Annotated in this window: 94 protein-coding genes, 7 tRNA genes and 8 pseudogenes (2 of these 109 running past the window's edge); 31 read left to right on the top strand and 78 right to left on the bottom strand. The window is 73.1% G+C overall.

All coding sequences use genetic code 11. The annotated features are described in order from the left end of the window. Positions 1 to 1,505: the 3' portion of an ATP-binding protein gene (locus ACOBQU_RS32160; RefSeq protein WP_423631971.1), read on the top strand. Its footprint begins 718 nt before the window's first position; the window shows 1,505 of its 2,223 coding nt (coding positions 719-2,223); its start codon lies off the left edge, out of view; its stop codon occupies positions 1,503 to 1,505. Positions 1,506 to 1,528: 23 nt separating this feature from the next. On the opposite strand, the gene rpsD is transcribed toward ACOBQU_RS32160, so the two are convergent. From rpsD to ACOBQU_RS32135, 5 genes are all read right to left on the bottom strand, one after another. Further along, positions 1,529 to 2,143 carry a 30S ribosomal protein S4 gene (gene rpsD / locus ACOBQU_RS32155; protein ID WP_384801067.1) on the bottom strand — a complete coding sequence of 205 codons (615 nt, stop codon included), beginning with the start codon at positions 2,141 to 2,143 and terminating at the stop codon, positions 1,529 to 1,531. A gap of 296 nt (positions 2,144 to 2,439) precedes the next feature. Beyond that, positions 2,440 to 3,795: a replication-associated recombination protein A gene (locus ACOBQU_RS32150; RefSeq protein WP_423631969.1), complete on the bottom strand. Its 1,356-nt coding sequence runs from the start codon at positions 3,793 to 3,795 to the stop codon at positions 2,440 to 2,442. 48 nt (positions 3,796 to 3,843) lie between these two features. Then, positions 3,844 to 4,485 (bottom strand): vitamin K epoxide reductase family protein, encoded by a 642-nt coding sequence (locus ACOBQU_RS32145; protein WP_423631967.1) that lies wholly within the window; start codon positions 4,483 to 4,485, stop codon positions 3,844 to 3,846. Between the two features lie 277 nt (positions 4,486 to 4,762). Continuing rightward, positions 4,763 to 6,025, bottom strand: coding sequence for a histidine--tRNA ligase (gene hisS / locus ACOBQU_RS32140; RefSeq protein ID WP_423631965.1), 1,263 nt, complete (start codon positions 6,023 to 6,025; stop codon positions 4,763 to 4,765). Between the two features lie 14 nt (positions 6,026 to 6,039). Continuing rightward, complete coding sequence (locus ACOBQU_RS32135) at positions 6,040 to 6,762, bottom strand: MBL fold metallo-hydrolase (RefSeq protein ID WP_423631963.1); 723 nt, start codon at positions 6,760 to 6,762, stop codon at positions 6,040 to 6,042. Between the two features lie 218 nt (positions 6,763 to 6,980). Between ACOBQU_RS32135 and ACOBQU_RS32130 the strand changes: the two genes are divergently transcribed. Further along, a complete protein-coding gene (locus ACOBQU_RS32130; RefSeq protein WP_423631961.1) occupies positions 6,981 to 7,808 on the top strand; it encodes a peptidylprolyl isomerase in 828 nt (275 codons plus the stop codon). 234 nt (positions 7,809 to 8,042) lie between these two features. Next, entirely contained in the window at positions 8,043 to 9,275 is a 1,233-nt protein-coding gene (locus ACOBQU_RS32125; RefSeq protein ID WP_423631959.1) for a DUF349 domain-containing protein, read from the top strand. A 104-nt stretch (positions 9,276 to 9,379) separates the two neighbouring features. Here the strand turns inward: ACOBQU_RS32125 and ACOBQU_RS32120 are convergent, their stop codons facing one another. The 11 genes and pseudogenes from ACOBQU_RS32120 to pdxS form a co-directional block, all read right to left on the bottom strand. Then, positions 9,380 to 11,965, bottom strand: a complete 2,586-nt coding sequence (locus ACOBQU_RS32120) for a RelA/SpoT family protein (protein ID WP_423631957.1) — start codon at positions 11,963 to 11,965, stop codon at positions 9,380 to 9,382. Positions 11,966 to 12,165: 200 nt separating this feature from the next. Continuing rightward, positions 12,166 to 12,705, bottom strand: coding sequence for an adenine phosphoribosyltransferase (locus ACOBQU_RS32115; RefSeq protein ID WP_423634852.1), 540 nt, complete (start codon positions 12,703 to 12,705; stop codon positions 12,166 to 12,168). 47 nt (positions 12,706 to 12,752) lie between these two features. Further along, complete coding sequence (gene secF, locus ACOBQU_RS32110; protein ID WP_423631955.1) at positions 12,753 to 13,880, bottom strand: protein translocase subunit SecF; 1,128 nt, start codon at positions 13,878 to 13,880, stop codon at positions 12,753 to 12,755. A 1-nt stretch (position 13,881) separates the two neighbouring features. Further along, a complete protein-coding gene (gene secD, locus ACOBQU_RS32105; RefSeq protein WP_423631953.1) occupies positions 13,882 to 15,753 on the bottom strand; it encodes a protein translocase subunit SecD in 1,872 nt (623 codons plus the stop codon). Between the two features lie 168 nt (positions 15,754 to 15,921). Continuing rightward, entirely contained in the window at positions 15,922 to 16,389 is a 468-nt protein-coding gene (yajC, locus tag ACOBQU_RS32100) for a preprotein translocase subunit YajC (RefSeq protein WP_423631952.1), read from the bottom strand. A 177-nt stretch (positions 16,390 to 16,566) separates the two neighbouring features. Continuing rightward, positions 16,567 to 17,673, bottom strand: coding sequence for a Holliday junction branch migration DNA helicase RuvB (gene ruvB / locus ACOBQU_RS32095; RefSeq protein ID WP_423631950.1), 1,107 nt, complete (start codon positions 17,671 to 17,673; stop codon positions 16,567 to 16,569). 42 nt (positions 17,674 to 17,715) lie between these two features. Continuing rightward, a pseudogene (gene ruvA / locus ACOBQU_RS32090) lies at positions 17,716 to 18,326 on the bottom strand (Holliday junction branch migration protein RuvA). Beyond that, entirely contained in the window at positions 18,323 to 18,886 is a 564-nt protein-coding gene (gene ruvC / locus ACOBQU_RS32085) for a crossover junction endodeoxyribonuclease RuvC (RefSeq protein ID WP_423631948.1), read from the bottom strand. The pseudogene ruvA and the gene ruvC overlap by 4 nt, the downstream one beginning before the upstream one ends. Before the next feature lie 197 nt (positions 18,887 to 19,083). Continuing rightward, the gene (locus ACOBQU_RS32080; protein ID WP_423631946.1) at positions 19,084 to 19,836 is read right to left on the bottom strand and encodes a YebC/PmpR family DNA-binding transcriptional regulator; all 753 of its coding nucleotides are present in this window, start codon (positions 19,834 to 19,836) and stop codon (positions 19,084 to 19,086) included. Positions 19,837 to 19,885: 49 nt separating this feature from the next. Continuing rightward, the gene (pdxT, locus tag ACOBQU_RS32075; RefSeq protein ID WP_423631944.1) at positions 19,886 to 20,494 is read right to left on the bottom strand and encodes a pyridoxal 5'-phosphate synthase glutaminase subunit PdxT; all 609 of its coding nucleotides are present in this window, start codon (positions 20,492 to 20,494) and stop codon (positions 19,886 to 19,888) included. A 12-nt stretch (positions 20,495 to 20,506) separates the two neighbouring features. After that, positions 20,507 to 21,430, bottom strand: coding sequence for a pyridoxal 5'-phosphate synthase lyase subunit PdxS (pdxS, locus tag ACOBQU_RS32070; RefSeq protein ID WP_423631942.1), 924 nt, complete (start codon positions 21,428 to 21,430; stop codon positions 20,507 to 20,509). A 335-nt stretch (positions 21,431 to 21,765) separates the two neighbouring features. On the opposite strand from pdxS, the gene ACOBQU_RS32065 reads away from it, so the two are divergent. Further along, the gene (locus ACOBQU_RS32065; RefSeq protein ID WP_423631940.1) at positions 21,766 to 22,023 is read left to right on the top strand and encodes a hypothetical protein; all 258 of its coding nucleotides are present in this window, start codon (positions 21,766 to 21,768) and stop codon (positions 22,021 to 22,023) included. Between the two features lie 6 nt (positions 22,024 to 22,029). Here the strand turns inward: ACOBQU_RS32065 and ACOBQU_RS32060 are convergent, their stop codons facing one another. From ACOBQU_RS32060 to pgsA, 4 genes and pseudogenes are all read right to left on the bottom strand, one after another. Continuing rightward, the gene (locus ACOBQU_RS32060) at positions 22,030 to 22,575 is read right to left on the bottom strand and encodes a hypothetical protein (RefSeq protein ID WP_423631938.1); all 546 of its coding nucleotides are present in this window, start codon (positions 22,573 to 22,575) and stop codon (positions 22,030 to 22,032) included. Positions 22,576 to 22,725: 150 nt separating this feature from the next. Continuing rightward, complete coding sequence (locus ACOBQU_RS32055; RefSeq protein WP_423631936.1) at positions 22,726 to 23,886, bottom strand: glycosyltransferase family 4 protein; 1,161 nt, start codon at positions 23,884 to 23,886, stop codon at positions 22,726 to 22,728. Further along, complete coding sequence (locus ACOBQU_RS32050) at positions 23,883 to 24,944, bottom strand: phosphatidylinositol mannoside acyltransferase (protein WP_423634850.1); 1,062 nt, start codon at positions 24,942 to 24,944, stop codon at positions 23,883 to 23,885. The genes ACOBQU_RS32055 and ACOBQU_RS32050 overlap by 4 nt, the downstream gene beginning before the upstream one ends. 89 nt (positions 24,945 to 25,033) lie before the next feature. Next, positions 25,034 to 25,695: pseudogene (pgsA, locus tag ACOBQU_RS32045) on the bottom strand (phosphatidylinositol phosphate synthase). A 259-nt stretch (positions 25,696 to 25,954) separates the two neighbouring features. Here pgsA and ACOBQU_RS32040 point away from each other — a divergent pair. Together ACOBQU_RS32040 and ACOBQU_RS32035 are read left to right on the top strand one after the other, a co-directional pair. Next, positions 25,955 to 28,162, top strand: coding sequence for an elongation factor G-like protein EF-G2 (locus ACOBQU_RS32040; protein ID WP_423631934.1), 2,208 nt, complete (start codon positions 25,955 to 25,957; stop codon positions 28,160 to 28,162). Between the two features lie 251 nt (positions 28,163 to 28,413). Further along, positions 28,414 to 30,068 (top strand): annotated as a pseudogene (locus tag ACOBQU_RS32035) (hypothetical protein). Between the two features lie 126 nt (positions 30,069 to 30,194). On the opposite strand, the gene ACOBQU_RS32030 reads toward ACOBQU_RS32035, so the two are convergent. From ACOBQU_RS32030 to ACOBQU_RS32015, 4 genes are all read right to left on the bottom strand, one after another. Then, positions 30,195 to 30,755: an HIT family protein gene (locus tag ACOBQU_RS32030; RefSeq protein WP_423631932.1), complete on the bottom strand. Its 561-nt coding sequence runs from the start codon at positions 30,753 to 30,755 to the stop codon at positions 30,195 to 30,197. Between the two features lie 135 nt (positions 30,756 to 30,890). After that, positions 30,891 to 32,870 (bottom strand): threonine--tRNA ligase, encoded by a 1,980-nt coding sequence (gene thrS / locus ACOBQU_RS32025; RefSeq protein WP_423631930.1) that lies wholly within the window; start codon positions 32,868 to 32,870, stop codon positions 30,891 to 30,893. A 118-nt stretch (positions 32,871 to 32,988) separates the two neighbouring features. Then, the gene (locus tag ACOBQU_RS32020) at positions 32,989 to 34,329 is read right to left on the bottom strand and encodes a hypothetical protein (RefSeq protein WP_423631929.1); all 1,341 of its coding nucleotides are present in this window, start codon (positions 34,327 to 34,329) and stop codon (positions 32,989 to 32,991) included. After that, entirely contained in the window at positions 34,329 to 34,895 is a 567-nt protein-coding gene (locus tag ACOBQU_RS32015) for a DUF4365 domain-containing protein (protein WP_423631927.1), read from the bottom strand. Before ACOBQU_RS32015 ends, ACOBQU_RS32020 begins: the two co-directional genes overlap by 1 nt. Positions 34,896 to 35,062: 167 nt before the next feature. Here ACOBQU_RS32015 and ACOBQU_RS32010 point away from each other — a divergent pair, with 167 nt between their 5' ends. Beyond that, positions 35,063 to 35,788 (top strand): 3'-5' exonuclease, encoded by a 726-nt coding sequence (locus ACOBQU_RS32010; RefSeq protein WP_423631925.1) that lies wholly within the window; start codon positions 35,063 to 35,065, stop codon positions 35,786 to 35,788. Positions 35,789 to 35,869: 81 nt separating this feature from the next. Here ACOBQU_RS32010 and ACOBQU_RS32005 read toward each other — a convergent pair. From ACOBQU_RS32005 to ACOBQU_RS31990, 4 genes are all read right to left on the bottom strand, one after another. Then, positions 35,870 to 35,941 (bottom strand) — tRNA-Val (locus ACOBQU_RS32005). 73 nt (positions 35,942 to 36,014) lie between these two features. Beyond that, on the bottom strand, positions 36,015 to 36,485 hold the full coding sequence (locus ACOBQU_RS32000) for an SRPBCC family protein (protein WP_423631924.1): 471 nt from the start codon (positions 36,483 to 36,485) through the stop codon (positions 36,015 to 36,017). 252 nt (positions 36,486 to 36,737) lie between these two features. Beyond that, a tRNA-Val gene (locus ACOBQU_RS31995) sits at positions 36,738 to 36,809 on the bottom strand. Positions 36,810 to 36,882: 73 nt separating this feature from the next. Then, positions 36,883 to 37,329 carry a TIGR02611 family protein gene (locus tag ACOBQU_RS31990; RefSeq protein ID WP_423631922.1) on the bottom strand — a complete coding sequence of 149 codons (447 nt, stop codon included), beginning with the start codon at positions 37,327 to 37,329 and terminating at the stop codon, positions 36,883 to 36,885. A gap of 191 nt (positions 37,330 to 37,520) precedes the next feature. Here ACOBQU_RS31990 and ACOBQU_RS31985 point away from each other — a divergent pair, with 191 nt between their 5' ends. Further along, positions 37,521 to 37,934, top strand: a complete 414-nt coding sequence (locus ACOBQU_RS31985; protein WP_003959770.1) for an SsgA family sporulation/cell division regulator — start codon at positions 37,521 to 37,523, stop codon at positions 37,932 to 37,934. A 215-nt stretch (positions 37,935 to 38,149) separates the two neighbouring features. Next, the gene (locus ACOBQU_RS31980; protein WP_423631920.1) at positions 38,150 to 38,803 is read left to right on the top strand and encodes a CGNR zinc finger domain-containing protein; all 654 of its coding nucleotides are present in this window, start codon (positions 38,150 to 38,152) and stop codon (positions 38,801 to 38,803) included. On the opposite strand, the gene ACOBQU_RS31975 is transcribed toward ACOBQU_RS31980, so the two are convergent. Next, positions 38,777 to 38,947: a hypothetical protein gene (locus ACOBQU_RS31975; protein WP_423631918.1), complete on the bottom strand. Its 171-nt coding sequence runs from the start codon at positions 38,945 to 38,947 to the stop codon at positions 38,777 to 38,779. The two genes, ACOBQU_RS31980 and ACOBQU_RS31975, sit on opposite strands and share 27 nt — an antisense overlap. Positions 38,948 to 39,244: 297 nt before the next feature. After that, the gene (locus tag ACOBQU_RS31970; RefSeq protein ID WP_423631916.1) at positions 39,245 to 39,685 is read right to left on the bottom strand and encodes a hypothetical protein; all 441 of its coding nucleotides are present in this window, start codon (positions 39,683 to 39,685) and stop codon (positions 39,245 to 39,247) included. Positions 39,686 to 39,887: 202 nt separating this feature from the next. Between ACOBQU_RS31970 and ACOBQU_RS31965 the strand changes: the two genes are divergently transcribed. Next, positions 39,888 to 40,409, top strand: a complete 522-nt coding sequence (locus ACOBQU_RS31965; protein ID WP_423631914.1) for a DsbA family protein — start codon at positions 39,888 to 39,890, stop codon at positions 40,407 to 40,409. Positions 40,410 to 40,570: 161 nt separating this feature from the next. On the opposite strand, the gene ACOBQU_RS31960 is transcribed toward ACOBQU_RS31965, so the two are convergent. The 3 genes and pseudogenes from ACOBQU_RS31960 to ACOBQU_RS31950 form a co-directional block, all read right to left on the bottom strand. Then, the gene (locus ACOBQU_RS31960) at positions 40,571 to 41,398 is read right to left on the bottom strand and encodes a GNAT family N-acetyltransferase (RefSeq protein ID WP_423631912.1); all 828 of its coding nucleotides are present in this window, start codon (positions 41,396 to 41,398) and stop codon (positions 40,571 to 40,573) included. Between the two features lie 79 nt (positions 41,399 to 41,477). Continuing rightward, positions 41,478 to 42,299 (bottom strand): aminotransferase class IV, encoded by an 822-nt coding sequence (locus tag ACOBQU_RS31955; protein WP_423631910.1) that lies wholly within the window; start codon positions 42,297 to 42,299, stop codon positions 41,478 to 41,480. Continuing rightward, positions 42,296 to 43,350 (bottom strand): annotated as a pseudogene (locus tag ACOBQU_RS31950) (chorismate-binding protein). Before ACOBQU_RS31950 ends, ACOBQU_RS31955 begins: the two are co-directional and overlap by 4 nt. A 200-nt stretch (positions 43,351 to 43,550) precedes the next feature. Here ACOBQU_RS31950 and ACOBQU_RS31945 point away from each other — a divergent pair. From ACOBQU_RS31945 to ACOBQU_RS31925, 5 genes are all read left to right on the top strand, one after another. Continuing rightward, positions 43,551 to 43,623, top strand: a tRNA-Gly gene (locus ACOBQU_RS31945). 40 nt (positions 43,624 to 43,663) lie between these two features. Beyond that, positions 43,664 to 43,737: transfer RNA gene (locus tag ACOBQU_RS31940), tRNA-Cys, on the top strand. Between the two features lies 1 nt (position 43,738). Beyond that, a tRNA-Val gene (locus tag ACOBQU_RS31935) sits at positions 43,739 to 43,810 on the top strand. A gap of 59 nt (positions 43,811 to 43,869) precedes the next feature. Beyond that, positions 43,870 to 43,941: transfer RNA gene (locus ACOBQU_RS31930), tRNA-Val, on the top strand. Between the two features lie 43 nt (positions 43,942 to 43,984). Continuing rightward, positions 43,985 to 44,059, top strand: a tRNA-Val gene (locus ACOBQU_RS31925). Between the two features lie 97 nt (positions 44,060 to 44,156). Here the strand turns inward: ACOBQU_RS31925 and ACOBQU_RS31920 are convergent. From ACOBQU_RS31920 to ACOBQU_RS31905, 4 genes are all read right to left on the bottom strand, one after another. Then, the gene (locus tag ACOBQU_RS31920) at positions 44,157 to 44,456 is read right to left on the bottom strand and encodes a zf-TFIIB domain-containing protein (protein WP_423631908.1); all 300 of its coding nucleotides are present in this window, start codon (positions 44,454 to 44,456) and stop codon (positions 44,157 to 44,159) included. Positions 44,457 to 44,525: 69 nt separating this feature from the next. Next, positions 44,526 to 45,581, bottom strand: a complete 1,056-nt coding sequence (locus tag ACOBQU_RS31915) for an aminoglycoside phosphotransferase family protein (protein ID WP_423631906.1) — start codon at positions 45,579 to 45,581, stop codon at positions 44,526 to 44,528. Between the two features lie 261 nt (positions 45,582 to 45,842). Next, a complete protein-coding gene (locus ACOBQU_RS31910; protein ID WP_423631904.1) occupies positions 45,843 to 46,046 on the bottom strand; it encodes a hypothetical protein in 204 nt (67 codons plus the stop codon). Positions 46,047 to 46,249: 203 nt separating this feature from the next. Beyond that, positions 46,250 to 46,516 (bottom strand): hypothetical protein, encoded by a 267-nt coding sequence (locus ACOBQU_RS31905; protein WP_423631902.1) that lies wholly within the window; start codon positions 46,514 to 46,516, stop codon positions 46,250 to 46,252. A 196-nt stretch (positions 46,517 to 46,712) separates the two neighbouring features. Here ACOBQU_RS31905 and ACOBQU_RS31900 point away from each other — a divergent pair, with 196 nt between their 5' ends. Further along, a complete protein-coding gene (locus ACOBQU_RS31900) occupies positions 46,713 to 48,095 on the top strand; it encodes a serine/threonine-protein kinase (RefSeq protein WP_423634848.1) in 1,383 nt (460 codons plus the stop codon). Here ACOBQU_RS31900 and ACOBQU_RS31895 read toward each other — a convergent pair. The 10 genes from ACOBQU_RS31895 to ACOBQU_RS31850 all read right to left on the bottom strand — a co-directional run bounded on the left by ACOBQU_RS31895 (position 48,092) and on the right by ACOBQU_RS31850 (position 62,137). Beyond that, positions 48,092 to 48,919, bottom strand: a complete 828-nt coding sequence (locus tag ACOBQU_RS31895; protein ID WP_423631900.1) for a TrmH family RNA methyltransferase — start codon at positions 48,917 to 48,919, stop codon at positions 48,092 to 48,094. The genes ACOBQU_RS31900 and ACOBQU_RS31895 overlap by 4 nt on opposite strands. Before the next feature lie 85 nt (positions 48,920 to 49,004). Further along, positions 49,005 to 50,243: a uroporphyrinogen-III C-methyltransferase gene (gene cobA / locus ACOBQU_RS31890; RefSeq protein ID WP_423631898.1), complete on the bottom strand. Its 1,239-nt coding sequence runs from the start codon at positions 50,241 to 50,243 to the stop codon at positions 49,005 to 49,007. Between the two features lie 190 nt (positions 50,244 to 50,433). Further along, positions 50,434 to 54,852 (bottom strand): nicotinate-nucleotide--dimethylbenzimidazole phosphoribosyltransferase, encoded by a 4,419-nt coding sequence (gene cobT, locus ACOBQU_RS31885; protein ID WP_423631896.1) that lies wholly within the window; start codon positions 54,850 to 54,852, stop codon positions 50,434 to 50,436. Positions 54,853 to 55,160: 308 nt separating this feature from the next. Continuing rightward, positions 55,161 to 56,390: a precorrin-6y C5,15-methyltransferase (decarboxylating) subunit CbiE gene (gene cbiE / locus ACOBQU_RS31880; protein ID WP_423631894.1), complete on the bottom strand. Its 1,230-nt coding sequence runs from the start codon at positions 56,388 to 56,390 to the stop codon at positions 55,161 to 55,163. A 259-nt stretch (positions 56,391 to 56,649) separates the two neighbouring features. Continuing rightward, the gene (locus tag ACOBQU_RS31875) at positions 56,650 to 57,297 is read right to left on the bottom strand and encodes a GNAT family N-acetyltransferase (RefSeq protein WP_423631892.1); all 648 of its coding nucleotides are present in this window, start codon (positions 57,295 to 57,297) and stop codon (positions 56,650 to 56,652) included. A 185-nt stretch (positions 57,298 to 57,482) separates the two neighbouring features. Further along, on the bottom strand, positions 57,483 to 58,322 hold the full coding sequence (locus ACOBQU_RS31870) for a MetQ/NlpA family ABC transporter substrate-binding protein (protein ID WP_423631890.1): 840 nt from the start codon (positions 58,320 to 58,322) through the stop codon (positions 57,483 to 57,485). 1 nt (position 58,323) lies between these two features. Further along, positions 58,324 to 59,157, bottom strand: coding sequence for a MetQ/NlpA family ABC transporter substrate-binding protein (locus ACOBQU_RS31865; protein ID WP_423631888.1), 834 nt, complete (start codon positions 59,155 to 59,157; stop codon positions 58,324 to 58,326). A gap of 123 nt (positions 59,158 to 59,280) precedes the next feature. After that, positions 59,281 to 60,030 carry a methionine ABC transporter permease gene (locus ACOBQU_RS31860; protein ID WP_423631886.1) on the bottom strand — a complete coding sequence of 250 codons (750 nt, stop codon included), beginning with the start codon at positions 60,028 to 60,030 and terminating at the stop codon, positions 59,281 to 59,283. After that, positions 60,027 to 61,088: a methionine ABC transporter ATP-binding protein gene (locus tag ACOBQU_RS31855; protein WP_423631884.1), complete on the bottom strand. Its 1,062-nt coding sequence runs from the start codon at positions 61,086 to 61,088 to the stop codon at positions 60,027 to 60,029. The genes ACOBQU_RS31860 and ACOBQU_RS31855 overlap by 4 nt, the downstream gene beginning before the upstream one ends. 401 nt (positions 61,089 to 61,489) lie before the next feature. Next, a complete protein-coding gene (locus ACOBQU_RS31850) occupies positions 61,490 to 62,137 on the bottom strand; it encodes an HAD-IA family hydrolase (protein WP_423631882.1) in 648 nt (215 codons plus the stop codon). 147 nt (positions 62,138 to 62,284) lie between these two features. Here ACOBQU_RS31850 and ACOBQU_RS31845 point away from each other — a divergent pair, with 147 nt between their 5' ends. Both ACOBQU_RS31845 and ACOBQU_RS31840 read left to right on the top strand, forming a co-directional pair. Continuing rightward, positions 62,285 to 62,644 (top strand): hypothetical protein, encoded by a 360-nt coding sequence (locus ACOBQU_RS31845; RefSeq protein ID WP_190138903.1) that lies wholly within the window; start codon positions 62,285 to 62,287, stop codon positions 62,642 to 62,644. Position 62,645: 1 nt separating this feature from the next. Continuing rightward, a complete protein-coding gene (locus tag ACOBQU_RS31840; protein WP_423631880.1) occupies positions 62,646 to 63,074 on the top strand; it encodes a hypothetical protein in 429 nt (142 codons plus the stop codon). On the opposite strand, the gene ACOBQU_RS31835 is transcribed toward ACOBQU_RS31840, so the two are convergent. The 3 genes from ACOBQU_RS31835 to ACOBQU_RS31825 all read right to left on the bottom strand — a co-directional run bounded on the left by ACOBQU_RS31835 (position 63,071) and on the right by ACOBQU_RS31825 (position 65,401). Then, complete coding sequence (locus ACOBQU_RS31835; protein ID WP_423631878.1) at positions 63,071 to 63,574, bottom strand: GNAT family N-acetyltransferase; 504 nt, start codon at positions 63,572 to 63,574, stop codon at positions 63,071 to 63,073. The two genes, ACOBQU_RS31840 and ACOBQU_RS31835, sit on opposite strands and share 4 nt — an antisense overlap. A gap of 40 nt (positions 63,575 to 63,614) precedes the next feature. Beyond that, positions 63,615 to 64,139 (bottom strand): RNA polymerase sigma factor, encoded by a 525-nt coding sequence (locus tag ACOBQU_RS31830; protein ID WP_423631876.1) that lies wholly within the window; start codon positions 64,137 to 64,139, stop codon positions 63,615 to 63,617. 74 nt (positions 64,140 to 64,213) lie between these two features. Then, on the bottom strand, positions 64,214 to 65,401 hold the full coding sequence (locus ACOBQU_RS31825) for a glycerophosphodiester phosphodiesterase (RefSeq protein ID WP_423631874.1): 1,188 nt from the start codon (positions 65,399 to 65,401) through the stop codon (positions 64,214 to 64,216). 432 nt (positions 65,402 to 65,833) lie between these two features. On the opposite strand from ACOBQU_RS31825, the pseudogene ACOBQU_RS31820 reads away from it, so the two are divergent. Then, a pseudogene (locus ACOBQU_RS31820) lies at positions 65,834 to 66,504 on the top strand (lysophospholipid acyltransferase family protein). Positions 66,505 to 66,652: 148 nt separating this feature from the next. Here the strand turns inward: ACOBQU_RS31820 and ACOBQU_RS31815 are convergent. The 5 genes and pseudogenes from ACOBQU_RS31815 to ACOBQU_RS31795 form a co-directional block, all read right to left on the bottom strand. Further along, the gene (locus ACOBQU_RS31815; protein WP_423631872.1) at positions 66,653 to 68,197 is read right to left on the bottom strand and encodes an MFS transporter; all 1,545 of its coding nucleotides are present in this window, start codon (positions 68,195 to 68,197) and stop codon (positions 66,653 to 66,655) included. Further along, a complete protein-coding gene (locus ACOBQU_RS31810) occupies positions 68,194 to 68,745 on the bottom strand; it encodes a TetR/AcrR family transcriptional regulator (protein ID WP_423631870.1) in 552 nt (183 codons plus the stop codon). The genes ACOBQU_RS31815 and ACOBQU_RS31810 overlap by 4 nt, the downstream gene beginning before the upstream one ends. A gap of 122 nt (positions 68,746 to 68,867) precedes the next feature. Next, entirely contained in the window at positions 68,868 to 69,839 is a 972-nt protein-coding gene (locus ACOBQU_RS31805; protein WP_423631868.1) for an aldo/keto reductase, read from the bottom strand. Positions 69,840 to 69,989: 150 nt separating this feature from the next. Then, positions 69,990 to 71,425, bottom strand: a pseudogene (gene argH, locus ACOBQU_RS31800) (argininosuccinate lyase). A 93-nt stretch (positions 71,426 to 71,518) separates the two neighbouring features. Beyond that, positions 71,519 to 72,712, bottom strand: a complete 1,194-nt coding sequence (locus ACOBQU_RS31795) for an argininosuccinate synthase (RefSeq protein ID WP_423631866.1) — start codon at positions 72,710 to 72,712, stop codon at positions 71,519 to 71,521. Between the two features lie 184 nt (positions 72,713 to 72,896). Here ACOBQU_RS31795 and ACOBQU_RS31790 point away from each other — a divergent pair, with 184 nt between their 5' ends. The 4 genes from ACOBQU_RS31790 (at position 72,897) to ACOBQU_RS31775 (ending at position 79,541) form a co-directional block, all read left to right on the top strand. Beyond that, positions 72,897 to 73,484 carry a pyridoxamine 5'-phosphate oxidase family protein gene (locus ACOBQU_RS31790; protein ID WP_423631865.1) on the top strand — a complete coding sequence of 196 codons (588 nt, stop codon included), beginning with the start codon at positions 72,897 to 72,899 and terminating at the stop codon, positions 73,482 to 73,484. 230 nt (positions 73,485 to 73,714) lie between these two features. Beyond that, positions 73,715 to 78,589, top strand: a complete 4,875-nt coding sequence (locus ACOBQU_RS31785; RefSeq protein ID WP_423631863.1) for an HD domain-containing protein — start codon at positions 73,715 to 73,717, stop codon at positions 78,587 to 78,589. Further along, complete coding sequence (locus ACOBQU_RS31780) at positions 78,586 to 78,933, top strand: hypothetical protein (protein ID WP_423631861.1); 348 nt, start codon at positions 78,586 to 78,588, stop codon at positions 78,931 to 78,933. Before ACOBQU_RS31785 ends, ACOBQU_RS31780 begins: the two co-directional genes overlap by 4 nt. Next, positions 78,930 to 79,541, top strand: coding sequence for a hypothetical protein (locus tag ACOBQU_RS31775; RefSeq protein ID WP_423631859.1), 612 nt, complete (start codon positions 78,930 to 78,932; stop codon positions 79,539 to 79,541). The genes ACOBQU_RS31780 and ACOBQU_RS31775 overlap by 4 nt, the downstream gene beginning before the upstream one ends. A 165-nt stretch (positions 79,542 to 79,706) precedes the next feature. On the opposite strand, the gene ACOBQU_RS31770 is transcribed toward ACOBQU_RS31775, so the two are convergent. The 7 genes from ACOBQU_RS31770 to ACOBQU_RS31740 all read right to left on the bottom strand — a co-directional run bounded on the left by ACOBQU_RS31770 (position 79,707) and on the right by ACOBQU_RS31740 (position 87,885). Beyond that, complete coding sequence (locus ACOBQU_RS31770; RefSeq protein ID WP_423631857.1) at positions 79,707 to 80,261, bottom strand: arginine repressor; 555 nt, start codon at positions 80,259 to 80,261, stop codon at positions 79,707 to 79,709. 7 nt (positions 80,262 to 80,268) lie between these two features. After that, the gene (locus tag ACOBQU_RS31765) at positions 80,269 to 81,480 is read right to left on the bottom strand and encodes an acetylornithine transaminase (RefSeq protein ID WP_423631855.1); all 1,212 of its coding nucleotides are present in this window, start codon (positions 81,478 to 81,480) and stop codon (positions 80,269 to 80,271) included. Continuing rightward, positions 81,477 to 82,394, bottom strand: coding sequence for an acetylglutamate kinase (gene argB / locus ACOBQU_RS31760; protein ID WP_423631853.1), 918 nt, complete (start codon positions 82,392 to 82,394; stop codon positions 81,477 to 81,479). Before argB ends, ACOBQU_RS31765 begins: the two co-directional genes overlap by 4 nt. 47 nt (positions 82,395 to 82,441) lie before the next feature. Next, positions 82,442 to 83,593, bottom strand: coding sequence for a bifunctional glutamate N-acetyltransferase/amino-acid acetyltransferase ArgJ (gene argJ / locus ACOBQU_RS31755; protein ID WP_423631851.1), 1,152 nt, complete (start codon positions 83,591 to 83,593; stop codon positions 82,442 to 82,444). Positions 83,594 to 83,718: 125 nt separating this feature from the next. Further along, positions 83,719 to 84,747 (bottom strand): N-acetyl-gamma-glutamyl-phosphate reductase, encoded by a 1,029-nt coding sequence (argC, locus tag ACOBQU_RS31750; protein WP_423631850.1) that lies wholly within the window; start codon positions 84,745 to 84,747, stop codon positions 83,719 to 83,721. A 266-nt stretch (positions 84,748 to 85,013) separates the two neighbouring features. Then, complete coding sequence (locus ACOBQU_RS31745) at positions 85,014 to 87,236, bottom strand: NADP-dependent isocitrate dehydrogenase (RefSeq protein WP_423631848.1); 2,223 nt, start codon at positions 87,234 to 87,236, stop codon at positions 85,014 to 85,016. A 217-nt stretch (positions 87,237 to 87,453) separates the two neighbouring features. Further along, positions 87,454 to 87,885: a MerR family transcriptional regulator gene (locus tag ACOBQU_RS31740; protein WP_423631846.1), complete on the bottom strand. Its 432-nt coding sequence runs from the start codon at positions 87,883 to 87,885 to the stop codon at positions 87,454 to 87,456. A 64-nt stretch (positions 87,886 to 87,949) separates the two neighbouring features. On the opposite strand from ACOBQU_RS31740, the gene ACOBQU_RS31735 reads away from it, so the two are divergent. Next, positions 87,950 to 88,915 (top strand): oxidoreductase, encoded by a 966-nt coding sequence (locus ACOBQU_RS31735; protein ID WP_423634846.1) that lies wholly within the window; start codon positions 87,950 to 87,952, stop codon positions 88,913 to 88,915. A 90-nt stretch (positions 88,916 to 89,005) separates the two neighbouring features. Here ACOBQU_RS31735 and ACOBQU_RS31730 read toward each other — a convergent pair. Beyond that, positions 89,006 to 90,490 (bottom strand): annotated as a pseudogene (locus ACOBQU_RS31730) (alpha/beta fold hydrolase); the annotation flags it as partial. A 237-nt stretch (positions 90,491 to 90,727) separates the two neighbouring features. Between ACOBQU_RS31730 and ACOBQU_RS31725 the strand changes: the two are divergent. Together ACOBQU_RS31725 and ACOBQU_RS31720 are read left to right on the top strand one after the other, a co-directional pair. Next, positions 90,728 to 91,717, top strand: a complete 990-nt coding sequence (locus ACOBQU_RS31725) for an aldo/keto reductase (RefSeq protein ID WP_423631844.1) — start codon at positions 90,728 to 90,730, stop codon at positions 91,715 to 91,717. A 53-nt stretch (positions 91,718 to 91,770) separates the two neighbouring features. Continuing rightward, positions 91,771 to 92,247, top strand: coding sequence for a DUF6314 family protein (locus ACOBQU_RS31720; RefSeq protein WP_423631842.1), 477 nt, complete (start codon positions 91,771 to 91,773; stop codon positions 92,245 to 92,247). A 13-nt stretch (positions 92,248 to 92,260) separates the two neighbouring features. Here the strand turns inward: ACOBQU_RS31720 and ACOBQU_RS31715 are convergent, their stop codons facing one another. Both ACOBQU_RS31715 and ACOBQU_RS31710 read right to left on the bottom strand, forming a co-directional pair. Beyond that, positions 92,261 to 92,710 carry a GNAT family N-acetyltransferase gene (locus tag ACOBQU_RS31715; protein ID WP_423631841.1) on the bottom strand — a complete coding sequence of 150 codons (450 nt, stop codon included), beginning with the start codon at positions 92,708 to 92,710 and terminating at the stop codon, positions 92,261 to 92,263. Further along, positions 92,707 to 94,146 (bottom strand): PLP-dependent aminotransferase family protein, encoded by a 1,440-nt coding sequence (locus tag ACOBQU_RS31710; RefSeq protein WP_423631839.1) that lies wholly within the window; start codon positions 94,144 to 94,146, stop codon positions 92,707 to 92,709. The genes ACOBQU_RS31715 and ACOBQU_RS31710 overlap by 4 nt, the downstream gene beginning before the upstream one ends. Here ACOBQU_RS31710 and ACOBQU_RS31705 point away from each other — a divergent pair. Further along, on the top strand, positions 94,145 to 95,194 hold the full coding sequence (locus tag ACOBQU_RS31705) for a DMT family transporter (RefSeq protein WP_423631837.1): 1,050 nt from the start codon (positions 94,145 to 94,147) through the stop codon (positions 95,192 to 95,194). The two genes, ACOBQU_RS31710 and ACOBQU_RS31705, sit on opposite strands and share 2 nt — an antisense overlap. Positions 95,195 to 95,274: 80 nt before the next feature. Continuing rightward, a complete protein-coding gene (locus tag ACOBQU_RS31700; protein ID WP_423631835.1) occupies positions 95,275 to 95,472 on the top strand; it encodes a DUF1918 domain-containing protein in 198 nt (65 codons plus the stop codon). 42 nt (positions 95,473 to 95,514) lie between these two features. On the opposite strand, the pseudogene ACOBQU_RS31695 reads toward ACOBQU_RS31700, so the two are convergent. Beyond that, positions 95,515 to 96,707 (bottom strand): annotated as a pseudogene (locus tag ACOBQU_RS31695) (glycoside hydrolase family 10 protein). A gap of 287 nt (positions 96,708 to 96,994) precedes the next feature. On the opposite strand from ACOBQU_RS31695, the gene ACOBQU_RS31690 reads away from it, so the two are divergent. Together ACOBQU_RS31690 and ACOBQU_RS31685 are read left to right on the top strand one after the other, a co-directional pair. After that, positions 96,995 to 97,855, top strand: a complete 861-nt coding sequence (locus ACOBQU_RS31690) for a 3-hydroxybutyryl-CoA dehydrogenase (RefSeq protein WP_423631833.1) — start codon at positions 96,995 to 96,997, stop codon at positions 97,853 to 97,855. Positions 97,856 to 98,089: 234 nt separating this feature from the next. After that, positions 98,090 to 98,356: a hypothetical protein gene (locus tag ACOBQU_RS31685; protein ID WP_423631832.1), complete on the top strand. Its 267-nt coding sequence runs from the start codon at positions 98,090 to 98,092 to the stop codon at positions 98,354 to 98,356. A gap of 24 nt (positions 98,357 to 98,380) precedes the next feature. On the opposite strand, the gene ACOBQU_RS31680 is transcribed toward ACOBQU_RS31685, so the two are convergent. From ACOBQU_RS31680 to infC, 10 genes are all read right to left on the bottom strand, one after another. Then, entirely contained in the window at positions 98,381 to 98,923 is a 543-nt protein-coding gene (locus tag ACOBQU_RS31680) for an NUDIX hydrolase (protein ID WP_423631830.1), read from the bottom strand. 166 nt (positions 98,924 to 99,089) lie between these two features. Beyond that, positions 99,090 to 100,439, bottom strand: a complete 1,350-nt coding sequence (locus tag ACOBQU_RS31675; protein WP_423631828.1) for a transcriptional regulator — start codon at positions 100,437 to 100,439, stop codon at positions 99,090 to 99,092. Between the two features lie 269 nt (positions 100,440 to 100,708). Then, entirely contained in the window at positions 100,709 to 101,668 is a 960-nt protein-coding gene (locus tag ACOBQU_RS31670) for a PP2C family protein-serine/threonine phosphatase (RefSeq protein WP_423634845.1), read from the bottom strand. A 488-nt stretch (positions 101,669 to 102,156) separates the two neighbouring features. Beyond that, complete coding sequence (pheT, locus tag ACOBQU_RS31665; protein WP_423631826.1) at positions 102,157 to 104,694, bottom strand: phenylalanine--tRNA ligase subunit beta; 2,538 nt, start codon at positions 104,692 to 104,694, stop codon at positions 102,157 to 102,159. Beyond that, a complete protein-coding gene (gene pheS, locus ACOBQU_RS31660; RefSeq protein WP_423631824.1) occupies positions 104,694 to 105,821 on the bottom strand; it encodes a phenylalanine--tRNA ligase subunit alpha in 1,128 nt (375 codons plus the stop codon). The genes pheT and pheS overlap by 1 nt, the downstream gene beginning before the upstream one ends. A 170-nt stretch (positions 105,822 to 105,991) precedes the next feature. Then, complete coding sequence (locus tag ACOBQU_RS31655) at positions 105,992 to 107,131, bottom strand: ATP-binding protein (protein WP_423631822.1); 1,140 nt, start codon at positions 107,129 to 107,131, stop codon at positions 105,992 to 105,994. Positions 107,132 to 107,210: 79 nt separating this feature from the next. Continuing rightward, entirely contained in the window at positions 107,211 to 108,068 is an 858-nt protein-coding gene (locus tag ACOBQU_RS31650; RefSeq protein WP_423631820.1) for a TrmH family RNA methyltransferase, read from the bottom strand. Positions 108,069 to 108,269: 201 nt separating this feature from the next. Further along, positions 108,270 to 108,653, bottom strand: coding sequence for a 50S ribosomal protein L20 (rplT, locus tag ACOBQU_RS31645; RefSeq protein ID WP_423631818.1), 384 nt, complete (start codon positions 108,651 to 108,653; stop codon positions 108,270 to 108,272). 104 nt (positions 108,654 to 108,757) lie between these two features. Beyond that, positions 108,758 to 108,952 (bottom strand): 50S ribosomal protein L35, encoded by a 195-nt coding sequence (gene rpmI, locus ACOBQU_RS31640; RefSeq protein WP_125499424.1) that lies wholly within the window; start codon positions 108,950 to 108,952, stop codon positions 108,758 to 108,760. Positions 108,953 to 109,057: 105 nt separating this feature from the next. Beyond that, a complete protein-coding gene (gene infC, locus ACOBQU_RS31635) occupies positions 109,058 to 109,705 on the bottom strand; it encodes a translation initiation factor IF-3 (protein ID WP_423634843.1) in 648 nt (215 codons plus the stop codon). Between the two features lie 360 nt (positions 109,706 to 110,065). Between infC and ACOBQU_RS31630 the strand changes: the two genes are divergently transcribed. Further along, complete coding sequence (locus ACOBQU_RS31630) at positions 110,066 to 110,464, top strand: DUF1844 domain-containing protein (RefSeq protein WP_423631816.1); 399 nt, start codon at positions 110,066 to 110,068, stop codon at positions 110,462 to 110,464. Positions 110,465 to 110,468: 4 nt separating this feature from the next. On the opposite strand, the gene ACOBQU_RS31625 is transcribed toward ACOBQU_RS31630, so the two are convergent. After that, positions 110,469 to 111,215: an SseB family protein gene (locus tag ACOBQU_RS31625; RefSeq protein WP_423631815.1), complete on the bottom strand. Its 747-nt coding sequence runs from the start codon at positions 111,213 to 111,215 to the stop codon at positions 110,469 to 110,471. A gap of 766 nt (positions 111,216 to 111,981) precedes the next feature. Next, positions 111,982 to 112,419 carry the 3' end of a type VII secretion-associated serine protease mycosin gene (gene mycP / locus ACOBQU_RS31620; RefSeq protein WP_423631813.1) on the bottom strand. 738 nt of this gene lie beyond the right edge of the window, so the window shows 438 of its 1,176 coding nt (coding positions 739-1,176); its start codon lies beyond the right edge, outside the window — the gene reads right to left on this strand; it ends in the stop codon at positions 111,982 to 111,984.

Below are 112,419 nucleotides of genomic sequence, written 5' to 3'. Positions count from 1 at the left end.
CGGGGCAGCTGCTGGCGCGCCTCGACGACCGGTTCCGGCTGCTGCGCGGGCCCGGACGGGACGCGCCGTCGCGCCACCACACGCTGCGGACGGCGATCGGCTGGAGCCACGAGCTGTGCACGGCGCAGGAGCGGCTGCTGTGGGCGCGCCTTTCGGTGTTCTCGGGGCCGTTCGACCTGGAGGCGGTGGAATACGTGTGCAGCGGTGCGGGGCTGCACGCCGACGACGTGCTCGACGTCCTGGACGAACTGCTGGCCCAGTCGGTGCTGGCGCGCGAGGAGAGCCCGACGGGGGTGCGCTTCCGGATGCTGGACACGGTCCGGGCGTACGGCGCGGACTGGCTGGCGGCGATGGGCGACACGGACCGGATGCGGCGCAGGCACCGGGACTGGTACATGGGCCTGGCCACCTGGTGCGAGCTGGACTGGTTCTCGCCCCGGCAGGAGGCGGTGGCCACGCTCGTGGAGTGCGAGCTGCCGAACCTGCGGGCCGCCCTGGAGTTCTGCCTGACCGACCCCGAGGAGACGCACCTGGGGCAGTACCTGGCGGGCACGCTGTGGTTCTGCTGGGTGGGCTGCGGGCGGCTCGCGGAGGGCAGGCACTGGCTGGACCGGGCCGTGGAGCTGGACGGCGGCCACGAGGACTCGCGCCTGAAGGCGCTGTGGGTGCTCGGCTATGTCGCGATCCTCCAGGGCGACACGGTGCCCGCGCTGAGCGCGCTGCAGGAGTGCCAGGACACGGCGGAGCGCTCGGGCAGCGCGGTCGCCGCCGCGTACGCCACGCACCGCATGGGCTGCCTGGCGCTGGTCTCGGACGACATGCCGCGCGCCGAGCGGCTGCTGCGCTCGGCCCTTGAGGCGTACCGGCGCATCGGCGAGCTGAACAGCAACGTGCTGATGGGCCAGGTCGAGCTGGCGATGGCGCTGGCCTTCCAGGGCTCGCTCGGGGACGCGGTGGAGCTGTGCGAGGACGTGCGGCGGATCTGCGAGGACCACGGCGAGCGGTGGACGCTGGCGTACGCGCTGTACGTCCTCGGCTACGCGGCGTGGACGCGTGGCGAGCCGGTGCGGGCCCGGGAGCTGGTCACCGAGTGCCTGGCCCTGGACCACACCTTCCACGACCTGCTCGGCACGGTCCTCGCGGTGGAGCTGCTCGCGCTGTTCACGGTGTCGGAGGGCGACGCGGCGGAGGCGGCGGTGCTCCAGGGGGTGGCGGCGCGGATCTGGCCGTCGGTGGGGCTGCCGCTGTTCGGCTCGGAGTACTTCGGGGCGCCGCACGCGCTGTGCGAGGCGAAGGCCCGCGAGGGGCTCGGCGACGCGCGGTACGAGGCGTGCGTGCGCTCCGGTGAGGCGCTGACGACGGACGCGGCGGTCGCCCGGGCGCTGGGCCGCGACCGCGGGGCGGCCCTGGAGGGGCGGCAGCGGCGTCCCGGCGGCACCCCGGCCTCGTACGCGCGAAAGCCCGCCGCCTCCCCCGCTCCGAAGGGCGGGGAGACGACGGGCTGATGCCGGGTGCGGCTACGTCCGGGTCAGCGGGCGTAGTACTCGACGACGAGCTGCTCGTCGCAGATCACCGGGATCTCCTTGCGGTTCGGCTCGCGGTCCAGGCGGAAGGCCAGGGCCTTCAGGTTGACCTGGAGGTAGCGCGGGGTCTCGCCGTCGGCGGCGAAGCCACCCTCGCGCGCGACCTCGAACAGCGGCTTCTGGCGGCTGCGCTCGCGGACCATGACGACGTCGTCCGGCTTCACACGGAAGGACGGCTTGTCGACCTTGTGGCCGTTGACCTCGATGTGGCCGTGGACGACCATCTGGCGGGCCTGGTAGATCGTGCGGGCGATGCCCGAACGCAGGACCAGGGCGTCGAGGCGGCGCTCCAGCTCGATGATCAGGGCCTCACCGGTCTTGCCCTGGACCTTGGAGGCACGCTCGTAGGCGCGGACGAGCTGGCGCTCGGACACGTCGTACTGCGCGCGCAGGCGCTGCTTCTCCAGCAGACGGACCTTGTAGTCCGAGTTCTGCTTGCGGCCGCGGCCGTGCTCGCCCGGCGGGTAGGGGCGGGCCTCGAAGTACTTGACGGCCTTCGGGGTCAGCGCGATGCCGAGGGCACGCGACTTCTTGACCTTGGGGCGGGACTGGTTCGCCACTTCTTTTCCTTTTCTCGTTCGGCTGCCTCAGGGTTACGGGAGGTCGCATCCGCAGCCGGGATCCCGACAGGCCCGCGAAAGGCGTGTCAGGCAGCCACTCCCTGGTCTGGGCACATACGTGCAGCACACGAACGGCCCACCGACCGGTCCCGGGACTCCGGGTGGTGGTGGGCGGCCCGCGACACCTACGACGGTGCGCGACGCTCCTGGATCAACGATCCGGCTGGTTGTCCCGCCTGAGGCGCCGACCGGAGCCGGACACGGGACGCAGCGCTTCGAGGAAGTCTACAGGCTGCTCAGGACCGCTTGCGACCGAGGTGCTTCCTGGTCCACTCCACCGCGTCCGCGTACCTCGCCTCCGCGCCGTGGCGGCTCGGGGTGTAGTACTCGCGGTCCTTGAGGGCGTCCGGGGCGTACTGCTGGGGGGCGATGCCCTCGGGGAGGTCGTGGGGATACACATAGCCCTGGGCGTGGCCGAGCTTGGCCGCGCCCTTGTAGTGGCCGTCGCGCAGGTGGGGCGGGACGGGACCGGCGTGGCCCTTGCGGACGTCCTCCAGGGCGGCGCCGATCGCCGTCGTCGCCGCGTTGGACTTCGGGGCGAGGGCCAGGGCGATCGTGGCGTGGCTGAGGGTGAGCGCGGCCTCCGGGAAGCCGATCATGGCGACGGCCTGGGCGGCGGCGACGGCGATCGGCAGGGCGTTGGGATCGGCGAGGCCGATGTCCTCGCTGGCGGAGATCATCAGGCGGCGGGCGATGAACCGGGGGTCCTCGCCCGCCTCGATCATCCGGGCCAGATAGTGCAGCGCGGCGTCCACGTCCGAGCCGCGGATGGACTTGATCAGGGCGCTCGCGACGTCGTAGTGCTGGTCGCCCGCGCGGTCGTATTTCACCGCGGCGCGGTTGACCGACTCCTCCAGGGTCTGGAGCGTGATCTCCCGCTCGCCCTTGGCGAGGGCGGCGCCCGCGCCCGCCTCCAAGGCCGTCAGGGCGCGGCGCGCGTCCCCGCCCGCGACGCGCAGCAGGTGCTCCTCGGCGTCCTCGGGCAGCGTGACCGCTCCGCCGAGGCCGCGCTCCTCGGTGAGGGCGCGCTTGAGGAGGGCGCGCAGGTCGTCGTCGGTGAGCGGCTCCAGGGTCAGGAGCAGGGAGCGGGACAGCAGCGGGGAGATCACCGAGAAGTACGGATTCTCGGTGGTCGCCGCGATCAGGGTCACCCAGCGGTTCTCCACGGCCGGGAGCAGGGAGTCCTGCTGGGCCTTGCTGAAGCGGTGGATCTCGTCGAGGAAGAGCACCGTCTCCTTGCCGTGCCCGCCCATGGCGCGGCGGGCGCCGTCGATGACCGCGCGGACCTCCTTGACGCCCGCGGTGATCGCGGACAGCTCCACGAAGCGCTTGTTGGTCGCCTTGGAGACCACATACGCCAGCGTCGTCTTGCCGATGCCGGGCGGGCCCCACAGGAACACCGAGGACGGCCCCGCGGGCCCGCCGCCGCCCTCGCCGACGAGTCTGCGCAGCGGCGAGCCGGGGCGCAGCAGGTGCTGCTGGCCCACGACCTCGTCGAGCGTGCGCGGGCGCATGCGGACGGCGAGGGGGCTGCTCGCCGGGTCCTTCTCCTGGCGGTCCTCGGCGGCGGCGGTGAACAGGTCGGGCTCCACGTCCAAAACCCTATGCCACCCCACTGACAATCAGGTCGGGCCGGGTGCTCAGGCCCAGAGGTCGGTGCCCCACCGCGTGAAGATCAGCATGGCGATGATGCCGAGGTGCACGACCGGCAGCGCCCAGGTGAAGTCCTGGAAGAAGCTCCGCAGCCAGCCCGGCGCGGGCAGGAAGCCGTTGCGGATGTTGAAGGACGTCACGTACCAGAACATCAGGATGGTCGCGGCCCAGGCCAGGCAGCACCACAGGCACAGCGCGTTGATCCGGTACAGGGACTGGAACTGCAGCCACGTGCAGAAGCCGACCCCGAACAGCGTGCCCGCGTTCAGCGTCAGCCAGTACCAGCGCGGGAAGCGAGCCCCGGCGAGCAGGCTCATGCCGACGCCGATGACCACGGCGTAGGCGGCGAGACCCAGCATCGGGTTGGGGAACCCGAAGGCCTCGGCCTGGTCGCTCTTCATGATGCTGCCGCACGCCACGACCGGATTGATGCTGCACCCCGGCTGGAAGTTCGGGTCCTTCAGCAGCTCGAACTTGTCGAGCGTGATCACCCACGACGCGAGCAGCCCCGCCGCACCCGTGACCACCAGCAGCAGCGCGAGCGCCCGGCTGCCCCCGAGCGACCCGGGCGCGTCCTCACGGTCCGCGCCGGAGGCGGCACCGTCCTTCACCGACATCGTTTTGCTCATCACGCCGTTTCCGTCGCTCGTGGGTGGGCCTGCGGGCAGGGTCATTGTGCCGTACGCACCTGTGTGTCCACCGTTCGACGGACGCAAGCGCGTACGCCCGGGGGTCCCGCGACCGCCACCGCGCCGGAAACCTGACCCCCATGACCCCAGGCAGCACCACACCGCCCCCTCAACTCGCCGTCCGCGTACGAGGGTTGCGCAAGTCCTACGGACCCGTGACCGCCGTCGACGGCCTCGACCTCACCGTCGGCCACGGCGAGGTCTTCGGCTTGCCCGGTTACGCCAGCCTGTCCTTGAGCACCGCCACGATCACGTCGAGCGCGACGGCCTCCTGCTCGCCGGACTCCATGTCCTTGAGCTGGACGACGCCCTCGGCGAGGTCCCGCTCACCGGCGACGACGGTGAAGCGCGCGCCGCTGCGGTTGGCGTTCTTCATCGCGCCCTTGAGTCCCTTCCCGCCGTACGAGAAGTCCGCCGCGACCCCGGCCTTGCGCAGCTCCGTCACCTTGGCGAAGAGGACGCGGCGCGCCTCCTCGCCGAGGGGCACCGCGAACACGCTGGTGGCCGCGGGCAGGGCCAGGGCCACGCCCTCCGCCTCCAGGGCGAGCACCGTGCGGTCCACGCCGAGTGCCCAGCCGACGGACGGCAGCGAGGGGCCGCCGATCATCTCGGACAGGCCGTCGTAGCGTCCGCCGCCGCCGACCGCGGACTGCGAGCCGAGGCCGTCGTGGACGAACTCGAAGGTCGTGCGCGTGTAGTAGTCGAGGCCGCGGACCAGCTTCGGGTCGTCCTCGTAGGCGACGCCCTCCGCCGTAAGGAGCTCGCGCACCTGCTCGTGGTACGACTTGCACGCGTCGCACAGGTAGTCGCGCAGCAGGGGCGCGCCCACGAGCTGCTTCTGCACGTCGTCGCGCTTGTCGTCGAGGACCCGCAGCGGGTTGATCTCGATGCGGCGGCGGGTCTCGTCGTCCAGGTCGAGGCCGCGCAGGAAGTCCTGGAGGGCGGCGCGGTAGACCGGGCGGCACTCCTTGTCGCCGAGCGAGTTCAGCAGGATGCGGAACTGCTTGAGGCCCAGCGAGCGGTACGCCTGGTCGGCCAGGATGATCAGCTCGGCGTCGAGCGCGGGGTCCTCGGCGCCGATCGCCTCGGCGCCGACCTGCGAGAAGTGGCGGTAGCGGCCCTTCTGGGGGCGCTCGTAGCGGTAGTACGAGCCCGAGTACCAGAGCTTGACCGGGAGGTTGCCCGCCTTGTGGAGGTTGGCCTCCAGGGCGGCGCGCAGCACGGAGGCGGTGCCTTCGGGGCGCAGGGCGAGCCTGTCGCCGCCCTTCGTCTCGAAGGCGTACATCTCCTTGGTGACGATGTCGGTCGACTCGCCGACGCCGCGCGCGAACAGCTCGACGTTCTCGAAGCCGGGCGTCTCGACATAGCCGTAGCCGGAGTTGCGCAGGGGGGCCGCGATGGCCTCGCGCACCGCCAGGTAGGTCGCGGAGGCGGGCGGCAGCAGGTCGTACGTGCCCTTGGGGGCCTTGAAGGTGCTCACTTCAGAGTCTTTCTTCAGATTCCTCGTCGAGGGGCGGACGCGGGGTCCGCGCCGTGGCCTTGACGGGCGGCGGCCACCTGCCGCAGATACGGGTTGGTGGCGCGCTCCTGGCCGATGGTCGTCTGGGGGCCGTGGCCGGACAGGACCACGGTCGAGTCGTCGAGGGGCAGACACACGCGGGCCAGCGAGTCGAGGATCTCGGGGTGGCTGCCGCCCGGCAGGTCCGTGCGCCCGATGGAGCCGGCGAACAGCAGGTCGCCCGAGAAGAAGACCGACGGGATCTCCGCCGTCTCGGGCATCCGGAAGGTCACCGACCCCTTGGTATGGCCAGGGGCGTGCGCGACGGAGAAGTCGAGGCCCGCGAGGCTCAGCTCCGCGCCGTCGCCCAGCTCCCGCAGGTCGTCAGGCTCCCCCACGGTCAGCTCGCCCATCAGCGGCATCCCGATGGAGCGGCCGAGGGCCTTCTCCGGGTCGCTCATCATGTAGCGGTCGGCGGGGTGGATCCAGGCGGGCACGTCGTGGGCGCCGCACACCGGGACGACCGAGGCCACGTGGTCGATGTGGCCGTGGGTGAGGATGACCGCGACGGGCTTGAGCCGATGCTTCTTGAGCGCTTCCTCGACGCCCGGGGCGGCCTGGTGGCCCGGGTCGATGATCACGCACTCCTCGCCCGCGGCGGGGGCGACCAGATAGCAGTTGGTGCCCCAGGCCCCGGCGGGAAACCCGGCAATGAGCACGATCGTCCTTCGTTTCGTCGTACGGCGGAGGGGTCCGCGAGGGGTCCGCGGAGCGCGCGGCGGATCCGCCGGGCCCTGAGGGTCCGTCCGGGTCCGATCGCGGCAGATCAGGCCCCAGCCTACCGGCGCTGCCGATTCCACAGGTAACCCATATACGGTACGGGGCACGCGCGGCCGCTTCCGCCGCGCACCGACGGCCAAGGCGAGGAGTGGACCCGGTGGTCAGCCAGCAGCAGCGGCGCAAGCAGCTCGCTCGGGAGAAGTATCTGCGGCAGCAGCAGCGGCGGGAGGCCGCGCAGCGCAGGCGGCGGGTGCGCAACGCGGTGATCGCGGGCGCGCTCGCGCTGGTCGTCGGCGGCGGCGCGGTGTCGTACGCCGCGGGCGCCTTCGACGACGGCGGCTCCACGAAGGACGACGCGGCCGCCGACCCGACGCCGAGCAAGCCCGCGGACCCCTGCCGCAAGGCGGCGCCCGGCAAGGTCAAGCCGCTCAGCTTCAAGAAGGAGCCGAAGCTGACCGTCGACACGTCGGCGTCGTACGCGATGAAGCTCAGCACCACGTGCGGCGACATCGGCGTCGCCCTGGACGCGAAGAAGGCCCCGCGGACCGTCAACTCCTTCAACTTCCTGGTGAACAAGGGATACTTGGACCACACGCGCTGCCACCGCCTCACCAAGGGCACGGTCAACGTCCTCCAGTGCGGCGACCCCAAGGGCACCGGCGAGGGCGACCCGGGCTACTCGATCCCGGACGAGAACCTGAAGGACAAGCGGGTGCGCGGCGGGGTGTACCCGGCGGGCACGGTGGCCATGGCGAACCGCTACAACGCCCAGGAGAAGAAGGGCCGCGACACCGGCGGCAGCCAGTTCTTCCTGGTGTACGAGGACACGCGGCTGCCGCCCGACTACACGCCGTTCGGAACGGTCGACAAGGCCGGGATGAAGGTCCTGAAGAAGATCGCCGCCGCGGGTGAGAGCACCGGCCAGGGCGACGGGGCGCCGAACGCGACGGTGGTCATCGACAAGGCGACCGTCCGCGCCTCCTGACCGGGGGCGCGCGGCGGCGGCCGGGAGAGACGGGCCACGGCGGCGGGCCAACGGACGAGCGAACCGGCGGCGGGCCAACGGACCAGCGCACCGGCGGCGGACCAACGGTGGGTGAATTTCGCCCGCGCTGGATGCGGACAGCCGCCCCGCCGGTCGCCTATGTTGGCGGTGACGAAACTGTGGACGATGCCGGGGGCCCGTGGCCTTGTGCAGGCATCATGTGGAGGAGGCGCTGTGAGCAGCGACCCGTGGGGCCGCGTCGACGAGACGGGGACCGTGTACGTGCGTACGGCCGACGGCGGCGAGCGAGTGGTCGGTTCGTGGCAGGCAGGATCTCCCGACGAGGCCCTGGCCTATTTCGAGCGCAAGTATGACGGGCTCCTCGTCGAGATCGGACTTCTTGAGCGCCGGGTGCAGACGACCGACCTGTCGGCCAAGGACGCGATGACCGCCATCGACCACCTGCGCCAGCAGGTCGACGAGGCGCACGCGGTGGGCGACCTGGAGGCGCTGGGCAAGCGCCTCGACAAGCTCGTCGCGACCGTCGAGGCGCGCCGTGAGGAGCGCAAGGCGCAGAAGGCGAAGCAGTCGGACGAGGCGCGGCACGCCAAGGAGGCCCTGGTCGCCGAGGCCGAGGAGCTGGCGCAGAGCGAGCAGTGGCGGGCCGCGGGCGAGCGGCTGCGGGCGCTCGTGGACACCTGGAAGGGCCTGCCGCGCCTGGACCGCAAGTCCGACGACGAGCTGTGGCACCGCTTCTCGCACGCCCGCTCGGCGTTCTCCAAGCGCCGCAAGGCGCACTTCGCGCAGCTGGACGCGCAGCGCGAGGAGGCCCGCAAGGCCAAGGAGAAGCTGGTCGCGGAGGCCGAGGCGCTCTCGGGCTCCACGGACTGGGGGCCGACGGCCGCCCGCTACCGCGAGCTGATGGCCGACTGGAAGGCGGCGGGCCGCGCCCAGCGGGAGCACGAGGACGACCTGTGGAACCGCTTCCGTGGCGCCCAGGACGTCTTCTTCGCGGCGCGCAGCGCGGTGTTCGCGGAGCGCGACGCGGAGCAGGCGGAGAACCTGAAGCTGAAGGAGGAGCTGGCCGAGGAGGCCGAGAAGCTCGTCCCGGTGACGGACCTGAAGGCGGCCCGCGCGGCCTTCCGCTCCATCAACGAGCGCTGGGAGGCCATCGGCCACGTCCCGCGTGACGCCCGCCCGAAGGTCGAGGGCCGGATGCACGCCGTGGAGCGCGCCCTCCAGGAGTCCGAGGAGGCGGAGTGGCGGCGTACGAACCCTGAGGCGCGGGCGCGGGCCGAGGGCCTGACCGGGCAGCTCCAGGCGGCCGTGGACAAGCTGAAGGGCCAGGTCGAGCAGGCCCGCGCGCAGGGCAACACGGCGAAGGCCGACAAGCTCCAGAAGGAGCTGGACGGCCGCCAGGCACTCCTGGACCAGGCGCTGAAGGGCCTTCAGGAGTTCGGCGGCTGAACCCCCGGGCCAGCGAGGACGCCGACACGAGTCCGCCCCCGGTGCCGGGCACCGGGGGCGGACTCGTGTCCGGGCGCGGGCCGGGGCCCGCGGACATCCGGCCGCTAGGGCCGCCGCGCCGAGGTCACCCGGTACACGTCGTAGACGCCCTCCACGCCCCTGACGGCCTTGAGGACGTGGCCGAGGTGCTTGGGGTCGCCCATCTCGAAGGTGAAGCGGGAGGTGGCGACGCGGTCGCGGGAGGTCTGCACGGCCGCCGACAGGATGTTCACGTGCTGGTCGGAGAGGATGCGCGTGACGTCCGAGAGCAGGCGGGAGCGGTCGAGGGCCTCGACCTGGATGGCGACGAGGAACACCGAGGACTGCGTGGGCGCCCACTCGACTTCCAGGATGCGCTCGGGCTCCCGGGACAGGGACTCCACGTTCACGCAGTCGCTGCGGTGAACCGATACGCCGCTGCCGCGCGTGACGAAGCCGATGATGGGGTCGCCGGGCACGGGCGTGCAGCAGCGGGCCAGCTTGACCCAGACGTCCTCGACGCCCTTGACGACGACGCCCGGGTCGGCGCTGGAGCGCCGCTTGGTGCGGCCGCGGCGGGCGGGCGGGGCGCTCTCGGCGATGTCCTCGTTGGCGGCCTCCTCGCCGCCGAGGGCCTGCACGAGCTTCTGCACGACGCTCTGCGCGGTGACGTGGCCCTCGCCGATGGCCGCGTACAGCGAGGAGATGTCGGGGTAGCGCATCTCGTGGGCGAGGGTGACGAGGGAGTCGCCGGTGAGGATGCGCTGGATCGGCAGGTTCTGCTTGCGCATGGCCCGCGCGATGGCGTCCTTGCCCTGCTCGATGGCCTCCTCGCGGCGCTCCTTGGAGAACCAGGCGCGGATCTTGTTGCGCGCGCGGGGCGACTTGACGAAGCTCAGCCAGTCCCGGCTCGGCCCGGCGCCCGCCGCCTTGGAGGTGAAGACCTCCACCAGGTCGCCGTTGTCCAGGGTCGATTCGAGCGGTACGAGGCGGCCGTTGACGCGGGCGCCTATGGTGCGGTGGCCGACCTCGGTGTGCACGGCGTACGAGAAGTCCACGGGGGTGGCACCGGCGGGCAGCGCGATGACATCGCCCTTGGGGGTGAAGACGAAGACCTCGTTGCGCGACAGGTCGAAGCGCAGGGACTCCAGGAACTCGCCCGGGTCCTCGGTCTCCTTCTGCCAGTCGAGGAGCTGGCGCAGCCACGCCATGTCGTTGAGGTGGTCGTCCTTCTTGCCGGACGACTTCGGGGCGTCGGTGCGCACCTTGGAGGCGCCCGCGACGGCCTCCTGCTTGTACTTCCAGTGCGCGGCGATGCCGTACTCGGCGCGGCGGTGCATGTCGAACGTGCGGATCTGGAGTTCGACGGGCTTGCCGTTGGGGCCGATGACCGTCGTGTGCAGCGACTGGTACATGTTGAACTTGGGCATCGCGATGTAGTCCTTGAACCGCCCCGGAACCGGGTTCCAGCGGGCGTGGACGGTGCCCAGGGCCGCGTAGCAGTCGCGGACCGTGTCGACGAGGACGCGGATGCCCACCAGGTCGTAGATCTCCGCGAAGTCCCGGCCGCGGACGATCATCTTCTGGTAGACGCTGTAGTAGTGCTTGGGGCGGCCGGTGACGGTGGCCTTGATGCGGGCGGCGCGCAGATCGGCCTGGACCTCGTCGGTCACTATGGCCAGGTACTCGTCGCGCTTGGGCGCCCGCTCGGCGACGAGCCGCACGATCTCGTCGTACATCTTGGGGTAGAGGATCGCGAAGGCGAGGTCCTCCAGCTCCCACTTGATGGTGTTCATGCCCAGGCGGTGGGCGAGCGGAGCGTAGATCTCCAGCGTCTCGCGGGCCTTCTTCTCCTGCTTCTCGCGCTTCAGATAGCGCATGGTGCGCATGTTGTGCAGGCGGTCGGCGAGCTTGATGACCAGGACGCGGGGGTCCTTGGCCATGGCGACGACCATCTTGCGCACGGTCTCGGCCTGCGCGGCCTCGCCGAACTTGACCTTGTCGAGCTTGGTGACGCCGTCGACGAGCAGCGCGACCTGGTCGCCGAAGTCGCGGCGCAGCTGCTCCAGGCCGTACTCGGTGTCCTCGACGGTGTCGTGCAGCAGGCCCGCCATGAGCGTGGCCGGGTCCATGCCCAGCTCGGCGAGGATGGTGGTGACGGCGAGCGGGTGCGTGATGTACGGGTCGCCGCTCTTGCGCTTCTGGCCCCGGTGCCAGCGCTCGGCGACCTGGTAGGCGCGCTCGATCTGGCGCAGCGTCGCCGTCTCGATCTTGGGGTCGTTGCTGCGGACGATCCGCAGCAGCGGTTCGAGGACCGGGTTGTACGGGTTGGAGCGCTGGACGCCGAGGCGGGCGAGCCGGGCCCGTACGCGGTTGGAGGAGCCCGAACGTTCCGGCTTGCCGGAGGCGGGGCGCGTGGCGGGCGGCTGGGCGGGGCGCGTGGCGGGCGGCTGGGCCGGGCGGCGCTCGGGGCCCGGCCGGGTCTGCCCGGCCGCCGTGTCGGCCCGCTCGGCGCCCGTGGGGGCCGCGCCGCGGGTCGGCGTCCCGCCGGTCGCGGGCGTCCCCGTGGGCGCGCCCGGCGCCTGCTGCGCGGACGCGGCGGCGGGAGCCGCGGCCCGCTCGGGCTGTTCGGCGGGCTGGGCGGCGGCAAGTGGCTGGGACTCGTCTGGCAAGAGCGCTCCCTGTGCGCGATCGGGTCACCCGGTGAGGTCCCGAGTGCCCATGGTATCGATCCTGGGCCCCCGGCTCGCCCTCGGCCGGTGAGACGGCTCTGTCCTGGGGAAACACCGGAGGCGGGCGCCGGATTCCACCGGGCCCGCCTCGATGCGCGCGGCCGTCCCGCCGCGCCGCCGCCGTCGCGCGAGGGCGGCGCTCAGACCGTGAGCAGCGCCTCCAGCGGTGCCCCGTCCAGAGCGGGAACCAGCCGGTCGCGCCCGCCCAGGAAGCCCAGCTCCATCAGCACCGCCACACCGGCGACCTCGGCCCCGGCGCGGCGGATGAGCTGGAGCGAGGCCTCGGCGGTGCCGCCGGTGGCGAGGACGTCGTCGATGACCATGACGCGGTCGCCCGCGGTGAGGTCCTCGGCGTGCACCTCGATCTCGGCGCTGCCGTACTCCAGGTCGTAGGCCTGGCTGAGCGTGGCTCCGGGGAGCTTGCCCGCCTTGCGTACGGGGATGAAGCCGAGCCCGGCGCGCAGCGCCACCGGGGCGCCCAGGATGAAGCCGCGCGCCTCCAGGCCGATCACCTTGGTGGCGCCGTGCCGGGTGCTCAGCTCGGCGAGCGCGTCGGTGAGGGCCGCGAACGCCGCCGGGTCGGCGAGCAGCGGGGTGATGTCCTTGAACATCACGCCGGGCGTCGGGTAGTCCGGCACATCGCGGATGCGGCTGAGGAGCAGCTCCCTGGTCGCGGTCAGGGCGTCGGTCTCGGTCACGCTGGTGTCCCTCCCGGTCATCGGCCCGGTCATCGGCGCTTGCCCGACGGGCGGCCCCGGCCGCGGTTGCGGACGGGCTGGGCGCGGGGGCCGGAGCGGGGGCCGACGACCGCGGGGGCCTCGTCCTCCGGGTCCTCGGCGTCCGCGGGGGTGTCGGCCGCCGGGGTCTCGGCGGACTCGCCCTTGGCGTCCGCCGCCCTGCGCTTGGCGAGCACCCGCTTCTTCAGCGCCTTCATCTGCGGGTCGGTCTCCTTGAGATCGGCGACCAGCGGGGTCGCGATGAAGATCGAGGAGTACGCGCCCGCGGCGAGGCCGACGAACAGCGACAGCGAGATGTCGTTCAGCATGCCCGCGCCGAGGAAACCGCCGCCGATGAACAGCAGACCGGCGACCGGGAGCAGCGCCACGACCGTGGTGTTGATCGAGCGGACCAGCGTGCCGTTGATCGAGCGGTTGGCGATCTCGCTGTAGGTGAAGCGGGTCTGCTTGGTGATGTCCTTCGACTGCTCCTTGAGGCTGTCGAAGACCACGACCGTGTCGTACAGCGAGTAACCGAGGATGGTGAGCAGACCGATCACCGTGCCCGGCGTCACCTCGAAGCCGACGAGCGCGTAGACGCCGACGGTGATGGTGATGTCGTGGATCAGGGCGATGAGCGCGGCCACGGCCATGCGCCACTCGAAGGCGATCGCCAGATAGACCACGACGAGGATCATGAAGATCGCCAGGCCCTGCCAGGCCTTGTTGGCGATCTGGTCGCCCCAGCTCGGGCCCACCAGGTCGGCGTTGATGTCGTCCGCCTTGAGGTCGAGCTCCTTGGCGAGCTCGGCCTTGATCTGGTCGGACTTGTCGGTGTCGACGCCGCTGATCTGGATGCGCAGCGTGTCGTTGCCGAGGCGCTGGGCGATGGCCTGGTGGCCGGAGGCCTCCTCGGCGACCTCCTCGGCCTTGGCCGCCGAAACGCTGGTCTTCGGCGTGTTGAAGACGGCGCCGCCCTCGAACTCGATGCCCATGTGCAGGCCCCGCACCATCAGGGCCACGAAGGCCGTGATGGTGATCAGGATCGAGATGCCGTACCAGATCTTGCGCTTGCCGACGAAGTCGTAGCCGACCTCGCCGCGGTAGAGCCGGGCGCCGAGATTGCCGAGCTTCGACATCTCACGCCTCCTTCGGGTTCGGGTCGACGGGGGCGGGGGCGCTGGTGCGGCGCGAGCGGCGCAGCGGCGGCTTGGCGCCGAGCCGCTTCGGGTCGAGACCGGACCACTTGTGGCCACCGGCGAAGAACTTCTTGCGGGCCATGATGGTCATCAGTGGCTTGGTGAAGAAGAACACCACCACGACGTCGAGGAGCGTGGTCAGGCCGAGCGTGAACGCGAAGCCCTGGACCTTGCCGACGGTGACGATGAAGAGCACCGCCGCGGCGAGGAACGACACGAAGTCCGACACCAGGATGGTGCGCCGGGCGCGCGGCCAGGCGCGCTCGACGGCGGGCCGCAGCGTGCGGCCCTCGCGGACCTCGTCCCTTATGCGCTCGAAGTAGACGATGAACGAGTCGGCGGTGATGCCGATGGCGACGATGGCGCCGCAGACGGCCGGGAGGTTGAGCGCGAACTTAATCGTCGGACCGAGCAGCGTCATGATCGTGTACGTCAGCGCGGCGGAGACACCGAGGGACGCGATGGCGATCAGGGCCAGGCCGCGGTAGTACGCGACCAGGTAGATGATGACGAGCGCGAGGCCGATGGCGCCCGCGATCAGACCGGCGCGCAGCTGCTCGCCGCCGAGGGCCGCGCTGACGGTGGTGACGCTCTGCTCCTTGAAGGTCAGCGGGAGCGCGCCGTAGGACAGGATGTTGGCCAGGTCCTTGGCCTCGTCCTGGGAGAAGCTGCCGGAGATCTCGGCCTGGCCGGAGGTCAGCGCCTGGCGCACGTACGGAGCGGAGACGACCTCGCCGTCCATGACGATGCCGAACTCGTTCATCGGCGGCTGCTGGCTGGCGAGCTTGCCGGTGATGTCACCGAACTGCTTGGTGCCGGTCTTGGAGAAGTCCATCGTGACCTTCCAGCCAGCGGCACCCTGGGTGTCGAAGACGGCCTTGGCGTCGTCGACCTCCTTGCCGTTGATCTCGGAGGGGCCGAGGATGAACTTGTCCCAGTTGTCGCCGTTCTTGCCGCAGGCGACGACGGTGTCCGAGGGCTTGACGCCCTCCTTCACCTTGGCGCGGGCCTTGGGGTCGGTGCAGTCGAGCTTGGCGAACTGCTCCTGGAGGGCGGCGGAGGGCTGGTCCGGCGCGGGGGGCGTCGGCGGGTCGTCCTTCTTCTTGCCGCTGTCCTTGTCACCCTTGTCGCCCTTGTCCTTGTCGCCCTTGCCGGAAGGGGTCGAGGACGGGGTGGGGTCGGCCTTCAGGGCGTCGGAGACGGGGCGGCCCTGCGTGGTCGGGGACGAGGACGGGGAGCCGGACTGGCCCTTGTCGTCCTTGGCCGCGTCACCCTTGCCGTCGTCGTCCTTGGACTTGTCGCTGGCGCTCGGGGACGGGGATGAGCCTGGCTTGTCCTTGTCGCCGCGGTCCCCCTTGCCCTTGTCGCCCTTGTCCCCCTTGTCCTTGCCGCCGTCGGCGGGGGTGCTGGGCTGCTGGGCGAGGACGGGCCGGAAGTACAGCTGGGCCGTGGTGCCGACCTGCTTGCGCGCCTGCTCGGCGTTCATGCCCTTGGGGATGTTGACGATGATGTTCTCGGAGCCCTGGGTCTGGACCTCGGCCTCGGAGACACCCAGACCATTGACACGCTTGTTGATGATGTCAACAGCCGTGTTCATATTGGTCTCGTTGATCGCGTTCTTCTGGCCCGGCTCGTTCTTCGCCTGGAGCGTGATGCTCGTACCACCGGCGAGGTCGATGCCGAGGCGGGGCGTGGTGTGCCCGGAGAGGAACATCCCCCCGGTGAGCGCCACCAGGGCGATCAGGATGAAGACCAGGGTGCGTCCCGGTTTCCCCTGGGTTCCCTGCCTTCGGCCCTTCTTGGGTGCTGCCACCTTCTCGTTCTCCCTGTCCTACCGCCCCGCCTGCGGGGTGCTCCCCCGGCCTTCGCCGAGCGGAAGGGGTCCCGGGCGGGCGGCCATGAAGTTGTGTGAGACGCGGCGCGAAATCACAGGCGGCGGGGCCGCGGGCGCGAGCGGGCGCACGGCGGTCCCCAGCCGTGACTACTTCGCGCCGGACTCGCCGTCGGTCTTCTTCGGCTCCGCGTCTGCGGCCTCGGGGGCCTCGTCGGCCGCGTCCTTCTTGCCGAGGTCGATGCGCGAGTCGTCAGACACCGGCCCGTCGGTCTCGTCGGTCTCGGTGAGGGAGGAGGCGTCGTCCGGCACCACCGGGGTGTCGTCCTCGTGGTCCGCGCCGTGCACGATGCGGTTGTACTCGTCGTCCTCCAGGACGGCGCCGATGGCGTTCTTCGCGTAAACCGCGTGGACGCCCGGGGCCACCTCAAGGAGGACCGAGTCGTCGTGGACCTCCTTGACGGTGGCGTACATGCCGCCGATGGTGCGGATGCCGGTGCCAGGCGTCATCTCGTTGCGCATCTGGGCGGCCGCCTGCTGCTTCTTCTTGGCGGACCGGGTCATCAGGAACATGGCCCCGATGAGCACGATGAACGGGAGGAGGGTCACGATATTCACGGGACGGAATTTCCTTCGCACGACCGCGTGGTGAAGCGGCCTGATGGATGGGGGTGGGCGGCGCCGCTTATAAGGGCGGCATCGGCGGAGTCTAAGCGAGTCCGCGCCTAACGAACAACGCTCAGCATGGCACCGCAGTTCCTGGCCGTGCGACTCTCCGCGCCGATCCCGGCCGCGTCATGTCCCGAACAGGTCCTGTTGGCCACTTCCGCCCCCCTGCCGGGGCGGGGTCAGGCCGAGGTGGGCCCAGGCCGCGGGGGTCGCCACCCGGCCGCGGGGGGTCCGGGCGAGCAGTCCCTCGCGCACCAGGAAGGGCTCGGCCACCTCCTCCACCGTCTCACGCTCCTCCCCCACGGCGACGGCCAGCGTCGACAGGCCGACCGGGCCGCCGCCGAACAGCTTCAGGAGCGCTTCGAGCACGGCGCGGTCGAGCCGGTCCAGGCCGCGCGAGTCGACCTCGTACACCCCGAGGGCGGCGGCCGCGATGTCGCGGGTGATCACACCGTCGGCCTTGACCTGCGCATAGTCGCGGACGCGGCGCAGCAGGCGGTTGGCGATGCGGGGGGTGCCGCGGGAGCGGCCCGCGATCTCGGCGGCGCCCTCGGCGTCGATCTCCACGTCGAGCAGGTGCGCCGAGCGGTGGATGACGCGCTCCAGCTCGGCCGGTTCGTAGAACTCCATGTGCGCGGTGAAGCCGAAGCGGTCGCGCAGCGGCGGGGGCAGCAGGCCCGCGCGGGTGGTGGCGCCGACCAGGGTGAACGGCGGCAGCTCCAGGGGGATGGCGGTGGCGCCGGGGCCCTTGCCGACGATGACGTCGACGCGGAAGTCCTCCATCGCCATGTACAGCATCTCCTCGGCGGGCCGGGACATGCGGTGGATCTCGTCGAGGAAGAGGACCTCGCCCTCCTGGAGCGAGGAGAGGATGGCCGCGAGGTCGCCCGCGTGCTGGATGGCGGGGCCGCTGGTGATGCGGATCGGGGCGCCCATCTCGGCGGCGATGATCATCGACAGGGTGGTCTTGCCGAGGCCGGGGGCGCCGGAGAGCAGCACGTGGTCGGCGGTGGCGCCGCGGGCGCGGGCGGCGCGGAGCACCAGGTCGAGCTGCTCGCGGACCTTCTCCTGGCCGATGAACTCCCCGAGGTCCTTGGGGCGCAGGGCGGCCTCGACGGCCTGGTCCTCGCCGTCGGCGGCGGCGCCCACGAGGCGCTCCGCGTCCAGGCCGACGGGCCGGTCGGCCGCGCCGGGTGCGGCCGTGGTCTCGTCGGTCGGGTCGTCCCAGTTCATGCGGTGTGCCTCGCGGTCTCGTACGTACGGCGGTGTCGGGTGTTACCGGGTGCGGTTCAGCGTCTGGAGGGCGGCCTTCAGGAGCTGGCCCACCTGCGGGTTCCCCCGGCGGCCTCGGCCTGCGGGGCGACGGCGGCGACGGCCTCGTCGGCCTCGCGGGTGGCGTACCCCAGGCCGATGAGGGCGGCGTGCAGCTGCTCGCGCCAGCCCTGCGTGACGGGGGTGCCGATGGCCGGGCCGCCGGTGCCGACGGGCTCGCCGAGGCGGTCCTTCAGCTCCAGGAGCAGCTTCTGGGCGCCCTTCTTGCCGATGCCGGGCACGGCGGTGAGCGCCTTCTCGTCGCCGGTGGCGACCGCGCGGCGCAGCGCGTCCGGGCTGTGCACGGCGAGCATGGCCTGGGCGAGGCGGGGGCCGACGCCGCTCGCGGTCTGGAGCAGCTCGAACGTCTGGCGCTCGTCGTCGTCGGCGAAGCCGTACAGCGTGAGGGAGTCCTCGCGGACGACGAGGGACGTGGCGAGCTTGGCCTGCTGGCCGACGCGGAGCGCGGAGAGGGTGTTCGGAGTGCACTGGACGGCCATGCCGACGCCGCCGACCTCGACGACTGCGGAGTCCGGGGCGAGGGCGGCGACCGCGCCGCTGACGAAGGCGATCATGCCGTACGGCCTTTCGTTGCTGACTGGGCGCGCAGGGCCCGGGCCTGGGCGTGGGCCTGAGCCTGGGCCTGCTGGAGTCGGTTCTGCGCGGGGGCGCGCCAGATGTGGCAGATGGCGAGCGCGAGGGCGTCGGCCGCGTCGGCGGGCCTGGGCGGCGCGTCGAGCCGGAGCAGCCGGGTCACCATGACGCCGACCTGCGCCTTCTCGGCCCGGCCCGAGCCGGTCACGGCGGCCTTGACCTCGCTGGGGGTGTGCAGCGCGACGGGGATGCCGCGGCGGGAGGCGCAGAGCATGGCGACGGCGCTGGCCTGGGCGGTGCCCATGACCGTGCGCACGTTGTGCTGGCTGAAGACGCGCTCGACGGCGACGAACTCCGGGCGGTGCTCGTCCAGCCAGCTCTCGATGCCCTGCTCGATGGCGACGAGGCGGTGGCCCAGCTCCGCGTCGGCGGGGGTGCGCACGACGCCGACGCCGCGCATCGTCAGCGGGCGGCCCGCGACGCCCTCGACGACGCCGACGCCGCACCGGGTGAGACCCGGGTCCACGCCCAGTACCCGCACCGCTACTCCCCCTCCGTCGCGGCTGAACCGCCGCCGCTCCCGCGGACCTGGTCGATCACCGTCGCGGGCCCGCAGCGGATGGCCGCGGTCCGCGTCGGCGATCTTCGATTGCCTCTCAGGTTATCCGCCACCACCGACAATGGCGGCGGGCCGGTGGGACGTGTCCCACCGGCCCGCGACGAACCGCCCGCCAGGGCTCAGGCGTCGACCTTCGCCATGACCTCGTCGGAGACGTCGAAGTTGGCGAAGACGTTCTGCACGTCGTCGCTGTCCTCCAGGGCGTCGATCAGCTTGAAGATCTTCCGGGCGCCGTCCTCGTCCAGCTCGACCTGCATGGTCGGGACGAAGTTGGCGTCGGCGGAGTCGTAGTCGATCCCGGCCTCCTGGAGCGCGGTGCGCACCGCGACCAGGTCGGTGGCCTCGGAGAGCACCTCGAAGGACTCGCCCAGGTCGTTGACTTCCTCGGCACCGGCGTCCAGGACGGCGCCCAGGACGTCGTCCTCGGTCAGCTCGCCCTTGGGGACGATCACCACGCCCTTGCGGTTGAACAGGTACGACACCGAGCCCGGGTCGGCCATGGAGCCGCCGTTGCGGGTCATGGCGACGCGGACCTCGGAGGCGGCGCGGTTGCGGTTGTCCGTGAGGCACTCGATGAGCACCGCGACGCCGTTGGGGCCGTAGCCCTCGTACATGATCGTCTCGTAGTCGGCGCCACCGGCCTCCAGGCCCGCGCCGCGCTTGATCGCCGAGTCGATGTTCTTGTTCGGCACCGACTGCTTCTTGGCCTTCTGCACGGCGTCGAACAGCGTCGGGTTGCCGTCCAGGTCGGCGCCGCCGGTGCGGGAGGCGACCTCGATGTTCTTGATCAGCTTCGCGAAGAGCTTGCCGCGCTTGGCGTCGATCACGGCCTTCTTGTGCTTCGTCGTAGCCCATTTAGAGTGGCCGGACATCTGCCTGTCTCCTTCGCGTAACCAACCTCGATAACGAACGTCAGAGATCCTACAAGGATCGCCGCGCCTGCTTCGCCCGCACCATCTCCACGAACAGGCCGTGCACCCGGTGATCGCCCGTCAGCTCCGGGTGGAAGGACGTGGCCAGCGCGCTGCCCTGGCGTACGGCGACGATGTGGCCGTCGTGCTCGGCGAGCACCTCCACGGCCGCGCCGACGGACTCGACCCAGGGGGCGCGGATGAAGACGCCCTCTACAGGGTCGCCCTCGACGCCCCTGACGTCCACCGCCGACTCGAAGGACTCGTTCTGCCGCCCGAAGGCGTTGCGGCGCACGATCATGTCGATGCCGCCGACGGTCTCCTGGCCCGAGCGCGGGTCGAGGATCTTGTCGGCGAGCATGATCATGCCCGCGCAGGTGCCGTAGACGGGCAGTCCGTCGCGCACGCGGGCGCGCAGGGGCTCCATCAGGCCGAAGAGGTGGGCCAGCTTGGAGATGGTGGTGGACTCGCCGCCGGGGAGCACCAGGCCGTCCACCTCGGCCAGCTCTTCGGGGCGCCTGACCGGCCTGGCCACGGCGTCGGCCGCGGCCAGGGCGATGAGGTGCTCCCGTACGTCGCCCTGGAGCGCCAGGACACCGACCACGGGGATGTCAGTCATCTTCGGAGTGCCTTACCAGCCGCGGTTCGCGTAGCGCTCGGCCTCGGGGAGGGTGTCGCAGTTGATGCCGACCATGGCCTCGCCGAGGTTCCGGGACGCGTCCGCGATGATCTTGGGGTCGTCGTAGAAGGTGGTGGCCTTCACGATGGCAGCGGCGCGCTTGGCCGGGTCGCCGGACTTGAAGATGCCGGAGCCGACGAAGACGCCCTCGGCGCCGAGCTGGCGCATCAGGGCGGCGTCGGCGGGGGTGGCGACGCCACCGGCGGAGAAGAGGACCACCGGCAGCTTGCCCAGCTCGGCGACCTCCTTGACCAGCTCGTACGGGGCGCGCAGCTCCTTGGCGGCGGCGTACAGCTCGTGGTTGTCGAAGCCGCGGAGCTTGGCGATCTCGTTCTTGATCTGGCGCAGGTGGCGCACGGCCTCGACGACGTTGCCGGTACCGGCCTCGCCCTTGGAGCGGATCATGGCGGCGCCTTCGGCGATGCGGCGCAGGGCCTCGCCCAGGTTGGTGGCGCCGCACACGAAGGGGGTGGTGAAGGACCACTTGTCGGAGTGGTTGACCTCGTCGGCCGGGGTGAGGACCTCGGACTCGTCGATGTAGTCCACGCCGAGGGACTGGAGCACCTGGGCCTCGACGAAGTGGCCGATGCGGGACTTGGCCATCACCGGGATCGACACGGCGTTGATGATGCCCTCGATCATGTCCGGGTCGGACATGCGGGCCACGCCGCCGTCCTTGCGGATGTCGGCGGGGACCCGCTCCAGGGCCATGACCGCGACGGCGCCCGCGTCCTCGGCGATCTTCGCCTGCTCCGGCGTCACGACGTCCATGATCACGCCGCCCTTGAGCTGCTCGGCCATGCCGCGCTTCACGCGGGCGGTGCCGGTCGCGGGGGCCTCGGCGGACTGGGGGGTGCTGGAGAGCGTGCTGGACACGGGTGACCTCACTGGGTGGAGAACGACGCTGTGGCGGGGCCGCGCGCTCGGGGGCCGCGGCGCTTCCGCTGCCTTGAGCAAACGCCCGGGGACCAGGCCACAGCAAGGGCCAATGGTGAGGCGGTGGCTCGTTTTCCGGTGCTCGGTGCACTGGTGAGGGGTTCTCCGGTGCACTGGCGACGGGTCTTCCGGTGCACTGGCAACGGGCTTTCCGGTGCCCGGTGCGCTGGTGACGGCACGGGAACTTCAGCGACCGCTCCCCAGGGGCCGGTGCGCGGTCCATGCTGGGGAGGGTGCCGGGGGCAGCGCGCGCAGCACGGGGAGGGCGAGGCGGGATGGAGCGGTTCGCAGGGGTGGGGGCCGGAGTGCGGGCGGTGGTCGCGCCGGTCGTGAACGGCGTACGGCGGATGGACCGGTGGTGGGACACGCACGAGGTGGTGACGGCCCTCGTTCTGCCCGCGCTCGTGCCCTGGGGGCTCATGGTGTACGGGTTCCGCTGGTGGACGGTGCCGTTCGCGCTCCTCGCGGCCGTGTCCCTGATGACGTGGGGCGCGGCGGTGGCCAAGCTGCTCCGCAAGGCCCGCCGGAGCTAGCGCCGCCTACACCGTCGCGCGGTCGGCGAGCGCCGCAGGGGGTTCGTCGTCCATCTCCACCGCCATCGGGAACGGGGCATGCCCGGCGAGCCGGAACCAGCGGACCTTGCGGTGGCGGCGCAGCGCGCGGGCCGCGCGGACGGCGTCGTTGTGGAACCGGCGCGCCATCGGCACCCGGCGCACCGCCGCCGCCAGCTCGCTGGTGGCCGCCTCGCCGCCGGGCGCCTCCCGCACCGCCTCGACCTGCTGGGCCTCGCCGAAGATCGCCCGCAGTGCCTGGCTCAGCTCGCTCTCGGCGACCTCGCGCTGCTCCTCCTCCGCCTGCCGGGCGGCGTGCGCCGCCTCGTAGAGGACGATCGACGCGGCCGGGTCGAGCACCCCCGACGTGGCCAGCTCCTGCGCCACCGACGCGCGGCGCAGCAGCTGCGCGTCGAGGGCGGCGCGGGCCGCGTCGATGCGCGCGTGCAGGCGGTCCAGGCGCCCCGCGGTCCAGCTCAGGTAGAGGCCGATCGCGAACAGGGCGACCGCGATCCAGATCAACGTGGAGGTCACAACGCCCCAGGCTACCCCCGGGGGTTTGCGGTTGTTGATCGGCGCTGCGCGCCTCGTCCTCACGCGCCGGACGGGCTGATGCCGCCCCTGCGGGGGCGTGGTCCGCCGCTGCTTTCGCGGGGAAGAGGGACCAGACCCGGTGGCGGGACCCTAGTCCCTGGCGAGCCCGAAGCGGGCTCGCAGGCCGGTGCGTTCGTCCGCCGCGACCGCCGCCGCGCCGTCCGTCACCGTCTCGTACACCGACAGGATGTCCGCGCCGACCGTCGACCAGTCGAAGCGCCGCACGTGCTTGCTGCCCCGCTCGCGCAGCTCCTCGCGGCGCGCCGGGTCGCCGAGCAGGCGCAGGGCGGCCTCGGCCAGGGAGTCCGCGTCCTCGTTGGCGAACAGGTCACCGGCCGTGCCCTGGTCGAGGACCTGGGCGAAGGCGTCCAGGTCGCTGGCGAGCACCGGCGCGCCCGCCGACATCGCCTCGACCAGGATGATGCCGAAGCTCTCGCCGCCGGTGTTCGGGGCGACGTACACGTCGACGCTGCGCAGCAGGCGCGCCTTGTCCTCGTCGCTGACCATGCCGAGGAACTCCACCCGGCCGCGCATCTCGCGCGGCAGCGAGGCGACGGCCTCCTCCTCGTCGCCGCGTCCGGCCACGAGCAGCCGCGTCCCCGGGCGCTCCGCGAGGATCTTCGGCAGCGCCTTGATGAGGACGGGCAGGCCCTTGCGGGGCTCGTCGATGCGCCCGATGAACCCCAGGGTGTTCCCCTGCCACTCGGGCTTGGGCTCGGCGCGGGCGAAGAAGTCGACGTCGACGCCGTTCGGGATGACGACCGCGTCGCCGCCCAGGTGCTCCACGAGCGTGCGGCGGGCGTACTCGCTGACCGCGATGCGCGCGCTGATCTTCTCCAGAGCGGGCTGGAGGATCGGATACGCGGCGATCATCGCGCGGGAGCGCGGGTTGGAGGTGTGGAACGTCGCCACGATGGGGCCCTGCGCCGCCCAGCAGGTCAGCAGGCCGAGCGACGGCGAGGTCGGCTCGTGGATGTGGATGACGTCGAAGGTGCCGTCGTGCAGCCAGCGGCGCACCCGCGCCGCCGACAGGAAGCCGAAGTTCAGCCGGGCCACCGAGCCGTTGTACGGCACCGGCACGGCGCGGCCCGCCGAGACGACGTACGGCGGAAGGGGGGTCTCGTCGTCCGCGGGGGCGAGCACGGACACCTCGTGCCCGGCGCCGATGAGGTGCTCCGCCAGGTCACGGATGTGGAACTGGACGCCGCCCGGCACGTCCCAGGAGTACGGGCAGACGATCCCGATCCTCATGGCGACCCCTCGGCCCGCGCCTCCGTAGACGACGCTTTCGTCTCCGTAGAGGACGCCTTCGCCTCCGTGGAGGACGCCTTCGCCTCCGTAGAAGACACCCGTGCCTCCGTAGAGGACACCCGTGTCTCCCTAGAGGTCGCCTTCGCCCCCTTGGCGGGCGCCTTCGCCGGGTCCAGGTCCGCGAGCCACAAGCGCTGGAGCATGTGCCAGTCCTCCGGGTGCTCGGCGATGCCCGAGGCGAAGACGTCCGCCAGGGCCTGGGTCATCGCGGCCGTCTTCTCCGCCCTGGTGCCCGTCTCCGGCACGTCGACCGGCGGGTGCACCCGCCCCCGCATGACCGGCGAGTCGTCGTACCACAGCGTGACCGGCAGCAGCAGCGCGCCCGTCTGCTGGGCCAGCGCCGCGGGCCCCGCGGGCATCCGCGCCGTCTCGCCGAAGAACGACACCTCGACGCCCGACGACGACAGGTCCCGGTCGGCGACCAGGCAGACCAGGCCGCCCGCGCGCAGCCGCCGCGCCAGCGTGCCGAACGCCGAGCCGCCCGTGTGCGGCAGGACCTCCATGCCGAGGCCGCTGCGGTAGGCCACGAACCGGTCGTACAGGGACTCGGGCTTCTGCCGCTCCTGCACGGTCGTGAAGGGCGTCTTCAGCTTCGTGGTGACCCAGGCGCCCGCCAGGTCCCAGTTGCCCAGGTGCGGCAGCGCGAGGATGACGCCCTTGCCGCGCTCCAGGCCCTCCGTGAGGTAGTGCAGGTCCTCGGGCGTGAAGCCGTTCTTGATGCGGTCCTCGCTCCAGGCGGGCAGCCGGAAGGACTCCATCCAGTAGCGCATGTACGAGCGCATGCCCGCCCTGGACAGCTCGGCGAGGCGCTGCGGAGAGGCGCCGGGCACCACGCGCGCGTAGTTGGCCTCCAGGCGCAGCACGCCCTTGCCGCGCCGCTTCCAGGCGATGTCGGCGATGGTGCGGCCCAGGCGCGCGGCGGTGGGCTCGGGGAGCTTCTTGACCGTGCTCCAGCCCGCGCCGTACAGCGCGTCGGTCAGCTTCTCCGTAGCGGTCAGCTTCTCCGGGGCGCTCGGCCTCGTTGAGGCGGTCGGCCTCGTTGAGGCGGTCGGCTTCTCCGGGGCGGTCGGCCTCTTTGGGGCGCGGCTCATGAGGCCGTCTCGCTCTGCCGGGCGGCCTCGGCGTCCGCCTCGGCGGACTCGCGGCGGACCGTCACCACGCGCTGCACCAGCGTCACCAGGCTGCCCACGGCCACGATCCACAGGGCGATCGGCAGCAGCACGTCGATGCCGGGGACGCCGAACTTGTGCAGCCCCGCGAAGCCCGCGGCGACCAGCGAGATCACCAGGCGTTCCGCGCGCTCCACCAGGCCGTTCACCGCGACCGGCAGGCCGATCGCCTCACCGCGCGCCTTCGTGTACGACACCACCTGGCCGCTCGCCAGGCAGAAGATGGACACCGCGCACAGGACGTTGTCGCCGCCGGAGCCCGCGTACCAGAGCGCGAAGCCGCCGAAGATCGCGCCGTCGGCGACCCGGTCGAGCGTCGAGTCCAGGAACGCGCCCCACCGGCTGGAGCGGCCGAGCTGGCGCGCCATGTTGCCGTCGACGAGGTCCGAGAACACGAACAGCGTGATGACGACCGTGCCCCAGAAGAACTCCCCGCGGGGTAGAAGACCAGCGCTCCCGCCACCACACCGGCCGTACCGATGAGCGTGACCGTGTCGGGGCTGACCCCGCGGCGGATGAGAAACGCGGCGAACGGTGTGAGGACACGCGTGAAAAACGCACGCGCGTACTTGTTCAGCATGGCCTTCCCGAGGGTCGGTGCGCACGGCGGCCCCGTTGGCCACCGGCTGGCCCATCGTAGTCACGCCCCGAACCCCCCGGCTCGCCCCCTCACGATCGCGTACGACGTATGGACGCACAGTGACGCAAGTGGAAAGCTCGAAAGCACCGCGGGCGTCGTCGGAGCCGCCCCGCACGCGGCAGCCGTGTGTCCGCGCTGAGCCAGCATCCCCGAGGGGGCTGAGCCTCCTCTTCCATGCACGTAACCGGGAGGCCAAGGCATGGGCGACAAGGCGAACGCACACCCCGGAGCCGCCGGCAGGGCAGCTTCGGCCGACCACCCCGCGTCCGTACGGAATGTGGTGCTGGTCGGCCACAGCGGATCGGGCAAGACGACCCTGGTGGAGGCCCTCGCCCTGACCGCGGGGGCGGTGAACCGGGCGGGCCGCGTGGAGGACGGCACGGCGGTCTCCGACTACGACGAGATCGAGCACCGCCAGCAGCGCTCCGTCCAGCTCTCCCTCGTCCCCGTGGAGTGGGGCGGATTCAAGATCAACATCCTGGACACCCCAGGGTACGCCGACTTCGTCGGGGAGCTGAGGGCCGGTCTGCGCGCCGCGGACGCGGCCCTCTTCGTCGTCTCCGCCGCCGAGGGCACCGAAGGCATCACCGGCGCCACCCGCATGGTGTGGGAGGAGTGCGCCGCCGTCGGCATGCCCCGCGCCATCGTCGTCACCCACCTGGAGTCGGCCCGCGCGGACTTCGCCGAGATGACCCGCAGCTGCGCCGAGGCCTTCGGCGGCGACGACCCCGACGCCGTCCTGCCCCTGTACCTGCCGCTCCACGGCGAACAGGGCCCCGACGGCCACCAGCCCGTCACCGGCCTGATCGGACTGCTGTCCCAGCGCGTCTACGACTACGCCTCCGGCGAACGCAAGGAGTCCGAACCCGGCGCCGACCAGCTCCCCCTCATCGAGGAGGCCCGCAACCAGCTCATCGAGGGCATCATCTCCGAGAGCGAGGACGAGTCCCTGATGGACCGCTACCTCGCGGGCGAGCCCATCGACCACCAGACCCTCGTCGACGACCTCGAACGCGCCGTGGCGCGCGGCGTCTTCCACCCCGTGCTCGCCGCCGCCCCCGCCGCCGAGGGCGCCCGCCAGGGCCTCGGCACCGTCGAACTCCTCGAACTCGTCACCGGCGGCTTCCCCACCCCCCTCGAACACCCCGCGCCCGCCGTCACCAGGCCCGACGGCACGCCCCGGCCCGCCCTGACCTGCGACCCCGAGGGCCCCCTGGCCGCCGAGGTCGTCAAGACCGCCTCCGACCCCTACGTCGGCCGGATCTCCCTGGTGCGGGTCTTCTCCGGCACCCTGCGCCCCGACGAGACCGTCCACGTCTCCGGGCACGGCCTCGCCGACCGCGGCCACGAGGACCACGACGTCGACGAGCGCGTCGGCGCCCTCTCCTCGCCCTTCGGCAAGCAGCAGCGCACCCTGTCCCAGGCCATCGCGGGCGACCTCGCCTGCGTCGCCAAGCTCAGCCGCGCCGAGACCGGCGACACCCTGTCCAGCAAGGACGACCCGCTCCTGATGGAGCCCTGGACCATGCCCGACCCCCTGCTGCCCCTGGCCATCCAGGCGCACAGCAAGGCCGACGAGGACAAGCTCTCCCAGGGGCTGTCCCGGCTGGTCGCCGAGGACCCCACCATGCGCCTCGAACAGAACCAGGACACCCACCAGGTCGTCCTGTGGTGCCTCGGCGAGGCCCACGCCGACGTCGCCCTGGAGCGGCTGCGCAGCCGCTACGGCGTCCAGGTCGACGTCGTCCCGCACAAGGTGTCCCTGCGCGAGACCTTCGCCGCCAAGGCCAGCGGCCGGGGCCGCCACGTGAAGCAGTCCGGCGGCCACGGCCAGTACGCCATCTGCGAGATCGAGGTCGAGCCGCTGCCCGCGGGCAGCGGCATCGAATTCGTCGACAAGGTCGTGGGCGGCGCGGTGCCGCGCCAGTTCATCCCCTCCGTGGAGAAGGGCGTCCGCGCCCAGGCCGCCAAGGGCGTCGCCGCCGGATACGCGCTCGTCGACGTCCGCGTCACTCTCCTCGACGGCAAGGCCCACTCCGTGGACTCCTCCGACGCCGCCTTCCAGACCGCGGGCGCGCTCGCGCTGCGCGAGGCGGCCGCCGCCACCACCATCCACCTCCTGGAACCCGTCGCCGAGGTCTCGGTCCTCGCGGGCGACGACTACGTGGGCTCCGTGATGAGCGACCTGTCCGGACGCCGCGGCCGGGTCGTCGGCACCGAACAGGCCCCCGGCGGACGCACCCTGGTGCGCGCGGAGGTCCCCGAGATCGAGATCGGCCGGTACGCCGTCGACCTCAGGTCCCTGTCCCAGGGCACGGCGCGCTTCGACCGCCGGTACGCCCGGCACGAGCCCATGCCCCCGCAACTCGCCCAGAAGATCCGCGAACAGGCCCAGAGCAGCGCCTAGTTGGCGCCCCGTCAGGCCACGACGGCCGAATGCCGCCCGTCCGCGCCCGCCGAGGCGGGCGGCATTCGGCCGACCGCTGACGGATGTCGGTGCGCCCCGATACGCTGATGACCTGATCAACTGCCGTACCGGCCAGCTCAACAGGTGTGCCGGGGCGCGCAGTCGGGAAGCTCGGGAGACAGCACGGTCTCGGAGACGACTCAGTAGGGACGAGCCGCGGCGGCCAGCGGCGCGCGGCGAGGGGGCGGCAGGTGGCGGACGACGCATTCGACTTCAGGCCAGGGGCCCAGGTACCGCTCGCGGGCGCCGCGGGACAGACCGCGGCCACCCACGCCCTGGCCTCCGCGGCCTACCGCGACAGCGAGGTCGACGAGATCCTCAAGGCCAACAGCGACTGGCACAAGTCCGAGGTCAAGAAGGGCCGCTGGTCCCTGTGCAAGCCCAGCCTCGGTGAGGCCTTCTCGCGCACCATCCAGGTCCGCATGCTCGGCGGCGCCCGCGCGGCCCTCATCCAGTCCTTCGGCACCGAACCGCAGGTCGTCGTCGAGCACTGCCTCGCCGCGACCCGCATCCGCAAGCAGCGCGACAGCTGGCTCACGCTCGTCATGGGCGTGTGCGGGCTGCTCTTCCTGCCCGGCCTGCTCGCCTGGCTCCTGGTGTTCACGGTCCGCAAGTGGATCTCCCGGCAGAAGGACCGCCGCACCCAGGCCATCGCCACGGCCTTCCTCGTCGCCGTCGGGGTCCTCGCCGTCATCGCGCTCATCAAGCTGCCCTTCGGCGGCTTCTGGGCGTGGTACCTGCGCGTCTCCCCGTCGTCCCCGTCATCGGCTGGTTCTGGGCCAAGCACATAGCCGAGGGCACCGCCAGGGACCTGCGCGAGCGCTGGTCCAGTCTGCTGGCGGGCGGCGGCATCGGCGCCAAGATCCCCGAAGCCGTCCCCGGCAGCCCCGGCGAGACCTCCGCGGAGCGCCTGCGCCAGGGCCTCGCCCGCCTCTCCGCCGAGCAGCAGAGCAACTCCGTGTTCTACGCGGGCCCCAAGGGAATACTGGGCATGGGCACCCGCTGGGGAAGCTGGCAGCTCGCCGAGGAGCTGACCCCCCGCGACCCGGACAAGGAGATCAACCCCTTCCGCAGCTGGGACGTCATACGGGCGGTACACGACCAGCTCCGCCTCCTGGAGCGCGGCCCCCTGCACACAGGCGGGTTCCCCACCCCCTCCATAAAGCACTGGGTCGTCACCCCGATCGGCGAGAACGCCGGATCGGTCTCCCGCCCCTCCGGCACCGACGTCGAGGCCTTCCAGATCAAGGGCCACGAGATACAGCGCATCTGCAACGAGCAGCAGTTCGGCAGCGGCGACCGCCACTACCTGGGCGTGCAGTTCACCCTCTGGGACGGCCAGCTCGTCATCACCATGCTGATCACGGTGACGGTCCTGCACGAGACGCTCCGCATCGAGGTCACCGGCCACGCCCTCGGCCCCGTGCACTCCCTGTTCACCAGCAAGCCGTCCCCCAAGACCAAGACGGTCAGCAAGACCATCAAGTTCTGGGAGACCACCACGCGCAACCTCCCGCTCGTCGACGCCCAGGAAGTGGTGCGCCTCGCCGTGCGCGCCCCCTTCACCTGGTACCCGCCGATCCTCGACTACCTCGGCGGCAAGCTCGTCCTGCCCGAGCCCTTCGGCCTGCGGCACGCCTGGGCCGACAAGCCCTGGCGGCACCGCTTCATGGCCGACGACGCCCTGCGCGCCGCCACCCCGGTGCTGCGCGTGGTACACGCGGCGGCCATCAAGGTCCTGGAGGAGAACGGCGTCAACACGGAGCGGTTCAGCGGCCGCGCCACGTTCCTCAGCGGCGCCATCCAGGACCCGATGCCGCGCAACGCGGACGTCTACGGCGGCTGACACGGCGTACGCCCCGGGCACGGCGTACGCCCCGGGACAGCACCCAGGGGACCGGAGCACGCCGGAGGAAAGCCCGAAGGGGGCGGCGCGGATCACCGCGCCGCCCCCCTTCGGGCTCCCGCCGCCCTAGGCCGTCGGCCAGGCGTCCGCGAGCATCTTCCGGGTGTCGGCCAGGAGCTGCGGCAGCACCTTGGTGTGCGCGGTGACCGGCATGAAGTTGGTGTCCCCGCCCCACCGCGGCACGATGTGCTGGTGCAGGTGCGCGGCGATCCCGGCGCCCGCCACCGTGCCCTGGTTCATGCCCAGGTTGAAGCCGTGCGCGCCGGACGCCGTGCGCAGCGCCGTCATCGCCTGCTTGGTCAGCTCGGCGAGCTCCACGGTCTCGGGTGCGGTCAGGTCCGTGTAGTCGGCGACGTGCCGGTACGGGACGGTCATCATGTGCCCGCCGTTGTACGGGTAGAGGTTGAGCACCGCGTACACGTGCTCGCCCCGCGCGACGATCAGCCCGTCCTCGTCGGACTTCGCCGGGATCGAGCAGAACGGACAGCCGTCGTCGGCTTTGGGGCCGGTGGGCTTGTTCTCCCCTTGGATGTACGCCATCCGGTGGGGCGTCCACAGGCGCTGGAACGCGTCCTGCGTCCCCACTCCGATCTGCTGCTCCGGCTCAGTCGTCATGGTGGCCAGCATATTCGCCACCGGGGGTGTGACGAGGGGCGGCCCTGGAAGGGCCGCCCCTAAAACCCCGCAGGTGCGGGGAACACAACCTCTGTCCCCGCTTATGGATCTCTTGCATGGGACCACCCCGCGCCAACGGGGAACACGTCATGCCTGAACGCGACGCTCCACTACATCAACGAGCTTCCGCAGTGCCTCGTCACGAGGAATCCCATTCTCCTGCGACCCATCCCGGTACCGGAACGACACCGAGCCCGCGTTCATGTCGTCGTCCCCGACGATGACCATGAACGGCACCTTGGACTTCTGCGCGTTGCGGATCTTCTTCTGCATCCGGTCCGACGAGGCGTCCACCTCGACGCGCAGCCCGTGCTTCCTCGCCTCCTCCGCGAACTCCTGGAGGTACGGCACGTGCGCGTCCCCGACCGGGATGCCCACCGCCTGCACCGGAGCCAGCCACGCCGGGAACGCGCCCGCGTAGTGCTCAAGCAGCACACCGAAGAACCGCTCGATCGAGCCGAACAGCGCACGGTGCAGCATCACCGGCTGCTGCTTGGAGCCGTCCGCCGCGGTGTACTCGAGCCCGAAGCGCTTCGGCTGGTTGAAGTCCACCTGGAGGGTCGACATCTGCCAGGACCGGCCGATCGCGTCACGCGCCTGCACGGAGATCTTCGGCCCGTAGTACGCGGCCCCGCCCGGGTCCGGCACCAGCGGCAGGCCCTGCTTCTCAGCAGCAGCGCGCAGCGCCTCCGTGGCCTCGGCCCAGTCCTCGTCCGAGCCGATGAACTTGTCGGAGTCGTCGCGGGTGGACAGCTCCAGCTCGAACTCGTTCAGACCGTAGTCACGCAGCAGGTCGAGGACGAAGGTGAGGAGCTTGTCCAGCTCCTCCGCCATCTGCTCCTTGGTGCAGTAGATGTGCGAGTCGTCCTGGGTGAACCCGCGCGAGCGGGTCAGGCCGTGCACGACGCCCGACTTCTCGTACCGGTACACGGTGCCGAACTCGAAGAGACGCAGCGGCAGCTCGCGGTAGGACCGGCCCCGCGACTTGAAGATCAGGTTGTGCATCGGGCAGTTCATCGCCTTGAGGCGGTAATTCTGCTCGTCGAACTCGATCGCCGGGAACATGCCGTCCGCGTAGTGCGGCAGGTGCCCCGAGGTCTCGAAGAGCTTCTCCTTCGAGATGTGCGGGGTGTTCACGAACTCGTAGCCGGAGTCCTCGTGCCGCTTGCGGGAGTAGTCCTCCATCACCTTGCGGATCACGCCGCCCTTGGGGTGGAAGACCGCGAGGCCCGGGCCCAGCTCCTCCGGGAAGGAGAACAGGTCCAGCTCCGCGCCGAGCTTGCGGTGGTCCCGCTTCTCGGCCTCCGCGAGGAACTCCAGGTGTGCCTTCAGCTCGTCCTTGGTCGGCCAGGCGGTGCCGTAGATGCGCTGGAGCTGCGGGTTCTTCTCGCTGCCCCGCCAGTACGCGGCGGCGGACCGCATGAGCTTGAACGCGGGGATCGCGCGGGTGCTGGGCAGGTGCGGACCCCGGCAGAGGTCCTTCCAGCACAGCTCGCCGGTCTTGGCGTCCAGGTTGTCGTAGATGGTCAGCTCGCCCGCGCCCACCTCGGCGTCGGCGCCGTCGGCGGCCTGCGCGGCGTTGCCCTTGAGGCCGATCAGCTCCAGCTTGTACGGCTCGTCGGCCAGCTCGACGCGGGCGTCCTCGTCGGTGGTGACGCGGCGCGCGAACCTCTGCCCCCGCTTCTGGATCTCCTGCATCCGCTTCTCGATGCGCTTGAGGTCCTCAGGGGTGAAGGGCTCCTTGACGTCGAAGTCGTAGTAGAAGCCGTCCCGGATGGGCGGGCCGATGCCGAGCTTGGCCTCGGGGAACAGCTCCTGCACGGCCTGGGCCATGACGTGCGCGGTGGAGTGGCGCAGGATGTTCAGGCCGTCCTCGGAGGAGATCTCGACGGGCTCGACCTCCTCGCCGTCCTTGACCTCGTACGCGAGGTCCCGCAGCTCGCCGCCGACGCGCGCGGCGACGACGGTGCGCTCGCCCTGGAAGAGGTCGGCGGCCGTAGTGCCCGTGGTCACCACGCGCTCTTCCCGCTCGGAATCGCGTTGGATGGTCACACGGACGTCTGACACCGGTCTCTCCTGCCTGGAAGGGGGCTGCCGCAGATCCTCGCCTGCGCGCGGTACGAATCGTACCGAGCCCCGGGGGCCCGCCGCGAAACGGTTGTCAGCGAGCGGGCCCCGCCCCGGCTCAGTCGCCGCCGCGGGCCTCCTCGAAGAAGGTCGGCGCGTCCGCGTACTCCTGCGCCGACTTCATCAGCCGGTCCCGCTCGGCGTCGTCGACCCGCACCGGCGCCACCTCGCTGGCCCCCGTGAGCCTGCGGAAGCCGCCCCTGCTCTCCAGTCGGCCGCGCACCCGGATCGGCAGGCCGACCAGGTGGGCGTGCCCGGCGACGCGGTACGCCTCCTCGTCGAGGGACATCCGCACGTGCGGGACCTCGGCGCCCGCGAGCACCCGCACCCGTACCGTGCCCGCCCCGCGCGGCCCGGAGCGCCGCATGCGGACGACGGCGCCGGTGATCCGTACGGGCACGGACGGCTCGGCGCGCAGGTAGCGGGCGCTCGCCTCGCGCAGGACGGGCAGGTCGCCGGGCGAGAACTCGACGGGCTCGGCGGCGGCCGCGCACCCCTCGGGGGTACCCGCGGCGGGCGCCCAGGCGACGTGCACGCGGGCGCCCTCGGTGCCGCGGACCAGGGCGACCACGGCCTCGACCAGCTCGTGGCTGACGCCCGCCCGGACCGCGCCGTCGAAGGCGTCCATGCCGCCGGTGGCGCGCCGGTAGTCGACGGCCTCGCGGGCGGCGCAGAGCGCCTGGTGCAGCCGTACGGCGAGGGGGCGGCCCTCGGGGACGGGCACGAAGGCGGTCAGCTCGCGCCCGCCGGGCGCGGGCCCGACGAGGACGCGCTCCAGGGCCGCGGCGGCGGTGCGGCGGTGGCGGGCGCCGTGGTACCCGGCGCGTTCGCGGGCGGCGAGGGCCCCGGCGAGCAGCATCTGGCGGGCGGCGGCGCGCAGCTGCTCCTCGACGGTCCAGGGCGCCGCGCCGACGGGGCCGCTCGGCGCGTCCCGCCACCAGCGGATCTCGTCGCTGGGTACGGCGAGGGAGACGAGGACGTCGCGGGCGGACGGCGCGGAGCTGCGGGCCAGGGCGGTGAGGGCCTCGCCGAGCAGGTCGTCGCTGTCGGGGAAGGCGCGGCTGTCGGGGACGAGGAGGCTGGTGCCGCCGCCGTGGGGGGCGCCGGGCGGGGTCCACCGGGAGTAGCGCCCGGCGGCGCCACCGCGGCGCTGCCAGCCGTGCCGGTCGAGGAGGGCGCCGAGGACGGCGGGGTCGACCTGCCCGGGGTCGGGCGGCTCGCCCCAGAGGCGCGGACCACCGCCGGGCCGGGCGCGGACCCCGCGTGCGGGGGCGGGGGCGTCGCCTCGCAGGGAACCCGGGCCGCCGCTGCGTACGGGAACGGAGTGGTCGCCTCGTACGGGGGCGGGGCCGTCGCCTCGTACGGGGGCGGGGGCGGGGTCGTCGTTCGGGCGGTGCATCAGGGTCTCCCTCCCGCGCCGACGCGCGTCATGATCTCGCAGAGGGCCGTGTCGTCGAAGATCCGTGAGGTCGGCACACGGACGGTGGTCCGGCGCCTGCCGGTCACGGGGTGTCCCGCGAGGTTGGTCCAGTAGCAGCAGTGCCGCAGGGCGAGGTGGTCGTGGTCGGCGCGCAGCCAGTCGTCGCGCGAGCGGGGCGCGATCATGACGACCAGGATCTTGTGTACGGACACCGGGGTGCGGGCGAGCTTCTCCAGGTGGGCGTTGTCCAGGGTGAAGGAGAAGGCGGGGCCCTCGGGGCGGGGCGGGATCTGGTACGTGCACTTGAGCTGGACCTTGATGGTGACCTCGTCGTCCACGGTGTGCCCCGGGGCGCTGTGGCTGACGTGCCAGTCGATGCCGTTGTCGGGAAAGGGCTGGGACAGCGAGCAGCCCGCCGCGGCGGCGACGGCGTGCAGATAGCCCACCTGAAGGGTCTCCATGCAGGCGGTGGTGGCGAGGGTGCCGCGCGGCGGTGCGATCCGCTCGGGCAGCAGCCCGCTCTGTTCGGGCCGCGCGAGCGCCATGGCGAGGGGGCCTTCCGAACCGGTGGGATGAGCGCTTGAGCCGTCAACCACGCGGCTCCGTACCTGTGTTGTCTCCTGGGCGGGTTCGGGGCAAACGGCCCGGGTATCACCAGCGTGAGGCAGGAGTGGAGGTCAACTGCCGGAGCTGAACGAGGAGTTGCGTCGGGATGACGTGCTGGTATGAGGGGCCCTTGGCCGCATTCGACACGGAGACCACGGGTGTCGACGTCGAGACCGACCGGATCGTGTCGGCCGCCGTCGTCGTGCAGAACGGCGCGGGGGCCCGGCCGCGCGTGACCCGCTGGCTGGTGAACCCGGGCGTTCCGGTGCCCGAAGCGGCCACGGCGGTGCACGGTCTGACGCAGGAGCACCTGGAGCGCAACGGCCGCTGGCCCGCTCCGGTGATGGAGGAGATCGGGCGGGAGCTGGCGGAGCAGGGGGCGGCGGGGCGTCCGCTGGTGGTGATGAACGCGCCGTTCGACCTGACGCTGCTCGACCGGGAGTTGCGCAGGCACCGGGCGTCGTCGCTGGCGCGCTATGTGGAGAGCTATCCGCTGTGCGTCGTCGACCCGCGGGTGCTCGACCGGCATCTGGACCGCTACCGCAAGGGCCGCCGCACGCTGACGGACCTGTGCGCGCACTACGGCGTGGAGCTGAGCGGCGCGCATGACGCGGCGGCGGACGCCCAGGCCGCGCTGGATGTCGTCCGCGCGGTGGGGCGCCGTTTCGCGACGCGGCTCGACCGGTTGTCCCCGGCGGAGCTGCACACGTTGCAGGCGGTGTGGCACGCGGCGCAGGCCCGGGGGCTCCAGTCGTGGTTCGCGCGCTCCGGTTCGCCGGAGGCGGTGGACCCGGCGTGGCCGCTGCGTCCGGAACTGCCCGCGGCGGCGTGAGCGTTGCCGGAACCAGGGCATGAAAACGGAACCAGGGCATGAAAAAACCGGTCCGTCGGTGACGGACCGGTGATCTCCGGGTGGGCGATACTGGGTTCGAACCAGTGACCTCTTCGGTGTGAACGAAGCGCTCTCCCACTGAGCTAATCGCCCGGGAACGCACTGAACAATACAGGTCCGGGCGCCGATCCTTCAAACCGCTCGCCCGCCGCTCGGCTGCCGCCCCTCAACGACGCGCCCCGCGCGGCCCCTCCGGGCCCAGCCGGGCCGCGAGGCCGCGTCTCCCGGCGCGCATCATCAGCGCGTGGTTGAGCCGGAACAGGGGTCTGCCGGGCAGGGCGAGGCGGCGCATCAGGGGCTTGCGGACCTCGACCTCCTGGTCGTAGCGCGCGCTGGTGCCGCCGGTGGGCGCGGCGGTGAGCGTCCAGCGGGCCCAGCCGTCGAGGTCGCCGCTCATCGTGATCTCCAGGACGCCGCGGCCGGGGTCGCGCCGGGCCTCGCGGGCGGTGATCACGAGGTCGTACGGCAGCAGCGACCGCAGCCGTACGGTGCCGCTGCGGTCGTCGAGCGGGGTCACCTCGCGGACCTGGGGCCACCAGGAGGGGTAGTCCTCGGCGCGCTCCAGCGCGGCGTACACGGCGGCGGGCGCCTGGGGCAGGTCCCAGCGGGCGTGGAAGCGGTAGTGGCACCAGTTCATGGGCCCAGTGTGGGGCGCGGTGCCGGGATCCGACGGGACGTCAACTCGGCAGAAATAGGAATGAGTTATTCCGAGGGCCGGGCGGAGTGCCCGGAATCGTCGCGCGGAGGTGCCCGAATCGCCGCGTGACGCGCGGGAATCACCGGGCGGAGGCGCCGGAATCGCCCGCCGGGGCACTCGAATTCCGTGAAAGGCCGTCAAATACGGCTGTGGCCCGGAGGCTGTTTCCAGCCTCCGGGCCACAATCCCGGGTGGGCGATACTGGGTTCGAACCAGTGACCTCTTCGGTGTGAACGAAGCGCTCTCCCACTGAGCTAATCGCCCGGGCGCAGAGAGAACATTACCCCATGTCAGGGGGTGCCTCGGACCACCCCCCGGGTCCCGCCCGGGGGCGGGGTCACTGGTCGTTGATCTTCCAGGGCATCTCCAGGCCGAACTTCCACAGGTAGATGCCGCCGAGGGCCGCGATGATCACCAGGCCGATGGTGGTGAGGATGATGTTGCGGCGGCGTACGCGTGGGTCGAGTGCGCGCTGTGCCGCCTCGGTGACCTTCCGCTTCGTCCAGCGGAGCACCAGCTGCGCCCAGACGAACTCGGTCGCCCAGATCGCCATGCCGCCGAAGATGACCACCCAGCCGGGGCCCGGCAGGGGCAGCATGATGATGCCCACGATCACCACGGCGAGGCCCACGACGAAGACGCCGACCTGCCAGCTCAGGTGCAGGGCCCGGCGTGCCTTGATGAACTCCGGCGCTCGCGACCCGAAGGGCTTCTCGGGCTTGGCCGTGCCCTCGCCCCCCTCGGCCGCCTCGGTGACGACCGGCTCGTTACTCCCCGTATTCATGCCCCCAAACCCTACCGGACGGAAACCCGTCACCGGAATGGCCGTACGAACCAATGGGGCAGTCCGCCATACGAGCCACCTAAAGACACGCAAAACCCTCAGAGGGGTTTACAACGGCACCGTAGGTGGCATGTCGATTTCGCCGACGTGCGAATCCCCGAGCGCACACTGAGCGAAAGGCCTTGGCGCTTATGAACACCACGGTCAGCTGCGAGCTGCACCTGCGCCTCGTTGTGTCGAGCGAGTCCTCACTGCCTGTACCCGCAGGACTGCGGTATGACACGGCCGATCCCTATGCCGTGCACGCCACCTTCCACACCGGAGCCGAGGAGACCGTCGAGTGGGTGTTCGCCCGCGACCTCCTCGCCGAGGGCCTGCACCGGCCCACGGGCACCGGAGACGTCCGTGTCTGGCCGTCCCGCAGCCACGGTCAGGGCGTCGTCTGCATCGCCCTGAGCTCCCCCGAGGGCGAGGCTCTGCTCGAGGCCCCGGCGCGGGCCCTGGAATCGTTCCTGAAGCGAACCGACGCGGCCGTGCCGCCCGGTACCGAACACCGCCACTTCGACCTCGACACGGAGCTCTCACACATCCTGGCCGAAAGTTAGCGCGGTCCGGTCCTCAGTCCCCGCCGCCGTCCGACTCGGGGAGACGGCGCGGGTCACGCGCGGGTACGACAACGACATACCGGAAGGCACGGCAGACACCGGCGCCGGAGCCGCGGAATTCCGCGGCTCCGGCGCCGTGGCGTGCGGGGCGTGAGCCGCTAGCATCGGCCAGCACCAGGCGGGCGCCGCCCGACCTCCAGGCCAGGGAGCGAATCGTGCTGATCACCCACGACACCCGGTGTGCACTCGGCGCCGTGGTCGATCTGGTGAACTCCGCGCCAGACGAAGAGAACGGCGACGGCGTCGAAGGGCTCGCGGACGTCGCGGCCCTGCGCGCGTTCGTAGAGGAACACGCGATCAGTGACGTGGGGGCGCTCTCCGAGCGGGACCTCGCGGGGGTGCACCGCGTCCGCCGCCGGTTCGCCGAGGTGTTCGCCGCCCGCGAGCCGCACGTCGCGGCGGCCCTGCTCAACGATCTCGTCGCCGCCGCGGGCACCACGCCGCGCCTCACCGATCACGACGGCTACGACTGGCACGTGCACTACTTCGCTCCCGGCGCGTCCGTCGCCGATCACCTGGCGGCCGACTGCGGGATGGCGCTGGCCTTCTTCGTCGTCGCGGGCGAGCAGGAGCGGCTGCGCCGGTGCGAGGCGCCGGACTGCCGCCGCGCCTTCATCGACCTCTCCCGGAACCGCTCGCGCCGCTACTGCGACAGCCGCACCTGCGGCAACCGGCTGCACGTCGCCGCCTACCGGGCCCGGCGCCGGGAGGCGGCGGGCGCCGAGGGCCCCGACCAGGGGGCACCGGGCGGGGAGACGCTGGACCGGCGGGCGCGGGCGGCGCTAGAGCAGGAGCAGGTCGTGCAGTGACGCCATGAGCAGCAGGCAGCCGATCACCGCCAGGAAGATCATCAACGGGGGCTGGGAGAGGGCGAAGAGGCAGCCCTGCGGTTCGTCGGCGGTTCCGTGCCCGTCAGGCCGGGCGGGGTCGCTCTGCGGAGTGGTGTCCAGCATCTCGCCGCGATGATGACGCAGCGCGCGCCGACGGGGACACCAACACGCCCGGTTCGATGGGGAGTTCGCCGCATTCCGTGACCTTGGCGGGGCCGGGGGCCGCACCTGCGAACGGTGTCCGTGGATACGCTCGAAAGCCGGTCCGTCCGGGCGGGGCCCGCGGCCGGGCCGAGCGGGGCGCTTGGGTGAGCATGGCGCCGGGGCGGGGCGAGCTGGCGCCAGGGCGGACGGGAGCGGTCAGATCAGGAACGGCCAGGTCGGGAGCGGCCAGGTCGGAAGCAGTCAGGTCGGAAGCGGTCAGATGCCGTGCTTCTTCAGGATGGCCTCGATGTCGCTGAAGTCCTCCGCCGGGGCCGCCTTCTTCTGCGGGGCCTTGGCGGCGGGCCGGGTGGACGGGCCGAGGGAGGGGGCGGACGCGGCGGGGGCGACGGCCTCGCGCCGGGCGGCCTTCTCGGCGGCCCTGCGCTCCTTGCGGGTGCCGCCGGAGCGGCGCTCCACGGCGCGAGTGCCCATGAACAGCAGCCAGGCCGCGCCGAGCACGCCGAAGCCCGCCCACGCCACCGGGCTGAACGCGGTCTCCGCGGCCCATTCGACGGCTCCGGTCATGACCAGGCCGATGGGCACCAGCGAATAGGCGGCGAGCCGCGCCGCGGCGAGGAAGCGCTTGCGATACGCCGTGACAGCGGCGATGCCCAGGCCTGCCGCGGATACGGCGGAGCAGATGGTCTCGGCAAACATCCCGGTCCTCCAGGCCCGCGGGCACAGTCGATCGGTGGAGCGTGTGTCCCTTCCATCCTGCACCGGCCGGGGCGCCCGGGGCCACGGTCGCCCAGGACATCAGGGAGATATCCGGGTAACCCCTCATCCCCAGGTGCCGGTCCCGCACCCGGCGAGCGAGTCCCGGTTGGGGGGCCTTCCCGCAGGCTGGGACACTGGGCGCATGAACGACTCCTCCCCCTCCGGGCCGACCGGCCCCGTCGTCGTCGACTTCTGGTGCGAGCTCCAGTGCCCCGACTGCCGCACCGCCCTCGACGACGTCCGCGCCCTGCGGGCCCGCTACGGCGACCGCGTCGACGTGCGGCTGCGCCACTTCCCGCTGGACAAGCACAAGCACTCCTTCGCCGCCGCGCAGGCCGCCGAGGAGGCCCTGGAGCAGGGCAGGGGCTGGGAGTACGTCGAGGCGGTGCTGGCCCGCGTCGAGGAGTTCGACCGCGAGGGCGAGCGGCTCCTCGTGGCGGTGGCCGCCGAACTCGGCCTGGACGCCGAGGAGTTCGACACCGCCCTGGTGGACGGCCGACACATCCTGATCGTCGACGCCGACCAGGCCGAGGGCAAGGCGATCGGCGTCACCGGGACGCCCACGTACGTCGTCGGCGGTGAGCGCCTCGACGGCGGCAAGAGCCAGGACGGGCTGCGCGAGCGCGTCGAGGAACTCGTCGACGGCCTGCTCGCACGGGACTGACGGAAGCCAGCCGACCGGGTCGACCCAGTCGACGTAGCCGCCCCGGCCGCCAAGTCAGCCCGGGCGGCCCGGTCGGCCCGGCCGCCCCGGTCAGCGCGCTGAGCCTCCCCAAGCGGCCGCTCGGCTCGCCGTCAGAGCAACCGCCGTCAAAGCAACCGCCGTCAGAGCAACCGCTTGTAGAAGTAGTGCGTGACCGGCTCATAGCCGAGCGACTCGTACAGGCGCAGGGCGGGCGTGTTGTCGACGAAGACGCTCAGGCCGATGCGGGTCCGGCCCGCCGCCACCCCCCGCGCCTCCGCGTACCGCATCAGTGCCCGCCCGTGCCCCTGGCCGCGGAAGTCGGCGCCGACCCGGACGTCGAAGACGAAGGTCTCGCCGTCGCGCACGCCCAACCACAGCGTGCCGACCTGGGTGCCGTCGCGGAGCAGGACGCCGAGGTCGGTGTCGGGGCTGTCGAGGCCGTTGGGCAGGAGGCGGTCGTAGTCCTGCTCGGCCTTGGCCCGCGCCTCGGCCTCGGAGAGGCCACCGCGCTCCCGCCACGACATGGCGTACCCGCTCTGGGCCCGCGTCCGCCACACCTCGTACTCGCCCCGCGTCATGGGCCGTGCCTGGACGCCGTCGGGCAGCGCGGGCGGGCTCAGCGGCAGTTGCTTGGCCATGGCGCGGGTGCGCTCCGCGTAGCCGAGCGCGGCGACCAGGCCGAGGGCGCCCGCGGCGGCCGCGGGCACGGAGGCCTCGACGCGGGTGCAGCCCCAGCCGCGCGCGACCTCCTCGGCGGCCAGGGCGGCCACGGTGGCGCGCCCGCGCCGCCGGTCCGGCTCGTCGACGCGCAGGTCCAGGATCTGGGCCACCCGGGGTCCGAAGACGCTGTGGGTGCCGAGCTGTATCAGGCCGACGGGGCGGCTGTTCACGCAGACGTCGAAGTCGCGCGTCTTGGCGCCGTCGGTGCTTTCGCGAAGCGGCCCGGTCGGCCGCAGGGTCGTCGTCATCACGGGTGTTGTACCCGCCCAACGCCCCCGCGTCATCCGGTTTTCGCGTGCCGTACGGCACCCCGGGCCGCTCGGCGGGCTACGGGTCGAGGTCGTCCGCGGCGCGCTCGGCGAAGACCCGCATCGCCTTGGCCGTGACCGGGCCCGGCGCGCCCGGCAACTCGCGCCCGTCGACGCGGTGCACGGCCTGGACGTCGCGCAGCGTGGAGGTGAGGAAGACCTCGTCGGCGCGGTCGAGGACGTCCAGGGGCAGGTCGGTCTCCCGGGCGCCGGTCCACTCGACGGTCAGCGCGCGCGTGATGCCCGCGAGGCACCCGGAGGACACGGGCGGCGTATGGATCTCCCCGTCGAGGACGACGAACACGTTCGACCCGGTGCCCTCGCAGAGCTGCCCGACCGTGTTGGCGAACAGGGCCTCGCTGGCGCCCTGCGCGGTGGCACGGGCCAGGGCGACGACGTTCTCCGCGTACGAGGTGGTCTTCAGGCCGGTGAGGGCGCCGCGCTCGTTGCGGGTCCACGGGACCGTGATCACGGCGGTGGAGTCGGGCCTGCGGACGGCCTCGCCGAGGGCGACGACGAGGGTCGGGCCCTGGTCGCCGCGGTCGGAGCCGAGCGGCGAGAGCCCGCCGGTGTAGGTGATGCGCAGACGGCCGACCGGCATGGGGTTGGCGTCCAGCACGGCGGCGCAGGCGCGGCGGACCTCGTCCAGGTCCGGCTCGGGCAGCCCGAGCCCGCGCGCGGAGCGGGCGAGCCGGTCCAGGTGGCGGGTGAGCGCGAAGGGCCGTCCGGCGACCGCCTTCACCGTCTCGAAGATGCCGTCGCCGACGGTGAGCCCGTGGTCGAGCACGGAGACGCGCGCGGAGCCCAGCTCCTCCAGGCCGCCGTTGAGCCATATCTTCACGAGGGGGTTCCTCCAGTGTTGTCGTACGTTCCCGACGCTACCGCCAGCAGGCGCGCGGCCTTCAGCTCGGTCTCGCGCCACTCGCCCTCGGGGTCCGAGCCCCAGGTGATGCCCGCTCCCGTACCGAACCGCAGGGCGTTCTCGGCCCGGTCGATCCAGAAGGTGCGGATGCCGACGGCCAGCTCGGCGGTGCACCGGTCGGCGTCGACCCAGCCGACGCCGCCACAGTAGGGGCCGCGGGGCGCCGTCTCCAGGGCGTCGATGATCCGCAGGGCGCTGGACTTGGGGGCGCCGGTGACGGAGCCCGGCGGGAAGGCCGCGGCGAGCAGTTCGGGCCAGCCCGCACCGGGGCGCAGCTCGCCGCGCACGGTGGAGACGAGGTGCACGAGCCCGGGGTGCTTCTCCACGGCGCACAGGTCGGGCACGGTCACGGTGCCGGTCTCGCAGACCCGTCCCAGGTCGTTGCGGACGAGGTCCACGATCATGACGTTCTCGGCGTAGTCCTTCTCCAGGAGGTCCGCCTCGGTCCGGCCGGTGCCCTTGATGGGCCCGGACTCGACGACGTCGCCGGTGCGGCGCAGGAACAGCTCGGGCGACGCGGTGGCGACCTCCACACCGTGGGCGGGCAGGCGGATCGTTCCGGCGTACGGAGCGGGGTTGCCGCGCGCGAGGAGGGCGGTCAGGGCGTCGATGTCCACGGGGCCGTCGGCGTCGGCCGCCAGGGGCGCGGACAGGACGCGGCAGAGGTTCGCCTGGTAGACGTCCCCGGCCGCGATGTGGGCGCGAATGCGGCGCACGCCTTCCGTGTACGCGGCGCGGTCGAGGGACGACACCCAGTCGCCGACCCCGGGGCCGCGCCAGGCGCCGGGCGCCGGGGCGGGCACGGGGTCCGCTGGACGCGGCCGAAGCGGGCGCAGACGAGGCGGCCCTCGAAGTCCGCGCAGACGGCCCAGAAGCCGCCGCTGTCCAGGGCGGAGGGATCGCAGGTCACGTCCCGCAGGTCGGTCGCGAGGAGGCCGCCGAAGCGCGCCAGGGGAAACAGGTCGTGCACGGCTGTGAGTCTATGACCGGCGTCTTCGTGACGCCCTGGGGCCGCCGACGGGCCGCCGACCGGAGGCGGACGGGAAGCTGACGGGAGGCGGACGGGAGGCGACAGGGCAGCACGCTGCGCAAACGCGTTTTTGTACTGGCCCAGGAATCCGCTAGAGTTCAACACGTCGCCGGGACGCGGAAGCGGGCCGGGAAAGACAAGCGGACGTAGCTCAGTTGGTAGAGCGCAACCTTGCCAAGGTTGAGGTCGCCAGTTCGAACCTGGTCGTCCGCTCGCAGGAAAGTGGGGGATCTTCCCGAGACCCCGCACTCCTGGTGGAGTGGCCGAGAGGCGAGGCAACGGCCTGCAAAGCCGTCTACACGGGTTCAAATCCCGTCTCCACCTCCAAGGACGATTAGCTCAGCGGGAGAGCGCTTCCCTGACACGGAAGAGGTCACTGGTTCAATCCCAGTATCGTCCACTGAGATCTCTGATCATCGGACTCCGATCGAGGAGTTATGATCATCCGGAGATTTCCCCGCGCGATTAGCTCAGCGGGAGAGCGCTTCCCTGACACGGAAGAGGTCACTGGTTCAATCCCAGTATCGCGCACGCAGCACCCTCCACCTGCGGGTTCCGACCCGTCGATGGTCCCGCGCGATTAGCTCAGCGGGAGAGCGCTTCCCTGACACGGAAGAGGTCACTGGTTCAATCCCAGTATCGCGCACCAGCTCCGCGAAGCCCCCGGCCGCATCGGCCGGGGGCTTCGTCGTGCGCGGCCGGGGCGGCCCGGGAGCCGGGAGCGGTCCCGGGCGGCCCGGCGCGGATCAGGACGAGAACAGCATGTGGCCGAAGCTCTTGTGGTGCTTGTGCCCGTGGTGACCGTGGTGTCCGTGGTGGCCGCCGTGCGGGGCGCCCCAGGCGGGCGCGGGGGCCGCGGCCGGGTACTGCGGGGCGGCGGGCGGAGCCTGCGGAACCTGCTGGGCCTGCCACTGGCCCTCCAGGCGGGTCAGGGCCTCCAGCTCGCCGTAGTCGAGGAATATCCCGCGGCAGCCGCCGCACTGCTCGATCTGGACGCCGTTGCGGTTGTACGTGTGCATGGGTGCGTGGCACTTGGGACAGTGCATGGACGGCTCAACTCCTCGCCGGTGGTGACCGTTTCGCCGGATGTCTGCCCGGCTTCGACGCGTCGCACCCTACTTCGTGCCGGTGGGCGCCTGTTCGGGCGGGTTGGTGGCCATGCGGTGGCAGGCGTCGGCGAAGGCGCGCTCCACCTCGTCCAGCGGGCGCCCCTCGGCGGTCGCCTTGGCGATGGCGCGGGCGGCGGTCTGCGCGGTCAGGGCGCGGGCCGGGGCGTCGAGCCCGGGCCAGGGGTCGGAGCCGTCCGCGGGGACCGCGGGGCCGCCCGCTGCCCAGTAGGCGCCGAGGAACCTCCCCCACGCCTCCCGCGGCAGCAGGCCGAGGGCGTACCAGGCGGCGGGGCGGGCCAGGTCCCAGGCCGGGTCGCCGGTGCCCAGGTCGTCGACGTCGATGAGCAGCCAGTCTCCGCCGGCGGCGCGGACGAGCTGGCCCAGGTGCAGGTCGCCGTGGCACAGGCGGGCCGGGGCGGGGGCGGGGGCCTCGCCCCGGGCCCAGGGCGGCAGGCCCGCCCAGGCGCGCTCGACCGCGGGGGTGTCGAGGTGCGGGGCCGTGGCGCGCAGCCGGGCGACGGCGCGGGCCGCCTTCTCCGGGCCCCTCATCTCGGGCAGCGGGTGCGGCAGTTGGGCGGGCGGGGTGCGGTGCAGGCGGGCCAGCAGGGTTCCGGCGGCCTCCCAGGGGGCGGCGGCCGGGGTGTCGCGGTCCACGGGGGTGCCGTGGGGCCACAGGGTGACCAGGCGGTCGTGCAGGCGGGTGGGCTGCGGGGTCAGCGGGGCCAGCAGGGTGCCCGCGAGGGCGGGATGGGCGGCGGTCGCGAGGCGGGCCCTGAGGGCGGGCTCGGGGGTGCCGGGGGCGTGGGCCTTCGCCACGACGTGTCCGTGGCGGACGACCGTGGCGTCGGGGCGGTTCGCGAGGACCGCGTGGGGTGGGTCGGTGGGGCGGCAGGGGCAGGTGAGGGTGCGGGGGGCGTGGGCGTGGTGCTTCGCTGTGGCGGTCAGGGCGGGTACGAGGGGCGGGTGCACGGGGGTCCTGGGCGGCGCGGGGCGGGTGGGGGTGGCCTGGGGTGAGCGTACGGGGTGGGGTGGGGCCTCGCGGGTGCGCCCCGCTGCATCCATCAGCGCGCTCCGCGCGCGGGCGCCCCTTTCCCGAAACCAGGGGCTGCCGCCCCTGGCACCCCGCTCCTTGTTGCCGCTTCGCGGCTCGTCCTCAAACGCCGGACGGGCTCGTTGACGCCTCGCGCGCTTTTCGGGAAAGGAACAGCCCGCGCAGCTCCCCAGCTGCGCGGGCTGTTGTGCCGTCCGCCGCACCCCCGTCCCCACGGGGTTTCATGGCCGGATGTCCCCGCCCGGACCGCTCTTCCGGGCCCGGGGCGCCGCTCAGCGCCCCAGCATCACGCCCACGGACGACGCTTGTGTGACCACTGCGTCCCAGCCGCCGAAGGCGACCGTGAGCAGGGCTGCCAGGGGGAGGACCATGAGCGTGGCCACCAGGGGGTGGCGTGTGCCGGAGGGCCGGACGCCCAGGGTGGAGAGCTTGCGTCCCTGGGTGCGGATCATGGCCCGCGGCGCGGTGTCCGCCATGGCGCTCTCCCTTCCTGACCTTTCGGTGTGACTCTTGGGCAGCGGCGGGTGTCTGACCTCGGGGGACGAGTGCTGCACCCGCCGCTTGACCTCAAATCTAGGCGCGTGGCGGCCTCGGGACGTCATGCCCTCGTACCGATTGGCGGGCCTCCCGGAGGATGAGCGCTCTTCACACAACTACTCCCGTGGGTGGAGACGGAGACCTAGGACTCGGGGTCTTCCCGGAGGGGACGCCCGATCCGCTCCGATGTGTCCTCCCTCGGGACGGGCTGCTCGACGAGGGCCAGGACGCGGGTCGCCATGAAGCGGGCCGTGCGGACGACGGAGCCGCTGCGGGTGACTTCGCTCACTTCCACCACTCCCCTGCGGACGGCGGTCTCCACCCGGCGGCCGGCCCGGCTCGCCACCACTTCGTACGTACGCGTCGTGTCACCGGCGTCCACGACTATCTCCACGCGGTCACCCTTCACGGGATCAATCCCCCTTCGGCGGTGGGCGGTTGGGGTCGGTGGTGGCGGCGGGGGCCCCTCGCCCCGCGGCGCCTGACCACTCTTCAAGTTTCCCACCGGGCACTGACAATCGATCGGGCCGCGAGGGCGCGGCCTCTGCACGTGCCCGGCCGTGGAAACGTAAGCTGTGGCTCGTCAGACGGACCGGGCAGCGGGGATGAACATGGCGATGATGCGCCTGAGGCGTGAGGACCCGCGTGTCGTCGGCTCGTTCAGGCTGCACAGGCGCCTGGGCGCCGGCGGGATGGGGGTCGTCTATCTGGGCTCCGACCGGCGCGGCCAGCGGGTCGCGCTGAAGGTCATCCGGCCTGACCTGGCGGAGGACCAGGAGTTCCGGTCGCGCTTCGCCCGGGAGGTCTCGGCGGCCCGGCGGATCCGCGGCGGCTGCACCGCCCGTCTGGTGGCCGCCGACCTGGAGGCCGACCGCCCCTGGTTCGCCACGCAGTACGTGCCCGGACCCTCCCTGCACGACAAGGTCGCTGCCGAAGGGCCGCTGTCCGCGGCGGAGGTCGCCGTCATCGGCGCCGCCCTGTCGGAGGGCCTGGTCGCCGTGCACGAGGCCGGTGTCGTCCACCGCGACCTGAAGCCGTCGAACATCCTGCTGTCCCCGAAGGGGCCGCGGATCATCGACTTCGGCATCGCCTGGGCGACGGGCGCCTCGACGCTGACGCACGTCGGCACGGCCGTCGGCTCGCCCGGCTTCCTCGCGCCCGAGCAGGTGCGCGGCGCCGCCGTGACCCCCGCGACCGACGTGTTCGCCCTCGGCGCCACGCTGGCGTACGCGGCGATGGCCGACTCGCCCTTCGGGCACGGCAGTTCCGAGGTCATGCTGTACCGGGTCGTGCACGAGGAGGCCCAGTTGCGGGGCGTGCCCGACGCGCTGGCCCCGCTCCTGCGGACCTGTCTCGCCAAGGACCCGGAGGAACGTCCCAGCACGCTCCAACTGTCGTTGCGGCTCAAGGAGATCGCGGCCCGCGAGGCTCAGGGCCTGACCGACGTCCGGCCGCCCGCCCCCCGCCAGGACGCCCATGAGCGCCCGACGGGCCGCCTCGCCGACACGTACGCGGAGCAGCGCACCCAGCGCCGCACCTCACCGGGCACTCCCCCGCCGCGCTCCGGCTCCCGGCCCGGCGCGCCGAGGACCGGCGGCTCACGCACCGGCGGCTCGCGCACGGGCGGCTCCCCGTCGGGCGCGCGCCCCGTCGCACCCCGTGGCACCAAGGGTTCGGGCGCCCGGCCCGCACCGCGCGGCGGCGCCGGGCGGCAGGGGCCGCGGACCACCGGCACGCGGCTGCGGCCCGCCAACCCCCGGCTGCTGCGGCAGCGCCTGTTCGTGTTCGTGGTCGTGACGCTGCTCGTGGCCCTGGGGATCGCCGCGGCGCAGGGCTGCCAGGGGCCCGCCCGCGGGCTCGGCGCGCCCTCCCACGAGCGGCGCGTCATCGGCGTACAGGAAGTACAGGAAGTACAGGAAGTACGGGAAGTGCGAGAACAGGTCGTGCGTACGGGAGTGGCGCCGCCGCCCGGTGGGCGGCTGAGCTAGTCGCGGGGGCGGCCCGTCGCCACCGCGTAGAACGCCACCGCGGCCGCCGCGCCGACGTTCAGCGAGTCGACGCCGTGGGCCATGGGGATGCGGACCCATTCGTCGGCGGCCATCAGGGCCTGGGTCGACAGCCCCTCGCCCTCCGCGCCGAGCATCAGGGCGACGCGGTCCATGCGGTGGGGCGCGGTCTCGTCGAGGGTCTTCGCCTTCTCGTCGGGGGTGAGGGCGAGCAGGCTGAAGCCCGCCTCGCGGACGCCGTCCAGGCCCTTGGGCCAGGAGTCGAGGCGCGCGTACGGCACGGAGAAGACCGCGCCCATGGAGACCTTCACCGAGCGGCGGTACAGCGGGTCGGCGCAGTCCGGGGAGAGCAGGACCGCGTCCATGCCGAGCGCGGCGGCGGAGCGGAAGATGGCGCCGATGTTCGTGTGGTCGTTCACGGCTTCCATGACCACGACCCGGCGGTGCGTCCGCAGCAGCTCCGCGGCCGTGGGCAGCGGCTTGCGCTGCATGGAGGCGAGGGCGCCGCGGTGCACGTGGTAGCCGGTGACCCGCTCGGCCAGGTCGGGGCTGACCGCGTACACCGGGGCGGGGACCTCGTCGATGACGTCGCGCATCACGTCCACCCACTTGGCGGAAAGCAGCATGGAGCGCATCTCGTAGCCAGCGAGCCTGGCGCGCCGGATCACCTTCTCGCCCTCGGCGATGAACAGGCCCTCGGCGGGTTCGCGCCTGCGGCGCAGCTCGACGTCGGTCAGGCCCGTGTAGTCGCGCAGGCGCGGGTCGTCGGGGTCGTCGATGGTGATCAGACCTTGGGGTTCAGCCACAGGGTGATACTGCCTTGTCCGGGGAGTGGTGCCAACGGCTCGGGGGCCGTCGCGTTACCGATGGTTATGCCGGGTCGCGGGGCCGTCAGGCGGGCTGCTCGGGGTTGAGGGCCGCCACGGGGCCGATCACGATGACCGCCGGGGGCCTCACCTCGTGGGTGCGGACGGCGTCGGCCACCGTCGCCAGGGTCGCGTCGACGCGGCGCTGGGCGGCCGTGGTGCCCTCCTGGATGAGGGCGAGCGGGGTGTCCGCCGCCTTGCCGTGGGCGATCAGGGTCTCCGCGATCCGGCCGATCTTGTCGACGCCCATGAGGATCACCAGGGTGCCGGTGAGCCGGGCGAGCGCGGGCCAGTCGACGAGGGAGCGCTCGTCGTCCGGCGCGACGTGGCCGCTGACCACGGTGAACTCGTGGGCCACGCCCCGGTGCGTGACGGGGATGCCCGCGGCGCCCGGCACCGAGATCGAGCTGGAGATGCCGGGCACGACCGTGCAGGTGATGCCCGCGTCGGCCAGGGCCTGGAGCTCCTCCATGCCGCGCCCGAAGACATAGGGGTCGCCGCCCTTGAGGCGGACCACGGCCTTGCCCTGCTTGGCGTGCTCGATGAGCGCGTTGTTGATGGCCTCCTGGGCCATGAAGCGGCCGTACGGGATCTTCGCCGCGTCGATCACCTCGACGTGCGGCGGCAGTTCGGCGAGCAGGTCGCGCGGGCCGAGGCGGTCGGCGATGACCACGTCGGCCTCGGCGAGCAGGCGGCGGCCGCGGACCGTGATCAGGTCCGGGTCGCCGGGGCCGCCGCCGACGAGGGCGACGGTGCCGGTGGCGCGCGGGCGGTGGTGCGGGGCCACCAGGGTGCCGTCGCGCAGGCCCTCCACCACGGCGTCGCGGATGGCGGCGGTGTGGCGGGGGTCGCGGTCCTTGGCGTCCGTGGTGAGGACGGCGACGGTCACGCCCGCGCTGTGGCCGGTGGCCGGGGTCCAGGCGGTGGCGGCCTCGGCGTCGTCGGAGCGGACGCACCAGACGCGGTTCCGCTCGCCCTCGGCGGAGGCCCGGGTGTTGGCCTCGGGGTCGCTGGTGGCGATCAGGGCGTACCAGGTGTCGGTGAGGTCGCCGTCCTCGTACCTGCGGCGGTGCCAGGTGATCTCGCCCGCGGTGGCCATCGCCTCCACGGAGGGGGTGGCCGACGGGGAGATCAGGTGGACGTCGGCGCCCGCCCTGACGAGGGCGGGGAGGCGGCGCTGGGCCACCTGGCCGCCGCCCAGGACCACGACGCGGCGGCCGGTGAGACGGAGGCCTACGGGGTAGACGGGGTGTTCGGTGGCCATGGTGCGCCTTTCCTTGGTGCGGGGTGGGGCGGTACGGGTGGGTGGGGCCCTGCCGGGGGCTCCCCAAGCCCGCCCCTTCCCGAAACCGGGGGCTTCGCCCCCTGGACCCCCTTTCGCGCTTCGCGCTCGTCCTCAAACTCCCCCAAGCTCTTAAGGAGCAGGGGGTGCCCCCTCGACGGGCTGAGAACTGCTACTTCTCCGTCACGCCAGCGGAGTCGAACGTCGCCACCTCGTGCATCGCCCGCGCCGCGCTCTGCACGACCGGCAGCGCGAGGAGGGCGCCGGTGCCCTCGCCCAGGCGGAGGTCCAGGTCCACCAGGGGGCGCAGGCCCAGCTTGTTGAGGGCCGCCACGTGGCCGGGTTCGGCGCTGCGGTGGCCCGCGATGCAGGCGGCCAGGACCTCGGGGGCGATGGCGCGGGCCACCAGGGCGGCGGCGCCCGCGCTGACGCCGTCGAGGATCACCGGCGTACGCAGGGACGCGCCGCCGAGGAGCAGGCCGACCATCGCGGCGTGTTCGAGGCCGCCGATGGCCGCGAGGACGCCGATGGGGTCGGCGGGGTCGGGCTCGTGCAGGTCGAGGGCGCGGCGGACGACCTCGACCTTGCGGGCGTGCATCTCGTCGTTGATGCCCGTGCCGCGGCCGGTGACCTCGGCGGGGTCGGTGTCCGTGTAGACGGAGATCAGGGCGGCGGACGCGGTGGTGTTCGCGATGCCCATCTCGCCGGTCAGCAGGGCCTTGTTGCCCGCGGCGACCAGGTCGCGGGCGGTCTCGATGCCCACCTCGATGGCGGCCTTGACCTCCTCGCGGGTGAGCGCGGGGCCCGTGGTCATGTCGGCCGTACCGGCGCGCACCTTGCGGGGCAGCAGGCCGGGCGTCGCCGGAAGTTCGCTGGCCACGCCGACGTCGATGACGCACACCTCGGCGCCGACCTGATTGGCGAAGGCGTTGCAGACGGCGCCGCCGCCGAGGAAGTTCGCGACCATCTGGCCGGTCACCTCCTGGGGCCAGGAGGTGACGCCCTGGGCGTGCACACCGTGGTCGCCCGCGAAGATCGCAACGGCGGCCGGTTCCGGGATCGGCGGCGGACACATCCGGGACAGGCCGGAGAGCTGCGCCGAGATGATCTCCAGCATGCCGAGCGCCCCGGCGGGCTTGGTCATGCGCTTCTGGCGCTCCCAGGCCTCGCCGAGCGCCTTGGCGTCCAGCGGGCGGATGTTGCCGACGGTCTCGGCGAGCAGGTCGTGCGGGTCCTCGCCGGGCAGCGCGCGGCGGCCGTACGTCTCCTCGTGCACGACCCACGACAGCGGGCGGCGCTTGGACCAGCCCGCCTGCATCAGCTCCGGCTCGTCCGGGAACTCGTCGACGTACCCGACGCACAGGTACGCCACGACCTCCAGGTGCTCGGGCAGGCCGAGGGCGCGGACCATCTCGCGCTCGTCGAAGAAGCTGACCCAGCCGACGCCGAGGCCCTCGGCGCGGGCGGCGAGCCACAGGTTCTCGACGGCGAGCGCCGAGGAATACGGGGCCATCTGCGGCTGCGTGTGGCGGCCGAGGGTGTGGCGGCCGCCGCGGGTGGGGTCGGCGGTGACGACGATGTTCACCGGAGTGTCGAGGATGGCCTCGATCTTCAGTTCCTTGAACTGCTTGGCGCGGCCCTTGGGCAGCGACTTGGCGTACGCCTCGCGCTGGCGCTGGGCCAGTTCGTGCATGGTGCGCCGGGTGTCGGCGGAGCGGATGACGACGAAGTCCCAGGGCTGGGAGTGGCCCACGGACGGCGCCGTGTGGGCGGCCTCCAGGACGCGCAGCAGCACGTCGTGCGGGATGGGGTCGGAGCGGAAGCCGTTGCGGATGTCGCGGCGCTCGCGCATCACGCGCAGCACGGCCTCCCGCTCGGCGTCGGCGTAGGCCGGGGCGGGCGGGTCGAGCGGGGTCGCGTCGGCCTCGGGGTCCAGCGGCTCGGCGAGGTCCGAGGCGTCGCCCTGGACGGGGGCGCCCGGGGCTTCGGGGTCTTCCGTGCCGTCGGCGCCGTCGGCGATGACGGTCAGCGGCTCCGGGAGGCCGGTCGGCTCCGCCGGGTCGGCGGCGGGGGGCTCCACGGGCGCGGCGGGGTCCGGGGTGGGGACCTCGTCGGCCTGGGGGGCGGGGTCGGTCGGTTCGGCCGGGTGAGGTGCGTGCATCGGCTCGTCGGGGTCGGCCGCCTCCGGGGCGGGCGGCGCCTGGCCGTCCGTCGTGGAGACGGATGCCGCGTCCGGGGCGGGGGCGGCCGGGGGCCGCTCGCCGTCCCGGGGCGCGGGCACGGTGGGTACGGTCGTGCCCTCGGCGCCGTCGGGCGCCTCGGGCGCCGCCTGTGCGGCGGCGTCGGGGAGTGCGTCCGGCGCCAGGAGGACGGGCGCCGGGGCGGATGCGGCGTCGCCGGTCTCCTGGGCGGCCGCGTCGGCCTGCTCGGCGCCCGGCTGCGGCGCGTCGAACAGCTCCTGCGGTACGGCGAGGGGGCGCGGCGGCGTCGGGGCCAGGTGCGGGGTGGTGGGCACCGAGCCCTCGACCGGCACGAACTGGCCGAGCGGCGCGGGCGGCTCCGGGAAGTGCTGCCCGGGAACCGCGCCCTCCGCGCCCGGCGCGGCGAGGTGCGGGCCCTGCGGGGTGTGGGCGCCGGGCCACGGCTGGGCGGCGTCGGGCGCCTGCGGGGTGACGTCGGCGGCCAGGGGCTGCGGGGCGATGACGATCTCGTCGGCGTACGCGTCCGGGGCGTCCGGGGCGCTGCCGTCGGCGTCGGGGGCGCCCGGAGCCCGCGTCTCCGCGGGCGTGTTCGGTACGGGCGTCCCGTCCGCGGCGGGCGCCGGGACCGCCTCCTGGGCCGGGGCGGCGGGCGCGTGGGGGGCGGGCGCGGTGGTGGCGTCCGGCGCGGCGGTGGCGTCGGGGGCATCGGAAGCGCTCTCGGGGCCTTCGGCCTCGGGGGCGTGCGCGACGGGCTGCGCGTGCGCCGGGGATGCTTCGGGCGCCGGGGCGGCGGCCTCCGGGTGCACGGCTTCGGGGGTGTCCGCCGGGGCGATCGGGGTGTCCGCCGGGGCGTCCGGCTCGTCGGTGGCCTGGGGGGCGGGTGTGGCGTGCGGGGCTTCTGAGGCGTGCGAGGCCTCTGAGGCATGCGGGATCTCCGGGGTCTCCGGGACGACCGTTTCTGCGGGGAGCCCCTGGGGGGCGTGTGGCGCCGCCTGGAGGTGCGGGGGCAGGGACTCCTGGGGCTGCGGGGTCCAGGGCGCCGCGGGCTGCGGCGGGATCTCGCCGAGCTGCGGGCCGGGCAGCACGCCCGCGTCGTCGCGCGGGACGTCCAGGTACTCGGGGCCGCTGGTCGGCGGGCCGGGGTTGCGCACCGGTACGGCGTGCGGGGTGCCGCCCGCGGGGCCGCGGTCGGCGAGGGAACGCACCGGGCTCGCGGCGGCGTTGGGCACGGCGGGCGCCGCCGGGCCGCGGTGCAGCGGACGCCTGGCGGCGCCGTGGTGCGCGGCGGGGGCGTGGGCCGGGCCGCCGTGCAGCCCGGTGCCGGTCAGGTCGACGGAGCCGCTGTCCCGGCCCGCGGTCTCGTGCGGGCCGGGCTGGTGCGCGGCCAGGTCCTGCTCGGCGGGCACCGGGGCGGCACCCGGGTCGGGCTGCGCGCCGGGGGCGACGGGCGCCTGCTCGGCGGGGAGGTGCCCGGCGGGGGCGGGGGGTGCCTGGGCCGGGTCGGCGGGGGTCGGGCCGGGCTGGGCCTGGGCCATGGCCGCCGGGTCGGCGACGGCCTGGGCGTTGGGGGTCTGGGCGTTGGGGGTCTGAGAGTGGGGGACCTGGGCGTTGGGGACCTGGTCGAAGCCCGCGCCCGCCTGGTCGAAGCCCTCCTGGCCGCCGGGCTCCTGGCCAGCGGGCCCCTGGGCGGGGGCGGCCTGGACCTGAGCGTCCGCGGGACCGGGCTGCGCGAGACCCGGCTGGGCGGGGGCGGCCTGCGCCTGGGCGGTGGCCACCTGACCCGGCTGCGCCTGGCCGACGTGAGCCTGGTTCACCGGCACCTGATCAACCGGCACCTGATCAACCGGCATCTGGTCCACCGGCACCTGACCCACCGCAAGCTGGTCCACCGGCACCTGGTCCACCAGAACCTGATCCACCGGCATCTGACCCGCCGTGTCCTGCCGCATCCCGTCCTGTCTCATCGCGTCCTGCCCCGTCCCGTCCTGCGCGATCGGCGCCTGAGCGGCGGCCTGCGGGTGCGCGGCGCCCTGCGCCACACCGCCCGGCTGCCCGGCACCGGACTGGTCCACCGCGCCCGCCTGCGCCCGCGCTTGCGCCTGGGCTGCCGCCGCGCGGCGGGCCGCCTGGCGTCCGCGCCCGCGCGCGGGCGGGGCCTGCGGCGGAACCTGGGCCGGGGCCGCCAGCGGCTGCGCGACGCCCGCCTGTCCACCCTGCGTCTCGCTCCACGCGCCCTGGGCGCCTGGCATCAGCAGCAGGTCGTCGTCATCGGCGGGGTTCTCGGAGGGGTCGAGGAAGGCGTACGCGCCCGGGGCGGGGATGCCCGGCTGCTCCACCATGCCTGCGTTCTCCGGCAGTCCCTCGCCCGGGACCTGGCCGGTGTCGGTCATGCGTACCCCTCGCCCATCGGTTAGTCCTTCTGTGACCGCCCGTCATCCACAACGAGCGCGTGTGCCGTGCGGCACGCGCCGCGTACGGACACAGGCATTGTCGCGGTAGCTCCGCCCCCGCGGCAGCGTGATCGGCCACGGTCCGCTGTGGACTGCGCCACGTCGCGCGTCCCGCGGTCCGCCGTACCACACACACCACCCGAAACGGGTGGTTTTCCCGGCCTTGACCGAGGAATTGCCGGGCATCCGGGTGCGGTACAACGATCGGCCAGCCTACCCCGCACCGGGCGGTGGCAGGGCCGCGAGGGTCACGCCGTTCGGTCGAGCAACAGGCCCGAGAGCAGGAACACGACGGTCCTCTTCCGCTCCGTCCAGGCGCGGGTGTCCAGCTCCACGGACTGGAGCAGCGCGCACTCGACGGCGTACCCGTGCTCCGACAGGTCCCTGCCGAGGAGTTCGGCGGCGTCGCGGGTCGCGGCGTGCGTGACGATGCGCTCCGGGCGGCGGTCGGCGACGGCGGACACGACGGCGGCGCCCCCGCCGCCGACCCGCACGACGTCGGGCTCGGGCAGGTTCTCCAGGATGTGCGGGGCGGTGCCGTGGACGACTTGGGCGTGGACGCCGAAGCGGCGGGCGGCGGCGGTGGTGCGGGCGCAGGCGTCCGCGTCGCGGTCGACGGCGATGACGGCGGCGCCGAAGCGGGCGGCCTCGGCGGCGAAGGCCCCGGTTCCGCAGCCGATGTCCCAGACCAGGTCGCCCACGCGGGGGCCGAGACGGGCGAGTTGGGCGGCGCGGATGCGGTCGGTCTCGCCCTCGCCGAGTTCGTGCTCGCCGCCGTAGCTGGCGGCGGGCAGGGCCCAGCCGCGCGGTGTGGTGACGGGCTCGCGGCCCGCGATCCAGCCCCCGTCGTGGGCGGCGGCCGGGTCGTGGGTGACGGGGCCGCCGATGACGATGACGACGTTGGGGTCGCGCCAGGTGTGGTCGGCGGCCTTGTCGGAGGTGACGACGGTGACCTGCTCGCGCGTGGTGCCGAGTTCCTCGCAGATCACGAAGGTGCGGTGGACGCCCTCCAGGAGCAGCCCGAGTTCGGCGGGCCCGGCGCCGGGCGAGGTGAGGACGGCGACCTTGCTGTGGGCGCGGCAGACGTTCACGGCGCGGCGCAGGGTGCGGCGGTGGGCGACCACGACCTGGGCGTCGTCCCAGGGCATCCCGGCGCGGGCGAAGGCCTGGGCGACGGAGGAGACGGCGGGGACGACCTCGACCTCCAGGCCGAACTCGGGGGCGCGCAGGGTGCGGACGACGCCGAAGAAGCCGGGGTCGCCGTCGGCGAGGACGACGGCGGTGCCGCGGTGGGCGGCGATGCGGCGGGCGGCGAGGGCGACGCTGCCCAGGCGGATGCGTTCGGCGGTCGGGGGGACCTCGGGGAGGGACAGGTGGTGGGCCGCGCCCGCGACGAGCGTCGCGGCGCTCAGGGCTGAGCGGGCCGCCGTCGTCAGGGGCGTGCCGTCCCAGCCGATCACCGTGACCCGGTCGGCCATCGTCGTGTGTCTCCTGTGGGGTCTCGGGTGGGTCTCGGGTCGTGGAAGGGGGTGGGGCGTGTGCGGCCCGCAGGGAGCGTACCTGGTGGTGCCCGGCTGGGAGCTCCCCCATCCCGCCCCGTCCCGAAACCAGGCGGAACCAGGGGGCTCCGCCCTCTCCTGGCACCCCTGCCCATCGGCCTGCGGCCTCGTCCTCACCCGCCGGACGGGCTGGGACCTCGCCGCGACCGAACGGGTTCCGGGGCGCGCCCGCGAGGGGCTAGGACCAGCTGGAGAAGGTCGTCGCCGGTTCCGTGACCCCTTCGAGGTCCTCCGGCAGCAGGCTCCACACGATGAGGTCGGTCCGCAGGTCGATCCACCCGCCGAGCGGATCGCCGCCGTTTCTGACGCGCGCTATCCAGGCGCCCCGCAGCACGCCCTCACTGATGCAGCCGATCTTCTGGGCGACCTGCTGCGCCGCGGTGTTGTCGGCGGCCGTACGCAGTTCGATGCGCTCGAACTTCTGGTCGTGGAACAGCCACTGCGCGGTGGCGAGCGCGGCCTCGGAGGCGTACCCCTCGCCGCGGGCCCAGGGCGCCGAGACGTAGCACAGCTCGCTGGAGCGCACCCGCCAGTCGGTGCGGCGCAGCCGGACGGTGCCGACGAGGCGCTGGGTGAGGAACTCGGTGACGGCGAAGGCGATCCCGCGGCCCGCGGTGCGCTCGGCGGGGGCGCGCTCGGTGATCCAGGCGCGGGCGTCGGCCTCGGTGTACGGCTGCGGCACGGCGGTCCAGGCGGTGACCAGTTCGTCGTTCATCATCTCCGCGTAGGCGGGGACGTCCGCCTCCTCGAAGGGGCGCAGCAGCAACCGCTCCGTGCTGATGGAGATGTCGGGAAAACCCGAGGAGCCTGAGGAGGCTGTGGTCATGCGCCGCTCCGTAACCTTCATGGGCCCTTCGCTCCGTGAACCTATAGCGCCGTCAAGGACCTTCGGGCCTGCCGAAGTGCCCAGCATGCAGCATGGTGACGCGTGAACGCACCACGGGGTCCGCTCCGGCGTGCGGAGCGGACCCCGTGGGATCCCGGTCGGGCGCGCGGGGCGCACGGCGTGCGTCAGCGCGCGGCGACGGGCAGCACCGAGCCCTGGTACTTGTCCTCGATGAACTTCCTGACCTCGGGCGACGTCAGGAGCTTGGCCAGTTTGCGGACGTTCGCGTCGTCCTCGTGGCCCTTCTTGACCGCGAGCACGTTGTTGTACGGGTTGTCCTTGGCCGACTCGAGGAGGACGGCGTCCTTCTTGGGGCTCAGGCCCGCGTCGAGCGCGTAGTTGTTGTTGATGACGGCCGCGTCGACGTCCTTGAGGGAGCGCGGGAGCTGCGCGGGCTCCAGGGGCTTGATGGTGAGCTTCTTCGGGTTGGACGCGATGTCCTCGGGGGTGGCGTTGGCACCTGCCCCCTTCCTGAGTCCGATCACGCCCTTGGAGGCGAGGAGCTGGAGCGCCCGGCCCTCGTTGGTGGTGTCGTTGGGGACGGCGACGGTCGCGCCGGAGCGCAGCCGGGTGACGTCCCCGAGCTTCTCGCCGTCCTCGGCGTAGACGCCCATCGGCGGCAGGTACACCTCGGTGACCGGCACCAGGTCCGTCTTCTTGGACTTGTTGAAGTCCTTCAGGTACGGGGTGTGCTGGTAGAGGTTGGCGTCGAGGGAGCCCTCCTGGAGGGCGGTGTTGGGCGTGACGTAGTCGGTGAACTCCTTGATCTCCAGGTCGAGCCCGGCCTTCTTCGCCAGGTTCTGCTGGATGTACGTCAGGACCTCACCGGCGGGGGTCGGGGTGGCCCCGACGACGAGCGCGTCGCCGTCGGAGCCGGAGTCCGAGCCGCAGGCCGTCAGGCCGAGCGCCAGGGCGAGGGCCCCAGCCGCCGCGGCGGCGCGGGCCCGGGTGTCGGCGCGCCGCATGTCAGAACGCGGCGACGACGGCGCCATCGTACTTGTCGTCGATGAACTTCTTGACCTCGGGCGAGGTGAGGAGCTTGGCGAGCTTCTTGACCCGCGGGTCGTTCTCGTTGCCCTTCTTCACGGCGAGGAAGTTGCCGTACGGGTTGCCCTGGGCCTTCTCCGCGACGAGGGCGTTCTTGGCCGGGCTGAGGTCGGCCTCCAGGGCGTAGTTGCCGTTGATCACCGCGGCGTCGACGTCGTCGATGGAGCGCGGCAGCTGGGCGGCCTCCAGCTCCTTGAACTTCAGGTCCAGGGGGTTGGACACGACGTCCTTGGGGGTGGCGGCGAAGCCGACGCCCGGCTTGAGCTTGAGGACGCCGTTGTCGGCGAGGAGCTTGAGGGCGCGGGCCTCGTTGGTGGTGTCGTTGGGGACGGCGACCGTGGCGCCCTTCTTGAGGTCGTCGAGCTTCTTGATCTTCTTGGAGTAGACGCCGAGCGGCTCCAGGTGCACCGTGGCGTTCGGCACCGGGACGATCTCCGTCTTGTTCTTCTTGTTGAAGTCGTCCAGGTACGGCTTGTGCTGGAAGTAGTTCGCGAAGACCTCGCCCTGCTGGACGGCGGTGTTGGGCGTGACGTAGTCGGTGAACTCCTTCACCTCCAGGTCGAGCCCGGCCTTCTTCGCGAGGTTCTTCTTGACGTACTCGAGGATCTGGCCCTGCGGGGTGGCGGTCGCGGCGACGACGAGCGGTCCGTCCTTGTCGCCCGCGGAGTCCTTGTCCGAGCCGCAGGCGGTGAGCCCGAGGGTGAGGGCTCCGGTGGCCAGGACAGCAGCGGTGATCTTGGTGGTGTTACGCACGAAAAGTGCCTTTCTCCATGGGTGGTACGCCCCGCGGTCGGTGGCGGCGGGGTGATGCTGGGTGCCCGCTGGGCGGACTCAGCGATTCCGGGGGCCCGGGCGCCCCGGCGGGGCGCGGCGGGCTCAGGGGGTCTTGACCGGCGCGGCCTCGGCCACGGCGGCCGCGGGGGCCTTGGCACGCAGCAGCTTCAGCCTGGGCGCGGCTCCGGAGTGGCCGCCACGCCGGTGCAGGCTCCGGGCGGCGTAGTCCCCGGCGAACTGGATGACGGAGATGACCACGGCGAGGATGGCCACGGTGATCCACATCAGCTCGTTCTCGAACCGCTGGTAGCCGTAGCGGATCGCGAGGTCGCCGAGGCCTCCGGCGCCGACGGTGCCCGCCATCGCGGAGTAGCCGATGAGGGCCACGACGGTGGTGGTGGCGCTGGAGATCAGCGACGGCAGCGACTCCGGTACGAGGACCTTGCGGACCACGGTCCAGGTGTTGCCGCCCATGGACTGGACGGCCTCGACCAGGCCGTGGTCGACCTCGCGCACGGCGGTCTCCACGAGCCGGGCGAAGAACGGGATGGCGCCGATGGCGAGCGGCACGATGGCCGCCTCGCGGTTGATGGTGGTGCCGACCACCCAGCGCGTGAAGTCCATCAGGGCGACGATGAGGATGATGAACGGCATCGAGCGGGCGATGTTCACGACCTGCCCGATGACCTTGTTCACGATCACGTTCTGGAGGAGTCCGCCGCGGTCGGTGAGGACCAGCAGGACGCCGAGCGGCAGTCCGGCGACCACGGCGATCAGCGTCGACCAGCCGACCATGTAGAGGGTGTCCCAACAGGCCTGCTCAAGCAGCGGCCGCATCTCGTCCCAGGTCACTTGGCACCTTCCTTCACCAGCGCGGAGTCCTGCGGCGCGGGCGCGCCCTCGTCGTCGTGTCCGGCGACGTCGACCTGGAGGCCCTGCTCGCGCAGGAAGCCGATCGGCACGACGTTCTCCTCGAAGGCGCCGGGCAGCTCGATGCGCATGCGGCCGACCTGCTTGCCGCCGACGGTGTCCATCGCGGCGCCGAGGATCGAGATGTCGATGTTGTAGGTGCGCGACAGCTGGGAGATGACCGGCTGGGTGGCGGCCTCGCCGTGGAAGGTGACGTCCACGACGGTGCGCTGGTCGCCGGAGGCCGCGCCGCTGAGCGGGAACAGCGCGGCGGCCAGCTGCGAGCCGGGCGTGGCCAGCAGTTCGCTGACGGTGCCGGACTCCACGATCTGCCCGCGCTCCATCAGGGCGGCCGAGTCGCAGACGGTCTTGACGACGTCCATCTCGTGCGTGATGAGCAGGACGGTCAGGCCGAGCTGCTGGTTGAGGTCGCGCAGGAGCTGGAGGATGGAGCGGGTGGTCTCCGGGTCGAGGGCGCTGGTGGCCTCGTCGGAGAGCAGCACCTTCGGGTCGCCCGCCAGGGCGCGGGCGATGCCGACGCGCTGCTTCTGGCCGCCGGACAGCTGGGCGGGGTAGGCCTTGGCCTTGTCGGCGAGGCCGACAAGGTCGAGCAGGTCCAGGGCCTTGCGGGAGCGCTCCTTGCCGGACAGGCCGAGGATCTCCAGGGGAAGTTCGACGTTGTCCTGGACGGTCCGCGAGGACAGCAGGTTGAAGTGCTGGAAGACCATGCCGATGCGGCTGCGGGCGCGGCGCAGTTCCCGGCCCGCGCGCGGGCCGCGCCCGGCGAGCGCGGTGAGGTCCTGGCCCGCGACCGTCACGGTCCCGGAGGTGGGGCGCTCCAGGAGGTTGACGCAGCGGATGAGCGAGGACTTCCCGGCGCCGGACTGGCCGATGACGCCGTAGACCTCGCCTTCGCGGACATGGAGGTCGACTCCGTCGAGGGCGGTTACTTCACGACCGCGTGAGCGGTAGACCTTGGTCAGGCCGGAAGTGGTGATCACTGGGATTCCGTACTGTCGAGTGCACGGCGCGTTGGTGGCCGGGGCACGGGGCATTCGTTCGGAACGCGGCACGGTTCTCGCGGTGGCGGTGGAACCGGAGGACGTGTGCGCGGGGCGGGCCCGCTCTCCGCGTCGCGTGGGGACGGACGTGGGGGGTGCGGGGCACGGCGGCTTCGCTTCGGGGCGCGAGGCTCAGTGGAACAGGGGCCCTCAGAAGGCGCACATTCGACACATACAACGAGCACCGGGCGTCGTCATCGCCTCGGTCGCAAGGGTGCGGCTGCTCGTCGTGGTCATGCGGACAGTAAAACACGCGTACGGAGTCACTCTGCCAGCGCTGTCTGAATAGCGGACAAGCGATGACCGCTATTCGGGACGATCATCCCCGCCCGCGGGCCCGCTCAGGCGCCCGCGACGATCTCCACGCCACCCGCTGTGGCCTGCGCGGACACCGCGGAGAGGTCCGGGACGACGACATCGGCGGCCAGCTCGGCGGCCTGGTGCGTTGTGGTCAACGCCACGGTGGTCATGCCCGCGGCCCGGCCCGCCGCGAGGCCCGCCGGGGCGTCCTCGAAGACCACGCAGCGCGCCGGGTCGGCGCCGAGCCGCGCCGCGGCGAGCAGGAACGGCTCGGGGTCGGGCTTGCCGCGGGTGACGTCGTCGGCGGATATCAGCAGCTTCGGGCGGATGCCGACCTCGCCGAGCCGCGCCTCGGCCAGGCGGCGCGTGGCGGAGGTGACGACCGCCCACCGCTCCGGCGGCAGCGCGCCAAGGAGCGCGAGGGTGCCGGGCAGGGCCACGACGCCGCCCGCGACGTCCGCGACCTCCAGCTCGTCGATGCGGGCGAGGGCCCCGGCGACGGCGTCGGCGGGCAGCAGGTCGGCCACGATCTCGGCGGCGGGGCGGCCGTGCAGGCCCACCCGGGCGAAGTCCTCGGCCGTGACGCCGTACTCCCCCGCCCACCGCGTCCAGCAGCGGGTCACCGACTCGATGGAGGAGACGAGGGTGCCGTCGTTGTCGAACAGGAGGGCGTCGGCCTGGATCTTCATGCGCCCGACCCTACGCGCCCGCCCGCGCCCCTCCCCCCGCGCCCACCCGCGCCCACCCGCGCCCGCGCGCACTCACTCGCACCCCCGCCCGCGCGCCCGCCCGGGGCCGGACGCAACGGACCTTTCGGCCTGTACTACGGTCTGGGCATGCTTGTTGCCCTGACCGTCGCGACCTCCGTGGCCGCGCTCGCGCTCGCGGCCTGGTGCGGCTTCGCCGCCTACCGGGACCAGCCGACGAAGGACTGGCACTTCATCGGCATGGGCGTGGTCACGCTCCTCGCCCTGGTCCAGCTGGTCGTCGGCGTCGTCCAGCTGGCCCGCGGCGAGGACCCGGAGCAGGGCACGACGATCTTCGTGGCTTACCTCATCGGCTCCTTCGCGTGCGTCCCGGCGGCGGGTTTCATGTCGCTCGCCGAGCGCACCCGCTGGGGCTCGGTGACGGTCGCGGCGGGCGGCGTGGTGCTCGCCGTGCTCGAAGTGCGCCTGTACGACATCTGGGGAGGCTGAGGTGGCCGTGACCGACGAGCCCGGCACCGAGCCGCGGCGGAAGCTGATCAAGGGCCCCGGCATCCTGCTGGTGTGGCTGTACGGCGTGATGGTCGTCGGCGCCGTGTCCCGCTCGGCGGTGCAGATCTCCACGGACTTCGGCAAGGCGCCGCTCGCGTACTCCCTGTCGGCGCTCGCCGGGGTGGTCTACGGCTTCATCACCTACTCGCTGGTGCGCGGCGGCGAGAGGGCCCGCAGGGCGGCGCTGGTGTGCTGCGCCGCCGAGCTGGTCGGCGTGCTCGGGGTCGGCGCCTGGACCCTCGCGGAGCCCTCCGCCTTCCCCGACGCCACGGTCTGGTCGGACTTCGGCATGGGGTACCTGTTCATCCCCGTACTGCTGCCGCTGACGGCGCTGTACTGGCTGCGCAGGGCGCGGACGGCCGACGCCTAGGCGCTGGTGGCGTACGCCTCGGCCGCCGCGTCCTTGGCCAGCGTCACCACCGTCAGCTGGTCGTCCACGCGCCGCGTGCTCACCGGCGCGTACCCGTGCTTGCGGTAGAGCTGGAGGTTGCTCTCGCTGCGGTGGCCCGTGAACAGCTCGAAGCGCCGGGCCGCGCCGCTCTCGCCGAGGCGCCGCTCCACCGCCGCCAGGAGCCGCCCGCCCAGGCCGTGCCGCTGCATCCGCGGGTGCACGATCAGCTTGCCGATGCGGGCCGTGCCCGAGGCGTCGACGCTGCCGCGCACGGAGGCCACCACCTCGGCGCCGAGGCGGGCCACCAGGACGGTGCCCTCGGCCAGCTCGGCCCTGAGGGAGTCCAGGGTCTGCGTCAGCGGCTCGATGGAGTAGTCGCCGTACAGCTCGGCCTCGCTCTGGTAGCAGAGGTACTGGAGTTTGAGGATCTGCTCGGCGTCCGTGTCGGTCGCCTCCGAGATGGTCACGCTCATGCCCATGTGTGCATGCCTCCCGCTCACCTGCTCCGCCGGTTGTCCCTCACTCCTTTCCCCACGGGTCCGGAGTCCCAACCTCCTGCGCGAGCATTCTGCGCAGGCATCCCAGGCACCGGGAACGTTCTGGCCCCAAAGATCCTTGTGACATTCCCAACTCTCCTGCGATTTCGCGGTACGTCAGGTCCTTCGGCGACAGAAGCGCAGCCATGAGGCGGGGGCACCGTCCGGGGAGCCTGCGCACGGCGGCGTGCAGGGTGTGCCGCTGCTCGGCCCGCAGGGCGCGCTGCTCGGGGCCGCCCCGGGGGTCGTCGGCGGGCTCGGTGACATACGGGCGCTCCCGGTGGGCCGCGTGGCGTGTGCGGTGCGCCTCGTCGCGGACGGCGGTGCGCAGCCAGGCGGCGGGGTCGGCGAGCGGACCCCCGGCGGCCAGGTGTTCGAGCAGGCGCAGCCAGACGGCCTGTTCCAGATCGCCGGGCTCGACGCCGCCCGCGCCCGCCTCCGCCGACGCCTCGGCGGCGAGCAGCGGGCGCAGGGTGATGACCAGGTCGTAGGAGAGCGAGAACGTCATACCGGCGGTGACGCGGCCGCTTCGGTGAGAAGTTTCCGAAACGGCCGCAGCTCACCCCAACCGGGACTCTCCGGTCAGTCGTTGACGAAGTCGGCGGCGGCGAGCAGCGCCGTGTCCGGGTTGTCGGAGAAGATCCCGTCGATGCCGGTCGCGAGGTACTTCTTCAGGGCGCCGAAGGCGTCGCCGTAGGCGCTCGGGTCGGTGCCCCTCTTGAAGTCCGCGGGCAGGAAGGTGTTCTCGTTGCGCATCGTGTACGGGTGCAGGATCAGGCCCTGGGCGTGGGCGTCGCGCACCAGCGTGGTCGGTTCGAGCAGCCTGCCGTCGGGGCCCTTGGGGATGACCAGGTCGAGCGTCGGGCCGATGCCCTTGGCGTAGGAGGCGATCCACTTCAGGCCCGCGGGCTTGATCAGGTCGGCCACCGTGCGCGGGTCGCCGGACTCGACGAAGTCCCAGGGGCGGGAGTCCGCGCTCGACAGCAGGACCACGCCGGGCGCGTCGACGAGCTTGCGCAGGCGCTGGATGCTGCCCGGCTCGAAGGACTGGAGGAAGTTCGGGGACTGCCTGCGGTGGCGGTTGTACCGGCGCAGCAGCTTGGCCAGCGGCTCCTCGAGGCCGAGGCCGAGCTTCCGGAAGTAGGTGGGGTGCTTGGTCTCGATGTGCAGCCAGATCCGGTGGCCGCGCTTGCGGCCCTCCTTCTCGGCCCAGCGGAAGACCTCTTCGAGGGTGGGCACCTCCCAGCGGCCGTCGTAGAGGGTGTTGCGCTGGCGGGTGCCGGGGATGCGCTCCTTGGCGCGCAGCGTCTTCAGCTCGGCGAGCGTGAAGTCCTCGGTGAACCAGCCGGTCAGCTTGGCGCCGTCGACGGTCTTGGTGGTCTTGCGGCTCGCGAACTCGGGGTGCGCGGCGACGTCCGTGGTCCCGGTGATGTCGTTCTCGTGACGGCATACGAGATGGCCGTCCTTGGTGGGCACCACGTCCTGCTCGATGACGTGCGCGCCCATGTCGAGCGCGAGCTGGTACGAGCCGAGCGTGTGCTCGGGCCGGTAGCCGCTGGCGCCGCGGTGCGCGATGACCGTCGGCACCGGCAGCTCCCCGCCGTGCCCGTGCCCGTGGCCCTTGCCGTTCCCCTTGCCGTGCCGGGCCTCCGCTCTCGCCACGCCGGGCGCGCCGACGACGGCCGTGCCCGCGCCGAGGACCGCCGCCCCCAGCAGCGCGCGCCGCCCCGGGCTCGTCCCCGTACGCCGCTGCCCCGAATCCTGCGCCATGAAGCGCTCCCTCCTGATGTGCCGCCTTGTACGCCTTGCACCTGACAAAGCGGCACTGATCGTAGGTGGCACCGGGTGACGGGTGGGAGACCCGGGGTGGAACGGACGGGTGACGCGGGGTGTCCAGTGCTCCGCTCGGGGTACCCGGTCGTGCGCGAGCGGCGCGCGGCCTGGCGCGGGCGCCCGGCCGTGACCTGCGCCGCGCGTGAGAAGCACCACTCGGACAAGCCACGCAGTTCGTACGGAGATAACGTCAGGGCGTGAGACCCCTCGCGGGGGTACGGCGCGCACATCTGACCGTCCCTGGGACGCCCTGGGTCGGTCAACTCCGCGTATCGGGCGCATGAACCCGATGTGCAATCGACGGGGAGCCGCGAGTATGGTCCTCACCTGCACAGACTCTTCGTCGACCCGTTGACACCGGAGGACTCGTTGTCCCGTCTAGCACTCATCAAGGCAGTGCTCGGACCGTTCTTGCGCCTGATGTTCCGTCCGCGGGTGGAGGGTGTCGAGCACATCCCGGGGACCGGCCCGGTGATCCTGGCCGGGAACCACCTCACGTTCATCGACTCGATGATCCTGCCGCTGGTCTGCGACCGGCCGGTCTACTTCATCGGCAAGGACGAGTACGTCACGGGCAAGGGCCTCAAGGGCCGGGCGATGGCCTGGTTCTTCACCGGCGTCGGCATGATCCCGGTGGACCGGGACGGCGGCCGCGGCGGTGTGGCGGCCCTGATGACCGGCAAGCGGGTCCTCGACGACGGCCAGATCTTCGGCATCTACCCGGAGGGCACCCGCTCCCCGACGGCCGCCTGTACCGCGGCCGTACGGGCATCGCGCGGCTCACGCTGATGACGGGCGCCCCCGTGGTGCCGTTCGCGGTGATCGGCACGGACAAGCTCCAGCCCGGCGGCAAGGGCCTCCCGCGCCCGGGCCGTGTGACCATCCGCTTCGGCGAGGCGATGGAGTTCTCGCGCTACGACGGCATGGACCGCGACCGCTATGTGCTGCGCGCGGTCACGGACTCCGTGATGACGGAGGTCATGCGCCTGTCCGGCCAGGAGTACGTGGACATGTACGCCACGAAGGCCAAGGCGGCCTGAGCACGCGGATTCCCGCACGGAACAGCCGGACCAGACGGAACACACGGAACACACGGAACAGCCCGAAGGGCCGCCCCCACCGCGGGGGCGGCCCTTCGTCGCTTCCAGGGCGCCGGGGCGCCGGAACACCGGGGCGGCGGCGTCGGCGCTACGGGTGCTCGACGCCGTCCTCCAGCTTCTGCCCCTTGAGCAGGAACCACGCCGCGACGGCCGTCGCGAGCAGCACCGCCGCGCCGACGCCCGCGGCGACCCGCAGCCCGTCCACGAAGGCCTCCTGCGCGGCCGCGAGCAGCGGTTCCGCCGTGTGCCGGGGCAGTTCCGCGCTCGCCTCGACCGCGCCACCGAGCGATTCGTGCGCCGCGGACGCCGCGTCGGCGGGGGTGCCCGCGGGGGCCGTGAAGTCGCGGTAGACGCCGGTGACGATGGAGCCGAGCAGGGCGATACCGAGGGCCGCGCCGAGTTCGTACGCCGTCTCGGAGACCGCGGAGGCGGCGCCCGCCTGCTCCTTGGGCACGCTGGACAGGATCACGTCGGCGGTCACCGTGAACGCGAAGCCCGCGCCGACGCCGACGATCAGCAGGGCCGCGCCGAGCAGCGGATAGCCCGTGTGCTGGCTGAGCGTCGTCAGCGCGGCCAGGGCCAGGCCCACGGCGGCCAGGCCGCCCGCGACCACCGAGCGCACCGAGAAGCGCCGCGCCACCAGGCCCGCGACCAGACCCGCCGTCACCGCGCCGAGGGCGGCGGGCAGTTCGGCGAGGCCCGCCTCGAACGGCCGCCTGCCCTGGACCAGTTGCAGGAACTGCGACAGGAAGAAGACCAGGCCGGACAGGCCGAGGATGGTCAGCAGGTCGGCGAGGACGGCGGCGGAGAAGCCGCGGTTGCGGAAGAGCCGCATGTCGAGCAGCGGGGCGGACAGCGTGAACTGGCGGCGGACGAACCAGGTCAGGGCGGTGACGCCGAGGACGGCCGCGCCGAGCACGTCCCAGCGGAAGCCGTGCGTCGCCGCCTCCTTGATCGCGTACACCACACTGATCATGCCGATGAGCGACAGGGCGACGCTGACCAGGTCCCAGGGGCCGGGCGCCGGGTTCTTCGACTCCGGCAGCAGCTTGACGCCGACCAGGACGAGCGCGGCCATCACGGGCAGGTTGATCAGGAAGACCGAGCCCCACCAGAAGTGTTCGAGCAGGAAGCCGCCGACGACCGGGCCGACCGCCGCGCCCGCCGACGCCATCGCGCCCCACACACCGACGGCGAGGCTGCGCTCGCGCGGGTCGTGGAAGATGTTCCGGATCAGCGCCAGGGTCGAGGGCATCAGGGTCGCGCCCGCGACGCCGAGCAGGGCCCGGGCCAGGATCATCAGCTCGGGGCTGGTGGCGTACGCGTTGAGCACGGAGACCGCGCCGAACGCGACGGCGCCGGTGAGCAGCAGCTTCTTGCGGCCGATGCGGTCACCGAGACTGCCCATGGACACCAGCAGACCGGCGATGACGAACGAGTAGACGTCGCCGATCCACAGCAGCTGGGTGCCGGAGGGCTTCAGGTCCTCGCTGATGTACGGCGTGGCGAGGCCGAGGACGGTGGCGTCCACCGCGACGAGGAGGACGGCGAGTACGAGCACGGCCAGGGCGAGCCACCGGCCGGGAGGCCGGGCCACCTCCGCGGGCCGGTTGCGCAGGGCTGTGCTGGTCATGATTCCTTTCTCCGTTCCGCGCCGCCGATCAGCAACTCGGCGACCATGTGTGTGAAGTCCTTGGGGGCCACCCGGCCGTCCAGGACGGCCCAGGCGCCGGAGCCGACGAGCCCGTACAGCGCCTCGGCGAGCCACACGGCGCTCAGGTCGATGCGGAACTCGCCGCTGAGCTGGCCGCGCCTGAACAGCTCCGCGATCCGGTCGTCGAGGCGGGCCCAGCCCTCGTGCTGGTCGTCGCCCTCGAAGAGCTGGTTCTCCGTGACCAGGAACGCCAGCAGGCCGGCGGCGGGCTCGATCTCCCCGATCAGGCGCCGCAGCGCGTCCTTCGCGCTGCCCTCGTCGAGGCGCGCGGCGTCGAGCGCCGCCTCGCACTCCCGGATGCCGAGGTCCTCCAGGGCCCGGATGAGCGCGTCGCGCCCGGCGAAGTGCCGGTGCAGCGTGGCGCGGCTGATGCCGCAGGCCCTGGCGATCTCGTCCAGGGTCGAGGAGCCCTTGCGGGTGAGCTGGGCGGCGGCGCTGCGCAGCACCTGGTCACGATTGACTGACATGAGACAAGCATAGACCTGATGAGACATATTTGTCTCATCAGGGGCATGCGGGCCTCACCGGCTGGTGCGGAACGGGTTCCCTACGGCTGCCGGACGAGTTCCCTACGGCTGCCGGACGCGGCTCAGTGCCAGGGCAGCCCGGCGCGGGTGCGCCAGTACGCCGTGGGCTCCTCGGCGAGGGCCGCGAGCCGCTCCAGGTGCGCGTCGTCCAGGTCGACGGCCGTGGCGTGCAGGTTGGACACGAGCTGTACGGAGGTGGCGGCGCCGGACAGCACGACGCCCGCCCACGGCTGGCGCAGCACCAGGGCGAGGGCGACCGCGTCGCAGCCGAGCCCGGTGTCCTCGGCGACGGCGCGCAGCGCGGCGGGCGCCCGCTCACCGGCGAGGCGGCCGTTGGCCATGGCCTCCTTGACCAGGACGGTCAGGCCCGCGTCATGGGCCTCGGCGAGCGCGGGGCCCGCCGAGGTCTCCAGGGCGTTGTACGTCGCCTGGACCGTGCGGAAGAGCGGCTCGCCGTCGACGGTGACGGCCAGGGCCGCGCGGATCGCGGCGGCCTGCTCGGGGCCGCTCACGGACAGGCCGACGGTGACGCCGTCGGCGGCGAGGGCGGCGAGCCGCGCGTGCAGCTCCTTGTCGGCGAGGGCGGGGCTCTCGGGGGTCACCGAGTGGATCTGGTAGAGGTCGAGCCGGTCGCCGAGCACCTCGGCGGTCTCGGCGCGCTGGCGCTCGTACGCGGCGACGCTGTGGTCCTTGACCTCGTGCGCGTCGGCGTCGGTGCGCCAGTCGGCGGTGTACGTGTACCCCCACTTGCTGCCGACCACGACGTCGCGGGCGTCGGGCCGGGCGCGCAGCCAGTCGGCGAGGAACTCCTCGGAGCGGCCGTAGGAGCGGGCCACGTCGACGTAGCGGACGCCCAGGGCGTAGGCGGCGTCGAGGAGTTCGAGGGTGCGGTCGCGGAGGGCCTCGACGCTGCGGGTGGCGGGCAGGTCGGCTTCGCGGCCCAGCGTGATGTAGCCGGGCCTGCCGATGGCTGCGAGGCCCAGGCCCAGGTGGGCGGTGGGGGTGGTGGCTGCGGCTAGTCGGGCGAAGGGCATCTGGGGCTCCGGGACGGCGAGGGGGTACGCGGGTCGCGCACCCCCTCAACGTAACGCCGGGCCCTCGCGGGGGCGCCCAGGCCCACCCCTTCCCGAACCAGGGGGCTGCCGCCCCTGGGCCCCGCCTTCTTGGCGCTTCGCGCCTCGTCCTCAGACGCCGGACGGGCTTGAACTCGCCCAGGTGCGCTGGAGCGCCACGTTCTCCTTGATCTCGGCGAGTTGCCTGGCCACCGCCTCGGGGGCCGTGCCGCCCCGGCCGTTGCGGGAGGCCAGGGCTCCGGGGACGTTCAGGACCGTGCGGACCTCGGGGGTCAGATGGGGGAGATCTTCGCGAACTGCTCGTCGGTGAGCTGGTCCAGCTCGATGCCGTGCGCCTCGCACTCCTTGACGCACTCCCCCGCCACCTCGTGCGCGACCCGGAACGGCACGCCCTGCTTGACCAGCCACTCCGCGATGTCCGTGGCCAGCGAGAAACCCGCCGGGGCCAGCTCCTCCATCCGCTCCCGGTGCACGGTCAGGGTCGCCATCATGCCGGTGAAGGCGGGCAGCAGGACCTCCAGCTGGTCGCAGGAGTCGAAGACCGGCTCCTTGTCCTCCTGGAGGTCGCGGTTGTACGCGAGCGGCAGCGCCTTGAGGGTGGCGAGCAGGCCCGTGAGGTTGCCGATGAGGCGGCCGGACTTGCCCCGGGCCAGCTCGGCGATGTCCGGGTTCTTCTTCTGCGGCATGATCGACGAGCCGGTGGAGAAGGCGTCGTGGAGCGTGACGAAGGAGAACTCCTTCGTGTTCCAGATGATGACCTCCTCCGCGATGCGGGAGAGGTTCACGCCGATCATCGCGGTGATGAAGGCGAACTCGGCGGCGAAGTCCCGCGAGGCCGTGCCGTCGATGGAGTTCGCCGCCGAGCCGCCCTCGAAGCCCAGGTCCCTCGCCACGGCCTCCGGGTCGAGGCCCAGCGACTGCCCGGCCAGGGCCCCCGACCCGTACGCCGACACGGCGGCCCGCTCGTCCCACTGCCGCAGCCGCTCCGCGTCCCGCGCCAGGGACTGGACGTGGGCGAGCACGTGGTGGGCGAAGAGGACGGGCTGGGCGTGCTGGAGGTGGGTGCGGCCCGGCATGGCGACGTCCGGGTGCGCCTCCGCGAGGCCGATCAGCGCCTCCTGGAGGTCGGTGATCAGGCCGCCGATGATCCGGGCGTGGTCGCGCAGGTACATCCGGAAGAGCGTGGCGACCTGGTCGTTGCGGGACCGTCCGGCGCGCAGCTTGCCGCCGAGGTCCGGGCCGAGGCGCTCCAGCAGGCCGCGCTCCAGGGCCGTGTGCACGTCCTCGTCGGCGATGGTGCCGGTGAACTCGCCCGCCGCCACGTCCGCTTCGAGCCGGTCGAGACCGGCGATCATCCGGGTCAGCTCGTCCTCGGTGAGCAGGCCCGCCGTGTGCAGCACGCGCGCGTGGGCGCGGGAGCCCGCGATGTCGTAGGGGGCGAGGCGCCAGTCGAAGTGGACCGAGGCCGAGAGCTTGGCCAGGGCCTCCGCGGGACCGTCGGCGAACCGTCCGCCCCAGAGCCGGACGTCACCGCTGTTGCTGCTCACTGCACGTGCTCCTTGAAGAAGGTGGTGATGTGCGTCCGCCTCCCCGGCGCCGGGCGCTTCGGGGAGGCGGACCTCACGCTACTGCTCGGGGCCTCAGGCCAGGTCCCGCTTGGCGGCGATCTTCGACGACAGGGCGAAGATGTCGATGAAGCCCTGGGCCTTCGACTGGTCGAAGGTGTCGCCCGTGTCGTACGTCGCGAGGTTGAAGTCGTACAGGGACTCCTCGGACTTCCGGCCGGTGACGACGGCGCGGCCGCCGTGCAGGGTCATCCGGATGTCGCCCGTGACGTGCTGGTTGGCCTCGTTGATGAAGCCGTCCAGGGCCCGCTTGAGCGGGGAGAACCACAGGCCGTCGTAGACCAGCTCGCCCCAGCGCTGCTCGACCTGCCGCTTGTACCGGGCGAGTTCCCGCTCGACCGTGACGTTCTCCAGCTCCTGGTGGGCGGTGATCAGGGCGATGGCGCCCGGCGCCTCGTACACCTCACGGGACTTGATGCCGACGAGCCGGTCCTCGACCATGTCGATCCGGCCGATGCCCTGGGCGCCCGCGCGCTCGTTGAGCTGCTGGATGGCCTGGAGGACCGTGACGGGCTTGCCGTCGACGGCGACCGGGACGCCCTCCTTGAAGGAGATGACGACCTCGTCGGGCTCGCGGGGCGTCGCCGGGTTCGACGTGTACTCGTAGACGTCCTCGATCGGCGCGTTCCAGATGTCCTCCAGGAAGCCCGTCTCGACGGCGCGGCCGAAGACGTTCTGGTCGATGGAGTACGGGGACTTCTTGGTGGTGGCGATCGGCAGGCCCTTGGCCTCGCAGAAGGCGATGGCCTTGTCCCGCGTCATCGCGTAGTCCCGGACCGGGGCGATGCACTTGAGGTCGGGGCCGAGGGCCTGGATGCCCGCCTCGAACCGCACCTGGTCGTTGCCCTTGCCGGTGCAGCCGTGGGCGACCGTGCCCGCGCCGTGCTTCTTGGCGGCGGCGACCAGGTGCTTGACGATGGTGGGCCGGGAGAGGGCCGACACCAGCGGGTACCGGTCCATGTAGAGGGCGTTGGCCTTGATCGCCGGGAGGCAGTAGCCCTCGGCGAACTCGTCCTTGGCGTCCGCGACCTCGGCCTCGACGGCACCGCAGGCGAGCGCGCGCTTGCGGATGACGTCCAGGTCCTCGCCGCCCTGGCCGACGTCCACGGCGACGGCGATGACCTCGGCGCCCGTCTCCTCGGCGATCCAGCCGATGGCGACGGAGGTGTCAAGGCCGCCCGAGTAGGCGAGTACGACGCGCTCGGTCACGGGTTTCTCCTCACAGTGCATTCGCTCGCTCAGTGCCCCACGGTCACTGATATGCATGAGTATGCATTGCTCTGCATGATTCGTCAATCGACGCACGCCAACGGCCGTGCGATCGCACGATCGAGCGAGAGGGCGCCCCCATTTCCTTAGACAAGCGAACGGTTCAGGGTCATAATCCTTAGGCATGGGAAAGACTTATGAGCGCATCGACGGCAGACTCCGCACCTTCATCGAGCAGCAGCCGGTCTTCTTCACCGCCACCGCCCCGCTCTCCGGCGACGGCACCGTGAACCTCTCCCCCAAGGGCATATCGGGCTCCTTCGCCGTGCTCGACGAACGGACCGTCGCGTACCTGGACTTCGCGGGCAGCAACGCCGAGACCATCGCCCACCTGCGGGAGAACGGCCGCATCACCCTCATGTGGTGCGCCTTCCAGGGCCCGCCGAACATCGTGCGCGTGCACGGCCGCGGCGAGCCCGTCTTCCGCGACGACCCGCGCTTCCCCGAACTCCTCGGCCGCTTCCCGGGCGTCGACCCGGCGCCGCACGGCCTGCGCGCGATCATCGTCGTGACCGCCGAACTGGTCCGGGACACCTGCGGGTACGCGGTGCCCTTCATGACGTACGACGAGGACCGCGACCTGCACGCCAAGCGCTTCGCCCGCGAGGACGACGCCTCGCTCGACGCCTACTTCACCAAGAAGCCGGACATCGCCACGAGCATCGACGGGCTCCCCGGCCTGCCGCTCCCGCTGCCCCCGAGCCCCGCCTGAGCCCCTGACTCCGCCCGGCCCGGCCCCGGTCGGCCCGCCCCCGGCCGACCCGCCGGGCCCCCAACCCGCCCTGTCCCGCCACCCCCCGCCAGGCCTGGCGCGATGCCATCATGTTGCTCCGGCCGGGCCGGGCGGCGGGAGGGGACCATGGCTGTGGCACGCAGGGCACTGCTCATCGGCATCGGGAACGTGGCGGGGCGGACGCCTCCTTCGCCCCGCTCGACGACGCCGTGGACGCCGATCTGCGCCTGATGTACGCGGCGCTGCGGGCGGCGCACTACGACATCGACACCCTGCACAACGCCGGGCTCAGCCAGATCAGGACCCGGGTCCACGAGGCCGCGCGCGACGTGCCCGCCCACGGCACGCTCCTGGTGTACTTCACCGGGCACGGCGTGCGCGTCAACGGCACCGACTACCTCCTGCCGCACGACGCCGTCCCGCCCGCCGACGGCGACTGGCAGGAGCCGTACCTGGACACGCTGGTCCCGGCGAACATCAGCCCCTGGCTCAAGGCGTCCCGGGCCGACACGGTCCTGTGGGTCATCGACGCCTGCCGCACCGAACTGCCCAGCAACGACCCGCCGTTCGGCAACAGCGTCGACAACGGCCCGCCCGGCGGCGGCTTCGCCGTGTTCATGGGCTGCTCCGCGGGCGAGCGCGGCGGGCACACCAGCGAGGGCAGCTTCTTCACCCGCGGCCTCGCCGACGCCCTCGGCCCGCTGACCCCCGAGCGTGCCGTCGAGGACGTCTTCGCCAAGGCCGCCGCCCGCGCCAAGGCCGTGGCACACCGGCACGGGCACCCCCAGAACGCGGGCGTCCGCTACGGCACCAACTTCGAGGCGCGCACCAGGGCCACGGAGATCTGCGAGGGGCGGCCCCTCCTGGAGGCCTGGCAGTCGGCGGTGCGCGACACCCCGCTGTGGAAGCGCGTCGAGACCCGCGACGAGGGCGGCGTCACCCGCTTCCAGGACTGTCTGAGCACGTTCGTGGAGCGCTGCGCCCACACCCTGCACCTCGCCCAGGAGCGGCTGCCGTTCGAGGACCCCTGGTCCGACGACACCTTCCCCGTGCGCCTGGTCTGCGACCGGCTGCCGCAGCTGCTGCCCGAGGGGGCGCGGCTGTCCGCGGTGGAGGTCGCCACGCTCGTCGCGGCGCCGTTCCTGCGGGAGGCCGCCTGGGCGCAGCGGCTGAGCCAGGCCGCGGAGATCGGCCCGCAGTGCCTGGAGCGGGTGCCGGGCGCCGACGCGCACCGCAGGCACTACGAGCAGATCGGCGACCAGCACGCCCGAGTGGCCCGGAAGATCGCCGAGTGCCGGGCCCGGGAGCGCACCCGCGACGCCGTCGCCGTCACCATGTGGCTGGTGCACCGCTGGGTCGCCGACCGCCTGGAGACCGACGACGAGGAGGCCGCCCAGCCGTTCGCCGACACCCTCGCCGCCGCCCTGCTCGGGGGCACCGCGCCCGCGCAGGACCGGGTCGCGGAGCTGTCCGGGCTGATGCGCGCCGCCGCCGCGGCCATCGGCATCGACGAGCCGTGCGACGCCGTGGCGCGCCGCGCCCCCGCCAAGGTGCTGCTGCCCGGCGGGCACCAGCTGCTGCGGGTGCGCCCGCTGGCGGCGCTGCTACGGCTCGCGGGCACCCTCTCCGTGGACGTGCGCACCTTCCCCGAAGTGGTCGCCGAGCACCTGGCCGTGTCGGACCCGGTGCTGCCGCAGGAGATCGTCGCGCTCGTCTCGCACCCGAAGCTGCTGAGCTGGCAGCCCGAGGGCACCGCGCTCCACCTGGACGTGCCCTGCCCGCACCAGGCGGTGCACGCCGCGCTCATCGAGGTCACCGAGCAGGCCGACCAGCTGGCCGCCCAGGTGGCCGTCCTCGCGGGCACGCTGCCCGAGCAGGAGGCCGCGCTGCTCACCGCCGTGCCCACCCGGGTGACCGACCGCGACCTGCGCGCCAGCGAGCCGGGCGGCCGGGCCGCGTACGAGGTGCCGCTGCTGCGCTTCCACCTGGCGCAGACCGAGGTGCGCGAGCTGCTCATGGGCGAGCAGCTGTACGGCGGCGAACCGCAGCTCGCGCTGCGCGAGCTGTACCAGAACGCGATGGACGCCTGCCGCTACCGGGCGATGCGCTGGGCGTACCTGCAGAGCGCGGGCCCGGCACCGGCGCGCTGGAGCGGCCAGATCTCGCTCACCATGGGCGAGGACGAGCGCGGCCGGTACGTGGAGTGCCGGGACAACGGCGTCGGCATGAGCGCGGAGCAGCTCAAGTACACGTTCACGCGGGCGGGCAGCCGCTTCGAGCAGTCCAAGGCGTTCCGGCGTGAGCAGTCGCGCTGGCTGCGGCACGACCCGGCGCTGCGCCTCTTCCCCAACAGCCGCTTCGGCATCGGCGTGTTCAGCTACTTCATGCTCGCCGACGAGATGGCCATCGTCACGCGGCAGGTGAGCCCCGAGGGGATTCCGGCCCCCGAGGCGCTGAGCGTGGAGATCCCGAGCAGCGGCAGCCTGTTCCGGATCAAACGGCACGACGGGGCCGGGGACGCGCTCGCCGAGGGCGGCACCCGGGTCCGGCTCTACCTGCGGCCCGGCCCGGTCGCCGACCAGCTGTCCTGCGTGCGGGTGCTGCGCGGCCTGGTGCGGGTCAGCGAGTTCGAGCTGACCGTGCGGGACCTGACAGGACCCGGGCACACCTGGGACGAGGGCAGGCTCCAGCCGCCTCTCACGGGCGACTTCACCTATGTGCGGGAGGCCGTGCCGGGCGTGCTGTGGTGGGTCGGCGAAGGCGGCGGCATCCTCTGCGACGGGATCGCCACCGACCAGGAGCGGTTCGGGTACGTGCTCAACCTGACCGGCGCGCACGCCGGGCAACTGAGCGTCAACCGCAAGGAGTTGCAGGACTACGACCGCCAGTGGGAGGAGGACAACTGGCGGGCCGGGGCGGCGGCGCTCGGCGCGGACCCCGACCTGCGCATGGAGTGGCTGTGGACCGTGGAGCAGAGCAACGTGGTGCTCGCCCGCACCCTGTGGGACGAGTGGCGCGGCAAGGGGATCACCGCCGCGCGCGGCGAATCCCGCCACAGCCTGGACTCCCAGGGCTGGTTCTACCTCGACGCGCAGATCCTGGACCTCGGCGTCCCCGCGGTGAGCTGGGCCGAGCAGCTCGGCCCCTGGCGCAAGGCCGCCCTCGGGCTCGCCCACCCCACCCCCGAGGCGTCCCTCCCCCAGGAGCTGACGGGCTACGCCGTGCCGCACCCGGGCGACGCCGACCTGTTCGACAGCGGCGGCCCCGCCTGGTGGCACGTGGTGGCGCAGGCCGCCCGGCAGCGCACCACGGTCGCCGACGTGCTGCGGCGGCAGCGGCAGCTGCGCATCGCCCACAAGCACCACGGCGCGCCGTCCGTGTGGCCGGGCGACCTCGACGTGGTGCCCGACGCGTTCGACCGGGCCGTGGCGGGCGTCTTCGCCGGGCACCGGCAGGACGGCAGCATGGTGTCGACGGCGTCCTCCGGCAGCGTCGGCCTCGCCGCGGGCCGGATCGTCATGGCCTCCTGCCAGGAGGGCGAACCCCTCGGCCGGGTCGCCGCGTGGTACCGCCGCTGGACGCCGCTGCACAACGCCCCGCTGCCGCCGGTCCCCGACCACCACGCGGACTACGTCTGCACGGCGGAGGACATAGCCTGCCTGTTCTTCGAGACGGGCCCCTCCTACAACCGCAGGTTCGTGCCCGTCACCACGCCCTGGCACCTGCGGGACGCCTGCGAGCGCCTGGGGGTGACCCCGGAGGAACTGCTGCGCAGGATCGCCCCGTTCGGCTGGCTCGGCTGGCCCCTGCCGCGGCCCGAGGCGGTCCGCGCGTGGGCCGGGGTGGAGAGCGACCTGTACGGCGTCCTCATCGACTTCATGACGGGCCCGGCCACCGCGAAGGCCCTGCCCTGGGCCGCCACCGTCGCCCTGGCCGCGCGCACCCGCACCACCCTCGCGGACGCGGAGGCCCGCCTCGCGCGCGCCGCCACCGCCACGGGCCTCGCCTTCGTACGGCGGTACGCGGACGGCGCGCCGGGCGGCGGCGTCACACCGCCCGAAGCCACGCTCGCCCTGGTGTCGGCCCTGCACGAGGGCGAGGCGCCCCTGGAGGGCGGCCTCGGCTTCGAGGCGCTGGGCCGGGCCGCCGCCGCGGACGACGCGCTGAGCCCCGAGGGCCTCGCCGAGGTCGTGGCGGGGCTGCGGAAGGCCGGGGTGCGGGTGCCCGAGCCGCCCGACGTGGTCGTCGAGTGGCCCCGGCTGCCCCTGCGCACCCGCTTCGTCCTGTCGGGCAAGGACATCACCAACCGGGACGAGGACTCCCCCTCCGACCGGCTCACCGCGGCCGGGCTCACCTACGTCGCCGAGCGCCTGCACGAGTCGCTCGGCGAGGTGTGGCACCTGGCGGCCGAGAACGCCGACCGCTTCGGCTACACGGTGCCGCCGCCCCCGGAGCCGCTCGCCTCGTTCCGGCCGACGTCGCACGACATCGCGGCGCTCGCCGAGCAGCCGTACAACGGCCACTTCTCCAGCGCCGAGTGGCAGGTGCTCACGCCCTCGGCCCTGGCCCGGTACGCCGCCACCCTGGAGATCGACACCGCGTCGGCGTACGCCCGCCTGGCAAGGCTGCGCCCCCTCGGCGCCCTGGTGCCCGAGCTGCCGCCCGAGGCGGTGGCCGCGCTGCCCACCGCGGTCCCCACCGAGCGGGACCTCACCGCCCTCTCCCACCAGCACCGGCTCAGCGATGACGACCAGCCGCTGACCGCCCTCGACCTGGTCAGCATCGCCGGGCGCCTGGGCGAGCCGCTGCCGGTGACGCTGCGGCGCGTCGCGCCCTACCTCGCCCTGCTGCCCGACGCGGCCCCGCTGCCCGCCCCGCCGGACACGGTGCCCCGCTGGCAGGACCTGGCCCTGCTCACGGTGCACCTCGACGGGCGGCTGCCCGCCCTGTCCGGGACGGTGTCCGCCGGGCACGTCGCCCGCGCCGCGCACGGCGTCGGCGAGTCCACGGCCTGGGTCACCGAGCGGCTGCGCCTGTACGCCCCCTTCTTCGGCCTCGCACTCGACCTGGACGGCACCCCGTGACCCATCTGTTCGACACCGCCTACGCCGACCGGGACCTGGGCGAGGTGCCCGGCCCCTTCACCCTCGGCCCCTCCCCCGGCGGACACGCCCTCGTCCAGGGCACCTGCCCCCGCTGCAAGGGGCACACGGCCACCGAGTACCGCCACGGCGTCCCCGGCACCGGCACGGCCACCGGCACCAAGGGGCCGCTGGCGGACACCGCCCGGCTGCTCGCCCTGGAGCGGCACTACTGCGAGTGCCGCCACCCCCACCCGGACCTGCCGCCGGACGCCGTCTTCGTCGGCTGCGGCGCGAGCTGGTACGTACGGAACCTGGTGACCGTCGGCCCCGGCGGCACGCCATGACCGCGCAGTCGGACCGCCGCTGGTCGCAGCTGGCCCGCGAGCTGGAGTTCACCCAGCTGGACGAGTTGCGCGGGCGGGCCGAGGGCTGGCGCAACGGGCTCGCGGGGCTGACCGCGCTGCTGGCCGTCCTGGTGGTCCTCAAGGGCCGCGACGACCTGGGCGCCCTCCCGGCGGGCGCCCGGCGCGCCGCCATGGTCCTGGTCGCCGCCTCGTTCGTGCTGCTGCTCACCGGGTCGGTGCTCGCCGTGCTCGCCGCGCACGGGCGCCCCCGCGAGCGCATCCTGCTGGCGGGGCAGTCCCTGCGCCGCTGGAGCGAGCGCGAGGCGGCCCGGATCCTCCGGCTGCTGCCCCTGGCCCTGGGGTGCTGCCTGCTCGGCGTGGTGTGCGGCGGCGCGGGCATCGGCGTCGCCCTGGTCGCCACCGAGCCGCCGCAGGACCACCTGGTGCGGGTCACCACCACGACCGGGGAGCGGTGCGGCGAACTCCTCGGCTCGGGGCGCGCCGGGCTGGCGCTGCGGGAGGAGGAGAGCACCCCCGACCGGGTCACACTGCCCGCGCGCACGGTGGTGTCGGTGACCCCGGTATCCCGGTGCGACACGCCCAAGTGACCCACGGAGGAGACGAATCAAGCCCGTCCGGCGATGTGCCCCCCGATGGAGGCACATCAAGCCCGACCGGCGAAGTGCACCCCGACGGAGGCACATCAAGCCCGTCCGGCGTTTGAGGACAAGGCCGAAGGCCGGTGAAACCCCGCCCAAGGCCAGGGGCCAGCGTCAGTGTTCGTTGGACGCCAGCCGCAGCAGGTGGTCCGCGAGGGCCTGGCCCCCCGTCGCCTCCCTGCTGATCAGCATCACGGTGTCGTCGCCCGCGATGGTGCCGAGGATGTCGTGCAGCTCGGCCTGGTCGATGGCCGAGGCGAGGAACTGGGCCGCGCCCGGCGGCGTACGCAGCACCACGAGGTTGGCCGACGCCTCCGCGGAGATCAGCAGCTCCCCGGAGAGCCGCCGCATCCGCTCCTCCTTGGCCGACTCGCCGAGCGGGGCGCGCGGCGTGCGGAAGCCGCCCTCGCTCGGCACGGCGTAGATGAGGTCGCCCTCGGCGTTGCGGATCTTGACGGCGTTCAGCTCGTCCAAGTCCCGGGAGAGGGTCGCCTGGGTGACCGAGAGGCCGTCGTCGGCGAGGAGCTTGGCGAGCTGGCTCTGGGAGCGCACGGGCTGCCGGTTGAGGATGTCCACGATCCGGCGGTGCCGTGCGGTGCGGGTCTGCGGCACGGCGGGCCCGGCGGTCCCGGAGGGCTCCCCTCGGTCGTTGCGCTGCGCGTGGCTCATCGTCGTCTCATTCTCCGGATCGTCCGTCCCCGTTCGCCGCGGCCGCGGCCTTGTCCAGGACGCCGGGCAGCGCCTGGAGCAGCGCGTCCACCTCGGTGTCGCGCACGTTCAGCGGCGGCATGAGCCGTACGACATCGGGGGCGGGCGCGTTGACCAGGAGGCCCGCGTCCTGAGCCGCCCGCTGCACCTCGGCGGCCAGCGGCTCGGTGAGCACCATACCCAGCAGCAGGCCCGCGCCCCTGACATGGGAGACCAGCGGGTGGCCCGCCGCCTCGATTCCGGTGCGCAGCCGCTGCCCGGCGCGCCGGGTGTGGCCGAGCAGGTCCTCGGCGGCGATGGTGTCGAGGACGGCGAGCCCGGCGGCGCAGGCGACGGGGTTGCCGCCGAAGGTGGTGCCGTGGTGGCCGGGCTTCAGCAGGTCGGCGGCGGCGTCGAAGGCGACGGTGGCGCCGAGCGGGAGGCCGCCGCCGAGGCCCTTGGCGAGGGTGACGACGTCGGGGCGTACGTCGTCGTCGGCGAGGTGCGCGAACCAGTGGCCGGTGCGGCCGACGCCGGTCTGGACCTCGTCGAGGACCAGCAGGGTGCCGGTGGCGCGGGTGATGTCGCGGGCCGCCCTGAGGTATCCGGCGGGCGGCACGACCACGCCGTTCTCGCCCTGGATCGGCTCGATGATCACCAGGGCGGTGTCCTCGGTGACCGCGGCGCGCAGGGCGTCGGCGTCGCCGTACGGCACGTGCGTGACGTCGCCGGGCAGCGGCAGGAACGGCTCCCGCTTGCCGGGCTGGCCGGTCAGGGCGAGGGCGCCCATGGTGCGGCCGTGGAAGCCGCCGTCGGTGGCGACCATGTGGGGGCGGCCGGTGAGGCGGCCGATCTTGACGGCGCCCTCGTTGGCCTCCGCGCCCGAGTTGCAGAAGTACACCCGTCCCGGCCGGTCGAAGAGGGCGAGCAGCCGCTCGGCGAGGGCGACGGGCGGCTCGGCGACGAAGAGGTTGGAGACGTGGCCGAGGGCGGCGATCTGCCGGGACACGGCCTCGACGACCGCGGGGTGGCCGTGGCCGAGCGCGTTGACGGCGATGCCGCCGACGAAGTCGACGTAGGCGTTGCCGTCGGCGTCCCACAGCGTGCTGCCCTCGCCGCGCACCAGGGGGAGCCGCGGGGTGCCGTAGTTGGCCATGAGCGCACCCTGCCAGCGCCGGGTCAGCTCGTGGTTGGCGGTCATGCGGGGTCTCCCTCGGTGGGCTCGTCGGGCACGACCATCGTGCCGATTCCGTCATCCGTAAAGATTTCGAGCAGGATCGAGTGCGGGACGCGGCCGTCGATGACGCGGGCGGTGCGCACGCCGTTGCGGACCGCGTGCAGGCAGCCGCGCATCTTGGGCACCATGCCGCTGGACAGCTCGGGGATGAGCTTCTCCAGCTGGCTGGCGGTGAGCCTGCTGATGACCTCGTCGCTGTGCGGCCAGTCCTCGTAGAGGCCCTCGACGTCGGTGAGCACCATCAGCGTCTCGGCACCCAGCGCCGCAGCGAGTGCCGCAGCCGCCGTATCAGCATTGACGTTGTAGACATGGCCCGGGCCGCCTTCGTTCTGGGAGCGGGCGATGGAGGAGATCACCGGGATGCGGCCGTCGGCGAGCAGCGCCTGGACGGCCCCGGTGTCGATCCGGGTGACCTCGCCGACCTGGCCGATGTCGACGGGCTCGCCGTCGACGAGGGGGCGGTGGCGGGTCGCGGTGATGGTGTGGGCGTCCTCGCCGGTGAGGCCGACGGCCAGCGGTCCGTGTTCGTTGAGCAGCCCCACGATCTCGCGCTGCACGCGGCCCGCGAGGACCATGCGGACGACGTCCATGGCCTCGGGCGTGGTGACGCGCAGGCCCGCCTTGAACTCGCTGACCAGGCCCTGCTTGTCGAGCTGTGCGCTGATCTGCGGGCCGCCGCCGTGCACCACGACGGGTCTGAGGCCCGCGTGGTGCAGGAAGACGACGTCCTGCGCGAAGGCGGCCTTGAGCGCGTCGTCGACCATGGCGTTGCCGCCGAACTTGATGACGACGGTCCTGCCGCGGTGCCGGGTCAGCCAGGGCAGCGCCTCGACGAGGGTCTGGGCCTTGGGCAGTGCGGTGTGCTTGCGGGTGCTCACGGTTCTTTCCAGGGGGAGGCGGTCGTACGGCGTCGGGGCCGCGGGGGCTACGACGAGTACGCGCTGTTCTCGTGGACGTAGTCGGCGGTCAGGTCGTTGGCCCAGATGACCGCGGACTCGGTCCCGGCGGACAGGTCGGCGGTGACGCGCACCTCGCGGTAGCGCATGTCGACGAGGTCGCGGTCCTCGCCGACCGAGCCGTTCCGGCACACCCAGACGTCGTTGATGGCGACGTTCAGCCGGTCCGGTTCGAAGGCGGCGCTCGTGGTGCCGATGGCGGAGAGCACCCGGCCCCAGTTGGGGTCCTCGCCGTGGATGGCGCACTTCAGGAGGTTGTTGCGGGCGATGGAGCGGCCCACCTCGACGGCGTCGTCCTCGCTGGCGGCGCCGATGACCTCGATGCGGATGTCCTTGGTGGCGCCCTCGGCGTCGCCGATGAGCTGCCGGGCGAGGTCGTCGCAGACGGCGCGGACGGCCTCGGCGAACTCCGCCTCGCCGGGCGTGACCTCGGCGGCCCCGGAGGCGAGCAGCAGCACCGTGTCGTTGGTGGACATGCAGCCGTCGGAGTCGACCCGGTCGAAGGTGAGCCGGGTGGCCTCGCGCAGCGCCTTGTCGAGGTCGGCGGCGGGCAGGTCGGCGTCCGTGGTGAGCACCACCAGCATGGTGGCGAGGCCGGGGGCGAGCATGCCCGCGCCCTTGGCCATGCCGCCGACGGTCCAGCCGTCGCCCTCGTGCACGGCCGTCTTGTGGACGCTGTCGGTGGTCTTGATGGCGATGGCAGCCTTCTCGCCGCCGTGCGCGGACAGCGCCTCGGCGGCGCTCGCCACGCCCGGCAGGAGCCGGTCCATGGGCAGGCGTACGCCGATGAGTCCGGTGGAGGCCACGGCGATCTCGGCGGCGCTCTCGCCGAGGACGTCGGCCGCCTTCTCGGCGGTGGCGTGCGTGTCCTGGAAGCCCTCGGGGCCCGTGCAGGCGTTGGCGCCGCCGGAGTTGAGGACGACGGCCGCGACCTGCCCGCCCTTGAGGACCTGCTCGGACCACAGGACGGGCGCGGCCTTCACGCGGTTGGAGGTGAAGACCCCGGCGGCGGCGCGCCGGGGTCCGTCGTTGACCACGAGGGCCAGGTCCGGGGTGCCGCCCGCCTTGATCCCGGCGGCGATGCCCGCCGCCCGGAACCCCTTGGCTGCCGTGACGCTCACTGTCTCTCCTTGTCCGCGGTGTCTGGCGTTGTCTGGCACTGGCTGACGCTGGCCGACGTGGTCCGACGGCGTCCGGCGTTGTCCGGGTCGCGGTCCGGGTGGCGGTCCGCCGTGTGCGGGCTCGCTCAGGGGGCGAGTCCGGTGGTGGGGAGCCCCAGCTCCTCGGGGAGGCCGAGGGCGATGTTCATGCTCTGCACCGCGCCGCCCGCGGTGCCCTTGGTGAGGTTGTCGATGGCGCTGATCACGATCACGCGGTCGGCGGCGGTGTCGTGGGCGACCTGGAGCTGGACGCAGTTGGAGCCGTACACCGAGGCCGTCGCGGGCCACTGGCCCTCCGGCAGCAGGTGCGCGAACGGCTCGTCGGCGAAGGCCTTCTCGTACGCGGCCCGGACGGCCTCCGCGGTGACGCCCGGCCGCGCCTTGGCACTGCACGTGGCGAGGATGCCGCGGGGCATCGGGGCGAGCGTGGGCGTGAAGGAGACGCTGACGCGGGTGCCCGCGGCCGCACTGAGGTTCTGGATCATCTCGGGGGTGTGCCGGTGCACCCCGCCGACGCCGTACGGCGACATGGACCCCATGACCTCGGAGCCCAGCAGGTGCGGCTTGGGCGACTTGCCCGCGCCGGAGGTGCCGGACGCGGCGACGATCACCGCCTCGTCCTCGACGAGGCCCGCGGCGTACGCCGGGAACAGGGCGAGCGAGACGGCCGTCGGGTAGCAGCCGGGCACCGCGATGCGCCGGGTGCCCTCCAGGGCGGCGCGGGCGCCGGGCAGCTCGGGCAGGCCGTAGGGCCAGGTCCCGGCGTGGGCGCTGCCGTAGAAGCGCTCCCAGTCGGCGGCTTCCTTGAGGCGGAAGTCGGCACCCATGTCGACGACCAGGACATCCGGGCCGAGCTGCTCGGCGACGGCGGCGGACTGGCCGTGCGGCAGGGCGAGGAAGACCACGTCGTGCCCGGCCAGGCTCTCGGCGCTCGTCGGCTCCAGGACGCGCTCGGCGAGCGGCGTCAGGTGCGGCTGGAGCGCGCCGAGGCGCTGGCCCGCGTTCGCGTGGGCGGTGAGCGCGCCGATCTCGACCTCGGGGTGGCCGACGAGGATGCGCAGCAGCTCCCCGCCCGCGTACCCACTCGCTCCCGCAACCGCTGCGCGTACCGTCATGGACTCCTCCTCCTGGATGGCATGAATATACAAGTCATCGCACGTTTATGCAATGCGGATCTCGTGCCGCCTCGGGTTCCCGCGGGCCCCCGTGCGCCGACGAGCTGGGGAAATCGTGGCACCGGGCCGGGCCGGGCGGCCAGGGTTGGCCAACCGGAGGCAGCGTCCCCGTCCGGTGGCCGAGACACGACCGCCCCGGTCGGCGGTTGCCGACCGGGGCGGAAGGGATGGCTGTCCTACCGGGCCCTAGGGGCGCGCGGCGGGGGTCAGGCGAGCGTGGCGAGGGCCTCGTTGAAGGTCGCCGACGGGCGCATGACGGCCGCGGCCTTGGCGGGGTCCGGCTGGTAGTAGCCGCCGATGTCCGCCGGGGAGCCCTGGACGGCGATCAGCTCGTCCACGATCGTCCGCTCCTGCTCGGTGAGCGTCTTGGCCAGCGGCCCGAAGGCCTCGGCCAGCTGGGCGTCGTCGGTCTGCTTGGCCAGCTCCTGGGCCCAGTACAGGGCCAGGTAGAAGTGGCTGCCGCGGTTGTCGATGCCGCCGAGCCTGCGGCTCGGGGACTTGTTCTCGTTGAGGAACGAGGCGGTCGCGCGGTCCAGGGTGTCCGCGAGGATCTGGGCGCGGGCGTTGCCCGTGGTCTGCGCCAGGTGCTCGAAGGACACCGCGAGCGCCAGGAACTCGCCGAGGCTGTCCCAGCGCAGGTAGTTCTCCTTGACCAGCTGCTGCACGTGCTTCGGGGCGGAGCCGCCGGCGCCGGTCTCGAACAGGCCGCCGCCGTTCATCAGCGGGACCACCGAGAGCATCTTGGCGCTGGTGCCCAGCTCCAGGATCGGGAACAGGTCGGTCAGGTAGTCGCGCAGCACGTTGCCGGTGACCGAGATGGTGTTCTCGCCGCGGCGGATGCGCTCCACGGACAGCTTGATCGCGTCGACCGGCGCCAGGATCCTGATGTCCAGGCCCTCGGTGTCGTGCTCCGGCAGGTACCGCTTGACCTTCTCGATGAGCACGGCGTCGTGCGCGCGGCCCTCGTCCAGCCAGAACACGGCCGGGTCGCCGGTGGCGCGGGCGCGGGTGACGGCCAGCTTGACCCAGTCCCGGATCGGGGCGTCCTTGGTCTGGCAGGCGCGGAAGATGTCACCGGCGGCGACGGGCTGCTCGATGAGCACGTTGCCCTGGGCGTCGACCAGGCGGACGGTACCCGCGGCCGGGACCTCGAAGGTCTTGTCGTGGGAGCCGTACTCTTCGGCCTTCTGCGCCATCAGGCCGACGTTCGGCACCGAGCCCATGGTGGCCGGGTCGTAGGCGCCGTTGGCGCGGCAGTCGTCGATGACGACCTGGTAGATGCCCGCGTAGGAGCTGTCGGGCAGCACCGCGAGGGTGTCGGCCTCCTGGCCGTCCGGGCCCCACATGTGGCCGGAGGTGCGGATCATCGCGGGCATGGAGGCGTCCACGATGACGTCGCTCGGGACGTGCAGGTTGGTGATGCCCTTGTCCGAGTCGACCATGGCGAGGGCGGGGCCCTGGGCCAGCTCGGCCTCGAAGGACGCCTTGATCTCGGCGCCCAGGTGGGGCACGGAGTCCAGGCCCTTCAGGATGGTGCCGAGGCCGTCGTTCGGGGACAGACCGGCGGCGAGCAGCGCGTCGCCGTACTTCTCGAAGGTCTGCGGGAAGAACGCGCGCACCGCGTGGCCGAAGATGATCGGGTCGGAGACCTTCATCATCGTGGCCTTCAGGTGCACGGAGAACAGCACGCCCTCCTCCTTGGCACGGGCGACCTGCGCGGCGAGGAACTCGCGCAGCGCGGCCACGCGCATCACGGAGGCGTCGACGACCTCGCCCGCGAGGACCGGCACCGACTCGCGCAGCACCGTGGTGGTGCCGTCCTCGGCGGCCAGCTCGATGCGCAGGGCGCCGTCCTCGGCGATGACCACGGACTTCTCGGTGGAGCGGAAGTCGTTCTCGCCCATGGTGGCGACGTTCGTCTTGGAGTCGGCCGTCCAGGCGCCCATGCGGTGCGGGTGGGCCTTGGCGTAGTTCTTGACCGAGGCGGGGGCGCGGCGGTCGGAGTTGCCCTCGCGCAGCACCGGGTTGACCGCGGAGCCCTTGACCTTGTCGTAGCGGGCGCGGATCTCGCGCTCCTCGTCGGTCTTCGGGTCGTCCGGGTAGTCGGGCAGCGCGTAGCCCTGGCCCTGGAGCTCGGCGATGGCGGCCTTGAGCTGCGGGATGGACGCCGAGATGTTCGGCAGCTTGATGATGTTCGCGCCCGGCGTCTTGGCCAGCTCGCCGAGCTCGGCCAGCGCGTCGTCGATCCGCTGGCCCGGCTCCAGGTGCTCGGGGAAGCTCGCGATGATCCGGCCCGCCAGGGAGATGTCACGGGTCTCGACGCGGACACCGGCCGTCGAGGCGTACGCCTGGATCACGGGCAGGAACGAATGCGTCGCGAGGGCGGGGGCCTCGTCAGTGTGCGTATAGATGATGGTCGAGTCAGTCACCGGGTGCTCCGCTCCACGTCTGCAACATTGCTCGACATCAAGATATCTCGTGTGCGCGACCTCCCCGACAGGGCCCTTGGCGCACGCGTGGGCACCGGCCGGAACCGCCGCGCGGCGGCGGCCCGGGTCCCCGCCCCCACGCAGGCCACCGCTGCCCGTCCCGTCACCGCCGCGCGCCCCGCCCCGGGCGCCGGACGGCCGAAACCCGCCCGTCCGGTCAGCGGGACAGGTCCGGCGCCCACACTCCCGCGGCGGTGCCCGCGCGGACGTGCCGCTCGTACGCCACGACCTTGCCGTGGATGATCTCCAGGCTCGCCTCCAGTTCGGCGACGCGGGCGCGGACGGCCCGCTCGTGCTCCTGGAGCAGCGCGAGGCGTTCCGCTTCGTTCCCCGGGCCCGAGCGGACGAGGTCCGCGAACCGCTTGAGCGTCGCGATCGGCATCCCGGACGCCCGCAGCCGGTTGCACAGCAGCAGCCACTCCACGTCGGCCGCCTCGTAGACGCGCCGCCCGCCGCCGGTGCGCGGCACGGGCCGCAGGAACAGCCGCTCGCGCTCGAAGAACCGCAGCGCGTGCACGCTGAGCCCGGTCCTCTCCGCGACCTCCCCGATGGACATCCCGCTGGACATCCCGCCCGCCGCGCCCGCCATCGCCCGCCCCCTCAGCCGACCAGAGCTTGATCTAGATCGCAGTCTAGGTCCTAGCGTCCCGCCCATGACGACCACACCAGCGCAGCAACGCAAGATCGGTTCCGGTTACGACGCCCGGAGCACCGCCGACGACGTCCTCGACGGCATCGACCTGACCGGCAGGACCGCCCTCGTCACCGGCGGCTACTCCGGCCTCGGCTTGGCCGCCACCCGGGCCCTCGCCCGTGCCGGTGCCCGGGTCATCGTCCCGGCCCGCAGGCCCGGCACGGCGCGGGCGGCCGTGCGCGGCGTCCCCGGCGTGGAGGTGGCCGCGCTGGACCTGGCGGACCTCGACAGCGTCCGCGCCTTCGCCGACGGCGTCCTGCGCGCCCGCACCACGGTGGACCTGCTGATCGCGAACGCGGGCGTCATGGCCTGCCCCGAGACCCGCGTCGGCCCCGGCTGGGAGGCGCACTTCGCGGTCAACCACCTCGGCCACCACGCTCTGGTCAACCACCTCGCCCCCGCGCTGGCCGCGCCGGGCGCCCGCGTCGTGGCGGTGGCCTCCTCCGGGCACTTCCTGTCCGGCATCCGCTGGGACGACCCGCACTTCGAGCGCGGCTACGACCGCTGGCTGGCCTACGCCCAGTCCAAGACGGCGAACGCCCTCTTCGCCCGGCACCTGGACGCGCTCGCCGGGGACCGCGGAATCCACGCCTTCGCCGTGCACCCGGGCAGCGTCCTCACCCCGCTCCAGCGCCACGTCCCGCGCGCCGAGCAGCTGGCGCAGGGCTGGATCGGCCCCGACGGGCGCCCCGCCGAGGGCTTCAAGTCCCCGGAGCAGGGCGCGGCCACGGCCGTGTGGGCAGCCACCTCGCCGCTCCTGGAGGGCCACGGCGGCGCCTACTGCCAGGACTGCGACATCGCGGAGGCGGCCACCACCGACGACATGCTGATCGGCGGGGTCAAGCCGTGGGCGGTGGACCCCGAGGCGGCGGCCCGGCTGTGGGAGCTGTCCGCCGACCTCACGGGGGTGGACCAGTTCTCGTGACGGCTCACCCGGCGGGACAGACGAGGTCCCGGCCGGGCAGCTCGCCCCGCCGAGGTAGGCGTTGACCGCCCGGTCGGCGCACGGCACCGGCCTCAGGCCGTCGACGGCACGGCCGTACACGCCGTGGCCGCGGATGTCGGCGGTGACCATGCGGGAGCCGCGCAGCGCCCGGTGCATGGCGCGGGCGTCGCGGTAGGGGGTGTGGTCGCGACGGGCCTGGAGCAGCAGGACGGGCACGTCGTTGCCGATGGTCACCGCGGGTTCCCGCGGGGGCGTGCGGAAGAACACGCAGGGCGCGGTCACGCCGTTCACGAACGGTCCGAAGACGGGCTGGGCGGCGCGGCTGCGCTGGCTGTTGCGCCAGTACACCTCGGTGTCCCCGGGCCAGCCGCCCGCGGGCCAGCCGCCGTCGCCGCACATGAAGAGCATGCCGCCCAGCATGCCGTCCGCCAGCTCGGGCGAGCGCAACAGGTCGAGCATGCGGGCGAGTTCGGGCCCCGGCTCGGTGAGGCGGCCGTGCGCGGCGGCCACCAGGTCGCGCACGAGGGCGGCCACGGTGGCGTCGTTCTCGTACTGCGTCAGGGGCTGTTTGAGCAGCATCCGCAGGGTCGGCGCGTCCAGGCGGACGCCGTCCACGGTCAGCGGTCGCCGCTCGGCGCGGGCGAGGACGGCCTCTACGTGGGCGCGCACGCGCCGCGGGGTGCGGCCGAGCCGGTAGGCGGCGTGGCGGCGGGCGGTCCACGCGGCCCACTCGTCGAGCGCCGCCTCCGCGGGGCCGCCCGAGCGCTGGAACTGCTCGTACTGGGTGGCGGCCGGGTCGGTGACGGAGTCGACGACCATGCGGTCCACGCGGCGCGGGAAGAGCTGCGCGTAGGTGGCGCCGAGGTCCGCGCCGTACGAGACGCCGTAGTACGAGATCCGGGGCTCGCCGAGGGCCGCGCGGATCAGGTCCATGTCGCGGGCCACGTTGCGGGACGAGGCGTGCGGCAGCAGGCGGGCGTTGTCGCCGGGCTCGTGGCAGCGGCGGGCGTCCACGCGGGCCTTCGCCACGGCCGCCTCGAAGTCCGCGCGGGGGCTCGTGGTCGGCGCGGGGGCGGGCGGCGGGGGCGCGGGGGCGCAGGTCAGCGGGGTGCTCTCGCCGAGGAAGCGCGGGTCGAAGCCGATCAGGTCGTAGGCGTCGGCGGTCTTCTTCAGGGCGGGGCGCAGGGCCAGCGTGGAGGCGAGGCCGAGGCCGCCGGGGCCGCCCGGGTTGGACAGCAGGACGCCCCGGCGCTGGCCCGCCGGGGCCTTGGCCCGGACCCGGGAGACGGCGATCTCGATGGTGCGGCCCTCGGGGCGGGCGTAGTCCAGCGGCACGGTGACCCTGGCGCAGCGGGCGCCCGCCTCGCGTAACGCCTTCTGGTCGGCGGGGCAGTCGGTCCAGCTCAGGCGCTGGTGCGCGAACGCGGCGAGGCCCGGCGGGCGGCCCGGCGGCGGGGGCGCCGCACCCGCGTCGGCGGGCGCGGTCACGGTCGCGGTCGTGAGCAGGGCGGCGAGGCCGAGGCCAGTGAGGGTGACGGTGGACGCGGAACGCATCGCTGTCTCCTGGGTGGAGCGGGGTGTGGTCGTGGTCCGGCCGACGCTAGGGGCGCGCGTGCCCCGCCCGACATCCGGCCAGCCCGCCCACCGGCCCTGGGGCCAGCCCCCGTGCCCGACGCGCCGCGCTTGCCCTGGAGCGCGCTCCAACTCCTAGGGTCACGGCCGAGATCACGACACGGCCCGCGCACGGCCCCCGCGTTCGCGCACGGCCGCCGTACGACTGGAGGTACGACCATGACCGGCCTGCCCACCCGCAAGCTCGGCGCCCTGACGGTCTCGGCCCAGGGGCTCGGCTGCATGCGGATGAGCCACGGCTACGGCTCCTCGGACGACGCCCAGTCGACCGCGACCGTCCACCGCGCCCTCGACCTCGGCGTCACCCTCTTCGACACTTCCGACTACTACGGCCATGGCCACAACGAGCGGCTTCTCGGCCGCGCCCTCGCCGGGCACCGGCGGGAGCGGGCCGTGATCGCCACCAAGTTCGGCTTCGCCAACCGGCTCGGCGAGCCCACCGTGATCCGTGGCGACGCCGCGTACGTGCGCCGGGCCTGCGACGCCTCCCTCGCGCGGCTCGGCGTCGACCACATCGACCTGTACTACGTGCACCGCGTCGACCAGGAGGTGCCGATCGAGGAGACGGTCGGCGCGCTGGCCGAGCTGGTCGCGGCGGGCAAGGTGCGCCACCTCGGGCTCTCCGAGGCGAGCGCCCGCACGATCCGGCGCGCCCACGCCGTGCACCCCATCGCCGCGCTGCAGAGCGAGTGGTCGCTGTGGACGCGGGACCTGGAGGACGAGATCGTGCCGGTGTGCCGGGAGCTGGGCATCGGGATCGTGCCGTTCTCGCCGCTCGGCCGGGGCTTCCTGACCGGCACGGTCAGGTCCGTCGACGGGCTCGCCGCGGACGACGTGCGCCGCACCCAGCCCCGGTTCGCCGACGGGAACCTGGAGCGGAACCTCACCGTCGTGGAGACGCTGCACGCGCTGGCCGCCGAGAAGGGCGTCACCGCGGGGCAGCTGGCGCTGGCCTGGGTGCAGCGGCGGGGCGACGACGTGGTGCCGATCCCGGGGACGCGCCGCGCGAAGTACCTGGAGGAGAACGTGGCCGCCGCGACCCTTGAGCTGTCGGCTGCCGAGCTGGCCGCGATCGACGCGGCGGCACCCGCCGGGCGGGTCGCGGGGGCGCGGTACGACGCGAACAGCCTGGCGGTGGTGGACCGGTAGGGCGCGGCCCGGCGGCGGGTCCGCCCGGGGCCGGGGCCGCGTAGGCTGCGGGTATGCCCCTCCCTGACGACGCCGGATACGCCGTGCCGGACGTTCTCGCCTACCTGTGCGGGACCTGGCGGGTCGAGCGGACGGTGGGCGACTTCGCCGCCGGGCGGGGCGTCCCGCTGGAGGGGCGCTTCACCGGGGTGACGCGGTTCACGGCCCTGCCCGGCGCGGACGGCGGCGGGCTGCTGCACCACGAGTCGGGCACGTTCACCTGGCGGGGGGTCGCGCGGCCCGCCGAGCGGACGCTGCGGTTCCTGCCGGGCGGCGCCCCGGGCACGGCCGTGGTGCGCTTCGCGGACGGCCGCCCCTTCCACGACCTGGACCTGCGGACGGGCCGCCACACCGCCGACCACCCGTGCGCGGCGGACCTCTACCGGGGCGAGTTCACCGTGGCTGCCGAGGACCGCTGGGGCACGCGCTGGCGCGTCCGGGGCCCGGCCAAGGACCTCCTCCTGACGACCCAGTACACCCGCGTGGCCTGATGCCCCGCGGCGCTCACTGCGCGCCCAGCACCATCCACTTCTCCGGGTTCTGCAGGGCCGTGAAGCCGAACTTCTCGTACACGCCGTGGGCGTCCGCGGTGACCAGCAGGACGCGGCGCAGCGCGAAGGGGGCGAGGTGGTCGCGCACGCCCGCCACCAGGGCCGTGCCGATGCCCTTGCCGCGCACCGAGCGGTCCACGTACACGTCGCAGAGCAGCGCGAAGGTCGCGCGGTCGGTCACCACGCGGGCGTACGCGACCTGCGCGCCCGAAGCGGTCTCGTACACCCCGAAGTTGAGCGAGCCCACCATGGCGCTGTCGTGCGTGGCGCGGGTGCGGCCGAGCGCCCAGTAGGCGTCGGTGGACAGCCAGTGGTGGACCCGTCCGGCGTCCACGCGGGCGGGGTCGGCGGACAGCTCGTACCCGTCGGGCAGCTCGAACTCACGCGCGTGCTCATCGGTCATGCGCCCACCTCATCACAGGCGGCCCGCAGTCGGCGTACCCCTTCCGTGATCTCCCCGGCGCCCGCGAGCGCCGCGAAGCTCAGGCGGACGTGCCCGGCCGGGGGCTCGGCGGCGAAGTACGGGCGGCCCGGCGCCACCGCGACCCCGGCGCGCAACGCGGCCGCCGCCAGGGCGAGTTCGTCCGTGCCGTCGGGCAGGCGCAGCCACAGGTGGTAGCCGCCCGCCGGGACGTGCGGCAGCGCCAGCTCGGGCAGGCTGAGGCGCAGCGCCGCCGCCATCCGGTCCCGGCGCTCCGTCAACTCCCCCGCCACCGCCCGCAGATGGCGGGGCCACGCCGGTGAGCCGACGAGTTCGAGGGCGGCCTCCTGGAGCGGGCGCGGGACGAAGAAGTGGTCGACGACCTGGATGGCGCGCAGCCGCTCCAGGACCGGCCCGCGCGCGGCGAGCGCGCTCACCCGGAAGCTCGGCGATGTCGCCTTGGTGAGGGAGCAGACGTGTACGACGACGCCGTCCTCGTCGTCGGCGGCCAGCGGGCGCGGCAGCGGCCCCGCGCCGTCGTGCGCCAGACGGCGTACGAAGTCGTCCTCGACGACGAACGCCCCGGCCTCGCGGGCGATGCGCAGCACCTCCGGGCGGCGCTCGGCGGACAGCACGGCCCCGGTGGGGTTCTGGAACAGCGGCTGGCACACGAACACGCGGGCGCCGGTCGCCCGGAACGCGGCGGCGAGCAGCTCGGGCCGGGCACCGTCGGTGTCCACGGGCACCGGAACGGGCCGCAGCCCCGCGGCCCGCGCGATCGCGAGCAGCCCGGGGTAGGTGGGCGACTCCAGCAGGACGGGCGCGCCGGGCGGGGCGAGCGCCCGCAGCGTGGTGGTCAGCGCGCTCTGCCCGCCCGCGGTGATCAGCACCTCGGCGGCGGTGATGGCGCCGCCGATGCCGCGCGCGAACCACTCCCGCAGCTCCGGCAGGCCGTCGATCGGCGGGCGGCCCCAGGCGCCGGGGCGGCGGCCCGCCCGCGCGAGCGCCGCCGCCATGGCGCGCTCCGGCTGGAGCGAGGGGTGCGGATAGCCGCCGTTGAACTCGATGACCTCGGGCGGCGGCGCGGCGAGCGTGGCGAGGACGCCGGACGCGTCGACGGACCGTGGCACGACCTCCGCGGCGGCGTCCGCGCTCAGCGTCACCTCCTGCCAGGAGGTGTCACCGGCGGCGTGAGCGGCGCCGCCGCGCGCCTCGGCCCGGAACGCCCCGGCGCCGGGGCGCGTGACGACCAGGCCCTCCGCGGCGAGCTGCGCCAGCGCCCGGGACACGGTCACCGGGCTCACCCGGAACCGGTCGACCAGCACACGACTCGACGGGAGCTTTCCACCGGGAGAGTAGCGATTCAGCTCGCTCCGCAACTGTCGTGCCAGTTCACCCACACTGCTACGCTCTTGCATGAGAGCACAGGATAGCGCTACTGATCAGCGGCGGATAGCGGTCCCGGCCCGCGCCACCACCGACCGCCCCGCGCCCCGCACCGCCACCGGCCACCCCGCGCCGCACACCGCCACCGGCCACCCCGCGCCGCGCACCGCCCCGCACACCCCCGCGTCACCCGCCCCCGCCCCGCACGCCCCCACCCGCCGCGCCCAGCGCCTCGGCACCGCCCAGGCCGCCCTCGGCGTCGTCGCGTTCTCGCTCACCTTCCCCGCCACCGCCTGGGGCCTGGAAGGCATCGGCCCGTGGAGCTTCGTGGCCCTGCGCTGCCTGCTCGCCGGGCTCGTCGCGGGCGGCTGCCTGCTCGCGCTGCGCGTGCCGGTGCCGCCGCGCGCCCACTGGGCCGCCCTCGCGGTCGTCGGCGGCGGCGTCGTGGTGGGCTTCCCGCTGCTCACCTCGCTCGCCCTCCAGACGTCCAGCACCGCGCACGCCGCCGTGGTCGTCGGACTGCTCCCGCTGACCACCGCCGTGTTCTCCGTGCTGCGCACCGGCGCCCGGCCCTCGCGCGCCTTCTGGGCGGCGGCCCTCGCGGGCGCGGCGGCGGTGGCCGGGTTCACCGTGCGGCAGAGCGGCGGCGCCCTGTCCACCGCGGACCTGTACCTCTTCGCCTCGCTGCTGGTGTGCGCCGCCGGGTACACCGAGGGCGGCCGTCTCGCCCGGCACATGCCCGGCTGGCAGGTCATCGGCTGGGCCCTGGTGCTGTGCCTGCCGCTGAACGCGGTGCTCGCGGCGGTCGCGCTGCCGCACGAGCCCTTCGCGCTGACCGGACACAGCACCGCGGGCCTGCTGTACGCCGCGCTCGGCTCGCAGTTCCTCGGCCTGCTCGTCTGGTACCGCGGCATGGCCGCCATCGGCATCCCCAAGGCCAGCCAGCTCCAGCTCGCCCAGCCCCTGCTGACGCTCGTGTGGTCGGTGCTGCTGCTCGGCGAGAGCCTCACCCCGGCGGCGCCCCTCACCGCCGTCGCCGTCCTCGTGTGCATCGCCGTCACGCAACGGGCGCGCGAGTAGGCCCCAACCCACGCCACCGGTCGTACACTGACGGCCACGCACCGCCACCAACCGCGACGCGGACGAGGAGGTCACTCCCCATGCGAGCATCCGTGGGCGACCGGCTGCTGATCCACGGCAGGATCGTCGGACAGCACGACCGGACTGCGGAAGTCATCGAGGTTCTCGGCGCGGACGGCGGTCCGCCGTACCGCGTGCGGTTCGAGGACGGTCACGAGACGCTGATGTCCCCCGGCCCCGACACCGTCGTACGTCACTTCGCCGCCGAGGGCGACTAGCGCGCAGCGGCCCCGGGCCCGCGCCCGGGGCCTACGCCGCCGCTACCGCGCGGGCCGCGTGTAGTGGTCGTCCACCACCCGCTGCATCGCGCCGATCCGGTCGGCGACCACGTGCTTCGCCGAGTAGAAGATGTGCCCCGCACCCGCGGGAAGCCCTTGGCGTACGTGAGGTGCCGGGACAGCTCGGCCGGGTCCTGCCACGGCGCGGCCTGCGCCGGGTCCCCCGCCTTGTACAGCCCCTCCCCCACGTACAGCCGCACGCCCGTGCCCCGGGCCACCGCGTCCCACCAGGGCACCAGCTTGGCGTAGTCCGCCGCGGCCTGACCCATGTGCCAGTACAGCTGCGGACAGATGTAGTCGATCCAGCGCTTCCTCACCCAGCCCCGGGTGTCCGCGTACAGGTCGTCGTAGGTCTGCACGCCCGCGCGCGTGTCCGAGCCCGTCGGGTCGGTGGCCGCGTTGCGCCACACGCCGAAGGGGCTGATCCCGAACTGGGTGCCCGGCCGGGCCTTCTTCACGCGGACGCCCATCTCGCGCACCAGCCGGTCGATGTTGTCCCGCCGCCACGACGCCCGGTCGGGGAAGGCGCCGCCGTACCGCGCGAAGGCCTCGTCGTCGTCGAAGACCTGGCCCGCCACTGGATACGGGTAGAAGTAGTCGTCCCAGTGCACCGCGTCGAGGGGGTAGCGGCGCACCGCGTCGAGCATCGCCTGCTGCACGAAGCGCCGCACCTCGGGCAGGCCCGGGTTGTAGAACAGCTTCCCGCCGTACGGCACGACCCACTCGGGGTGCAGGCGCGCCGGGTGGGTCGGCACCAGGCGGCTCGGGTCGGCGTGCATGGCGACCCGGAACGGATTGCACCAGGCGTGCAGCTCAAGGCCCCGGTAGTGCGCCTCGCGCACGGCGGTGCCCAGCGGGTCCCAGCCCGGGTCCTTGCCCTGCGTGCCCGTGAGGTACTCCGACCACGGCTCGTGGCGCGACGGCCAGAACGCGTCCGCCGTCGGGCGCACCTGGAGGACCACCGCGTTCAGGCGGCGCCGCACCGCCTCGTCCAGGTAGGCGATCAGCTCCGCCCGCTGCCGCTCCACCGGCAGGCCCGGCTTCGAGGGCCAGTCGATGTTGACCACCGACGCCACCCACATGCCTCTCATCTCCCGGCCCCAGCGTCTGGAGTCCGGCAGCGCCGCCGCGTCGCCCGCCGTCGCGAGCCCCGCGACCGCCGCTGCCGCCGCCACGGAGAAGGTCCGACGCGATACCTGACGTGACTCTTGACGTGACTCTTGACGTGACTTCTGACGTGCCCCTTGACGTGACAAATGCCTCACGATCCCGTCCCCTGTTCCTGGTGTTCCTGGAAGTCCCCGGACAAGCCCTGGCCGTTCGGGGACAGCATGCCCGACCCGGACGGCCGCGCACCGCGACGCGCGGAGTAACGTTCACCGGCGAGGCAGGACCCGACACCCCGCGGGGGGCGACCTGCCAGCCCTGGTAGATGAGCGAAAGGCACGAGGTGACCAACTCAATGGCCGACATTGCGCGCGTCGGAGTAGTGGGCTGCGGCCAGATGGGCGCGGGGATCGCGGAGGTCTGCGCCCGCTCGGGCCTTGAGGTGCGGGTCGCGGAGACCACCGGGGAGGCCCTGGAGATCGGCCGTACGCGCCTGTACAACTCGCTGACCAAGGCCGCCGAGCGCGGCAAGATCTCCGAGGAGGAGCGGGACGCCACGATCGCGCGGCTGAGCTTCACCACGGACCTCGGCGAGTTCGCCGACCGGGACCTCGTCATCGAGGCCGTCGTGGAGAACGAGCAGGTCAAGACCGAGATCTTCCAGGTGCTCGACCAGGTGGTGACCCGCCAGGACGCCATCCTCGCCTCCAACACCTCCTCCATCCCGCTGGTGAAGCTGGCCGTGGCCACCTCCCGGCCGGACCAGGTCATCGGCATCCACTTCTTCAACCCCGCGCCCGTGCAGCAGCTCGTCGAGCTGATCCCGGCCCTGACCACGTCGGAGGGCACGCTCAGCCGGGCCCAGCTGTTCACCGAGAAGGTGCTCGGCAAGCACGCCATCCGCGCCCAGGACCGCTCGGGCTTCGTGGTGAACGCGCTGCTCATCCCGTATCTGCTGTCCGCGATCCGGATGTTCGAGTCGGGCATCGCCTCCCGCGAGGACATCGACAACGGCATGGAGATGGGCTGCGCCCACCCGATGGGCCCGCTCAAGCTGTCCGACCTGATCGGCCTGGACACAGTGGCCTCGGTCGCCGACTCGATGTACGCCGAGTACAAGGAGCCGCTGTACGCCGCGCCCCCGCTGCTCCAGCGGATGGTCGACGCGGGCCGCCTCGGCCGCAAGTCCGGCTCGGGCTTCTACACGTACGGCTGACGCAGACGGCTGATCGTCTTCCGTTCCGGCTACGCTCCGTACCTGAATTCAAGTCAGTTTCCGGCCAGTTCACGGGCCCGGCACACCGAGTGTGCCGGGCCCGCGGCGTTCACACACCGTGTGCGCCCCGGGCTCGCATATGCCCTTCGCACACTCTCCCGCCGCGCCCACCAGGCGAGTTGACTTTCCGTGCGCACAAGGGGGGAAGTGACCACTACAGAGAGGAGCGGAATCGTGACCACCGACCCCGAGCGTCCTGTGGTCCCCGTGGTCCCGGAAGAACTCGCAGAGTTACGGCGCAGCCTGGACGTGGGCCTCGCCCGCGTGGACGGACAGCTCGCCCTGCTCACCCAGCGCGACGCCCAGCACACCAAGGACCAGGACGATCTGGCCGTCCGGATCACCGCACTGGAGCACACCCGCTGGCCGCTGCCCGCCCTCGCGGCGCTCACCGCGGTCGGCGCGCTCGCCGTGGCGGTCTGGCAGGCGCTCGGCCACTAGTTCAGCGATTCAGGGCCACCGCGGCTAGGCCGCGTCCTGGCCGAGCCGGAGATGGTGCAGCAAGAGGAGTGCTGCCGCCATATTGGCGGCCGGGACCTCCCCGCGTGCCACCATGTCGGGGACGAGCTTGAGCGGAACCCACTCTCGGCGGTCCGACTCGAAGTCGTCCTCGGGGTGGCCGATGTAGGTCCCCTCGTCCGACCAGTAGATGTGGTGCCGAGCGTCCGTGAGCCCGTTGCACGGCTCGACACTCATCAGGTGACGCAGGGGTCCCGGTCGCCAGCCGGTCTCCTCCTCCATCTCGCGGGCCGCCGCGTACGCGATGTCCTCGCCGTCCTCGACGACGCCCGCGGCGAGCTCCCAGCCCCAGCTGTCGGTGATGAAGCGGTGCCGCCACAGCAGCAGCACCTCGTTGGCCTCGTTGACGACCGTGGCGACGGCCACGGGACGGAGCCTTATCAGGAAGTGGTCGAGGTGCCGACCGTCCGGCAGTTCGACGTCCGCGAGATTGACGGAGAACCACCGATTTCCATACACAGTTTGTTCGCTCTGTTTCGTCCACTGCACGGTTCTGCCACCTTCCGCCGAGTAGATGGCAATATCGCAGCAGGACGAGATCAGAGCACTCCGCGCACGGCAGGGCGGCGTTGCACGTGTCATGCGTGCCGTCGCCTCTCGCGCCTCCCGCGCCCCGGCGTCACGGCGGTCCGTGCCTCACTGCGCCCCCGTGCCCTCACAGGGGCACGCGCAGCGCTCCGTCGATGAGTTCGGCGGCCTCGGCCGTGCCCGCGCAGTCGCTGCGCACCAGGTGCTCCCGCACCGCGCGCAGCCGGTCGCGCAGCCGCTGCGACTCCATCCCGCGTGCCTGCTCCGCCATCTCCACCGCCGTGGCCACGGCCTCGTCGGTGTTCCCCTGGCGCAGCTCGATCTGGCTGAGCATGGCGAGCCGGTGCACCCGGCCCCGGTCGTGCGTCGGGGTGCCCACCGCGGCGGCGGCGTGCTCGTGCGCCCCCGCGAGGTCGCCGAGGCTGAGCAGCGCCTCCGCGACCTGGACGTTCACCAGGCCCGGCTGGACGTATCCGGTCTCGTCGGGCTCGCGCCCGCGCCGGATGCGGTCGGCCGCCGTCTCCGCGCGCCGGATGCACGACAGGGCGCTGCCCCCGTCGCCCAGGTGCGCGTACGCCTTGGCCTGCATCGCGTACAGGTCGGAGGCGAGCGCCGGGGTGATGTCCCGCCCGGCGGCGCGCAGCGCGGCCTCCGCGAACGCCACGGCCTGGCGGTACTCGCGCATGAACAGCGACTGGTTGACGAGCAGCGCGATCACATAGGCGCCGAGCCCCCGGTCCCCGCTGGCCTTCGCCAGCCGCAGCGCCTGGTGGAAGTAGCGCTGGGCGAGGCCGTGCGCGTCCGAGTCGTAGGCGCAGATGCCCGCGATGGCGACCAGGCCGCCGGTGGCGCGGTGCAGCTGGCGCCCCGTCGCGTCCGTGTAGCCGCCGCGCAGCAGCGGCGCCGCCTCGGCGTTGAGGAAGCCGACGATGCGGCTGCGGGTCGCGATGCCGCCGGTCTTGCGGTACATCTGCTCGTAGTGGGTGCGGGCCGCGCGCAGCATGTCGATGTCCGCCATGCTGACGGGGTGGCGCCCGCCGCGCGAGACGTCCACGTCCTCCGGCGGGTTCTCCCACTCCCACACGGGCATCACCGCGGGCGTGCCGGTCACCGCGGGCGCCCCGAGGAGATGCGGCCGCTGCTGCTCGTCCGAGCGCCACAGCGCCGTCGCCCGGTCCACGAACCCCGAGAGCGTGGAGACCGCGGAGCCGCCGCGGGCGGCCGGGGAGCCGGGCACGCCGAGCCCGATGTCGTCGAGGGTGACCGTGCGGTGCAGCCGCGCCGCCAGCACCTCGCAGATCAGGTCGGGCACCTGGCCGCGCGGGCGCTGGCCCTTCAACCAGCGGGCCACGGCGGTGTGTTCGTATCTCAGGGCGAGCCCTCTGGCCTTTCCGGCCTGGTTGACGTGGGCGGCGAGGCCCGCGTGCGAGATGCCCGCTTCGTCGAGGATCGCGTCGAGCAGGGTGTTGGGCTGCATGGGAGGGCCCTCCGGTGGCTCGGTGCGACCAGCGTAGTGGAGCGCCCTTCACACCCCGTGTGAACGGAGTGCTCGCATCCGGGGGGTGTGCGCTCTGCCGCGCGGGGCGCGGGGTCGGTTGACTGAGGGCCCTCACCAGGAGGCGGCCCGGCCGTCGGCTCCCCCTCACTCAGTGCGACGGCCTCTCTTCGGCGCCGTCCGCTTCACCCGTCGTCTGCCCGGCAGTTCCACGACGGGGCGGACGGCGCGGGCCGCACACCGGGCGGCGTTCAGCTCATGGTGCGGGCGCGCCGCCCGGTCTCCGTCTGCTGCCGGGGCACCCACTGCCGGTCGTTGCGCAGCACGAGCAGCGCCGCGTCGTCGGTGGGCAGCCGCCCGACGTGGCGCAGGAGCCGGGCGTAGACGGCCTGGATGACGTGCTGCGGCGACACCGGCGGCGTGCGGGCGGCCTCGCTGAGCACGGCCTGGAGCGGGAAGAACCGCCCGGCCCGGTCGCGGGCGTCCGCCACCCCGTCGGTGTGCAGCACCAGCGCGTCCCCCGGAAGCAGCCGCCCCCACCGGTGCACGGGCAGTTCGGCGGGCAGCGGGAACGGGCCGAGCGGCGGCAGCGGCTCGCCGCCGGGCAGCTCCCTGGCCCGGCCGCGCAGCCGATGGGGCCAGGGGTGGCCGCAGTTGAGCGCGCGCACCTCACCCTCGTGCCCGATCTCCAGCAGCAGGACCGTCACGAACTCCTCGGCGAGCGGGCCGTCCTGGGGCGCGGCTCCGCCCGCGGACGGCTCGGCGCGGGAGCGCTCCCGCAGATGCCGGGCGAGCGCCCGGTCCAGACGGCGCAGGACCCGCCCCAGGTCTGGCTCGTCGTGGGCGGCCTCGCGGAAGCTGCCGAGCACGGCGGCGACGGTGCCGAGCGCGGCGAGGCCGTGGCCGCGCACATCGCCCATGACGACGCGTACGCCGTGCTCGGTGGCCGCCACCTCGTACAGGTCGCCGCCCACCGAGGCGCCGCGCGAGGCGGACAGGCGGCCCGCGGCGAGGGTGAGGCCGTCGACGCGCGGCGGCAGCGGCCGCAGGAGCACGTTCTGCGCGGCGCCCGCGACCTCGCGGACCTGCCGCAACTCCCGTAGCAGCGCGTGCCGGACGTGGAATATCAGGCCGGTCCCGACGGCGAAGAAGACGGCGCTGGTGGCGATCCGCGCGCCGAGCCCGCTCTGCTGGGCGAGCGGGCAGACCATCTTGTACGTGACGGCGACGGCGCCCCACACCGTCGGCAGGCCGAGGAACAGGGCCCGCCGGACGCGTCGGCGGCGCGGCGGCTCGAACGGCGGCGGGTCGCCCCGGGGCACCCGGGCGCGCAGCCCGGACAGCCGCCGCCGGAACCCCGCCGCGCGGCGGACTCCGGCGCGCCGGACCCCGGCTCGGCGGCGACGGGGCGGGCAGGGCTTGATGCGGATCATGCCGACGGCCCCCCTAAGGCCCGGTTCAGCGTGCGGCGGGCCGAGGGGCCGGTTCGACGCGCGGGCCGTGGCCCCTCCGGCCCCAACGGCCGGATCGATTGTGTCGACCACATGGCCGGATCGGGCCAGATCGCCCCGCGTTGTCACCCGTACGAGTGAGGGGCGCATCCGCGTCCACGGATGCGCCCCTCAACAGCGCCTTTGTTCCGCCGGGCGGTCTCAGCGGACCGCCGGGCGGCCTCGGCGGACCGCCCGGCGGGGCGGGGTCACGCCCCGCGCAGCACCGCTCCGGTCGTCTCGGCCGCGCGGGCCACCGCGGCGTCCCGCGCGGCGCTCGCCTCATCGACCGTCAGCGTGCGGTCGGCGGCGCGGAAGCGCAGCGCGTACGCCAGGGACTTCTTGCCCGCGCCGATCTGCTCGCCGGTGAAGACGTCGAACAGGCGGATGTCCTCGAGGAGTTCACCGGCGCCGTCGCGCAGGTAGGCCTCGACGACGGCGGCGGGCACGTCCTGGTCGACGACGAGCGCGACGTCCTGCGTGGCCACCGGGAAGGTGGAGATGCCCGGCGCCCGGAGCGCGCCTTCGCCCGCCTCCTGGAGGAGGTCGAGGTTCAGCTCCATCGCGCAGGTGCGGGCGGGAAGCCCGAGCGCCTTGATGACGCGCGGGTGCAGCTCACCGGCGTGGCCGATGGAGACCAGGTCGCCCTGCTCGCCGTTCGGCCCCTGCGCGCTGTCCAGGTACACCGTCAGCTCGGCGCAGCGGCCCGGGTGCCAGGGGCCGTACTGGCCCTGCTGGACGATGAGTTCGGCACCGGCCTCGCGGGCCAGGGTGCGGGCCGCCTCGACGGCGTCCGCCCAGTCGGCCGGGCGGCCCTTGCCCCACCAGCCCGCGCGCTCGCGGGCGCCCGCGAGGACGACCGCGGCGTGCCGCGGCTGCTCGGGCAGCGAGGCGTTGAGGGCGGCGATCTCCTCGTCGGTGGGGCGCCGGTCCACGGGCAGGCGCCCGACGGGGGCCGCGTCCTCACGGGGGTGGAAGACCAGGCCGGTCTCGAAGAGGGCCAGGTCGTGGCTGCCCCGTCCGTCGTTGCGGCGCAGCGCGGCGAGCAGGCCCGGCAGGAGGGTCGTGCGGAGCGCGGGCTCCTCGTCGGAGAGCGGGTTGACGAGCGTGACCACGCGGCGGTTCGGGTCGTCCGCCTCCAGGCCCAGCTGGTCGAAGACCTGCTCGCTGAGGAACGGGTAGGTCGGCGCCTCCACGTACCCGGCGCCCGCGAGCGCCCGCCCGGCGCGGCGGTGCAGCCGCTGCCGCTCGGTCAGGCCGCGCCCGGCCGGGGGCTTGGGCAGCGTCGAGGGCAGGTTCTCGTAGCCCTCCAGGCGGATGACCTCCTCGGCGAGGTCGTTGACCTCGGCCAGGTCGGGCCGCCAGGACGGCACGGTGACGGTCAGGACGTCCTGGCCGTACACGTCGCAGCCGACCTCCTGGAGGTGGCGTACGACGGTCTCGCGGCCGTAGGCGACACCGGCGACCTTGTCCGGGTGGTCGGCGGGCATGGTGATGGTGCGCGGCGCGGAGGGCGCGATGACCTCCGTGACGCCCGCCTCGGCGGTGCCGCCCGCGAGCAGCACCAGCAGGTCGACGGTCCGCTGCGCGGCGGCGGACGCGGCCTGCGGGTCGACGCCGCGCTCGAAGCGCCGGGCCGCCTCGGAGGACAGCTTGTGGCGGCGCGCGGTGCGGGCCACGGAGACCGGGTCGAAGTGCGCGGCCTCGATGACCACGTCCGTGGTGCCCTGCTCCTCGGTGTGGTCGGCGATCTCCGTGTTGGCGCCGCCCATGACGCCCGCGAGGCCGATGGGGCCTCGCTCGTCGGTGATCACCAGGTCCTCGGCGTCGAGGACGCGCTCGGCGCCATCCAGGGTGGTGAACTTCTCGCCCTGCTCCGCGCGGCGCACGCCGATGGTGCCCTGGACGCGCGAGCGGTCGTAGGCGTGCAGGGGCTGGCCCAGCTCCAGCATCACGTAGTTGGTGACGTCGACGGCCAGCGAGATCGGGCGCATGCCCGCCTTCTGGAGGCGGCGCTGGAGCCAGATCGGGGAGCGGGCGTCGGGGCGCAGGCCGGTGACGGTGCGCGCGGTGAAGCGGTCGCAGCCGACGGGGTCGCTGATCTGCACCGGGTAGCCGAAGGAGTTCGGGGCCGGGACGTCGAGCAGCGCCGGATCGCGCAGGGGCAGGCCGTAGGCGGTGGCGGTCTCGCGGGCGACGCCGCGCAGGGACAGGCAGTAGCCGCGGTCGGGCGTGACGGCGATGTCCAGGACCTCGTCGACCAGTTCGAGCAGCTCGATGGCGTCGGTGCCGACCTCGTGCTCGGGCGGCAGGACGATGATGCCGCCGCTGCCGTCGTCGCCCATGCCCAGCTCGTCGCCGGAGCAGATCATGCCGCGCGACATCTTGCCGTACGTCTTGCGCTCGGCGATGGCGAAGTCACCGGGCAGGACGGCGCCGGGCAGCGCCACGACGACCTTGTCGCCGACGGCGAAGTTCCGGGCGCCGCAGACGATCTCCTGCGGCTCGCCGGTGCCGTTGGTCTGGCCGACGTCGACGGTGCAGAAGCGGATGGGCTTCTTGAAGCCCTCCAGTTCCTCGATGGTGAGCACCTTGCCGACGGCGAGCGGGCCCTTGAGGCCCTCGCCGAGCCGGTCCACGGTCTCGACCTCGAGGCCCGCCGCGATCAGCTTGGCCTGCACGTCGCGGCCGGTCTCGGTGGCGGGGAGGTCGACGTACTCCCGCAGCCAGGAAAGCGGGATTCGCATCAGATCTCCATCCCGAAGGGCCGGGTGAAGCGGACGTCACCCTCGACCATGTCTCGCATGTCTTCGACGTTGTGGCGGAACATCAGCATCCGCTCGATGCCGAACCCGAAGGCGAATCCGCTGTACTTCTCCGGGTCGACGCCGCAGGCCTGGAGCACCTTGGGGTTGACCATGCCGCAGCCGCCCAGCTCGATCCAGCCCTCGCTGGAGCAGGTGCGGCAGGGGCGGTCGGGGTTGCCCACGGACTCGCCGCGGCACACGTAGCACACCATGTCCATCTCGGCGGACGGCTCGGTGAACGGGAAGAAGTTCGGCCGCAGGCGGGTCTTCATGCCCTCGCCGCCGAACAGCTCCTGCACCATGTGGTCCAGGGTGCCCTTGAGGTCGGCCATGGTCAGGCCCTCGTCCACGGCGAGCAGCTCGACCTGGTGGAAGACCGGGGTGTGGGTGGCGTCCAGCTCGTCGGTGCGGTAGACGCGGCCCGGGCAGATCACGTAGACGGGCGGCTCGCGGTCGATGAGCGAGCGGACCTGCACCGGCGAGGTGTGCGTGCGCAGGACGACGCCGGAGTCGGCGGTGGAGCCCTCGGGCCCCCGCACGAAGAACGTGTCGGCCTCGCCGCGCGCCGGGTGGTCGGGCCCGATGTTCAGCGCGTCGAAGTTGAACCACTCGGCCTCGGCCTCGGGGCCCTCGGCGACGGCGTAGCCCATCGCGACGAAGATGTCCTCGATGCGCTCCGACAGCGTGGTCAGCGGGTGCCGGGCACCGGCCGCGACGCGGTCGTAGGGCAGCGTGACGTCCACGGCCTCCTCGACCAGGACGCGCGCGTCGCGCTCGGCCTCCAGCTCGGCCTGGCGGGCGGCCAGCGCCTTGTTCACGGCGCCGCGGGCCATGCCGACGCGCTTGCCCGCCTCGGCCTTGGCCTGCGGGGGCAGCGCGCCGATCTCGCGGTTGGCGAGCGCGAGCGGCGAGGTGCCGCCGCAGTGCGCGGTCTTCGCCTCCTGGAGCTGGTCGAGGTCGGCGGCGGCCGCGAAGGCGGCGAGCGCCTCGTCCCGCATGCGCTCGATCTCTTCAGGTTTCAGTGCCTCGACCTCGACAGGGTCGTACGACTTGTTCGGTGCCGACATCTCTTCCCGTGCTTCCGGTTGGCTGGCGGATGGTCCCGCGCGCGACTCGGTGCTGAGCCGTCCCGCATCAAGGGGACGCAAATGTGCCAAAGGCCGAGTCTAACGGGGCTGAGGTGAACGCTTGCGCCCGTGGGCCGCTCAGGCGGTGATCGCCGGTTTCCCGGCCGCGATCACTGGAGGTACGCCGGAGCCCCCACGGGCAAGGTAAATCGGAACTGGGCGCCGCCGCTCGCCGCGCGGCCGACGGTGATCCGCCCGCCGTGCGCCTCCACGATGCCCTTCACGATGTACAACCCCAGTCCCGTTCCGCCGCGTTTGCTGCCCCGCCAGAAGCGGGTGAACACGCGGCCCATCGACTCCTCCGGAATGCCGGAGCCCTCGTCGCTGACGGTGACCGCGGTCTCCGTCGCGCCCCGCACGCGCAGGGACGGCGAGGGCGCCACGTCGATGGTGACAGTTCCCTCGCCGTGCCGCACCGCGTTTTCCAGGAGGTTGCTGAGCACCTGGTCGATCTTGTCGGGGTCGGCCCACAGGTCGGGCAGCGGCTGCTGGAGGCGGACGAGGAAGCGGTCCGCGTCCTGCCCGGCGGCGACGTGGGCCTGGATGTGGCGGCCGACGGCGGCGCCGATGTCGACGGGCTGGCGGCGCAGTTCGAGCCGCCCGGAGTCGATGCGGGAGATGTCGAGCAGCTCGGCGATGAGCCGGGTCACGCGGTTGGCGTCGGCGTCGACGGTCTCCAGCATGAGGCGCTTCTGGTCGTCGGTGAACCGCTCCCACTTGGCGAGCAGCGTCGCCGTGAAGCCCTTCACGGACGTCAGCGGGGAGCGCAGCTCGTGGGCGACGGTGGCGATCAGCTCGGCGTGGCTGCGCTCGGTGCGCCGCCGGGCCTCGGTGTCGCGCAGCGAGACGACGAGGCGGCGCAGCGGGCCCGTGGGCCGGGCCCGTACGTAGCGGGCGGAGACCAGGACCTCGCGGCCGCCGGGGAGCAGCAGGTTGCGCTCGGGCTGGGCCACGCGTGTGGCCAGGCCGCCGTACGGGTCGGTGAGCTGCCACCAGCGGCGGCCTTCGAGGTCTTCGAGGGGCAGGGCGCGCTCGATGGGGGCGCCGAGGGCGTCGGCGGGGGGCACGGCGGTGATGCGCGCCGCGGCGGCGTTGAAGCAGATGACGCACCCGGTCTCGTCGGCGACGACGAGGCCGTCGGGCAGGTCGTCCGGGTCGATGCCGAGCTCGCCGAGCCCCGGGCCCGGCGGGCCGGGGGGTGGGCACAGGAGGTCCCGCACTCCCGGTGCTCTGCTCGTGCCGACGCTCATGTCCCCGTGATCCCCGCCTCTCGGAACCGGCTGAGTGGGCCCTGGGCCGGATGAGTGGGCCCTGGAGCCCGACACACTACTAGCCGGGGGTGACGGAACGGCACCCTCCGGCGGCGCGCTGTGCACGGGCGGACGCATAGAGGCACACGGCTGCCGCCGTCGCGAGGTTCAGGCTCTCGGCGCTGCCGTGGATCGGAACGCGCACCACGGCGTCCGCGAGTGCGCGGGTCTCCTCCGGCAGGCCCCACGCCTCGTTGCCGAAGATCCACGCGGTCTCGGTGCCCATGGTGCCCTTGTCCAGCTCGGCGTCGAGGTCGTCGGCGCCCGCGCCGTCGGCGGCGAGCACGCGCACGCCGGCGCCCTTCAGTCCGCGTACGGCCTCCTCGACGGGCACGCCCACCGCTACCGGCAGGTGGAAGTGCGAGCCGACCGAGGCCCGGACGGCCTTGGGGTTGTACAGGTCGACGGAGGCGTCGGTGAGCACCACCGCGTCGGCGCCCGCGGCGTCGGCGCAGCGCAGCACGGTCCCGGCGTTCCCCGGGTCGCGTACGTGCGCGAGCACGGCGACGAGCTTGGGCCGCCCTGCGAGGATCTCCTCGAACGGCACGTCCAGGAACCGGCACACCCCGACCAGCCCCTGCGGGGTGACGGTGGTGGAGATGTCGGCGATGACGCTCTCGTCGGCGAGGTGCACCCGCGCGCCCGCGTCCCGCGCCGCCGCCACGATGTCCGCGTACCGCTCGGCGGCGTCCACGGTCGTGAACAGCTCGACGAGCGTGGCCCGGTCGCCGTCGCGGTGCCCGGCCGCCTCCCGCACGGCCTGCGGCCCCTCCGCGAGGAACAAGCGTTCCTTCCCCCGGAAGTTCCGCTTGCCAAGCCGCCGCGCGGCGCTGACGCGCGACGAACGCGGGGAGATCAGTTCGGGACCGTTGACCATCGAGTCGCTTTCAGACGTACGGAGGTGAGGGGTGGGGCCGGGTGCCGCCGGTGGTCCTTCTCCGCCGCGACGGCGCTCAGCCGGAAACGACCTGCCCGGCGGTGCCGGGCTCGCCCGAGCCCGCGGAGGAAGGGCGGAACGTGACGGGACCCGCAGGCACACGGCCTGCGGGTCCCGTCACTGCTCAAGCTCAGTGCAACGTCACGCGGCCTTGGGGGCGTTGACGTCCGACGGCAGCGCCTTCTGGGCCACCTCGACGAGCGCCGCGAAGGCGTTCGCGTCGTTCACGGCCAGCTCGGCAAGGATCTTGCGGTCCACCTCGATGTTGGCGGCCTTCAGACCCTGGATGAAGCGGTTGTAGGTGATGCCGTTCTGGCGGGCAGCGGCGTTGATGCGCTGGATCCAGAGCTGGCGGAAGTCGCCCTTGCGCTTCTTGCGGTCGTTGTAGTTGTAGACGAGGGAGTGGGTGACCTGCTCCTTCGCCTTGCGGTACAGGCGCGAGCGCTGACCGCGGTAGCCGCTGGCAGCTTCGAGGATCGCCCGGCGCTTCTTGTGGGCGTTGACTGCCCGCTTGACGCGTGCCACTTGTTAACTCCTTGTAGCGGGGCCGTGGTGGTCGTCACACGGCCCGGTTCGACTGATGTCCCGGTCCTGGCGTCGCGTGGCCCCCGTCACCGGGGGCCGCGACGTCACTTGCCGAGAAGCTTCTTGATCTTCTTGGCGTCGGCCGGAGCCATCTCGGCGTTGCCCGTGAGGCGACGCGTCAGGCGGGACGACTTGTGCTCGAGCAGGTGGCGCTTGCCGGCGCGCTCGCGGAGCACCTTGCCGGAGCCGGTGACCTTGAAGCGCTTGCTGGCACCGCTGTGCGTCTTGTTCTTCGGCATAGCGCCGTTCTCTCCTCGTCAGTGGCGCTCCGATGCCCGGTCGCGAAACCGGGCATCCGGGAGCGTCATGTGTTCGGTTGGCATCCCTGGACTCGCGTCCGGGGATCAGGCCTCGGCGGAAGCCTCGGCCGGGGCCTCGGAAAGCTCGCCCTCGGCGGCGTTCTGCGACTTGCCAGGGTTGGCCTTCGCCTCGGCCTTGCGAGCCGCCTGGGCCTCACGGGCCTCGGCCATCGCCTCGGTCTTCTTCTTGTGCGGACCGAGGACCATGATCATGTTGCGGCCGTCCTGCTTCGGGTTCGACTCGATGAACCCGAGGTCCTGGACGTCCTCCGCGAGGCGCTGCAGCAGCCGGAAGCCGAGCTCCGGCCGGGACTGCTCGCGACCACGGAACATGATCGTGATCTTGACCTTGTCGCCCTGCTTGAGGAACCGGACGACGTGACCCTTCTTGGTGTCGTAGTCGTGCGGGTCGATCTTCGGCCGGAGCTTCATCTCCTTGATGACCGTGTGCGCCTGGTTCTTGCGCGCCTCACGGGCCTTCATGGCCGACTCGTACTTGAACTTCCCGTAGTCCATGAGCTTGCACACGGGCGGACGGGCGTTCGCCGCGACCTCGACCAGGTCCAGGTCGTACTCCTGCGCAAGCTCCAGGGCCTTGGCAAGCGGAACAATCCCGACCTGCTCGCCGCTGGGACCGACAAGTCGCACCTCGGGAACGCGAATCCGGTCGTTGATGCGGGGCTCGGCGCTGATGGATCCTCCTCGGTAGCACCACGCGACGGTCTGGCGGACAGCCGCGTAACGTCTGTATGCGTACGACCTAACCGTGTCGGCGCACGAAAAATGCCCCGACTGATCACAGAAGGGGCTCCGCACAGCTACCGGAGCACCTCCGCGGTGATCGCGGGGCGCATCGGGCGGGCCGTCGCACGGGGGCTTCGGCCGCCTGACCGGTGACCCGCCGCTCGGGGAGCGGCAAGGTGGGAGATCGGAGCCTCCACTTGTGGGCCGGATCCCTCGTCGAGACGTGGGCGTCCGGCCGGTCGTCACCCAAGGTTAGCAGGTACCGGGGGGTGGGGCTAACGGCCGACGGCGCCGCCTAGGGTGTGGGGCATGAGTGACACGAGCCCCGCCCCCTCCGCGACCCCTGAGGCCTCCCTTGGCGAGAGCGCCGGGAACCCCGACTTCGACGCCATGACCCGCGACATCGCGGACGTCCCCGCCGTCGAGGTGATCACGACCGTCGCGGTCCACCTGATGAGCGCGGCGGCGGTGAACCTGGGCCTCGCCGAGGAGGGCGAGGCCCACAAGGACCTGGACGAGGCCCGCAAGCTGATCCAGGCCCTGGCCGGACTCCTCGACGCCAGCGCGACGGAGGTCAGCTCCTTCCACGCCGCTCCCCTGCGGGACGGCCTGAAGTCGCTCCAGCTCGCCTTCCGCGAGGCCTCGGTCGTGCCGGACGAGCCGGGCCAGGGCCCGGGCGAGAAGTACACGGGCCCGGTCTTCGGCTGAGGCCTCAGTTCCGTACGTAGAGGGGCTCGCCCGGCGGCGTGGCCTCGACCGGCAGCAGCGCCAGGTCGAGGCCGCGCACCAGGCGGGCCCTCAGCGTGTCGTCTGCGGCGAGCGCCCGCGCGACCCGCCGCACCGCCTCCGCGGGCGCGGCGGCCGGGTCGAGCACCAGGGCGAGGGTGCCGTCGGCCGTCCCCGGGCCGAGGTGGGCGCGCTGAACGGCGGGCTCGGCGGCGACGACGGCGCGGACGGCCGCGGTGACCGCCGGGTCGGTGAGCGCGTCGGTGCTGTGGCGGCCCTCGGCGAGGGCGATCAGGGCGGCGCGGTTCAGCTCGTAGGGCACAGGGCCCGCGAGGTCCAGGACGATCGTGTCGGCCTTCTCGTGCGCCGCCGCCTGGAGGGCCTGGCGCAGGGGTACGGCGACGGGGCGGGCCGCCGGGTCCCACAGGGCGAGCGCCTCGGTGGACGTGAAGGCGGGCAGCGCGGTGCGGTGCCCCGCCTTGAGCGTGGGCACCGCCATGTCGCTGGTCTTCTCCCGCTTCAGGCCGTTCTCGTCCTCCTCCACCTCGCCGAGGACGGCGACGACCGGGACGAGGAGGCGGGCGCCCACCAGCGCGGCGAGTACCTGGCCGTGGGCCTCGGGCGTACGGTCCTCGGACCAGGTCTCCAGGGCCGCCCTCAGCGCCGGGTCGGCCGAGCCGTCGTCGTCGGCGAAGCCGGGGTTCGGGATGTTCTTCTGGTTCGTCCTCGTCACGGGGTACGACGATACGGGGCGCTCCGCGGGGGCCCACCGTGCGGTCGCCCCGTCGCCTCCGACGCGTCCCCTGCCCCACGCGGCGAACGTCCCCCGTGGGGTTCACCCGCCGCCGGTGCCCGCGAGCCCCACCCGCCCACCCGTCACCCCCGAGTTCCACGGTGAACGCCCCCCGTGGGGGTCACCCGCCGTTGGCACCCGCGGGAAGCCCGCCGCTACCGCGGCGGAACCTCTCCCACCCGCCCACCCGTCACCCCAAGCTCCACGCTCAACGCCCCCCGTGGGGGTCACCCGCCGTCGGCGCCCGCGGGAAGCCCGCCGCTACCGCGGCGGAACCCCTCCCACCCGCCCACCCGTCACCCCCAAGCTCCACGCTCAACGCCCCCCGTCGGGGTCACCCACCATCGGCACCCGCGGGAAGCCCGCCGCTACCGCGACGGAACCCCTCCCACCCGCCCACCCGTCACCCCCAAGCTCCACGCTCAACGCCCCCCGTCGGGGCAACTCGCCGTCGGCGTCTGCGGCCTGCCAGCCGGGGGGCACCCCCACCCACCCCGACGGAAGCGCATAGGGAGGGCGGGCGGGGAGATGCCGCCGCGCAGCGGCGGGACGGAGGCGTCAGGGGTGGCGGGGCAGGGGGCGTCCCGGTGGCCAGCGGAAGCGCATGGGGTGGGTGGGTGGGACAGGGGGCATCCCGGTGGGCGGCGGAAGCGCATGGGGTGGGTGGGGCAGGGGGCGCCCCGGTGGGCGGCGGGAACGTCAGGGGTCAGCGGTGGCGTTGGGGGCGCCCGCGCCAGAGGTACGTGGCGGTGGCCAGCAGAGCCACCCCCAGCGTGCCCGCCGCCGGGCCCAGCCAGCCGCCGGAGTCGTCGGCGGGCCGCGCCGCGGTGGGCCCGGGCCCGAAGTACCGGGGCCCGGCACCCTGGGCCGCCGCCCGCAGGGAATCCGGCTTCAGCTTGGCGGCACGCCGCAACGCCGTCGCCGGGTCGATGAGCCCGAAGCCGCGCGAGTCGTCCCGACCGCCCGCGGGCGCGTCGCGGGCGGTGTCCTGGAGGAGCTTCTTGATCTGCGCCGGGGACAGCCCGGGGTGCGCCGCGCGGATCAGCGCGACGGCACCGGAGACCATGGCGGCGGCCGCGCTCGTACCCCACCCCTCGTAGTACTTGCGGTCGGGGTCGGCGATCACGATGTCGTCGCCGGGCGC

The organism is Streptomyces sp. G45 (assembly GCF_049542095.1).
Lineage (GTDB): Bacteria > Actinomycetota > Actinomycetes > Streptomycetales > Streptomycetaceae > Streptomyces.
The sequence above is the reverse complement of the archived record's forward strand: the minus strand, read 5'-3'. Positions and strand labels throughout refer to the sequence as shown.

What these genes read in the sequence shown, in the direction of transcription:
- ACOBQU_RS32145 (WP_423631967.1), bottom strand. Translation starts at nt 4,485, where the DNA reads ATGAGCAAAACGATGTCGGTGAAGGACGGTGCCGCCTCCGGCGCGGAC.
- secF (WP_423631955.1), bottom strand. Translation starts at nt 13,880, where the DNA reads ATGTCGAAGCTCGGCAATCTCGGCGCCCGGCTCTACCGCGGCGAGGTC.
- ruvB (WP_423631950.1), bottom strand. Translation starts at nt 17,673, where the DNA reads ATGAACTGGGACGACCCGACCGACGAGACCACGGCCGCACCCGGCGCG.
- ACOBQU_RS32080 (WP_423631946.1), bottom strand. Translation starts at nt 19,836, where the DNA reads ATGTCCGGCCACTCTAAATGGGCTACGACGAAGCACAAGAAGGCCGTG.
- pdxT (WP_423631944.1), bottom strand. Translation starts at nt 20,494, where the DNA reads ATGACTGACATCCCCGTGGTCGGTGTCCTGGCGCTCCAGGGCGACGTA.
- ACOBQU_RS32065 (WP_423631940.1), top strand. Translation starts at nt 21,766, where the DNA reads ATGGAGCGGTTCGCAGGGGTGGGGGCCGGAGTGCGGGCGGTGGTCGCG.
- ACOBQU_RS32055 (WP_423631936.1), bottom strand. Translation starts at nt 23,886, where the DNA reads ATGAGGATCGGGATCGTCTGCCCGTACTCCTGGGACGTGCCGGGCGGC.
- ACOBQU_RS32040 (WP_423631934.1), top strand. Translation starts at nt 25,955, where the DNA reads ATGGGCGACAAGGCGAACGCACACCCCGGAGCCGCCGGCAGGGCAGCT.
- ACOBQU_RS32030 (WP_423631932.1), bottom strand. Translation starts at nt 30,755, where the DNA reads ATGCTGGCCACCATGACGACTGAGCCGGAGCAGCAGATCGGAGTGGGG.
- ACOBQU_RS32020 (WP_423631929.1), bottom strand. Translation starts at nt 34,329, where the DNA reads ATGCACCGCCCGAACGACGACCCCGCCCCCGCCCCCGTACGAGGCGAC.
- ACOBQU_RS32015 (WP_423631927.1), bottom strand. Translation starts at nt 34,895, where the DNA reads ATGGCGCTCGCGCGGCCCGAACAGAGCGGGCTGCTGCCCGAGCGGATC.
- ACOBQU_RS32010 (WP_423631925.1), top strand. Translation starts at nt 35,063, where the DNA reads ATGACGTGCTGGTATGAGGGGCCCTTGGCCGCATTCGACACGGAGACC.
- ACOBQU_RS32000 (WP_423631924.1), bottom strand. Translation starts at nt 36,485, where the DNA reads ATGAACTGGTGCCACTACCGCTTCCACGCCCGCTGGGACCTGCCCCAG.
- ACOBQU_RS31990 (WP_423631922.1), bottom strand. Translation starts at nt 37,329, where the DNA reads ATGAATACGGGGAGTAACGAGCCGGTCGTCACCGAGGCGGCCGAGGGG.
- ACOBQU_RS31985 (WP_003959770.1), top strand. Translation starts at nt 37,521, where the DNA reads ATGAACACCACGGTCAGCTGCGAGCTGCACCTGCGCCTCGTTGTGTCG.
- ACOBQU_RS31975 (WP_423631918.1), bottom strand. Translation starts at nt 38,947, where the DNA reads ATGCTGGACACCACTCCGCAGAGCGACCCCGCCCGGCCTGACGGGCAC.
- ACOBQU_RS31970 (WP_423631916.1), bottom strand. Translation starts at nt 39,685, where the DNA reads ATGTTTGCCGAGACCATCTGCTCCGCCGTATCCGCGGCAGGCCTGGGC.
- ACOBQU_RS31965 (WP_423631914.1), top strand. Translation starts at nt 39,888, where the DNA reads ATGAACGACTCCTCCCCCTCCGGGCCGACCGGCCCCGTCGTCGTCGAC.
- ACOBQU_RS31960 (WP_423631912.1), bottom strand. Translation starts at nt 41,398, where the DNA reads ATGACGACGACCCTGCGGCCGACCGGGCCGCTTCGCGAAAGCACCGAC.
- ACOBQU_RS31920 (WP_423631908.1), bottom strand. Translation starts at nt 44,456, where the DNA reads ATGCACTGTCCCAAGTGCCACGCACCCATGCACACGTACAACCGCAAC.
- ACOBQU_RS31915 (WP_423631906.1), bottom strand. Translation starts at nt 45,581, where the DNA reads ATGGATGCAGCGGGGCGCACCCGCGAGGCCCCACCCCACCCCGTACGC.
- ACOBQU_RS31910 (WP_423631904.1), bottom strand. Translation starts at nt 46,046, where the DNA reads ATGGCGGACACCGCGCCGCGGGCCATGATCCGCACCCAGGGACGCAAG.
- ACOBQU_RS31900 (WP_423634848.1), top strand. Translation starts at nt 46,713, where the DNA reads ATGAACATGGCGATGATGCGCCTGAGGCGTGAGGACCCGCGTGTCGTC.
- cobA (WP_423631898.1), bottom strand. Translation starts at nt 50,243, where the DNA reads ATGGCCACCGAACACCCCGTCTACCCCGTAGGCCTCCGTCTCACCGGC.
- cobT (WP_423631896.1), bottom strand. Translation starts at nt 54,852, where the DNA reads ATGACCGACACCGGCCAGGTCCCGGGCGAGGGACTGCCGGAGAACGCA.
- cbiE (WP_423631894.1), bottom strand. Translation starts at nt 56,390, where the DNA reads ATGGCCGACCGGGTCACGGTGATCGGCTGGGACGGCACGCCCCTGACG.
- ACOBQU_RS31875 (WP_423631892.1), bottom strand. Translation starts at nt 57,297, where the DNA reads ATGACCACAGCCTCCTCAGGCTCCTCGGGTTTTCCCGACATCTCCATC.
- ACOBQU_RS31870 (WP_423631890.1), bottom strand. Translation starts at nt 58,322, where the DNA reads ATGCGGCGCGCCGACACCCGGGCCCGCGCCGCCGCGGCGGCTGGGGCC.
- ACOBQU_RS31850 (WP_423631882.1), bottom strand. Translation starts at nt 62,137, where the DNA reads ATGAAGATCCAGGCCGACGCCCTCCTGTTCGACAACGACGGCACCCTC.
- ACOBQU_RS31845 (WP_190138903.1), top strand. Translation starts at nt 62,285, where the DNA reads ATGCTTGTTGCCCTGACCGTCGCGACCTCCGTGGCCGCGCTCGCGCTC.
- ACOBQU_RS31835 (WP_423631878.1), bottom strand. Translation starts at nt 63,574, where the DNA reads ATGGGCATGAGCGTGACCATCTCGGAGGCGACCGACACGGACGCCGAG.
- ACOBQU_RS31830 (WP_423631876.1), bottom strand. Translation starts at nt 64,139, where the DNA reads ATGACGTTCTCGCTCTCCTACGACCTGGTCATCACCCTGCGCCCGCTG.
- ACOBQU_RS31825 (WP_423631874.1), bottom strand. Translation starts at nt 65,401, where the DNA reads ATGGCGCAGGATTCGGGGCAGCGGCGTACGGGGACGAGCCCGGGGCGG.
- ACOBQU_RS31815 (WP_423631872.1), bottom strand. Translation starts at nt 68,197, where the DNA reads ATGACCAGCACAGCCCTGCGCAACCGGCCCGCGGAGGTGGCCCGGCCT.
- ACOBQU_RS31810 (WP_423631870.1), bottom strand. Translation starts at nt 68,745, where the DNA reads ATGTCAGTCAATCGTGACCAGGTGCTGCGCAGCGCCGCCGCCCAGCTC.
- ACOBQU_RS31805 (WP_423631868.1), bottom strand. Translation starts at nt 69,839, where the DNA reads ATGCCCTTCGCCCGACTAGCCGCAGCCACCACCCCCACCGCCCACCTG.
- ACOBQU_RS31790 (WP_423631865.1), top strand. Translation starts at nt 72,897, where the DNA reads ATGGGAAAGACTTATGAGCGCATCGACGGCAGACTCCGCACCTTCATC.
- ACOBQU_RS31775 (WP_423631859.1), top strand. Translation starts at nt 78,930, where the DNA reads ATGACCGCGCAGTCGGACCGCCGCTGGTCGCAGCTGGCCCGCGAGCTG.
- ACOBQU_RS31770 (WP_423631857.1), bottom strand. Translation starts at nt 80,261, where the DNA reads ATGAGCCACGCGCAGCGCAACGACCGAGGGGAGCCCTCCGGGACCGCC.
- ACOBQU_RS31765 (WP_423631855.1), bottom strand. Translation starts at nt 81,480, where the DNA reads ATGACCGCCAACCACGAGCTGACCCGGCGCTGGCAGGGTGCGCTCATG.
- argC (WP_423631850.1), bottom strand. Translation starts at nt 84,747, where the DNA reads ATGACGGTACGCGCAGCGGTTGCGGGAGCGAGTGGGTACGCGGGCGGG.
- ACOBQU_RS31740 (WP_423631846.1), bottom strand. Translation starts at nt 87,885, where the DNA reads ATGGCGGGCGCGGCGGGCGGGATGTCCAGCGGGATGTCCATCGGGGAG.
- ACOBQU_RS31735 (WP_423634846.1), top strand. Translation starts at nt 87,950, where the DNA reads ATGACGACCACACCAGCGCAGCAACGCAAGATCGGTTCCGGTTACGAC.
- ACOBQU_RS31725 (WP_423631844.1), top strand. Translation starts at nt 90,728, where the DNA reads ATGACCGGCCTGCCCACCCGCAAGCTCGGCGCCCTGACGGTCTCGGCC.
- ACOBQU_RS31720 (WP_423631842.1), top strand. Translation starts at nt 91,771, where the DNA reads ATGCCCCTCCCTGACGACGCCGGATACGCCGTGCCGGACGTTCTCGCC.
- ACOBQU_RS31715 (WP_423631841.1), bottom strand. Translation starts at nt 92,710, where the DNA reads ATGACCGATGAGCACGCGCGTGAGTTCGAGCTGCCCGACGGGTACGAG.
- ACOBQU_RS31705 (WP_423631837.1), top strand. Translation starts at nt 94,145, where the DNA reads ATGAGAGCACAGGATAGCGCTACTGATCAGCGGCGGATAGCGGTCCCG.
- ACOBQU_RS31710 (WP_423631839.1), bottom strand. Translation starts at nt 94,146, where the DNA reads ATGCAAGAGCGTAGCAGTGTGGGTGAACTGGCACGACAGTTGCGGAGC.
- ACOBQU_RS31700 (WP_423631835.1), top strand. Translation starts at nt 95,275, where the DNA reads ATGCGAGCATCCGTGGGCGACCGGCTGCTGATCCACGGCAGGATCGTC.
- ACOBQU_RS31690 (WP_423631833.1), top strand. Translation starts at nt 96,995, where the DNA reads ATGGCCGACATTGCGCGCGTCGGAGTAGTGGGCTGCGGCCAGATGGGC.
- ACOBQU_RS31675 (WP_423631828.1), bottom strand. Translation starts at nt 100,439, where the DNA reads ATGCAGCCCAACACCCTGCTCGACGCGATCCTCGACGAAGCGGGCATC.
- ACOBQU_RS31670 (WP_423634845.1), bottom strand. Translation starts at nt 101,668, where the DNA reads ATGGTCTGCCCGCTCGCCCAGCAGAGCGGGCTCGGCGCGCGGATCGCC.
- pheT (WP_423631826.1), bottom strand. Translation starts at nt 104,694, where the DNA reads ATGCGAATCCCGCTTTCCTGGCTGCGGGAGTACGTCGACCTCCCCGCC.
- pheS (WP_423631824.1), bottom strand. Translation starts at nt 105,821, where the DNA reads ATGTCGGCACCGAACAAGTCGTACGACCCTGTCGAGGTCGAGGCACTG.
- ACOBQU_RS31655 (WP_423631822.1), bottom strand. Translation starts at nt 107,131, where the DNA reads ATGAGCGTCGGCACGAGCAGAGCACCGGGAGTGCGGGACCTCCTGTGC.
- ACOBQU_RS31650 (WP_423631820.1), bottom strand. Translation starts at nt 108,068, where the DNA reads ATGGTCAACGGTCCCGAACTGATCTCCCCGCGTTCGTCGCGCGTCAGC.
- rpmI (WP_125499424.1), bottom strand. Translation starts at nt 108,952, where the DNA reads ATGCCGAAGAACAAGACGCACAGCGGTGCCAGCAAGCGCTTCAAGGTC.
- ACOBQU_RS31630 (WP_423631816.1), top strand. Translation starts at nt 110,066, where the DNA reads ATGAGTGACACGAGCCCCGCCCCCTCCGCGACCCCTGAGGCCTCCCTT.